General features: G+C 72.6%; 93 protein-coding genes and 2 pseudogenes (2 of these 95 only partly in view). 45 read left to right on the top strand and 50 right to left on the bottom strand.

The window, feature by feature from the left end; genetic code table 11:
- On the bottom strand, window positions 1–741 hold the beginning of the coding sequence (locus OG519_RS04210; RefSeq protein WP_405578808.1) for an MFS transporter. Its footprint begins 795 nt before the window's first position; only the first 741 of its 1,536 coding nucleotides appear in the window; it begins with the start codon at window positions 739–741; its stop codon lies beyond the left edge, outside the window.
- A 302-nt stretch (window positions 742–1,043) separates the two neighbouring features.
- Here OG519_RS04210 and pgm point away from each other — a divergent pair, with 302 nt between their 5' ends.
- A complete protein-coding gene (pgm, locus tag OG519_RS04205) occupies window positions 1,044–2,684 on the top strand; it encodes a phosphoglucomutase (alpha-D-glucose-1,6-bisphosphate-dependent) (RefSeq protein WP_405578805.1) in 1,641 nt (546 codons plus the stop codon).
- 103 nt (window positions 2,685–2,787) lie between these two features.
- Here the strand turns inward: pgm and OG519_RS04200 are convergent, their stop codons facing one another.
- The 4 genes from OG519_RS04200 to OG519_RS04185 form a co-directional block, all read right to left on the bottom strand.
- Window positions 2,788–4,554, bottom strand: coding sequence for an ABC transporter ATP-binding protein (locus OG519_RS04200; protein WP_405578803.1), 1,767 nt, complete (start codon window positions 4,552–4,554; stop codon window positions 2,788–2,790).
- Window positions 4,555–4,847: 293 nt separating this feature from the next.
- Window positions 4,848–5,600: a chaplin gene (locus tag OG519_RS04195; RefSeq protein ID WP_405578800.1), complete on the bottom strand. Its 753-nt coding sequence runs from the start codon at window positions 5,598–5,600 to the stop codon at window positions 4,848–4,850.
- A gap of 207 nt (window positions 5,601–5,807) precedes the next feature.
- On the bottom strand, window positions 5,808–6,143 hold the full coding sequence (locus tag OG519_RS04190) for a DUF5133 domain-containing protein (RefSeq protein ID WP_405578795.1): 336 nt from the start codon (window positions 6,141–6,143) through the stop codon (window positions 5,808–5,810).
- Between the two features lie 231 nt (window positions 6,144–6,374).
- Complete coding sequence (locus OG519_RS04185; RefSeq protein WP_405593195.1) at window positions 6,375–6,554, bottom strand: hypothetical protein; 180 nt, start codon at window positions 6,552–6,554, stop codon at window positions 6,375–6,377.
- 476 nt (window positions 6,555–7,030) lie between these two features.
- Between OG519_RS04185 and OG519_RS04180 the strand changes: the two genes are divergently transcribed.
- Complete coding sequence (locus tag OG519_RS04180; RefSeq protein ID WP_405578792.1) at window positions 7,031–8,374, top strand: MFS transporter; 1,344 nt, start codon at window positions 7,031–7,033, stop codon at window positions 8,372–8,374.
- Window positions 8,375–8,398: 24 nt separating this feature from the next.
- On the opposite strand, the gene OG519_RS04175 is transcribed toward OG519_RS04180, so the two are convergent.
- A complete protein-coding gene (locus OG519_RS04175; RefSeq protein WP_405578789.1) occupies window positions 8,399–8,821 on the bottom strand; it encodes a YchJ family protein in 423 nt (140 codons plus the stop codon).
- A 262-nt stretch (window positions 8,822–9,083) separates the two neighbouring features.
- Between OG519_RS04175 and OG519_RS04170 the strand changes: the two genes are divergently transcribed.
- The 8 genes from OG519_RS04170 to OG519_RS04135 all read left to right on the top strand — a co-directional run bounded on the left by OG519_RS04170 (window position 9,084) and on the right by OG519_RS04135 (window position 14,264).
- Window positions 9,084–9,464: a hypothetical protein gene (locus OG519_RS04170; RefSeq protein ID WP_405578786.1), complete on the top strand. Its 381-nt coding sequence runs from the start codon at window positions 9,084–9,086 to the stop codon at window positions 9,462–9,464.
- 269 nt (window positions 9,465–9,733) lie between these two features.
- Entirely contained in the window at window positions 9,734–10,243 is a 510-nt protein-coding gene (locus OG519_RS04165; protein ID WP_405578784.1) for a hypothetical protein, read from the top strand.
- Complete coding sequence (locus OG519_RS04160; protein WP_405578781.1) at window positions 10,240–10,566, top strand: monovalent cation/H+ antiporter complex subunit F; 327 nt, start codon at window positions 10,240–10,242, stop codon at window positions 10,564–10,566. Before OG519_RS04165 ends, OG519_RS04160 begins: the two co-directional genes overlap by 4 nt.
- Before the next feature lie 72 nt (window positions 10,567–10,638).
- Complete coding sequence (locus OG519_RS04155; RefSeq protein WP_405578779.1) at window positions 10,639–10,980, top strand: cation:proton antiporter; 342 nt, start codon at window positions 10,639–10,641, stop codon at window positions 10,978–10,980.
- The gene (locus tag OG519_RS04150) at window positions 10,977–11,267 is read left to right on the top strand and encodes a Na(+)/H(+) antiporter subunit B (RefSeq protein ID WP_405578777.1); all 291 of its coding nucleotides are present in this window, start codon (window positions 10,977–10,979) and stop codon (window positions 11,265–11,267) included. Before OG519_RS04155 ends, OG519_RS04150 begins: the two co-directional genes overlap by 4 nt.
- Complete coding sequence (locus OG519_RS04145; RefSeq protein WP_405578775.1) at window positions 11,264–12,046, top strand: MnhB domain-containing protein; 783 nt, start codon at window positions 11,264–11,266, stop codon at window positions 12,044–12,046. The genes OG519_RS04150 and OG519_RS04145 overlap by 4 nt, the downstream gene beginning before the upstream one ends.
- On the top strand, window positions 12,043–12,387 hold the full coding sequence (locus OG519_RS04140; protein WP_405578773.1) for a sodium:proton antiporter: 345 nt from the start codon (window positions 12,043–12,045) through the stop codon (window positions 12,385–12,387). The genes OG519_RS04145 and OG519_RS04140 overlap by 4 nt, the downstream gene beginning before the upstream one ends.
- A 56-nt stretch (window positions 12,388–12,443) precedes the next feature.
- Window positions 12,444–14,264, top strand: coding sequence for a complex I subunit 5 family protein (locus OG519_RS04135; RefSeq protein ID WP_405592446.1), 1,821 nt, complete (start codon window positions 12,444–12,446; stop codon window positions 14,262–14,264).
- Between the two features lie 147 nt (window positions 14,265–14,411).
- Here the strand turns inward: OG519_RS04135 and OG519_RS04130 are convergent, their stop codons facing one another.
- Both OG519_RS04130 and OG519_RS04125 read right to left on the bottom strand, forming a co-directional pair.
- Window positions 14,412–15,068, bottom strand: a complete 657-nt coding sequence (locus tag OG519_RS04130) for an endonuclease (protein WP_405578771.1) — start codon at window positions 15,066–15,068, stop codon at window positions 14,412–14,414.
- A gap of 135 nt (window positions 15,069–15,203) precedes the next feature.
- A complete protein-coding gene (locus OG519_RS04125; RefSeq protein ID WP_405578769.1) occupies window positions 15,204–16,745 on the bottom strand; it encodes an ATP-dependent DNA ligase in 1,542 nt (513 codons plus the stop codon).
- Window positions 16,746–16,834: 89 nt separating this feature from the next.
- Here OG519_RS04125 and OG519_RS04120 point away from each other — a divergent pair, with 89 nt between their 5' ends.
- A complete protein-coding gene (locus OG519_RS04120; RefSeq protein WP_405578767.1) occupies window positions 16,835–17,458 on the top strand; it encodes an alpha-ketoglutarate-dependent dioxygenase AlkB in 624 nt (207 codons plus the stop codon).
- Between the two features lie 5 nt (window positions 17,459–17,463).
- Here OG519_RS04120 and OG519_RS04115 read toward each other — a convergent pair whose 3' ends face one another.
- Window positions 17,464–19,155, bottom strand: coding sequence for an MFS transporter (locus OG519_RS04115; protein WP_405578764.1), 1,692 nt, complete (start codon window positions 19,153–19,155; stop codon window positions 17,464–17,466).
- A 254-nt stretch (window positions 19,156–19,409) separates the two neighbouring features.
- On the opposite strand from OG519_RS04115, the gene OG519_RS04110 reads away from it, so the two are divergent.
- From OG519_RS04110 to OG519_RS04090, 5 genes and pseudogenes are all read left to right on the top strand, one after another.
- Window positions 19,410–20,555, top strand: a complete 1,146-nt coding sequence (locus OG519_RS04110) for a glutamate--cysteine ligase (protein ID WP_405578761.1) — start codon at window positions 19,410–19,412, stop codon at window positions 20,553–20,555.
- Window positions 20,552–21,076 carry a DUF6328 family protein gene (locus OG519_RS04105; RefSeq protein ID WP_405578758.1) on the top strand — a complete coding sequence of 175 codons (525 nt, stop codon included), beginning with the start codon at window positions 20,552–20,554 and terminating at the stop codon, window positions 21,074–21,076. Before OG519_RS04110 ends, OG519_RS04105 begins: the two co-directional genes overlap by 4 nt.
- 396 nt (window positions 21,077–21,472) lie before the next feature.
- Window positions 21,473–21,898: pseudogene (locus tag OG519_RS04100) on the top strand (DUF5709 domain-containing protein); the annotation flags it as partial.
- 154 nt (window positions 21,899–22,052) lie between these two features.
- Window positions 22,053–22,733 carry a hypothetical protein gene (locus OG519_RS04095; RefSeq protein ID WP_405578755.1) on the top strand — a complete coding sequence of 227 codons (681 nt, stop codon included), beginning with the start codon at window positions 22,053–22,055 and terminating at the stop codon, window positions 22,731–22,733.
- A gap of 104 nt (window positions 22,734–22,837) precedes the next feature.
- The gene (locus OG519_RS04090; protein WP_405578752.1) at window positions 22,838–23,602 is read left to right on the top strand and encodes a class I SAM-dependent methyltransferase; all 765 of its coding nucleotides are present in this window, start codon (window positions 22,838–22,840) and stop codon (window positions 23,600–23,602) included.
- An 85-nt stretch (window positions 23,603–23,687) separates the two neighbouring features.
- Here OG519_RS04090 and OG519_RS04085 read toward each other — a convergent pair whose 3' ends face one another.
- The 11 genes from OG519_RS04085 to OG519_RS04035 form a co-directional block, all read right to left on the bottom strand.
- Window positions 23,688–24,251 (bottom strand): flavin reductase family protein, encoded by a 564-nt coding sequence (locus OG519_RS04085; protein WP_405578749.1) that lies wholly within the window; start codon window positions 24,249–24,251, stop codon window positions 23,688–23,690.
- Window positions 24,252–24,524: 273 nt separating this feature from the next.
- Window positions 24,525–25,355, bottom strand: coding sequence for a serine aminopeptidase domain-containing protein (locus tag OG519_RS04080; protein ID WP_405578746.1), 831 nt, complete (start codon window positions 25,353–25,355; stop codon window positions 24,525–24,527).
- Complete coding sequence (locus tag OG519_RS04075; protein WP_405578743.1) at window positions 25,352–26,500, bottom strand: LLM class flavin-dependent oxidoreductase; 1,149 nt, start codon at window positions 26,498–26,500, stop codon at window positions 25,352–25,354. Before OG519_RS04075 ends, OG519_RS04080 begins: the two co-directional genes overlap by 4 nt.
- Before the next feature lie 128 nt (window positions 26,501–26,628).
- Complete coding sequence (locus OG519_RS04070; protein ID WP_405578741.1) at window positions 26,629–27,867, bottom strand: acyl-CoA dehydrogenase family protein; 1,239 nt, start codon at window positions 27,865–27,867, stop codon at window positions 26,629–26,631.
- A 57-nt stretch (window positions 27,868–27,924) separates the two neighbouring features.
- Window positions 27,925–29,307 carry an ABC transporter ATP-binding protein gene (locus OG519_RS04065; RefSeq protein ID WP_405578739.1) on the bottom strand — a complete coding sequence of 461 codons (1,383 nt, stop codon included), beginning with the start codon at window positions 29,305–29,307 and terminating at the stop codon, window positions 27,925–27,927.
- Window positions 29,304–30,380, bottom strand: coding sequence for an ABC transporter ATP-binding protein (locus OG519_RS04060; RefSeq protein ID WP_405578737.1), 1,077 nt, complete (start codon window positions 30,378–30,380; stop codon window positions 29,304–29,306). Before OG519_RS04060 ends, OG519_RS04065 begins: the two co-directional genes overlap by 4 nt.
- Entirely contained in the window at window positions 30,361–31,290 is a 930-nt protein-coding gene (locus OG519_RS04055) for an ABC transporter permease (RefSeq protein WP_405578734.1), read from the bottom strand. The genes OG519_RS04060 and OG519_RS04055 overlap by 20 nt, the downstream gene beginning before the upstream one ends.
- Window positions 31,287–32,351, bottom strand: coding sequence for an ABC transporter permease (locus OG519_RS04050; protein ID WP_405578732.1), 1,065 nt, complete (start codon window positions 32,349–32,351; stop codon window positions 31,287–31,289). The genes OG519_RS04055 and OG519_RS04050 overlap by 4 nt, the downstream gene beginning before the upstream one ends.
- Entirely contained in the window at window positions 32,348–33,904 is a 1,557-nt protein-coding gene (locus OG519_RS04045; protein ID WP_405578729.1) for an ABC transporter substrate-binding protein, read from the bottom strand. Before OG519_RS04045 ends, OG519_RS04050 begins: the two co-directional genes overlap by 4 nt.
- Before the next feature lie 448 nt (window positions 33,905–34,352).
- Window positions 34,353–35,282 carry a DsbA family protein gene (locus OG519_RS04040; RefSeq protein WP_405592444.1) on the bottom strand — a complete coding sequence of 310 codons (930 nt, stop codon included), beginning with the start codon at window positions 35,280–35,282 and terminating at the stop codon, window positions 34,353–34,355.
- Window positions 35,283–35,392: 110 nt separating this feature from the next.
- Window positions 35,393–35,887 (bottom strand): RrF2 family transcriptional regulator, encoded by a 495-nt coding sequence (locus tag OG519_RS04035; protein WP_405578726.1) that lies wholly within the window; start codon window positions 35,885–35,887, stop codon window positions 35,393–35,395.
- A gap of 139 nt (window positions 35,888–36,026) precedes the next feature.
- Here OG519_RS04035 and OG519_RS04030 point away from each other — a divergent pair, with 139 nt between their 5' ends.
- The gene (locus OG519_RS04030) at window positions 36,027–36,608 is read left to right on the top strand and encodes a cupin (RefSeq protein WP_405578724.1); all 582 of its coding nucleotides are present in this window, start codon (window positions 36,027–36,029) and stop codon (window positions 36,606–36,608) included.
- Window positions 36,609–36,828: 220 nt separating this feature from the next.
- Here the strand turns inward: OG519_RS04030 and OG519_RS04025 are convergent, their stop codons facing one another.
- The 5 genes from OG519_RS04025 to OG519_RS04005 all read right to left on the bottom strand — a co-directional run bounded on the left by OG519_RS04025 (window position 36,829) and on the right by OG519_RS04005 (window position 45,936).
- Window positions 36,829–39,459: a discoidin domain-containing protein gene (locus tag OG519_RS04025; protein WP_405578721.1), complete on the bottom strand. Its 2,631-nt coding sequence runs from the start codon at window positions 39,457–39,459 to the stop codon at window positions 36,829–36,831.
- 405 nt (window positions 39,460–39,864) lie between these two features.
- Window positions 39,865–41,838 (bottom strand): alkaline phosphatase family protein, encoded by a 1,974-nt coding sequence (locus tag OG519_RS04020; protein ID WP_405578719.1) that lies wholly within the window; start codon window positions 41,836–41,838, stop codon window positions 39,865–39,867.
- A gap of 322 nt (window positions 41,839–42,160) precedes the next feature.
- Window positions 42,161–43,423, bottom strand: coding sequence for an iron uptake transporter deferrochelatase/peroxidase subunit (gene efeB, locus OG519_RS04015; protein WP_405578718.1), 1,263 nt, complete (start codon window positions 43,421–43,423; stop codon window positions 42,161–42,163).
- Window positions 43,420–44,781 carry an EfeM/EfeO family lipoprotein gene (locus OG519_RS04010; protein ID WP_405578716.1) on the bottom strand — a complete coding sequence of 454 codons (1,362 nt, stop codon included), beginning with the start codon at window positions 44,779–44,781 and terminating at the stop codon, window positions 43,420–43,422. The genes efeB and OG519_RS04010 overlap by 4 nt, the downstream gene beginning before the upstream one ends.
- Before the next feature lie 189 nt (window positions 44,782–44,970).
- Window positions 44,971–45,936, bottom strand: coding sequence for a glycoside hydrolase family 3 N-terminal domain-containing protein (locus OG519_RS04005; protein ID WP_405578715.1), 966 nt, complete (start codon window positions 45,934–45,936; stop codon window positions 44,971–44,973).
- Here OG519_RS04005 and OG519_RS04000 point away from each other — a divergent pair.
- Window positions 45,884–46,393 carry a hypothetical protein gene (locus OG519_RS04000; RefSeq protein ID WP_405578712.1) on the top strand — a complete coding sequence of 170 codons (510 nt, stop codon included), beginning with the start codon at window positions 45,884–45,886 and terminating at the stop codon, window positions 46,391–46,393. The genes OG519_RS04005 and OG519_RS04000 overlap by 53 nt on opposite strands.
- Window positions 46,394–46,696: 303 nt before the next feature.
- On the opposite strand, the gene OG519_RS03995 is transcribed toward OG519_RS04000, so the two are convergent.
- The 3 genes from OG519_RS03995 to OG519_RS03985 form a co-directional block, all read right to left on the bottom strand.
- Window positions 46,697–47,959 (bottom strand): RNA polymerase sigma factor, encoded by a 1,263-nt coding sequence (locus OG519_RS03995; protein WP_405578710.1) that lies wholly within the window; start codon window positions 47,957–47,959, stop codon window positions 46,697–46,699.
- Between the two features lie 146 nt (window positions 47,960–48,105).
- On the bottom strand, window positions 48,106–48,435 hold the full coding sequence (locus tag OG519_RS03990; protein ID WP_405578707.1) for a YciI family protein: 330 nt from the start codon (window positions 48,433–48,435) through the stop codon (window positions 48,106–48,108).
- Between the two features lie 232 nt (window positions 48,436–48,667).
- Window positions 48,668–49,408: a YoaK family protein gene (locus OG519_RS03985; protein ID WP_405578705.1), complete on the bottom strand. Its 741-nt coding sequence runs from the start codon at window positions 49,406–49,408 to the stop codon at window positions 48,668–48,670.
- 160 nt (window positions 49,409–49,568) lie between these two features.
- Here OG519_RS03985 and OG519_RS03980 point away from each other — a divergent pair, with 160 nt between their 5' ends.
- From OG519_RS03980 to OG519_RS03955, 6 genes and pseudogenes are all read left to right on the top strand, one after another.
- Window positions 49,569–51,122, top strand: coding sequence for an MFS transporter (locus OG519_RS03980; RefSeq protein ID WP_405578702.1), 1,554 nt, complete (start codon window positions 49,569–49,571; stop codon window positions 51,120–51,122).
- 98 nt (window positions 51,123–51,220) lie between these two features.
- Window positions 51,221–52,033, top strand: coding sequence for a class I SAM-dependent methyltransferase (locus OG519_RS03975; RefSeq protein WP_405578700.1), 813 nt, complete (start codon window positions 51,221–51,223; stop codon window positions 52,031–52,033).
- Window positions 52,034–52,362: 329 nt separating this feature from the next.
- Complete coding sequence (locus OG519_RS03970; RefSeq protein ID WP_405578697.1) at window positions 52,363–53,403, top strand: LacI family DNA-binding transcriptional regulator; 1,041 nt, start codon at window positions 52,363–52,365, stop codon at window positions 53,401–53,403.
- A gap of 291 nt (window positions 53,404–53,694) precedes the next feature.
- Window positions 53,695–53,784: pseudogene (locus tag OG519_RS03965) on the top strand (carbohydrate ABC transporter permease); the annotation flags it as partial.
- Entirely contained in the window at window positions 53,744–55,879 is a 2,136-nt protein-coding gene (locus OG519_RS03960; protein WP_405578695.1) for a TIM-barrel domain-containing protein, read from the top strand. The pseudogene OG519_RS03965 and the gene OG519_RS03960, both read left to right, overlap by 41 nt.
- Window positions 55,876–57,684, top strand: coding sequence for a beta-xylosidase (locus tag OG519_RS03955; protein ID WP_405578692.1), 1,809 nt, complete (start codon window positions 55,876–55,878; stop codon window positions 57,682–57,684). Before OG519_RS03960 ends, OG519_RS03955 begins: the two co-directional genes overlap by 4 nt.
- 176 nt (window positions 57,685–57,860) lie before the next feature.
- On the opposite strand, the gene OG519_RS03950 is transcribed toward OG519_RS03955, so the two are convergent.
- The 3 genes from OG519_RS03950 to OG519_RS03940 form a co-directional block, all read right to left on the bottom strand.
- Window positions 57,861–58,754 (bottom strand): RNA polymerase sigma factor SigF, encoded by an 894-nt coding sequence (locus OG519_RS03950; protein ID WP_405592442.1) that lies wholly within the window; start codon window positions 58,752–58,754, stop codon window positions 57,861–57,863.
- A gap of 94 nt (window positions 58,755–58,848) precedes the next feature.
- Window positions 58,849–59,838 carry an acetylxylan esterase gene (locus tag OG519_RS03945; RefSeq protein WP_405578690.1) on the bottom strand — a complete coding sequence of 330 codons (990 nt, stop codon included), beginning with the start codon at window positions 59,836–59,838 and terminating at the stop codon, window positions 58,849–58,851.
- Window positions 59,839–60,132: 294 nt separating this feature from the next.
- Window positions 60,133–60,696, bottom strand: coding sequence for a GNAT family N-acetyltransferase (locus OG519_RS03940; RefSeq protein ID WP_405578687.1), 564 nt, complete (start codon window positions 60,694–60,696; stop codon window positions 60,133–60,135).
- A 385-nt stretch (window positions 60,697–61,081) separates the two neighbouring features.
- On the opposite strand from OG519_RS03940, the gene glgA reads away from it, so the two are divergent.
- Both glgA and glgC read left to right on the top strand, forming a co-directional pair.
- Complete coding sequence (gene glgA / locus OG519_RS03935; protein WP_405578685.1) at window positions 61,082–62,245, top strand: glycogen synthase; 1,164 nt, start codon at window positions 61,082–61,084, stop codon at window positions 62,243–62,245.
- A gap of 105 nt (window positions 62,246–62,350) precedes the next feature.
- Window positions 62,351–63,568: a glucose-1-phosphate adenylyltransferase gene (glgC, locus tag OG519_RS03930; protein WP_405578682.1), complete on the top strand. Its 1,218-nt coding sequence runs from the start codon at window positions 62,351–62,353 to the stop codon at window positions 63,566–63,568.
- A 32-nt stretch (window positions 63,569–63,600) separates the two neighbouring features.
- Here the strand turns inward: glgC and OG519_RS03925 are convergent, their stop codons facing one another.
- Entirely contained in the window at window positions 63,601–66,750 is a 3,150-nt protein-coding gene (locus OG519_RS03925) for a GH92 family glycosyl hydrolase (RefSeq protein ID WP_405578679.1), read from the bottom strand.
- A gap of 342 nt (window positions 66,751–67,092) precedes the next feature.
- Between OG519_RS03925 and OG519_RS03920 the strand changes: the two genes are divergently transcribed.
- The gene (locus OG519_RS03920; protein WP_405578678.1) at window positions 67,093–68,091 is read left to right on the top strand and encodes a LacI family DNA-binding transcriptional regulator; all 999 of its coding nucleotides are present in this window, start codon (window positions 67,093–67,095) and stop codon (window positions 68,089–68,091) included.
- A 99-nt stretch (window positions 68,092–68,190) separates the two neighbouring features.
- Here the strand turns inward: OG519_RS03920 and OG519_RS03915 are convergent, their stop codons facing one another.
- On the bottom strand, window positions 68,191–69,009 hold the full coding sequence (locus tag OG519_RS03915) for an SGNH/GDSL hydrolase family protein (RefSeq protein ID WP_405578675.1): 819 nt from the start codon (window positions 69,007–69,009) through the stop codon (window positions 68,191–68,193).
- A 372-nt stretch (window positions 69,010–69,381) separates the two neighbouring features.
- Here OG519_RS03915 and OG519_RS03910 point away from each other — a divergent pair, with 372 nt between their 5' ends.
- Window positions 69,382–69,705 carry a plasmid stabilization protein gene (locus tag OG519_RS03910; RefSeq protein WP_405578674.1) on the top strand — a complete coding sequence of 108 codons (324 nt, stop codon included), beginning with the start codon at window positions 69,382–69,384 and terminating at the stop codon, window positions 69,703–69,705.
- A gap of 192 nt (window positions 69,706–69,897) precedes the next feature.
- On the opposite strand, the gene OG519_RS03905 is transcribed toward OG519_RS03910, so the two are convergent.
- Window positions 69,898–70,737, bottom strand: a complete 840-nt coding sequence (locus tag OG519_RS03905; RefSeq protein WP_405578672.1) for an aldo/keto reductase — start codon at window positions 70,735–70,737, stop codon at window positions 69,898–69,900.
- Window positions 70,738–70,963: 226 nt separating this feature from the next.
- Between OG519_RS03905 and OG519_RS03900 the strand changes: the two genes are divergently transcribed.
- Together OG519_RS03900 and OG519_RS03895 are read left to right on the top strand one after the other, a co-directional pair.
- A complete protein-coding gene (locus OG519_RS03900; protein WP_405578670.1) occupies window positions 70,964–72,001 on the top strand; it encodes a LacI family DNA-binding transcriptional regulator in 1,038 nt (345 codons plus the stop codon).
- A 129-nt stretch (window positions 72,002–72,130) separates the two neighbouring features.
- Window positions 72,131–74,200, top strand: a complete 2,070-nt coding sequence (locus OG519_RS03895; protein ID WP_405578668.1) for a SpoIIE family protein phosphatase — start codon at window positions 72,131–72,133, stop codon at window positions 74,198–74,200.
- Window positions 74,201–74,229: 29 nt separating this feature from the next.
- Here the strand turns inward: OG519_RS03895 and OG519_RS03890 are convergent, their stop codons facing one another.
- Window positions 74,230–74,841 (bottom strand): LysE/ArgO family amino acid transporter, encoded by a 612-nt coding sequence (locus OG519_RS03890; RefSeq protein ID WP_405578666.1) that lies wholly within the window; start codon window positions 74,839–74,841, stop codon window positions 74,230–74,232.
- A gap of 97 nt (window positions 74,842–74,938) precedes the next feature.
- Here OG519_RS03890 and OG519_RS03885 point away from each other — a divergent pair, with 97 nt between their 5' ends.
- The gene (locus OG519_RS03885; RefSeq protein ID WP_405578664.1) at window positions 74,939–75,847 is read left to right on the top strand and encodes a LysR family transcriptional regulator ArgP; all 909 of its coding nucleotides are present in this window, start codon (window positions 74,939–74,941) and stop codon (window positions 75,845–75,847) included.
- Between the two features lie 52 nt (window positions 75,848–75,899).
- Here the strand turns inward: OG519_RS03885 and OG519_RS03880 are convergent, their stop codons facing one another.
- The gene (locus OG519_RS03880) at window positions 75,900–78,863 is read right to left on the bottom strand and encodes a glycoside hydrolase family 3 C-terminal domain-containing protein (RefSeq protein ID WP_405578662.1); all 2,964 of its coding nucleotides are present in this window, start codon (window positions 78,861–78,863) and stop codon (window positions 75,900–75,902) included.
- 311 nt (window positions 78,864–79,174) lie between these two features.
- Entirely contained in the window at window positions 79,175–80,158 is a 984-nt protein-coding gene (locus OG519_RS03875; protein ID WP_405578661.1) for a YbhN family protein, read from the bottom strand.
- A 346-nt stretch (window positions 80,159–80,504) separates the two neighbouring features.
- Between OG519_RS03875 and OG519_RS03870 the strand changes: the two genes are divergently transcribed.
- The gene (locus OG519_RS03870; protein WP_405578660.1) at window positions 80,505–81,602 is read left to right on the top strand and encodes a protein kinase family protein; all 1,098 of its coding nucleotides are present in this window, start codon (window positions 80,505–80,507) and stop codon (window positions 81,600–81,602) included.
- Window positions 81,603–81,657: 55 nt separating this feature from the next.
- On the opposite strand, the gene OG519_RS03865 is transcribed toward OG519_RS03870, so the two are convergent.
- Window positions 81,658–82,083: a hypothetical protein gene (locus tag OG519_RS03865; protein ID WP_405578658.1), complete on the bottom strand. Its 426-nt coding sequence runs from the start codon at window positions 82,081–82,083 to the stop codon at window positions 81,658–81,660.
- A gap of 95 nt (window positions 82,084–82,178) precedes the next feature.
- Here OG519_RS03865 and ykgO point away from each other — a divergent pair, with 95 nt between their 5' ends.
- A complete protein-coding gene (gene ykgO, locus OG519_RS03860) occupies window positions 82,179–82,301 on the top strand; it encodes a type B 50S ribosomal protein L36 (RefSeq protein WP_405578656.1) in 123 nt (40 codons plus the stop codon).
- Between the two features lie 209 nt (window positions 82,302–82,510).
- Here ykgO and OG519_RS03855 read toward each other — a convergent pair whose 3' ends face one another.
- A complete protein-coding gene (locus OG519_RS03855; RefSeq protein WP_405578654.1) occupies window positions 82,511–83,143 on the bottom strand; it encodes a TetR/AcrR family transcriptional regulator in 633 nt (210 codons plus the stop codon).
- Between the two features lie 59 nt (window positions 83,144–83,202).
- A complete protein-coding gene (locus OG519_RS03850) occupies window positions 83,203–84,672 on the bottom strand; it encodes an MFS transporter (protein ID WP_405578652.1) in 1,470 nt (489 codons plus the stop codon).
- A 233-nt stretch (window positions 84,673–84,905) separates the two neighbouring features.
- Here OG519_RS03850 and OG519_RS03845 point away from each other — a divergent pair, with 233 nt between their 5' ends.
- A complete protein-coding gene (locus OG519_RS03845) occupies window positions 84,906–85,628 on the top strand; it encodes a class I SAM-dependent methyltransferase (protein ID WP_405578650.1) in 723 nt (240 codons plus the stop codon).
- Between the two features lie 114 nt (window positions 85,629–85,742).
- Window positions 85,743–86,789, top strand: a complete 1,047-nt coding sequence (locus OG519_RS03840; RefSeq protein WP_405578648.1) for an AraC family transcriptional regulator — start codon at window positions 85,743–85,745, stop codon at window positions 86,787–86,789.
- 66 nt (window positions 86,790–86,855) lie between these two features.
- On the opposite strand, the gene OG519_RS03835 is transcribed toward OG519_RS03840, so the two are convergent.
- From OG519_RS03835 to OG519_RS03825, 3 genes are all read right to left on the bottom strand, one after another.
- A complete protein-coding gene (locus OG519_RS03835) occupies window positions 86,856–87,353 on the bottom strand; it encodes a DUF1003 domain-containing protein (protein WP_405578646.1) in 498 nt (165 codons plus the stop codon).
- A gap of 71 nt (window positions 87,354–87,424) precedes the next feature.
- Window positions 87,425–89,173: a glycoside hydrolase family 9 protein gene (locus tag OG519_RS03830; protein ID WP_405578644.1), complete on the bottom strand. Its 1,749-nt coding sequence runs from the start codon at window positions 89,171–89,173 to the stop codon at window positions 87,425–87,427.
- A 130-nt stretch (window positions 89,174–89,303) separates the two neighbouring features.
- Window positions 89,304–90,902, bottom strand: a complete 1,599-nt coding sequence (locus tag OG519_RS03825) for a purple acid phosphatase family protein (RefSeq protein WP_405578643.1) — start codon at window positions 90,900–90,902, stop codon at window positions 89,304–89,306.
- A gap of 321 nt (window positions 90,903–91,223) precedes the next feature.
- Between OG519_RS03825 and OG519_RS03820 the strand changes: the two genes are divergently transcribed.
- Window positions 91,224–93,290 (top strand): phosphocholine-specific phospholipase C, encoded by a 2,067-nt coding sequence (locus tag OG519_RS03820; protein ID WP_405578641.1) that lies wholly within the window; start codon window positions 91,224–91,226, stop codon window positions 93,288–93,290.
- 40 nt (window positions 93,291–93,330) lie between these two features.
- On the opposite strand, the gene OG519_RS03815 is transcribed toward OG519_RS03820, so the two are convergent.
- Window positions 93,331–94,191 (bottom strand): AraC family transcriptional regulator, encoded by an 861-nt coding sequence (locus OG519_RS03815; protein WP_405578639.1) that lies wholly within the window; start codon window positions 94,189–94,191, stop codon window positions 93,331–93,333.
- A gap of 123 nt (window positions 94,192–94,314) precedes the next feature.
- Complete coding sequence (locus OG519_RS03810; protein ID WP_405578637.1) at window positions 94,315–95,235, bottom strand: LysR family transcriptional regulator; 921 nt, start codon at window positions 95,233–95,235, stop codon at window positions 94,315–94,317.
- 93 nt (window positions 95,236–95,328) lie between these two features.
- Between OG519_RS03810 and OG519_RS03805 the strand changes: the two genes are divergently transcribed.
- The 4 genes from OG519_RS03805 (at window position 95,329) to OG519_RS03790 (ending at window position 101,487) form a co-directional block, all read left to right on the top strand.
- Window positions 95,329–96,033 carry a succinate dehydrogenase cytochrome b subunit gene (locus tag OG519_RS03805; RefSeq protein ID WP_405578635.1) on the top strand — a complete coding sequence of 235 codons (705 nt, stop codon included), beginning with the start codon at window positions 95,329–95,331 and terminating at the stop codon, window positions 96,031–96,033.
- Between the two features lie 31 nt (window positions 96,034–96,064).
- On the top strand, window positions 96,065–98,143 hold the full coding sequence (locus tag OG519_RS03800) for a fumarate reductase/succinate dehydrogenase flavoprotein subunit (RefSeq protein ID WP_405578633.1): 2,079 nt from the start codon (window positions 96,065–96,067) through the stop codon (window positions 98,141–98,143).
- The gene (locus OG519_RS03795) at window positions 98,140–98,889 is read left to right on the top strand and encodes a succinate dehydrogenase/fumarate reductase iron-sulfur subunit (RefSeq protein WP_405578631.1); all 750 of its coding nucleotides are present in this window, start codon (window positions 98,140–98,142) and stop codon (window positions 98,887–98,889) included. Before OG519_RS03800 ends, OG519_RS03795 begins: the two co-directional genes overlap by 4 nt.
- 165 nt (window positions 98,890–99,054) lie before the next feature.
- Window positions 99,055–101,487 carry a SpoIIE family protein phosphatase gene (locus OG519_RS03790; protein WP_405578629.1) on the top strand — a complete coding sequence of 811 codons (2,433 nt, stop codon included), beginning with the start codon at window positions 99,055–99,057 and terminating at the stop codon, window positions 101,485–101,487.
- Window positions 101,488–101,539: 52 nt separating this feature from the next.
- Here the strand turns inward: OG519_RS03790 and OG519_RS03785 are convergent, their stop codons facing one another.
- Window positions 101,540–102,646 (bottom strand): thaumatin family protein, encoded by a 1,107-nt coding sequence (locus tag OG519_RS03785; protein ID WP_405578627.1) that lies wholly within the window; start codon window positions 102,644–102,646, stop codon window positions 101,540–101,542.
- Between the two features lie 191 nt (window positions 102,647–102,837).
- On the bottom strand, window positions 102,838–104,301 hold the full coding sequence (locus tag OG519_RS03780) for a SpoIIE family protein phosphatase (protein ID WP_405578625.1): 1,464 nt from the start codon (window positions 104,299–104,301) through the stop codon (window positions 102,838–102,840).
- Window positions 104,302–104,627: 326 nt separating this feature from the next.
- Here OG519_RS03780 and OG519_RS03775 point away from each other — a divergent pair, with 326 nt between their 5' ends.
- Window positions 104,628–105,005, top strand: a complete 378-nt coding sequence (locus OG519_RS03775) for a DUF427 domain-containing protein (protein WP_405578624.1) — start codon at window positions 104,628–104,630, stop codon at window positions 105,003–105,005.
- Window positions 105,006–105,051: 46 nt separating this feature from the next.
- Here OG519_RS03775 and OG519_RS03770 read toward each other — a convergent pair whose 3' ends face one another.
- The 3 genes from OG519_RS03770 to OG519_RS03760 form a co-directional block, all read right to left on the bottom strand.
- Window positions 105,052–106,038, bottom strand: a complete 987-nt coding sequence (locus tag OG519_RS03770) for a LacI family DNA-binding transcriptional regulator (protein WP_405578621.1) — start codon at window positions 106,036–106,038, stop codon at window positions 105,052–105,054.
- Window positions 106,039–106,311: 273 nt separating this feature from the next.
- Window positions 106,312–107,988, bottom strand: coding sequence for a GDSL-type esterase/lipase family protein (locus OG519_RS03765; protein ID WP_405578618.1), 1,677 nt, complete (start codon window positions 107,986–107,988; stop codon window positions 106,312–106,314).
- Window positions 107,989–108,411: 423 nt separating this feature from the next.
- Window positions 108,412–109,317 (bottom strand): hypothetical protein, encoded by a 906-nt coding sequence (locus OG519_RS03760; protein ID WP_405578615.1) that lies wholly within the window; start codon window positions 109,315–109,317, stop codon window positions 108,412–108,414.
- Window positions 109,318–109,655: 338 nt separating this feature from the next.
- On the opposite strand from OG519_RS03760, the gene OG519_RS03755 reads away from it, so the two are divergent.
- The 4 genes from OG519_RS03755 to OG519_RS03740 all read left to right on the top strand — a co-directional run.
- Entirely contained in the window at window positions 109,656–111,824 is a 2,169-nt protein-coding gene (locus OG519_RS03755) for a glycoside hydrolase family 27 protein (RefSeq protein WP_405578612.1), read from the top strand.
- 139 nt (window positions 111,825–111,963) lie between these two features.
- Entirely contained in the window at window positions 111,964–113,271 is a 1,308-nt protein-coding gene (locus OG519_RS03750; protein WP_405578610.1) for an ABC transporter substrate-binding protein, read from the top strand.
- A 1-nt stretch (window position 113,272) separates the two neighbouring features.
- Window positions 113,273–114,208: a carbohydrate ABC transporter permease gene (locus tag OG519_RS03745; RefSeq protein ID WP_405578607.1), complete on the top strand. Its 936-nt coding sequence runs from the start codon at window positions 113,273–113,275 to the stop codon at window positions 114,206–114,208.
- Window positions 114,208–114,222, top strand: partial view of a carbohydrate ABC transporter permease gene (locus OG519_RS03740; protein WP_405578605.1) — the 5' portion only. The gene runs 894 nt beyond the window's last position; the window shows 15 of its 909 coding nt (coding positions 1–15); its start codon is at window positions 114,208–114,210; its stop codon lies beyond the right edge, outside the window. Before OG519_RS03745 ends, OG519_RS03740 begins: the two co-directional genes overlap by 1 nt.

The following is a 114,222-nucleotide window of genomic DNA, read 5'->3' as shown; positions in this document are numbered from 1 at the left end:
CACGGCCGGCACGATCACCCGGAGCACCCAGGACAGGGAGACATGCCCGGAGGCGGAGATCAGCGCGTAGGTGATGCCGGCCAGGCTCAGCGCGGCCAGCGCCCCGCCGCCGACGTCGAAGGACCCCGCGGCGCCCCGGTCCCGGCTCTCCGGCACGTGCCGCAGCGCGACGGCGACCACGACCGCGGCGATCGGCACGTTGATGAAGAAGATCCACCGCCAGCCCGGCCCGTCCACCAGATAGCCGCCGAGAAACGGCCCCACCGCGCCCGCGACGCCGCCCAGGCCCGACCAGGCCCCCACCGCCTTCGCCCGGTCCTCCTGCCGGAAGGTGGACTGGACCAGCGCCAGCGAACCCGGCGTCAGCAGCGCGCCGCCCACCCCCTGGAGGGCGCGGGCCGCGATCAGCATCGCGCTGTCCTGGGCGATGCCGCACAGCGCCGAGGCGAGCGCGAACCAGACCACCCCGATGACGAACACCCGCCGCCGCCCGTAGCGGTCGCCGAGGCTGCCGCCGAGCAGGATCAGCCCGGCCAGCGTGAGCAGATAGCCGTTGACCGTCCATTGCAGATCGGCCAGCGACGAGCCCAGATCCTCGCCGATCCGGGGGAGCGCGATATTGACGACCGTGCCGTCGAGCAGCGCCATGCCGGAGCCGAGCACCGAGCACGCCAGCACCCACCGGCCCCTCGGCGACGCCAGCCGTACCCCCGCGGAAGCGGGCAGCTCAACCGCGGTCATCGCATCCGCCTCTCCCTCGCGGCGGACCATCGTGCGATGCCCGCCAAAGCGTGACCACCTTAGCGTTGAGGCGGCCGGCCGGGCTGTGCCCGGGTCGGTCCTGGCCGCCTCTTCCCGGTTGCTCCCGCTCTCTCCGGTCCTTGTCGGTCCTTGTCGGCCCGCGCCCGCCGTGCCCGGTCGCCCTGGATCGCGCGGACACGTGAAAATGGGGAACGCGATGGACGGGACCGGCCGCGGCGCGGCACGGTACCGCCGATCGACCAACCGAACAGCTCAGCCAACGCCGACACAAGGAGACGCGGATGCCGCACGAGCGTGCCGGAACACCGGCCCGGCCGGAGGACCTGGTGGACGTCGCCCGACTGGTCACCGCCTACTACGCTCTGCACCCCGACCCCGGCGAGGCCGCCCAGCGGGTCGCCTTCGGCACCTCGGGGCACCGGGGTTCGGCCCTGGCCACCGCCTTCAACGAGGACCACATCGCCGCCACCAGCCAGGCGATCTGCGAGTACCGGGCCCGGCAGGGCACCACCGGGCCGCTCTTCCTCGGCGCCGACACCCACGCGCTCTCCGAACCCGCCCGGGTGACCGCCCTCGAGGTCTTCGCCGCCAACGAGGTCACCGTGCTGATCGACCAGGGCGACGGCTGGACCCCGACCCCGGCGGTCTCGCACGCCATCCTCGCCCACAACCGGGGCCGCGACGACGCACTCGCCGACGGTGTGGTGGTGACCCCCTCGCACAACCCGCCGGCCGACGGCGGCTTCAAGTACAACCCGCCGACCGGGGGGCCCGCCGCCTCCGACGCCACCGGCTGGATCCAGGACCGCGCCAACACCCTGATCGCCGACGGCCTGAAGGGCGTCCGCCGCATCCCCTACGCCCGGGCGCTGGCCGCCGACACCACCGGCCGCTACGACTTCCTCGGCGTCTACGTGGACGACCTGCCCTCGGTGCTCGACCTGGACGCGGTGCGCGGCTCGGGACTGCGCATCGGCGCCGACCCGCTCGGCGGCGCCTCGGTCGACTACTGGGGCCGGATCGCCGAGACCCACCGGCTGGACCTGACGGTGGTCAACCCCTACGCCGATCCCACCTGGCGGTTCATGACGCTCGACTGGGACGGCAAGATCCGGATGGACTGCTCCTCGCCGTACGCCATGGCGTCGCTGATCGCCCGCAAAGACGAGTACGGCATCGCCACCGGAAACGACGCGGACGCCGACCGGCACGGCATCGTCACCCCCGACGGCGGGCTGATGAACCCCAACCACTACCTCGCGGTGGCCATCTCCTACCTCGTCGGGCACCGCGACCAGTGGGGCAAGGACCTGGCCATCGGCAAGACACTGGTGTCGTCCTCGATGATCGACAAGGTGGTGGCCGGGCTCGGCCGAACGCTCACCGAAGTCCCGGTCGGCTTCAAGTGGTTCGTCGACGGACTACTTGGCGGCACCCTGGCCTTCGGCGGCGAGGAGTCGGCCGGCGCGTCCTTCCTGCGGCGCGACGGCGGCGTCTGGACCACCGACAAGGACGGCATCCTGCTGGCCCTGCTCGCCGCCGAGATCACGGCGGTCACCGGCCGCACCCCCTCCGAGCACTACACCGACCTCACCGCCGAGTTCGGCGCGCCCGCCTACGCCAGGATCGACGCGCCCGCCGACCGCGAACAGAAGGCCGTGCTCGCCAAGCTCTCGCCCGAGCAGGTGCCGGCCGAGGAGCTGGCCGGGGAGCGGGTCACCGCGGTGCTCACCGAGGCGCCGGGCAACGGCGCCCCGCTCGGCGGCCTCAAGGTCTGCACCGACAACGCCTGGTTCGCCGCCCGCCCCTCGGGCACCGAGGACGTCTACAAGGTGTACGCCGAGTCCTTCCTCGGCGCCGACCACCTGGCGAAGGTGCAGGAAGAGGCGCAGTCGATCGTCTCGGCCGCGCTCGGCGGCTGACCGGGCGGTCCCGTCCACCGCGGGGCCGGCCGGCGATTGACCCGCCGGCCGGCCCCGCGCCTCTGCTGGTCGCCTCTCCCGGTCGCGGCTCCTGGTGGCGGCGTCAGGCCAGTTGGGCGGCCTGGAGCCCGGCGTACGCGCCACCGCCGCGCAGCAGCTCGCCGTGCGATCCGATCTCCACGATCCGGCCGTCGTCCAGGACGACGATCCGGTCCGCGTTCCTGATCGTGGACAGCCGGTGCGCCACCACGAAAACGGTGCGGCCGCGCACCAGCCGGGTCAGCGCCTGCTGGACCAGTGCCTCCGAGCGCGAGTCGAGCGCCGAGGTGGCCTCGTCCAGGATCAGCACCCGCGGGTCGCGGATCAGCGCCCGGGCGATGGCCAGCCGCTGCTTCTGGCCGCCGGACAGCCGGGCGCCCCGCTCGCCGACCACCGTGTCCAGACCGTGCGGCAGCCGGTCGACGAACTCCAGCGCGTTGGCGTCCCGCAGGGCCGCGACCACTCGCTCGTCGGCGACGTCCGTCATGCCGTAGGTGACGTTCTCCCGGATGCTGCCCTCGAAGAGGATCGACTCCTGCGGCACCACCGACAGCCAACTGCGGTAGTCGCGCAGGTCCAGCGTCTCCATGTCCGCGCCGTCCAGCAGGATGCGGCCCTCGGTGGGCCGCAGGAAGCCGATCACCAGGTTGAGCACCGTGGACTTGCCCGCGCCCGAGCCGCCGACCAGCGCGATCGTCTCCCCGGGGCGTACGTCCAGATCGAAGCCGGTCAGCGAGGGACGGTCGCTCTCCGGGTAGGTGAGAGCGACACCGCGGAACTCGAAGTGGCCCACCACGCCCGTCACCGGGGCCTTGCCGTCGTTCTGCTCCAGGTCGGGGGCCTGGAGCACCTCGCCGATGGAACGGACCGACTCCAGGCCCTTGCCGATCTGCGGGGTCAGGGTGAGCAGCGTGGTGACCGAGGCGGTCAGGCTGGAGAAGTAGGCGCTCAGCATGACCACGGTGCCGGGCGTGACGTTCAGCCAGCCGTAGTAGGCGACCAGCGCCGAGCCCGACAGGCAGGCGACGCCGATGGAGTTGAGCAGGATCCAGGCGATCGACCCGAACCAGCCGTTCAGCCGGTCCAGCCGCAGCCCGGCGTGCAGCACCTCGCCGAGGGTGCGGTCCACCCGGTGCAGGGCGGCGGTCTCCAGCCCGTGCGCCCGGGTGATCGGGATCAGCGCGGTCATCTCGGTGACCCGGGAGGAGAGGATCTCCACCTGCTGGCGAAACGATTCGTTGCGGGCCCGCAGCCGCTGACGCAGCTTCACCACCAGCATCGCGGAGGCCGGCACCACGACCAGGAAGACCGGCAGGAAGGCGGGTGCCTGGATCCCGATGACCAGCAGCCCGCCGGAGAGCGTCGCGACGGCCGCGAGCCCGTTGTCCGCGGTCTGCTGGGCGGCGGTCTCGATGGCCTCCACGTCCCTGATCACCTTGGCCTGCAACACCCCGGCGCTGACCCGGGAGTGATAGCCGATCGAGAGCTGCTGCATACGGTGGCAGAGCGCGGTGCGCAGCCGGGTGCCGGTACGGCGGATCGAGCCCTGCATACAGCGCACATAGGCGAGGTGCAGGGGGAGATTGAGCAGCAGGATCACCAGCAGGATCGCGGAGTTCCACCAGAGCACGGATATCGGCTGGTGCTGGACCACCACATCGATGACGTTGGCGGTGATCAGCGGCAGCAGCCAGACCGGGGTGTGCTTGCAGAAGAAGGCGAGTACGGCCAGTGCGACCCGGCCCCGGTCGGGATGGAAGAGGTAGCGGAGGGTACGGACGGGGTGCTCGCCACGGTAGCGGTGGCTGAGGGTGCCTTCCGGCAACGCCATTGCGGGGCTCCTCGAATCACGTCTTCGCGACACAAAAGGCGATCTCACTGCGGTTCAGGGGATGTTCGGCGGTTCTTCGTGGACGCCGGCGGTTCGGGGCGGGCACGCGGCGCTCGGCGGGCTCGGCGGGCTCGGCGGGCTTGATGGGCTTGGGCCGGCACGCGGGCGCGCGGACGCACCGGTCGCAGCGGTGCGCTCGCGCGCGTCCTTGCGCCGGTGCGTTGATGTGTCGCATACACCTTAAAGGCCGGGCACCCGTGGTGCCCGGCCTGGTCGGTGTCCTCGCCTCGCGGTCAGCCGCGCCCGCGGGCCGTCCGCCGGTAGAGCACCCCGCCCGCGAGCAGCACTCCCAGGCCGCCCGCCGCCGTCCAGCCGATCCCGTCCGCGCCGGTCTCGGCGAGCGTCGGGGCCGGCGGCGCGGCCACCGGGGCCGGTGCCGGGGCCGACGGTTCGGTCACCGGCCGGCCCGCGCGGGGCGGCGCGGGGATCGGCAGATGGGCGGGCGGCGGCGGATTGTCCGCGTTGACCGCCGTGTTGCCGAAGGAGGGGTTGAGGGCGCTGACGGCGTTCACCGAGTTGCCCGACACATTGACCGGGAGGTGGACCGGCAGCCGCACGTCGTTACCGGAGAGCACCCCCGGTGAGCCGGCGCTGCCGCCCGTCGCCCGGGCGCCGCCGCCACGGGCGTGCGCACCGCCCAGCACCGGTGGACTCGCCCGGCGCGGGCCCCCGGACTCGATCGCCGGGGCGCCGGCGTGGCGGCCGGGGCGGGCACCGGTGGCGGCGGAAAACGAACTGGGGGACGCCGAGGTGTTGGCGCAGCGATTGCCCAGCGCGGGGTTCAGCAACCCGACGGCATTGATCGTGTTTCCACATACATTGACCGGGATATCGATCGGCACCTGGACCGTATTGCCGGACAGCACGCCGGGGGAGCCCACGCTCTGTCCGTCGGCCGCCGAATCCGCCTGGGCGTACCCCGCCGAGGCCAGCACGCCGCCGGCGACCACCGCGGTGACGATTCCTTTTCGGGCGACCCTCTTCATACGCTCCCTGCCTTCCGGAAATCTGCCACGGACCGAACGCCCGCATCCGTATCAACGCGCCAGGGGGCCCATCAGGTCAGGTCGGCCGCGGAGTTCATTCCATCGAGTGACGGCCGTTCGGGAGCGGGCAGCCGGGGCGAACGGACGGGCGGCGGTACGCGATGCACGCGTACCGCCGCCCGCCAGCCGATCCCGCCGGACGTGCCGTCAGGCCGCCATCCGCTCTTCGGTCGCGCCGGTCGCCGTGAAGGCGGCGCGGGAGATGTGCTCGCGGGCGGCGGCCAGCGCCGGACCGATCTCCCGGGTGCCGGTGGACACGCACAGGGTGTAGATGGTGTCCCGGAGCTGCTCCAGGACGGACGGTCCGTCCGCCACGGCACCCTGGTGCCGGCCGGCCAGGGCGTGCGGGCCGACGGCACCGACCGTGTCAACCATGTCGTCGGAGCGGTCCTCGGTGTCGACGGAACGCAGGTCGGCGAGCGCGCGGAGCGTCTCGTAACGCTCCACCAGGGTCCGCAGCACGGTGGGGTGAGCCATCAGCATCGTCGTACTCCTCGGTGTTCGGCGAAGTCGGCTGTCGCCTGCCCGCCCGCACCGCATGCATGCGCGCTGCATCGGAAAAAAATCCGGGCCCGCCCGGCGCGAGGCTCGGTACGGACCCGGAGGAGGTCGATGGTCCACGGCTGCTCTTGGCCGCCGGCGGCCGCCATCGGCGGCTATCGGCCGTTATCAGCCCCAGTCAGCCGCTATCGGCCGCTCTTGTGCCGGGGTCGGCTAGTCGATACCGCGCAGGATGTGGGTCTCCGACAGCGAGAGGTCGTCCTCGTAGCCGGCCAGCCGGATCGGCGCGCAGCGTGACCAGGTGTCCAGCGGGCGCTCCTCCTCGAAGCGGGCCGCTCGGTCTCCACCGCGCTCCATGACCTTTTCCTTGCCGATGAGCTGATCGTATGACACCGCGCACTCCTAACGTCGCTTGACCGGAAGCGCCGGAAACAGCGAGGCCATGGCGGCCCGCCGGCGCCCGGGGGAATCCTTCTTCGGTCGGTGCGGACGCGGTGGCGCCTTCGGTCCTCCCCATATCGAAGGTGATGGGGAGCAACTAGTGCCGTGGCACTGAGCCGGACACTAAGCCGGAATGGGGCCGAGGTGGCGACTCGTTCCGGGACAGACTCCGGGGCCCGGTACTTCCCCGGGGGTCTGATCATCACCGACAGCCTATTGCGCTCAGCATCCCGCCACCAGCCGGTTTGCGGACAGCTCACCCACCCGGCGGCACGCCCGCCGGCCGCCCGTCAGCCGGCCGGCAGACGCCGAAAACGCAGCCCCGGCCGCTTTGGGCAGGGCCGGGATTGCTACGGTTCGACGTGCTCAACAGTGAGAAAGACCGTCGTCAGCGCCCTGGGCCATCCGGGTCACCGCCGCCCCCGGCCGTGCCCGCGCCGCGCGGTTCCCGGCTCTCCCGGGTACTGGCCGACATTGGCCCCTTGCGGGACCACCCCGACTTCCGTCGGCTCTGGTTCGGGAACACCGTCTCGTATGTCGGACAGCAGATGACCGCGATGGCCGTCTCGCTCCAGGTCTACGCGATCACCGGCTCCAGCTTCCACGTCGGGCTCGTCGGCTTGTTCTCGCTGGTCCCGCTGATCGCTTTCGGCCTCTACGGCGGCGCGATCGCGGACGTGGTGGACCGGCGCAGGCTCGGCCTGATCACCTCGGTCGCGCTGACGCTGCTCTCCCTGGCCCTGGCCGTGGTGGCGATCGCCGATGTCAGGTCGGTGACGCTGCTCTACGGGATCGTCGCCCTCCAGGCGGTCTTCTTCGCGATGAACTCACCGGCCCGCTCCTCGATGATCCCCCGGCTGCTGCCGCCCGAGCAGTTGCCTGCGGCCAACGCGCTGGCGTCGCTGGCCGGCGGGGTCGGGCAGATGGCCGGTCCCATGCTCGGCGGTGTCTTCGTCGGGTTCTGGGGCTACCAGGCGGCGTATCTGATCGACGTGGCGGCCTTCACCGCCTCGCTCTACGCGATGTGGCGGCTGCCGGCGATGCTGCCGGAGACCGTACTGGCCGGACGCGCGGGCAAAGGTGCCGCTGACGGCGCCGAGGGGCCTGACCGCGACCAGGGCGGCGAAGTCGACGGTGCCAAGGAGGCCGTGGCCCGGCGCCGGCCCTCGGTGATCGAAGGGCTGCGCTATCTGGCGGCGCGGCCGAACCTGCGCACCACCTTCATCTCCGACCTCGCCGCGATGGTGCTGGCCCAGCCCCGGGTGCTCTTCCCCGCGGTCGCCGTCATCTGGTTCGCCGGCGACAGCAGCACGGTCGGCCTGCTCGCCGCCGCCCCGGCGGTCGGCGCGCTGCTCGGCAGCGTCTTCTCCGGCTGGCTCGGCCGGGTCAACCGCCAGGGGCTCGCGGTGCTCATAGCCATCGGCTCCTGGGGCGCGGCCGTGGCGGTCTTCGGCCTCACCCGTGATCTCTGGCTCGGACTGCTCTTCCTCGCGCTGGCCGGCTGCGCCGACACGGTCTCCATGGTGTTCCGCAACACCATGCTCCAGGCGGCGGCGCCCGACGACATGCGCGGGCGCCTCCAGGGCGTCTTCCTCGTGGTGGTGGTCGGCGGCCCCCGCCTCGGCGACTTCCTGGCCGGCTCCACGGCCGACCTCTTCACCCCGACCGTCGCCCTCGTCGGCGGCGGCCTCGCCTGCATCCTCGCGATCACCCTGGTCGGCGTCTTCCAGCGCGGCTTCTCCCGGTACGACGCGCGCCATCCGATCGCCTGAGGGGCGGCCCGCCCGGCCCGCCGTTCAGCCGGCCTCGCCGACGTAGACCCAGCCGCCGTCCTCCCGGCCGAAGCGGCTGTTCTCCCGCTGCTCACCGGCCCGGCCGCCGACGCGGTAGTGGGCCCGGAACTCCACCGTCGCCTCGGTGTGGAAGGCGGAGCCACCGGTCGACGCCAGTATCTCCAGACCGGTCCAGCGCAGACCGGGATCGAAGTCGACCGCGGCCGGCCGGGTGGCGGCGGCCCAGGTGCGCAGCAGATACGCGGCGTCGCGGGCCACGAAAGCGCTGTACCGCGAACGCATCAGCCGCTCGGCGGTCGGCGCCGAGCCGCTGCCCCGGTGGAAGGCTCCGCAGCACGCGCCGTAGGACGCGTCGAGGCCGCAGGGACAGGGCGCGGTGGGGGACGGCGTGACCGGAGCGGGGGGACGCGCGGGCTTTCTGGGCATCCCCCGATTCTGCCGGATCCGCCCCCGGCCGCGGCGCCCCGGGGTTTTGCCCGGCCCGCACCGGAAATGCGCAGACCATGGTGCGTACCAGGGACGCGGCGCCCGCCGGGCACCCCGGCCGGGCGGGCGCCCCCGCCGCGCCGCTCGCTCCCGACCAGCGAAAAACCGTGAGAAACCGCAGAAGACCGCCAGAAGACGCGAGAACCGAGAAAACAGCGGGGACCGGCAAGGAAACGAGCCCGGCCCCTCGGAAGGAATCATCGTGACCACCGCACAAGACAGGACCGCAGAGCCCTCCGCCCAGGTGTCGGTGACCCTCGACCGCTGCGCGAAGGAGGACGCCGGCGCCGTACTCACCGTGCTGAACACCACCTTCCCCTCCGACCGGGCCTCCGACGACCAGCCCGAGGACACCGAGAGCGGCGCCCCCGTCGTCTGGACGACCACCTTCGACGTCTCCCGCACCCTCGGCGTCCCCGGACCCGCGCGGCTCACCCGGCCCGTCACGCTCACCGCCCAGGGCGGCTACAAGGCGGTGGACCGGCTGCGGGAGAGCCTCGCCGAGGCGTTCGCCGTACGGGTCGTCGGCACCGCCGCGGGGGACCAGGAGCAGGAGGCCCAACTCCGGCTCGAGAACCGGTGACCCGCTGACCCCTCGCGCCGCCCCCGTCGCTCCCCTGAACCGCCCCGTCCCACCCCTGTCCCACCCGTGTCGTCCCTTCACCGCCTTCCCCTGTCGCGTCCCCTCCTCGTCCGTGATCCTCCGCCGCCTCCCGGCGGACCGGCCGCCGGCCTACGCCGCCCGTGGCATCGGAGTGGCCGGGCTGGCGTGTCCCCGCCGGGACGCGGTCCCGGCGCCGGCCGGCCGGTATACCGGGCGGAGACCGGTGCTGATCGAGGAGGCGACAGGGGATGGCCCGTGAGGCCCTGGCGACCGCGGTCAACCTGCTGGTCTGGTTCGGCCTGCTCTTCCTGCTCTACGTGATCCTCATCTCCACCGTCCCGCCGCTCGAGGTCGACGTCGGCCTGGGCTTCGCCGCGCTCGGCGCGATCACCGCGGAGGGGATGCGCCGCGCCGAGCACCCCTGGATCCGCGGCAGCCGCCGGCTCTGGGTGGCGGCCGCGTGCTTCCCGGTCACCCTGCTGCGCGAGACCGCCCAGTTGGCCGTCTTCACCGGCCGCGCGCTGGTCGGCCGGGGCAGCGCCGGGAGCGTGGTCAGCCTGCGCCTTCCGCCGGAGACCGACGCGGCGGTGGCGGCCACCCTGCTCTCCGCGTCCCCCGGCGCCTGCGTCATCGACATCGCCGACGAGACCGACGAGGAGGCCAGGGACACCACCAGAGGGCGCCTGCTGACGGCCCATCTGCTCGACCCCTCGGTCTCCTGGGTGGAACGGGCACTGGGCGGGAGGCGGTTGGGATGAACGCCTGGATGACCGCGGCCTGCGTCCTGCTGCCGGCCGGTGTCGGCCCCTGTCTGCTGCGGGCGTTCCGCGGCCATCCCGCGGAGCGGCTCGCCGGGATGTCGATGGTCGGGATGCTGGCCGTGGCGGTGTTCCTGCTGGTCGCCCGCGGCGTGCACCGGTCCTCCTACGTGGATGTGGCCCTGGTGATGGTGGTGCTGACCCCGGCCGGAACGCTGGTGTTCGCCCGCGGCCTCGCCGGCGGCACCGGTCGCCGGCCGGGCGACTGGCGCGGGCTCGGCGAGCGGGGACCGCGGGAGCGGGGATCCGGGGGAGCGGACTGACGTGGACGCGGGAGATGGGCCGGGGCCCGGCCGACCGCGGCCGGCGGTACGGCGGACGGGGCAGGGACCGAGATGGGCGTAGGGCATGGCTTCGCCGTCGCGCTGCTGGTGTGCGGCTCGGCGGTGCTGCTGCTTTCGGTGCTGGCCCTGGTCGTGCTGCCCACCCCGTACAGCAGGCTGCACGCGCTGGCGCCGGCCAGCAGCCTCGGCATCCCGCTGATCTGCCTGGCGTTGGCGCTGGACGCGGGCGGCGGCCGGGAGGCGGTGAAGCTGCTCTTCATCGGCGGGCTGGCCGCGCTGTCGGGTCCGGTGCTGGCGATCGTCATCGGCCGCACCATGGCCCGGGAGGGCGAGATTCCCACGGAGATTCCCACCGACATTCCCACCGACGTGCCGAAGGAGCCGCCCACGTGAACACCACCCCGGGAGCCGTCGACTTCCTGGTGGGTGTCGCGCTGGTCCTGGTGACCGTCGCCGCCACCTGCGCCGCGCTCACCCGTGACCCGGCCAAGCAGGCCGTGGTGCTCTCCGTGCTCGGTGTCTGCCTGGCGCTGCTCTTCCTCGTCGTGCAGGCCCCGGACGTGGCGCTGTCGCAGCTCGCGGTCGGCACCGCGATCACCCCGCTGCTGATCCTCTTGACGGTCCGCAAGATCCGCCGCGGTCCCGGCGGCGGCGACAGCGAGGACGGGGGCGACGGGTGAGCCGCAGGGCGCGCCTCCTCCTCTTCCTGCTGGGCGCCGCGCTCTTCGCCGGCGCCTTCACCGCCGCCTGCACCGGTCTGCCGCGCTTCGGCACGCAGAACCATCCGTACGGCGCCCGCTCGGTGCACGCCTCGCTCCAGCACCGCACCGCCAATGTGATCTCGGCGATCAACTTCGACCAGCGCGCCCTGGACACCCTCGGCGAGGAGTCGATCCTGCTCGGCGCGGTGCTCGGCGCGGTCGCCCTGCTGCGCAAGGCCAGGGACGAGAACCAGGGCACGCCGGAACCGACCGTGGTGCTGCCCTCGACGATGCTCTTCGGCGCCGCCCTGCTGCCGGTCACCGTGCTGGTCGGCGCGTACATCGTCGCCCACGGCCAACTCAGCCCCGGCGGCGGCTTCCAGGGCGGTGTGGTGCTGGCCACCGGACTGCATCTCGCCTATGTCGCCGCCGACTACCGGGTGCTGCACCGGGTACGTCCGCTCGTCGTCTTCTACGCCCTCGACGCGGTCGGGGCCGGCGCCTTCACCGCGCTCGGGCTGGCCGGGCTGGCGGCCGGCGGCGCCTATCTCCAGAACGTCCTGCCGCTCGGCACCTTCAACACCCTCTCGTCGGCCGGTCTGGTGCCGCTGGTGAACGCCGCGGTCGGCGTGGAGGTGGCCTCCGGAATGATCGTCCTCGTCGCCCAGTTCCTCGACCAGGCGGTGGAGATCGTCTCGCCCGGCGACAGCGGCGACAACGGCGACAGCGGCCGTACCGATCCGGGAGCCGCGCGATGACCCTGGTGCCCTTCCTCGTATCCGGCTGGATCTTCCTGATCGGCATCTACGGCATGGTGACCAGCCGCAACCTGGTCCACGCGGTGGGCTGCCTGGCCGTCGCCCAGTCCGCCACCTACGTCCTGCTGCTGGGCATCGGCTACCGGCGCGGCGCCACCGCGCCGGTCTTCTCCGACGTCCCGGTCACCACCCGCGTGGTGGACCCGGTGGTGCAGGCACTGGTGCTCACCGATGTGGTGGTCGGCGCCACGGTCACCGCGCTGCTGCTGAGTCTGGTGATCCAGATCCGCAAGCGCACCGGGACCGTCAACCCGGAACGACTCACCGAACTGAAGGGCTGAGGCCGCACGTGCTGACCACGGCTGACCTGTTCCCGCTGGCCGTCGCCACACCGCTGATGGGCGCGGCCCTGCTGGTCCTGGGCAGCCGGCTGTTGCCGCGCTCCGCCGTCGACGTCCTGGCCGGCGGCTTCGCCGCGCTCACCGCCGCGGACCTCGCCTGGCTGTGGGTACGGGTGGGGGACACACCGCACGGCCGGGCGATCTCCTGGGCCGGCGGCTGGACGCTGCGCCACGGACAGAGCGTCGGCATCGTGCTGGTCGGCGACCGGCTCAGCGTCGGACTCGCGTTGCTGGTCAGCGCGTTGATCCTGGCCGTCGTCGCCTACTCCTGGCGCTACTTCGACGAGCCGCCGGCCAAGCACCGGACCACCTTCTCCGCGCTGCTGCTGGTCTTCGAGGCCGGCATGTGCGGTTTCGCGCTCACCGGCGACCTCTTCAACGCGTTCGTGTTCTTCGAGCTGATGGGCGTGGTCACCTACGCGCTGACCGGCTACCGCATCGAGGACCCCCGGCCGCTGCACGGCGCGCTCACCTTCGGCATCACCAACTCGCTGGCCGCCTACGCCTCGCTGCTCGGCATCGGTCTGCTGTACGCCCGCACCGGTGAGCTGGGCATGGCGCAGACCGGGGTGGCGCTCGCCCACCACAGCGGCGACGCGCTCACCGTCACCGCGTTCGTGCTGGTGATCGCGAGCATGCTGGTGAAGTCCGCCACCGTGCCCTTCCATTTCTGGCTGCCCGACGCGCACGCGGTGGCGCCGTCCCCGGTGTGCATGCTGATGTCCGGCGTCATGGTGGAACTCGGTGTCTACGGGGTCGCCCGCGTGTATCGCGTCGTCTTCGGCGGCCCGGGCGGCGTGCCGGCCTCGGCCTTCACCCACACCATGGCGGCGCTCGGCGTACTGACCGCCCTCACCGGCGCGATCATGTGCTGGCAGCAGCGCCATCTGAAGCGGCTGCTGGCCTTCTCCACCATCAGCCACACCGGACTGTGGCTGCTCGGGCTCAGCCTGCTCGACCCGTCGGCCACCGCGGGGACCGCGCTCTACGTCGCCGGGCACGCCGGGGTGAAAGCCGCGCTCTTCGGGCTCGCCGGAGTTCTGCTCAACGCGCACGGCTCGGTCGACGAGTACGGGCTGCACGGGCGCGGCCGCGACCGGCCGCTGGCGGGCGCCCTCTTCCTGACCGCCGGTCTCGCCCTGGCGGGGCTGCCGCCCTTCGGCACCGGGCTCGGCAAGGCGATCGCGGAACACGCGGCGGGGGAGAGCTCGGGATGGCTCACCGCGGTCTTCGTGGTGGTCTCCGCGCTGACCGGCGGCGCGGTGCTCCGGGCCGGACTGCGGATCTTCTACGGCGCGGGGCCCGCGCCCTCGCCCAGCATCTCCGACGTCGAGACCAGCGGCGACGGGGAGGAGCCCGAGGTGGTCGACTGCGAGCGCACGGTGCCGCGCGTCATGACGGTCGTGCCCGCGGTGCTGCTGGCGGGCGGGCTCGCGGTCGGTCTGTGGCCCGGCGTCGGCCGCGCGCTCGCCGCCGGGGCACGCGCCTTCGAGGACCGCGCGGGCTATCTCGCCGATGTGGAGAACCTCCCGGTGCCAGGATCCGCCCACCCGGTCCCCTCGACGGCCTGGACCACCTCAGGGGTGCTGCTCGGCCTGCTCGCCACCGCGACGGCCTTCTCGCTGGCCGCCGTGGCGGTCTGGCTGCCGGCCCACAGCGGGACCTGGGCCCGCGATCTGCGCACCCTGGCCGCGGCCGGCGACCGCCGGCTCATCAGCCCGCTCCGCCGCCTCCACTCCGGCCTGCTCGGCGACTATCTGACCTGGCTGACCCTGGGCCTGGCGGTGCTGATGGCGGTGGTCGGCGGGCAGATGTGAGAACCGGGCCCGGTGAACCACCGGGTCGGGATCCGCGGCGTGTCGACGACGAGATCGAGGACCCGCGCGGCACGCTCGCGCCGGGCGTCACCCGGCGGGACCCGCCCCGGCGCGCGGATCATGGAGGGGTCAGGCCGGTCGGGCCGGTCAGGCCCGGGCCGCGTGCTCCCGGATCCCGGCGGCCGCCTTCTTGTCCAGGGCCACCCGGACCAGGGCCGCGGCCACGACGGCCGGCTCGGCGTCGTCGGCCAGCCGGACCAGCGCGGCCGGGCTGGCGGGGAGGCCGATACCGCGGGCGCCGTCGAGCGCCTTGTCGTCGATGTAGGGGGCGGCCTCCGGCCAGACGCGCTGCGCCTCGCGGAGGAAGATGTCCGCGCCGGCCGGGCCCATGCCCTGGAACCCGCGCAGCTCGCGCCGCAGTTCCGCCACGTCGCCGTCGGCCTTCTCGCGCAGCCGCCGCAGGTCACCCCCGTACCGCTCGTTGACCTGCCGCGCCACCTCGCCGAGCTGGGTGGCGGTGCGCTCGTCGTAGCGCCGGTAGCCGCCGCGGCCGAGCGCGTCGACCCGCTGCTGCCAGGTGGCCGCCAGCATCCGCTTCGGGTCGCGCAGGCCGGCCTGGTCGAACTCCTTCGCCGAGGCGATCGCCACACTCGCCCGGATGCGCGCGCTGAGCAGGGTCGAGAGCACCAGCAGCCGGAAGAGGGACTGTGGGGTGTCCCGGAGCGGGATGCCGGCCTCCTCGGCGTACGTCCGGCCGTACTCGTCCAGCAGGGCCCGCATCGTGTCGCGTTGTGTCGTCGCCATGTCCTTACGCCTTTCTCCCGTTCCTGGCTTCCGCCCGCCGGCCCGCTCCCGTGCTCCTCCCGCGGCCCTTCGGGTACCCGGGCCCGGCGGCCCGCAATCGATCTCCTCCCCCCGCACGCCCGCACGCGCCCGGGATCACCGCGCGCCGTGCGCGGCCCTGATCGACGCCACCGTGTCCGCCTCGGCCGCCGTCTTGTCCTCGCGGTAGCGGATCACCCGGGCGAAGCGCAGCGTGAGGCCGCCGGGATAGCGCGGTGAGGTCTGCACCCCGTCGTAGGCGATCTCCACCACCAGCTCAGGGCGGACCGTCACCGTAGAGCCGTCGTCGCTCACCGCCAGCGCGCCCAGCCGCTCGGTCTGCCAGTCGAGGAGCGCGTCGGTGAGGCCCTTGAAGGTCTTGCCGAGCATCACGAAGGAGCCGTCCTCGTCGCGCGCGCCCAGATGCAGGTTGGAGAGCTTGCCGGTGCGCCGGCCGTGCCCCCGCTCCACCGCGAGCACCACCAGGTCCACCGTGTGCACCGGCTTCACCTTGATCCAGGAGGCGCCGCGCCGTCCGGCCGCGTAGGGGCTGTCGGCGCCCTTGACGACGACGCCCTCGTGACCGTGGTCGAGCGTCGCGGTGAAGAAGTCGTCGGCCGCCCGGAGCCCCGCCGGGTCCGCCGGGTCCGACACCACCGCCCGCCGTACCCGCAGCTCGGCGGGGACCAGTTCGGTCAGGGCGGCGTGCCGGTCGGTGTAGGGCAGGTCGAGCAGGTCACGGCCGTCGACGGACAGCACGTCGAAGAAGACCGCGTGCACCGGCAGGGTGCGGGCCGCGGTCGCCACGTCGGTACGCGACCCGACCCGGCTCGCCGTCTCCTGGAACGGCCTGGGGCGGCCCGCGGCGTCGAAGGCCAGCACCTCACCGTCGAGGATGAAGCGCTCGGCGGCCAGCCCGGCCGCGGTCCGTACGATCTCCGGCAGCCGCTCGGTGACGTCGTCCAGCGTCCTGGTGTAGATCCGCACCCCGGCGCTGTCGCGGTGGATCTGCACCCGGACGCCGTCGAGCTTCTCCTCCACCGCGCACGGCCCGGCCTTGGCGATCGCCTCCCCGACGGTCTTGGCGCTGCTCGCCAGCATCGGCAGCAGCGGGGTGCCCACGGTCAGCGCGAAGTCGGCCAGCGCGGGCGCGCCCCGGGCCAGCAGTCCCATCGCCACCGGTTCGAGCGCCCCGGCGAGCATCACCGCGCGGCGTACGTCGGCCGGCGGGGTGCCGGTCGCCGCGGCCAGGCCCTCCACCGCCGCGGCGTCCAGCGCGCCCTGCCGGACCTCGCCGGTGAGCAGGCCCAGCAGGTATTCCTGCTCCCGGGCGGTCGCCGCGCCGAAGAGGTCCTGGAGCAGGGCCCGGCGGCCCGCCTGGGCGCCGGACCCGGACACCGCGGCCACGGCGGTCAGCGCGGCGTCGACCGCCGCCACCGTCAGGGTCGGTTCGGGCGCCGGCGCCGCCCGGTCGCGCAGCGCGGCCCAGCCGACGCCCAGCCGGCCCTGCGGCAGCCGGCCGGCCAGATAGGCGATGGCGATCGGCACGTCCGCCGGTGCCGCGGCCCGGAAGAACTCGGCGAGCAGCACCGTCTTGCGGGACCGCGCGGAGGTCCGCGCGATCTCCCCTGACACCCGGGCGACTTCGGCGAAGAGCATGCTTCCATCCTGCGTCGCCCGGCCCTCCGGTGCGCTCTGTTCGGCCAGGTATTCGAATATGCGTGCGAGGGTGGGGTAAAATGGCCGACATGCACCACAGCCAAGGATCCCTCTTCGCGACCGGAGCGCCCGGTCTCGGCGACCTGGCCGCCCTGCGTCGCACCCAACTGGCGCACGGAGCCTGGATCGACACCCTGCCGGACTGGCTGAGCGGCGCCGACGACTTCTTCGACCGGCTCGCGGCGGAAGTGCCCTGGCGGGCCGAGGAACGCACGATGTACGACAACGTGGTCGCCGTCCCCCGGCTGCTCTCGCACTACGGCGAGGGCGCCCGGCTGCCCGACCCGGTGCTCACCGAGGCCCGTACCCTGCTCAGCGACCACTACGCGGCCGAACTCGGCGAGCCCTTCGTCAGCGCGGGACTGTGCTACTACCGGGACGGCCGGGACAGCGTGGCCTGGCACGGCGACCGGATCGGCCGGGGCGAGGTCCAGGACACGATGGTCGCGATCCTCTCCCTCGGCGAGCCGCGCCCGCTGCTGCTCCGGCCGCGCGGTGGCGGCGGCCCCACCCTGCGGCGGCCGCTCGGCCACGGCGACCTGATCGTGATGGGCGGGTCCTGCCAGCGCACCTGGGACCACGCGATCCCCAAGACCCGCGCCGCCGTCGGCGGCCGGATCAGTGTCCAGTTCCGGCCGCGGGGCGTGGCGTAAGCGCGCTAACGCCCCGGACGCCCCGTCGGCTCCGCGTCCGGCGCGGGGGTCGAGGACCGGCCGAGGATGTCGAAGAGAGCCACCACCAGGGCCAGGGCGGCCAGGCCGGTGGAGGTGAGCAGGCCGAGCTCGAAACCGGCGGTGTAGTCGGCGTGGCGGCTGTCCACCCGGCTGAAGAACACCGAGCCGACCGCGGCGATCCCCACCGCGGACCCGATCCGCTGCGCGGTCTGGAGCACCCCGCCCGCGCTTCCCGCGCCGGCCACCGGCACCTCGCTCAGCGTCAGCGTCTGGTTCGGCGAGATGACCAGGCCGCTGCCCATCCCGGCCAGCAGCAGCGGCGCCGCGGTCGTGAAGCCGACCGTACGGCCGGTGTCGAGATGCGCCGCCAGGGTTGCGCCGAGCAGCCCGATGATCACCATCACCAGGCCGGCCGCCACCAGCGGACGCCCGATCCTGGTCACCACCCGGCCGCCCACCGCCGCCGCCCCGGCCGAGCCCAGCGCGAACGGCAGGATCGACAGGCCGGCCTCCAGCGCGGTGTAGCGCATCCCGTTCTGGAGGAAGAGCGTCAGGATGAAGAAGACCGCGGTGAAGCCGGCGAAGTACAGCAGCGAGAGCAGCACGCCGAGCGCGTAGGAGCGGTGCCGGAAGAGCGTGAGGTCCACCAGCGCCGTGCGCCGCCGCGCGTACCGCCGCTCCCAGCGGACGAAGGCGGTCAGCACCAGCAGGGCCACCGGCACCAGCGCCCACTTCTGCGGCCCCTTCCACTGCTCCTCCTGGACGAAGGGCAGCAGCAGGACCACGGTGCCGAGGCCGAGCAGGGCGACGCCCACCGGATCGAGATGGCTCCGCCCGCGTTTGTCCGCCGCCTCGCCGGGGTGCGGGGGCGGCAGCAGCCGGTGCGCCAGCGGCAGCGCGACCAGGCCGATCGGCAGGTTGACGTAGAACACCCAGCGCCAGCCGTCGTGGCTGCCGAACGCCTCGATCAGCACCCCGCCGAGCAGCGGGCCGACCGCCGTGGATACCCCGATGGTCGCGCCGAGCAGGCCGAACGCCCGGCCGCGCTCGGCGCCGCGGAACATCTGCTGGATGAACCCCGACACCTGCGGGACCAGCACGCCGCCCGCCGCTCCCTGCAACAGCCGGGCGGTGACCAGCCACGCCTCGTTCTGCGCCGCGCCCGCCAGCGCGCTCGTCGCGGTGAACAGCACCAGGCCGGTCAGGAAGACCGTCCGCCGGCCGCGCACATCGCCCAGCCGCCCGGCCGGCACGAGCACCAGGCCGAAGGTGAGGGCGTAACCGGACAGCACCCACTGGAGACCGCTCTGCGAGGCGCCGATGCCGGTCCTGATCGACGGCAGCGCCACGTTGACGATGCTCACATCGAGCAGCGTCATGAAACTCGCGGTCAGACAGACCGCGAGGGCCGGCCAGCGCCGGTCATGGCCGCCGGGCGACCGCGCCGGATCACCGAAACCGTCCGACCCCCCGGGACCGCCCGGCCCGTCCACCGCGCCACCGCCGTCCGTGCCGTCCGCGTCCGTCGGGCCTTGCGTCGCGCGGGTGTCGTCCGGGCCGTCCTGGCCCTTCGCGGCGCCGTCCCGCTCCCCGCCGTGGGCCGGTCGGTCGCGGGAGGAGATCCCGGCACGGGAAGGGTCGTGGGGGTGTGACGGTGAGGTGTGCGGTGGGCTCACGGTGGATGTGTTCCTTCCCCTGGGGGCCTCGGATTCCCCGGGGGACCATGGGTTCGCTCCGGTGCGGCCGATCTACCGACAACGCGTGCCCGGTGTGTGTCCAGGTCATGCCTGTGGTGATCAGGCACGCCGCCACTCGGAGCACCGCTGCGGCGGGGCCGGCGCGAGGGCGGTGCGGGACTGGTGCGGGACTGGCGCGGGCCGATGCGAGGGCGGCCTGCGATGGTGCCGGGGATCCGGGGTAGGCCCTTGTCATGACGAGCCCGATCGCCACCCTCGGCGTCGAAGAGGAGTACCTGCTGCTTGACGGGGAGACCGGCCTGCCCGCGCCCCGCGCCGGGCAGGTCCAGGCCGCCGCCCACCTGGAACCGGTGCTCGGCAGCGACGAGGTCGACAGCGAACTGCTCCAGGCCCAGGTCGAGGTGGCCACCCCCGTCTGCGTCGGCCTGGACGAGGTGACCGCCCACCTGGCCCGCTTCCGGCAGGCCGTCGGCGCCGCCGCGGACCGGGTCGGCTGCCGGCTCGCGGCCACCGGCGGCGCGCCGGTGTCGTCGGGCCGCCCCGTGCCCGTCACCGAGAACCGGCGCTACCAGGAGATGCGGGTCGACGCCGGCCGGCTCGTGGACGAGCAGCTCATCTGCGGCATGCACATCCATGTGGCCGTACCGGACCGCTCGTCCGGGGCCGCCGCCCTCGGCCGGCTGCGCCCCTGGCTGCCCGTCCTCGTGGCGCTCGGCGCCAACTCGCCCTTCTGGGAGGGCCGTGACACCGGTTTCGCGAGCTGGCGCACCGTGGTCTTCGGCCGCTGGCCGGTCAGCGGCTCGCCCCCGTTCATCGCCAATGGCGCGGACTACGAGAGCCGGGTCGGCGCGCTGCTCGGCACCGGGGTGATCAAGGACCGCCACCAGCTCTACTGGCACGCCAGGCTCTCCGAGGAGTACCCGACGCTGGAGGTCCGCGCCCCCGACGTGCAGGTCGACATCGACAGCGCCGTCACCCTGGCCGGCATCGCCCGCGGCCTGGTGACGACCGCGCTGCGCGAGACCCGGCGCGGCGCGACCCCGCTCGACCCGCCGGCCAGCATCATGAACGCGGCCGGGTGGCACGCCGCGCGGCACGGTCTGACCGGACTGCTGGTCGATCCGCGGCGGGCGACCCCCGCCCCGGCGGCCGACGTGGTGCACGCGCTGCTCGACCACATCACCCCCGCGCTCCGCGAACTCGGCGACAGCGAACGCGTCACCGCGGGGGTGGGGCGGCTGCTCGACCACGGCACCGGCTCGGCCCGGCAGCGCCGGGCCGTCGCCGAGGGCCGCCCGGACGCCCTGCTGGACCTGATCGCACCGGGACCGGCCGCTCGGCACGAGGCCGGCCGACCCGCGGAAGCGGAGAGACGATGACGCAGAGCCGTGGCGGCGACGCCGAGGACCACCGGGGGCTCCCGGACGACTGGGAACGCGACGAGACCCCCGAGGAGCGGGCCGACCGGCGCTGGGGCGACCTGCTCCAGGAGCTGCGGGTCACCCAGACCGGGGTGCAGATCCTCTTCGGCTTCCTGCTCACCGTCGTCTTCCAGCAGCGCTTCACCCATCTGTCCGGCACCGAGAAGAACCTCTACACCGTCACGGTGGCACTGGGCGCCGCCACCATGGCGGTGCTGATCGGCCCGGTCGCCATGCACCGGCTGCTCACCGGGCGGCGCCTGAAGCCGGAGACGGTCACGCTCGCCTCGAAGCTCACCGTGCTCGGCCTGGTGCTGCTGCTCTGCACCATGGCCTCCTCGCTGCTGCTGGTGCTGCGGCTGGCGAACAGCGGCTCGACCGCCGCGTGGCTGACCGGCGGAATAGCGCTGTGGTTCGTGCTCTTCTGGTTCGTCCTGCCGCTGTGGGCCAGGTATCGCACGGTGCCCGGCGAGGAGTGACGCGCCGGCCCCGTCGGGGCCGGCCCAGGCGGACGCGGCGGCCGATCAGGCGGGGAACCCTGGGACCGCCGATGATGGAGGGGTGGGCCACCCGCTGCTCGGGGGTGCCCGGCGCTGGGCGGAATAGCCGTTTTCGTCCCGACCTCACGGGTAGGCGACCGCCGAGCGCGGAAGGCGCAACGCGACCCCAACGCGAGAGGACGTGATCGTCCGTGCGAACCGCATTCCCGGTCGCGTGCCCGATCGAGGCCGACAGGGCGTGGGACCGCCCCCCGGACGTGTGCGCCGGGGCCGTTCCGCGCGCAGCGAAGCGGGGGCGATGACATGACCGAATACCCAGCGGAATCCGACTTCTTCGACCGCCCCGAGTCCTCACGGCCCACCGACCTCGATCCCATGGGGGACGACGTCTACCAGCCGGACGGCAGCGAGATCGTCGAGGACGCCGGGCCGCTCGACGAGGACGACACGCTGGACAACCGCGGTGTCGGGGACCCGCTCGACGAGGGCTACTCACCGCCGGAACGGCCGCTGGCCGTGGAGACGACCGGCACCACGGCCGACGAACAGCGCTACGGCGATTCCCTCGACGTACGGCTGCGCCGTGAGGAACCGGACGAGCAGCCGATCGAGGGCGACGGCCTCGGCGACAAGACCGACAGCGACGGCGAACTGATCGACGACGAGGTCGGCGACCGCCGCTCCGGCCGGCTGGTCGCCCCCGACGAGGGCGCCCACGCCCGGCACGACGGGGTGACCGGCGACGACGTCGGCATCGACGGAGGCGCCGCCTCGGCCGAGGAGGCGGCGGTCAATGTCGTGGCCGACGCCGAGGAGGTGGCCGACCTGGCCGCCCCGGAGGGGTACGAGCGCCCGGCGCCCGGCTCGATCCCCGGATCCGACCAGGGATCAGCGGAATCCGGGGAACCCGGCGAGGAATCCGGGACGTCGGACGCGGACAGAAGGAGCCGGTGACATGGCAGCAGCGAACCAATCGAACGAGCCGGACCGGAACGGGGCCGACGAGGGCATGACGTGCAGCGTGCCCAAACACGGCGGGAAGCCGGCGCACGCGGGCGAGCGGTCGGCGGGCGGCCCGCGGGACGGCGGCGGGCAGCCGCGGCACGCGCGGCGGCGGGGTCTGCACTGGCCGCACCGCCGCCGCAAGCACGAGGAGGCTCCGGGCGCCGCGACGGCCACCGATGCCAGGTACAGCCGCAGCGGCCAGCAGTTGCCGAGCGGGCTCGGCGCGAGCCTGGCCACGTCCGGCGGGATGCTGCTCGCGATGGTCGAGGACGTACGGATGCGGGGCGGTGTCGAACCCGAAGATCTGCGCCCGCTCGCCGACACCTTCGCGCGGCACTCGGCGGCCAAGGAGGCCACCGTACGGAAGGTTCTGGTCCGCAACCACGTCGCCACCAATGTGGTGGAGCGCGACCGGCAGGAAGGCGACCTGATCCAGGGCATCCTGGACCGGGCTCTCACCGGCCGGCACCCGGAGGACACCCGCACCCTCACCGTGGACGGGGCCCTCACCCAGATGTACCAGTACCTGTCGCACGAGCGGCGCGATCTGGTGCCGGCCATCGACCAGGCGGTCTCGCGCGAGGACAGCGAGAGCCTCGCCGCGGCCTTCGAGGCCATCTCCGACGAGTGAGCAAGGCCGGCGCCCAGGGGACGACCCGGACGGCTGGACGGCTGGACGGCTGGACGGCTAAATGGTTGGCCGGGCCGGGGGTCGCTTCGCCATGATGGCCGACCATGGCGCGTACCTTCGACGAACTGGTGGCCGAGGCCGACTCCGTGTCGGTCGACGGCTGGGACTTCTCCTGGCTCGACGGCCGGGCCACCGAGCAGCGCCCCTCCTGGGGCTACCAGCGGCTGATGGGCGAGCGGCTGGCCCGGGTGGACGCCGCGCTGGACATCCAGACCGGCGGGGGTGAGGTGCTCGCCGGCGTGCCCGGGCTGCCCGCGCTGATGGCCGCGACCGAGTCGTGGCCGCCGAATCTGGCCAAGGCCACCGGCCTGCTGCACCCGCGCGGCGCGGTGGTCGTCGCGGATTCCGACGAGCCGCCGCTGCCCTTCGCCGACGCGGCCTTCGACCTGGTCACCAGCCGCCACCCGGTCACCGTCTGGTGGCACGAGATCGCCCGGGTGCTACGGCCGGGCGGCAGCTACTTCTCGCAGCAGGTCGGGCCGGCGAGCGGGGTGGAACTGGTCGAGTTCTTCCTCGGCCCGCAGCCCGAGGAGGTACGCAACGGGCGCCACCCGGACCGCGCCCGGGCCGGCGCCGAGGCGGCCGGGCTCGAGGTGCTCGAACTGCGCACCGAGTCGCTGCTGATGGAGTTCTTCGACATCGGAGCCGTCGTCTACTTCCTGCGCAAGGTGATCTGGATGGTGCCGGGCTTCACCGTCGAGCGGTACCGGGAACGACTGCGGGACCTGCACCGGCTCATCACCGCTGAAGGTTCGTTCCGCACCCGGTCGACCCGCTCACTGATCGACGCCCGCAAACCGGCCCGCTGAACAGGAGTGCGGGCAGGCGGGTAAGCGAGCCGGCCGGCCCGGGACGGCGCCGGGAAGCCGGCCCGGCCCGTCCGCTCGGTGGCGGCTACCGCCGGGCCGCCGATCCCTTGCCGCCGTCGCCGCGCTGGGCGCCGAACGTGCCGAAAGCCCCGTCGTGGTGGACCAGCGGTGGGGCCGTCGCCGGGCCGCCGGCCGTGAGGACCCGGCCCACCACCAGGAAGTGGTCGCCGACGTCGTGGAGTTGTACGGTCCTGGCGGTCAGCCAGGCGTCCACCCCGGCGAGCAGCGGCACCCCGTCGTCTCCGGGCGCCCACTCCACCCCCGCGAACCTGTCCACCCCACTGCGGGCGAACCCCCGTGCCAGTTCGGTCTGTTCGGCCGCCAGCAGATGCACGGCGAACACCTCGGCGGCGCGGACGCTCGGCGCGGTCGAGGCGGTGGACGACAAGTAGAAGGAAACCAGGGCCGGTTCGAGCGACGCCGAGGTGAAGGAGGTGGCGGTGAACCCGGCGGGGCCCGGCACCGTCACCACGGCCACCGTGCTTGCCTGCCGCCGCAGGGTCCTTCGCAGCAGGTCCGCCCCGCTCGGGGCGGCTGGTTCGGCGTGGGCGGGCGGAGTGGTCGCGGCGAGGGCGGGAGTCACAGTCATGACGAGCGGTTCCTTCCGGGGCGGGATCGGACGGGCCTGCCGCAGCGGACCCGGGCGGCTCTCGGGTGTTCGGCCGGAGGCGCGGCCGCGAGTTCGCCTCGCACCGGGCCTGTCGGCCTGTTGACCGAAGGCGTCGGCGCGGCGGAGCCGGCCCGGCGGCCCGGCGGCCGGGCGGCCGGGCGGCCGGGCGGCCGGGCGGCCGGGCGGCCGGGCGGCGGCGAGCCGTCCGCGGTGCGGGGGAGGCGGACCGGCGCGTCCGCCTCCCTGGTGGAGTCAGAAGACGGCGGTGCCCTCGACGCTGAGGAGCGGGCCGCCGGACGCGCGGAGGCGTTCGAGCCATTGGACGACCAGCGCCGCCACCGTGCGGTGCTGGATGTCGTTGAAGGTGTCGTGGCGGCCGTCGGCCACCGTGGCCAGGGTCGAGGCCGGCAGCCGGGCGGCCAGCGCGCGGGCTCCGCCCGCCGGGGCCACCGGGTCGGCCGCGCCGTGCAGCAGCAGCGCGGGCACGGCCGGTGGCGCGGCGAGGGCCGACTCGGCCGCGGCCGCCAGCTCCGCCGGTACGGGTTCGGTCAGCGCGCCGGGCGCGAACCGGGGATCGTCCGCCAGCCGGCCGCGGTGGGTGGGGCAGGTCGTGCGGGCGTCGAGTTCGCCGGTCCACCCCGCCTCCCCGGGCGACCAGTCGCCGCCGGCCGGCACCCCGGCGAGCAGCAGCGCGTCCGGCGCGACCGAGGTACGTACCGCCGCCGCCAGGGCGTGCAGCGCCCCCGTGTCGGAGCCGGCCAGCACCAGCGGCCTGGCCGCCTCGCCGGCCACCGTGTCCACCGCCGCCGCGACGTCGGCGGCGCGGGTGCCGGGCGCGACCGCCAGCACGTGCACGACGTACGCGTCCGCGGCCAGCCGCCGTCCGAACCGCTCGTAGACACCGGGGTGTTCACCGCGGCCGGGCAGCAGCACGATGGTGCCGCGGTGCAGCAGTCCCTCGGCCGGGTACCAGTGGGCGGCGGTGTCGCCTGCCGCCGGGGGCGCGGCCGGGTCCGCCGGCGGCGGAGCCGGGGGTGCCGGGACGACGGTGTTCAGGGCGGCGGCCCCGGGCGCGGCGGTCATCGGGCGGCCCCGGCGGCGGTCTCGGGCACCTTGGTGGCCGCGGCCTCGCGGCGGGCCACCTCGGCGCGGACCAGCGGGAGCAGTTCACGGCCGTAGTCGACCGCGTCGTCCAGCGGGTCGTAGCCGCGGATCAGCAGGGTGGTGACGCCGATGTCCACGTAGTCCAGCAGCGCCTGCGCGACGGTCTCCGGGGTGCCGACCAGGGCGGTGGAGTTGCCGGCCGCGCCGGTCGCCGCCGCGGTCGGGGTCCACAGGGCGCGGTCGTGCAGCTCGCCCTTGGCCGCCGCGGCCAACAGCCGCTGCGAGCCGGCGTTCTGCGGCTTCGCGCCGGGTCCCACCGGCAGGATCTGCCGCCGGCTGCCGACGAACGACCCGGCGGCGCCACGGGAGTTGATCGTGTCGAGGATACGGTGCGCCCGCTCCCAGGCCGCCTCTTCGGTGCGGCCGAGGATCGGTCGCAGCGAGACGCTGATCCTGGGCGCTTCCGCGCGGCCGGCGGCGGCCGCGGCGGCCCGGACGGAGGCGATCTGCTCGGCGGTCCCGGCGAGCGGCTCCCCCCACAGCGCGAAGACATCGGCCTGCTTGCCGCCGACCCGGTAGGCCGCCTCGGAGGAGCCGCCGAAGTAGAGCGGGATCCGCGGTGAGGTGACCGGCCTGACCTCGGAGAGGTAGTCCTTGACGCGGTAGAAGCGGCCCTCGTGGTCGAAGGGCTCGGTGCTCGTCCAGGCCCGCTTGAGCACGTCCAGATACTCGTCGGTGCGGGCGTAGCGGTCGTCCTTGCCCAGGAAGTCGCCGTCGCGGGCCTGTTCGGCGTCGTGGCCGCCGGTGATGATGTGGACCGCGACCCGGCCGCCGGAGAAGTGGTCGAGCGTGGCGAAGGTCCTGGCGGCCAGCGTGGGCGCGACGAAACCGGGCCGGTGGGCCACCAGCAGCCCGAGCCGCTCGGTGTTCGCCGCCACGTGGGCGGCGACCTGGGTGCCGTCCGGGCTGCCCGAGCCGTACCCGATCAGGACCCGGTCGAACCCGGCCTCCTCATGGGCGCGGGCGAACCGCACGGTGTAGTCGGGGTCGACGACCGGGCCGGCCGGCGGCCGGGTCTCGGAGACATCGCGGGTGCCGATCATGCCGATGAACTCGACGGGCATGGCTGGTTGGGCCTTTCGTGAGAGGTTCCTGGTTCGTGGTGTCGGTTTGAACGGTGAGGGCGCGGTGAGAGCACGGTGGGGTGCGGTGGGGCGGGGCGGCGGCGCTGGGCACGCCGAGGAGTGGGGGGTCAGAGCGCCAGGGCGGCGCGGCCGGCCGCCAGCAGTACGGAGTCGTCCTGCGGGGTGTGCACACGGCCGCACAGCACATCGCGCAGGTGGCGCTGGAGCGGATTGGTCCTGGTCAGGCCGTTGTTGCCGACGAGCGCCACGGCTTCCTCCACCGAGGTGATCGCCGCGTGGACGCCGAGCACCTTGGCGCCCGGCGCCTCGGCCGCCGCGAGCCGGTCGCCGGCGTCCACCGCCGCGGCCAGCGCCGCCACCAGGCGCTCGGCGCCGGCCAGCCTGACCTCGATCTCGCCGACCGCGCTCTGGAAGCGGGGCAGCGAGGCCAGCGGCGCGCCGAGCGCGCTCGGCGCCCGCCCACGCAGGAAACCCGTCAGCCACTGCTGCGCGGTTCGCGCCACCCCGAGGTAAAGGGCGGTCAGGCCGAGGGAGTTCCACGCCCCGCCGATCACGTCCCGGCCGCCGTCCGCCGCGGGTTCGGCGAGACCGGCCACCCGGTCCGCGTGGACCCGTACGGTGTCGAACAGCACGTCGTCGCTGCGGCTGGCCCGCAGGCCCAAGTGGTCCCAGGTGGGGCGGATCTCGATACCGGGGGAGTCGGCGCGCACCAGGAACGACCCGACCCGTACCGGATCCTCCTCCGTACGTGCCCACACCGCCATCCAGCGCAGCGCGACCGCCCCGGTGGAGAAGACCTTGTGGCCGGTCAGCTCCCAGTGGTCGTCGCCCGGCCGGCGTCTGGCGGTGGTGGCGGGCAGGCCGCCGCGCACCGGACTGCCGGGATCGGGCTCCACCCGCAGGGCGTTGACGAGGGCCGGCGCCGCCGCGGATTCGGTGAGCAGCTCGTCGTAGACGGCGGCCGGCCACTGCGGGGTACGGGCCTGCGCGGCATGCGTGAAGAGCGTCATCGCGGTGACCAGGGCGACGGCGGGATCGCCGGCGCCGAGGGCGCCCAGAATCCGGACCGTGTCGGCGAGGCCGCCGCCAGGACCGCCGTGGCGCCGGGCGACGGTCGCGGTGAGCAGGCCCGCGGCGTGGACGGCGGAGATGCCCTCGTGGGGGAAGGCGGCGTCGCGGTCGCGGGCCGGGGCGTTGGCGGCGAGCGCCGCCGTGACGTCGGGGAGCCGGCCGTAGTCGGGGACCGGGAGGGCGCGGGCCGCGCCGCAGCCGGACGCGGGTTGGGGTGCGGGTCCCGGCCCGGCGGCCGCGCCGGGGGCGCTGGGTGCGGTGGTGTCGCTGGTCACGGTGGTTCCCTGTCGTCGGGGGCGGTGCTGGTCCGCGGTGAGGTGCGGTGGATCCGGTCAGCCGGTGGGCAGCCGGGGGTGGTGACAGGCCGCGGCCCGTCCGCCGGGGTGCGGTGAACTGCCCGGCTCCGTACGGCAGTCGGCGTCGGCGAAGGGACAGTGGTGGGCGAACGCGCAGGCGCCGGGCGCGGCCGCCCAGGGCAGCGGTCCGGTGACCGGTCCGGTGACCCGCCCGGCGGCGGCCCGGGGGCCGCCCGCCCGGTCGATCCTGGGCGCGGAGGCGGTGAGCAGGGCGGTATAGGGGTGCAGGGGGCTTCCCAAAACCTGGGCGGTCGGCCCGTGTTCGACGAGCTTGCCGCGATAGAGCACGGCGATCCGGTCGGCGATCCCGGCCAGTGAGCTGAGGTCGTGCGAGATGACGACGATCGCCACTCCCAGATCCCGCCGCAGCGAGTCGAGCAGTCGCAGTACGTGGTTGCGGTTGGAGGCGTCGAGCGCGCTCACCGGCTCGTCGGCGAGCAGCAGCGCCGGCCGGGTCACGATGGCCCGGGCCAGCGCGACCCGCTGCCGCTGGCCGCCCGACAGCTCGGCGGGTACGCGCCCGCCCAGCGCGTCGGCGTCGAGACCGACCCGGTGCAGGGCCTCGGCGGCCGCGGCCCGGCGTTCCGCCTTCGCCAGGCCGGCCACGGCCAGCGGCTCGCCCACCAGCTCGATCACCGTCAGATCGGGGTCGAGCGAGCGCAGCGGGTCCTGGAACATGTACTGCACCCGACCGGACCTGCGGTGCTCCCGCAGCGCCCGGCCGCGCAGCGCGCTCACCTCGATCCCCTCGACGCTGATCCGCCCCGCCGTCACCGGCGCCGACCCCACCACGGCCCGCGCCAGCGTGGTCTTCCCCGACCCGGTCTCCCCGATCACCCCGAGGATCTCCCCGGCCACCACCTCCAGCCCCACCCCACCCAGCACGCCGACCGCCCCTCCATGCCCGGCGCCGCGCCGTGGGTAGGCCACGTCGAGTCCTTCGACCCGCAGGACGGCTTCGCCGTGGCGGGGTTGGTCGGGGTCCGAGCGCAATGCGCGGGTGGGCGGGGTGGGTTCGGCGGCCTGTGCGGTGGCGGCCCGGTCCGGGGCCGGGCCCGACGCGCCGGGGGGCGGGGTGGTTTCGGGTCCTGGGTGGGGTGCTCCGGTCGACCCCGCGTGGCCGGTGCTGCGTTGGGGGTAGGCCACGTCGAGTCCTTCGACCCGCGGGACGGCTTCGCCGTGGCGGGGTTGGTCCGGAGTCGAGGGCAACGCGCGGGTGGGCGGGGTGGGTTCGGCGGCCTGTGCGGTGTCGGCCCGGTCCGGGGCCGGGCCCGACGCGCCGGGGGGCGGGGTGGTTTCGGGGGCCGGATCGGGGGCGGGAGTTTGGGGAGTTGGGGTGCCGGTGGCGGAGACGGTCATGCGGGCACCTCCTCGAAGGCTCGGGAATCGGTGACGGACCGGGTCAGCTCGGCGGTGAGTTCGCCGGCCCGGAGGCAGCGGACCCGGCGGCCGTCGGGGGCGGTGGTGAGGGGGACCCGTGCCGTACGGCAGCGGTCCTCGGCGAAGCCGCAGCGGTCGGCGAAGCGGCAGCCGGGCGGTTCGGCGCCCGCCTCCGGCGGCCGGCCGGGGATGACGGCCAGCTCGCGGCGGCGCCAGTCGCCGGCCGAGGCGACGCTCAGCAGCGCCGCGGTGTAGGGGTGGGCGGGACCGCTCACCACATCGCCGGTCCGGCCGTCCTCGACGATCTCCCCGGCGTAGAACACCAGCACCCGGTCGGTCACTTCGGCGACCACCGCCAGATCGTGGGTGACCAGCAGCAGCGCCAGCCCGCGCTCCTCCCGCAACCTCCCGAGCACATCGAGGACTTCGGCCTGCACCACGGTGTCCAGCGCGGTGGTCGCCTCGTCGGCGACGAGCAACCGGGGGTCGCAGGCGACCGCGATGGCGATCAGCACCCGCTGGAGCATCCCGCCGGACAGCTCGTGCGGATAGCGGTGGAAGACCTCCGCTGGCCGGCGCAGCCCGACCGAACCGAAGAGCTCGACCGCCCGGGCCCGCGCCTCGGCGCGGCCCAACCCGAGCCGTATCCGCAGCGGTTCGGTGAGCTGGCGGCCCACGGTCAGCGCCGGGTTGAGATACGAGGCCGGGTCCTGGAAGACCGCCCCGAGCCGTACCCCGCGCAGCCGCTCCCACTGCCGGGCGGAGAGCGTGGTCAGCTCGGTGCCGTCCAGCCGGGCGCTGCCCGCCGAGACCGCGCAGCCGGGCGCCAGCACGCCGAGCAGCGACCGGCAGGTCAGCGTCTTGCCGCTGCCGGACTCGCCGACCACCCCGACCGCCTCGCCGGCCCCAACGGTGAACGACACATCCCGTACCGCCTCGGTGCGGCCGGCGCCGACGGTGATGTGCAGCCCCTCGACGGCGAGCACCGGAGCGCTCGGCTCGGGCTCGGTGTCAGGTCCGGTGGTGGTCCGTTCAGACGGTGACCGGCTCATCGGTCCTCCTTTCCGGCGCCTCGTCCCGGCGCGTACGCCGGCCGCGGCCGGCGGCGGCGACCTTGGCGCGGAACCCGCTGCCACCGGCCGCCGCGTCCGCGCCGCCGCTGTCGCGTATCGCGTCCGCCAGCAGGTTGAGCGCCCCGACGGTGATCATGATCAGCAGGCCGGGCAGCACCGGAGCCCACGGCTGCTGGGCGAGATAGCCCAGATCGCTGGCGAGCACCCCGCCCCAGGTGGGCGCGGGCGGCTGCACCCCGACGCCGAGGAAGGTCAGCGAGGTGACGGTGAGCAGCGCGGTGGCCAGCGCGTGCGCGGTGGTGACGGCGACCGTCGGCAGGATCTTGGCCACGATGTGGGTCCGCAGCACCCGGCCGCGCGAGGCCCCCATCAGCTCGGCCGCCTCCACGTACTGCGCCTGCTTCAGACCCAGCGCGGCGGCCCGGGAGACCCGGAAGAACAGCGGCGCCAGCAGCACGCCGAGCGCCAGCATCGCCTGGTTGAGGCCGTTGCCGAACACACCGATCGCGGCGATCGCGAACAGGGTGAACGGCAGCGTCATCAGCGCGTCGACCACCCGCAGCGCCGTCCACTCGAAGACCCGGCCGAGCCACAGCGACGCCAGCCCGGGCACCACCCCGAGCAGCATGGCCGCGCCGACCGCCTCGACCGCGCCGAGCACCGACCGCCCGGTGCCGGCCAGCAGCCGGCTCAGCACATCGCGGCCGAGGTAGTCGGTGCCCAGCGGATGGCCGCCGCTCGGGCCCTGGAGCATGTGCGCGGTGTCCTGCGCCAGCGGGTCCTGCGGGGCGATCAGCGAGCCGAACACCGCGAGGACCGCGACGGCCAGGAGCACGGCGAGCGCGGCCCGGGCCGCAGGCAGCCGCCAGGTGCGGCGCAGCGTCCTCATGCGGCACCGTCCGCGGCCGGATCGTCGGGGGCCGCCACCGGGCCGGCCGAACGGGACCGGCGGGCCGCGGGGTTGAGTGCCAGCAGCGCCGCGTTGATGGCCGCGTTGGCGATCAGCACCACCGTGACCGTGACCAGCAACGTGCCCTGGATGACGGGGACATCGTGCTGCTGCGCGGCCTGGAGGGAGAGCTGCGCGATGCCGGGCAGATTGAAGATCCGCTCGGTGACCACCGCGCCGCCGATCACGATCGGCACGCTCATGCCGAGCACGGTCAGCGCGGGGCCCGCCGCGTTGCGCAGCACATGTCCGAGCAGCACCCGGCGGGCGGTCAGCCCGCGCATCGCCGCGCCCGTCACGTAGTTGGCGCGCAACTCCCCGACCAGGGAGGCCCGTAGCTGGCGGGCCACGTTGGCCGCCGTCTCCAGGCTGAGCGCGAAGGCCGGCAGGATCGCGAACCGCAGCCACTGCGCCGGGCTCTCGCCGAAGGGGGTGTAGCCGCCCGACGGCAGCCAGCCGAGCTTCACCGACACCACGGCGATCAGCCCGATGGCGACCACGAAGGCGGGCAGCGTGCCGAGCACCGAGCAGACCGCGGTGACGGCCCGGTCGACCCGCCCGCCATTGCTGCGGGCGGCGGCGAGTCCGCCGAGCGAGCCGAGCAGAACGGCGATCACCAGCGCGAGGCCGGCGATCGACAGATCGACCGGCAGTGCCTGGAAGACGCTGTCGGAGACCGGCAGCGTGGTGAACCATGAGCGGCCCAGATCGCCGGTGAAGGCGTGGCCGAGCCAGGTCGCGTACTGCACCGGCAGCGCCCGGTCCAGCCCGAAGGCGTGGTCGAGCCGGGCGATGTCGGCCGGGGTCGCGGTGTCGCCGAGCACGGCCGCCGCCGGGTTGGCGTTCGACAGCGCGCCGAGCCCGAAGGTCAGCAGCGAGGACAGCAGGAAGACCGCGGCGGTGGAGAGCAGCGCCCGGCCGAGCGGGCGCGGGGCCCGGGCCGCCCGGCGGGCCAGTGCGGCGCGCCGGCGCTCCGGCAGCGCCTCGGCGAGCACGGTCATCCGACGGTCACCCCCTCGAACCGCTGGACCACCGTGGTCTCCGGCAGCGCCGACACGCCCTTGGCGCGGGCGAGGATGCGGGGCACCGTGTAGAGGAAGACGTTCGGGGTGTTGCGCACCGCGAAGGCGGTGGCGGCCTGGAGCACCCGCGGGTAGTCGGGGGAGTCCAGCGGGGTCCGGGTCACCTTGTCCAGCGCGGCGACCAGCCCCGGCGGGGTGGTGCGGCCGGGATTCATCAGCCCCTGCTGCCCGAAGAGCACCTGGAACGCCTGCACGGCCGAGTCCCGGCCGGCGAACTGGTCGACGGCGAGCTGCCGTTCGTGCTGGATGTAGATGATCTGGGTGAACTGGGCCTGCGGGATGACCTCGATCTTCGCGTTGATCCCGACCTTCTTGAGCTGGGCCTGGATCTGCTCCGGCACGCCCTCGGCGACGGAGGTGGTCAAGGTGATGTCCAGGCCGCCTGGATGGCCGGCCTGTGCCAGCAGGTCCTTGGCCTTGGCCGGGTCGTACGCGAAGAGGTCCGCGCTGCTCGGGTCGTAGCCGGCGTAGCCCTTCGGGAAGGGCTGGTAGGTGACCTCGCCGTTGCCGAACGCCTGGGTCTTGACCAGTGCCTCACGGTCGATGGCGTACTTGAGGGCCTCGACGACCGCGGGCTTGTCGAAGGGCGCGTCGGCGCTGTTGACGTCGAGCGTGGCGACCACCATCGAGGGGATCACCTGGACGTCGAGTCCGGCCGCCTTGGCCGCGGCGACCTGACTGCCGGGAATCTGGGCCACGTTGTACTGCCCGGACTGAAGAGCGGCCACCACCGTGGAGGCGTCCGGCAGCGGATAGAGCTCGAAGCCGGTCAACTTGATCGAGGCCGCGTCCCAGTAGCCGGGATTGCGGCGCAGCACGGCTTTGGCGTTCTGGGTGTACGAGGTGAGGCTGAAGGGTCCGGCGCCGGCCGGCTTGGCCGCGATCGCGGCCGCGTCGGTGGTGAACGCGGCGGGGTTGACGATCATCCCGGTCTTGCCGGCCAGCAGATTGGGGATCTGGTAGTCGGCGTGGTTCAGGTCGATGACGACGGTGGCCGCGTCGGGCGCCGACACCGCCTTGACCGAGGCGAGTTGGGGCGCGACCAGCGACTTGGGGTCGGAGATGCCGCGCTCCAGGCTCTTCTTGACCGCCGTCGCGTCCAGCGCGCCGCCGTCGGCGAAGGTCAGCCCGGAGCGCAGCTTGAAGGTCACCTGGGTGCCCGCGCTGTTGTACGTCCACGACTCGGCGAGGGCCGGCACCGCGGCGCCGTGCGGATCGAGTTTGGTGAGGCCGGCGTAGACGAGCGAGAGCGCGTGCACATCCCAGCCGGCCGAGGAGAACACCGGGTCCCATGAGGTCGGCAGCGACCAGCCCCACTTGAGCACGGACGAGCCCGAGCCGGCAGCCGCGGCGCCGCCGGCACTGCCGCCGCAGGCGGTCAGGGCGAGCGCGGCGCCCGCGCCGAGACCCAGGCCGAGGAAGGAGCGTCTGCCCAGAGCGGGCGCCGAAGTGGACACACTGGCACGTTTCATGACGAAGCGTTACCTTTCGAGGTTTGCCGAGGCAGCCCTCGGTGAGCGAGGGCGGCGCGAAGCGCCGCGAGTGCCGGGGACGGGGTGCGGCGGTGGGCGCGGTGCGGGGCAGGGCGGGAGACAGCGGGCACGCCGGGCAGGCGGCTACGACAGCGGAGCCGGGCCGGCGGCGGGCCGGAGTGACATGGCGACGCGGGGAGGGATGCGGGGAAGTGACCCGCGGGCGGGCCCGCGCCGGGGGAGGGGCGGGCGGCGCGGCGCCGGGCGGCGAGCCTTCAGTCGGTGACCGGTCGGGCGCCGCGGGGGCACAAGCGCGGGGTCAGCGACAGAGAGCGCTGCTGGTGCGCAGGAAGTCCACGTAGCGGCACACCACACCGGGGTGCGTCGTAAGCATGTGCCCATCCTGACGGGCACGATGAACCGCTGTCAATGGACACCAAATGGTGTCTCATCCGCTGGAACGCTGACCGTCCCCGCTTCGGCGCAGGTCAACGTCGCGGAGTGGGGAAGCGGCGACCCAGGGGCTGACCGCGGCCTCCGCCGGGTGGAGCCACAGCGGGCCGTTCCCGGTATCGATCCGGACCGCTGTCGCGGGCGGTGCGGAGTCGGGCGCGAGGAGTTCCCACTCGGGTCCCGTGAGGCTCCGGTGGTACGCCAACAGGGCTTCGGGGTCCGGGTGTTGAGGCGTGGGAAGCGGACCGGGGGCGACCGCCCGAGCCGCGGCCAGATAGGCGTCGAGCGGACGCCTGCCGGGCACCAGCCGATGCCCGGCGGGACCGGCGAGGAGCACCGTGGGCAACGCGTAGCGCAGTGGGCCGCCCGCGGTCTCCTTGGCGCCTCCCGGGTGCGGCCCCGGGCCCCGGACCGACAGCGCCTCCGGCAGCGGGTCGCGGGTCTCCCGGTGGTCGGCCCGCACCGCCGCGAGTACGGCGGGAGAGCCGGCGTCCGCCGCGAGCCGGGCGGCGTCGAGACCGGGCACGCCGCTCGCCGCCGCCAGGGCCGACGCCGGCGTGTCGGCGGGCTCGCCCGCCACGAACATCGACTCGCGCAGCCGGCGCAGCACCCGCTCGGCGACCGGCTCGCCCTGCGCCTCGGCCGCCTTCGCCACCAGGGACGACGGCCAGCTTGTGGCGGCGACCCGGCTCAGCCGCGTCGCGTGCGGCGCGCCCGTGTGCTCGGCGACGCCACGGACGAACCCCGCGTACCAGGCGGTCTCCGCCGCCGGATCGGGCGCCGGCTCCTCGTCGGTGTCGAAGAGGATCCCGTAGACCCGGCGCCACCGCACCCGGCCGCCCAGCGCGGCCCGCAGGGCGCGGAACACCGGCTCCGCCCCCCAGGCCCACGGGCACAGCGGATCCGTGTACTCGGTGAGCCGCAGTACGGCCGGATCGGGGGGCGGCGACCAGGCGGGAACCTCAGCGGCTCCCGACGGCCCGGGTGAGCGGGGGGAGCGCGGATCCGCGGTCCCCGCGCCGGGCGGCGGCCCGGTCACGCCGCACCCGCCAGCCGGTCCTCCCCGGCCCCCGAAGGAGCCGGTACGCCCGCCCCGCCCGGCAACGCGTCGGCCGCCCCGGCCGACCGGCCGTCCTCGGTCAGCAGCGCGGCGATCGTCACCGCGCTCAGCGCGGCGGCCGCGGCCGCCTCGATCGACCGCCAGACACCGGGGAGCCCGGCGGCGGGCGCGGGGTACGCCAGGTCGGCGAGCGCCTCGCCGCGCAGCGTGAACACCTCGCCGTCCACGGCGAGCAGCACGTCGAGCAGGGTGATCTCCTCGGCCGGGCGGCTGAGCCAGTAGCCGCCCTCGCAGCCGCGCTGGCTGCGCACGAGTCCGCCGCGGCGCAGTTCGCCGACCACGGACTTGAGGAAGCGGAAGGGGATCTGCTGCGAGGAGGCGATGGCCTCACAGGTGAGCGGGCGGGCGCGGTCGCGGGCCAGTTCGACCAGGGCCCGAGCGGCGTAGTCCGCCTTCGCGGAGATATGCATGCGGCCATTATCGCCCGCCGACGGGTGCCGGCGGGCCGGTTCGGCCCTGCGCTGGCCCGCCACCCGCGACATCCGAGCAGGTGGGCCGTAATGGACACCCCTTGACATCCTTTTGGCGCCGCCTCTAGCGTCCCGGGGTATGACCGAGCAGCCGACCATCGCCGGTGAGGGCTTCCATCCGCATCTCCCGGCCGGCCAGGACAGCCCGTCCCGTTCCCCGCGCTTCCGGCTCCACCATGTGCGGGCCGACGCTCTCGACGGTGACACCGCGCAGACCGGCGGGATGCGGCGGTTCGCCGCGATCAGCGGCGGCACCGTCGGCTCCGAGCGGCTGTGGATGGGCCAGACCCATGTGGCGCCCGCCACCTCCTCCTCCGACCACCACCACGGGGAGTCCGAGACCGCGATCTACGTGGTCAGCGGTCGGCCCGAGTTCGTGTTCCTCGATGACCTCGATGACCTCGATGACCTCGATGACCCCGATGACCCCGATGACCCGGATGGCCCGGATTCCCCAGACAGGTCGGCGGGCGGCGGCGAGCCGGTGGAGATCCGGCTGGTCGCGGGGCCGGGTGACTACATCTTCGTGCCGCCCTTCGTCCCGCACCGCGAGGAGAACCCGGATCCGGCGGAGGAGGCGGTGGTGGTGATCGCCCGCAGCACCCAGGAAGCGGTCGTGGTCAACCTGCCCGCGCTCTACGCGCTGTCCGAAACTCCCTGAGCCGCACCGGCGGTGGCCCGTTCCCCAAGGGGTGGGCCCACCGCCCGGCGGCCCGGCCCCGTCCGTGGCCAGGGCGACTCCGCCAGAGCCGGTGAGACGCCGAAGGGGCCGCCGTCCCCCTCGGGACGGCGGCCCCTCCTGCTCGCTCCGGTTACCGGTTATGTCCTACCGCCCGCGGACCGCTGTATACGATCCGCGGGTTCCGCGCCTGCCGCGGATGTTACGGGTAGGACGTCACCGTCGACGGCACCGTGCTGGTGCCCGAGGTGCCCGGACCGGTGTTGTTGATGACATGGGCGTATTGGCCCATGCCGCCGAGCGAGACCACCAGGAGGTCGTGGAACTTGACGCCCGCGGTGGTCGGCGCCTCGAACCCGTGGTCCTGGATGATCGTCGGATCGGTGGTGAAGTTGCAGTAGCTGCCGAGTCCCCAGCCCTCGTGGGTCGTGACGTTGTCATCGACCTTGTAGGCGGCGAACCCTCTGATACTGCCGTTCTGGACCGCGGCCTGGTTGGGCGCGTCATAGGCGATCTCGTTCTGGAAGAAGATCGTCTTGCCGTTCTGCCCGGCCCACTCCACGTCGTACTTCTTGAAGTGCTCCACGAACAGACCCGTGGCCAGCACGTTGTTGCCGTTCACCCGTAGACCGTAGTCCGCCGGGTTGACCGTCCAGCCGGTCGGTGCGGCGCCGTGGTCGGCCCGCCAGATCCAGGTGTGGTCGATGATCACGTCGTTGCTGTTGATCTCGAACGCGGTCTGCGCCTGAGCGGGGGTGGCACCGCCGACCCGGGCGAAGACGTCCTGGATGGTGGTCGGGTTGCCCGCGTGGCTCGCGGTGGAGCCGGGCGCACCGACCTGGAGGAGCTGCGCGGAGTTGCCGGTACCGGCGTCGATGAGGAAGCCGGCCAGCTTGACGCCGTCCACGTCGGCCACCTTGACCGCGTCCACGCCGTTGTCCGGGATGACCGTGGCGTAGCCGAGGCCGAGGACGACGGTGTTGGCGCGGGTGACGTTGATCGGCTGGCTCACGTGGTAAATACCCGGCGTGAGGACCAGGTTGAGGCCCTGGGCCAGGGCCGCGTTGATGGTCGCGGCGGAGTCACCGGGGTGGGCGACGTAGAACTGCGACAGCGGGATCGAGGTGCCCGGCGTGTTCGGCCAGTCGGTCCCGACGGCGTTGGTGCGCAGGTTCGGCACGAACACCGCGTAGTTGCCGCTGCTGTCCAGGTACATGTACGGCTTGTCGCGCGACTCCGGAGTGCTCGCCAGCGTCGTGTAGACCGGGTTCGGGAAGCCCTGCGCCGGAGCGCCCTGGACGCCCGAGAACACCATGTTCCACACGCCGTTGGTCCAGCCGCCGATCGAGCTGTCGCGGGTGTACCACTGCTGCTGCGAGTACGGGCCGACGGTGCCGTCGATCTTGCTGTCGGCGATGTAGCCGCCGCTCGCCCAGCCGTAGCCGTTCGGCGCCAGGTTCAGGCCGCCCTCGACGTGGATCCGGCGGAACGGGGCCGCCTGCGCGACCGCCCACCGGTCGGTGCCGCTGACCGGCTTGATGGCCAGGTTCTCCACCGAACGCCAGAAGTTCTGGGTGGCGTTGCCGTTGAACCAGCCGGCGTCCACGGTGATGTCGCCGTTGATCTGCACGTCGTCCGGGTTCTTGCCCAGGCCCGACACCGAGGTGTAGAAGCCGACCTGGTCGTTGAGACCGTTGTACGTACCCGGCTTGAAGAAGACCTGGTAACGGGCGTCACCGAACTGGTTCTTCTCCTGCTGCGCGAAGATCGTGTCCAACTGGGCCTGGATGTTGGGGGTCGACGGGTCGAAGACCTTCACATTCGGGCCGAGGTCGCCGCCACCCTGGATCGGCCCGGTGGGGGGCGGAGAGGTGGGCGGGGTGGTGGTGCCGCCACCGCCGCTGCCGTAGACCTGGAACTCCCACAGGGAGTAGCCGTATCCGGTGCCGCGGACGGTGCCGTAGACCCGCACGTAGCGGCCGGAGCCGGTGACGCTCAGGTTCTGGACCCCGCCGGTGCCGGTGGTGGTGGAGTAGACGTCGGTCCAGGTGCTGCCGTCGTTCGACGTCTGGATCTTGAACGCCTTGCCGTACGCCGACTCCCAGTTGAGGGTGACGGAGCTGATGGAGGCGGTGGCGCCGAGGTCGACCTGGAGCCACTGCGGGTCGCTGGCGGCGCTGGACCAGCGGGTGCCGGTGTTGCCGTCGACGGCCGCCGAGGCGGGGGTGCCGGCGTTCTCGGTGGAGGACGCGGTGGCGGTCTTGCCCTGCGACAGCAGGGTGCCCCCGGTCGGCTGGGTGCTGCCGCCGGTGGAGCCGTAGACCTGGAACTCCCACAGCGAGTAGCCGTACTGCGTCGCGCGGACCGTGCCGTACAGCCGGACATAACGCCCGGAACCGTTTACGGAAACCGTCTGGTTTCCGCCGGTGGCCGTCGTGGTGGAGTAGACGTCGGTCCAGGTGGTGCCGTCGTTCGACGTCTGGATCTTGAACGCCTTGGCGTACGCCGACTCCCAGTTGAGGGTGACGGAGCTGATGGTGTCGGTGGCGCCGAGGTCGACCTGGAGCCACTGCGGGTCGCTGGCGGCGCTGGACCAGCGGGTGCCGGTGTTGCCGTCGACGGCCGCCGAGGCGGGGGTGCCGGCGTTCTCGGTGGAGGACGCGGTGGCGGTCTTGCCCTGCGACAGCAGGGTGTCGGCCGCGTGCGCCGAGCGCATCGGCACGAAGAGCAGCAGCGAGGCGACGAGCGCCGTGAGGACCGCCGCTACGATATTTCGCCGGCTGGACAGCGCCGAGGTTCTCGGCGTGACCGGACCGGTGGGGGGAGCGAGCATGAGCAACTCTCCTGGTTCCACAGGTGGGGGAGCAGAAAGGATGGCCGTCCCGCCGGCCCGCAGCGGAACGTCGAGGTGCCGTGATCAACGCGAACTACGGGTGGGCGCACTGCGGTTGCCAAGTGAGAGCGCTCTCCCGATGCACACCGCGATGTTTCTCCCTGTGTTTCATCCATGTCAAGAGTTGTGCACAAAGCAGGTTTCGGGAAACGGAGAACCTTCACCAATTCCGGCAAACGGCGTGTGCCGTGCGGTCCAGGCCATTGCTGGCTTCAGTTCATGAACACATGACCGGAAACTCGCCCACGGCGCGGGGGACGACACGAGGGGCCGCCCCGGCGGTTGCCGGCGCGGCCCCTCGGGCCTCTTTCTCAGCGGCCTGCTGTCAGGCCGTCACAAGGCCGCTCAGGCAGCCGTACCGGCGCTCTGACGGTGCTTGCGGGCGTACCACATCGCCCCGCCGCCGACCACGAGCACGGCGGCGGTGATGCCCAGCGGGAGGGCCGGGGACGAGCTACCGGTCGCCGCGAGCTGCTCGCCGGTGCTGCCGTCGGGGCCCGGCTGGTTGCCGCCACCGGCGGTGGCGTTGTGGCCGCCAGTCGACGGACCTGACGGACCCGACGGACCCGACGGACCCGACGGGGCCGGGTGGCCCGGCTTGCCGGGCTTGCCGGGCGGGGTGGTGACGTGGATCGGCTTGACCGACTTCACCGAGCCGTCGGCGTTCAGCAGCACCTGCTCGTTGTTGGGGTGCTTGAAGTCGAAGGCGCCGGTCAGCGAGTTGGCGCGGGCGTCGAAGGACGCGTCGCCGATCCCGCCGGTCCGCCAGTTCTGCTCGATGAACTTGGTGATCGACGTCTGCTCGGTGCGGGTGTGGTCGATCGAGTTGACCTTGCTGTAGGGCGAGATGACCTCCAGCGGCTGCCGGGTGCCCGGGCCGCAGCGGTCGGCGTAGCCGCCGGCCGCCTGCGGTCCCGCCTGGCAGGCCGGGCTGTCGGTGGCCTTGCCGTTGGAGCCCAGCGCGGCGTCCTTGGAGCCGTTCTGCGGCTTCGCGAACGCGTGGTCGTACCAGCCGTCGGAGTCGTCGTAGGCGACGACGACCGCGGTGTCCTTCCACTCGGGGGAGGACTGGATCGCGTTGATCTCCTTGACCAGGAAGTGCTGCTCGTCGGTCGGGTCGGAGTAGCCCCCGTGGCCGTCCTGGTACTCGGCCGCCTTCAGGAAGCTGACGGCGGGCAGGCTGTTCGCCTTGAGCGCCGCGTCGAAGGAGGTCAGGTCGTAGTTGTGGTTCGCCTGGCCGTTGTGACCGATCTCGGCGGTGTTCTTCGGCGGCAGGTGGTGCGGGTTCGCGGTGGACTTGTAGTACTCGAACGGCGAGTGGTGCGGGCTGTAGTCGACCGACGCCGTGCCACCGATGTTGGTGTGGGTGCTGTTCAGGCAGCTCGCGTAGTCGCCCTGCTTGCCGTCCCACGCGGTGGCCGGGGTGAAGCCGCCCTGGAACCAGCCCCACGAGACGTTCTTGGCGTTGAGCAGGTCACCGATGTTCTTGCCCTGCATGGCGGCGAGCGCGTTGGTGCTGGTGTGGCTGCTGTCCGAGCAGTCGTCGTAGGCCGGGTCGGGGTCGTTGATGACCGTGCCGACGCCCTTGGCGTTCGGCGAGACCGAGGTGTAGGCGTCCGGCGTCGCGGTCTGCTTCGGGTTCTCGGTGCCGGTCTTCGGGTCGACCGAGATGACACCGTGCGTCTGGCCCGAGATCAGGTTCAGCGCGCCCGGCGTGGAGGGGCCGTAGGTGCTGCTGTACGAGTTGTCGCCGAGCGAGTAGTGCTGGGCGTAGTTCCACAGGCCGGTGACGGTGTTGCCGTCGTAGTAGTCCATCACCAGGCCGGGCGACTGGTACAGGCCGCCCGAGCAGGTGCTGGTCTCGGTGTTCTGCACGTACGAGTCGGCCTTGCCGCCGTTGCCCGCGTACTGCTCGGGACCGTAGCTGTGGTTCTGGTCGCAGGTCAGCGCCTGGGACGGGGACAGCCGGGTGGGCGTGTACTGGTTCGGGTTCTTCTTCAGCAGGCCCGCGTTGACCAGGTTGTCGGCCTTCGGGGTGTTCTTCGCCGCGGTGAACTTGGTGCCGTCGGTGTTCGCCGCCTGCGGGTAGGTGGCGAAGTAGTGGTCGAAGGAGACGTTCTCCTGGAAGATGACGACCACGTGCTTGATCGGGGTGGTCGTGTTGTCGTCACCTCCCCGGTGGGACGCGGAGTCGGCGTTGGCCGGCGCGGTGCCGCCCAGCAGGACGAGCGCCGCGGCTCCGGCGAACGCACCCCAGCGCGCCGTCCGCCTTCGCGCGCCCGCCCCTCTTTTCCTGCCCGTACCGCCAGTGGTGCTCATGGTTGCTCTCAGCCTCCGCTTGGTGACGAAATGCCCGTGCCGCTGTTGCTCCGCGCACGTCCGTGATCGGTGCCGGCCGGGTTGTCGAGTGGTGCCGACCGGTTGCCGACGGGTGTCGACTGGTGCCGACGGGTGCCGACTGCCGTCGGCCGCTTGTCGGCTGGTTGTCGAACTGTTGTTGATCGGCGCCGACCGGTTTCGTCCGCGATCGTCCGGGCGGGCCACGACATGACAGGGGCACGGTGGTTGCCCCCAGGTGAACAGCCGGTCAGTAAATCCTGAGGAAGTCTTGACCTGCGCTTTGCAGTCGGGGTAGTTTCGGTCAGGCGAGCAGGCCGCTGCCGTACCAGTCGGCCCGGTCGCGGACCCCGGGCAGCGCGAAGAAGTAGCCGCCGCCGAAGGGGGAGATGTAGTCCACCAGCGGCTCGCCGGCCAGCCGGTTCTGCGTCGCGGTGAACTGCCGCTCCAGGTCCTGCTGGTAGCAGACGAATATCAGCCCCATGTCGAGGTTGCCGTTGCTGTCCATCCCCCGGTCGTAGTTGTAGCCCCGCCGCAGCAGCCGCGAGTCGTCGGTCTTCGCGGTCCGCGGATTGGCCAGCCTGATGTGGCTGTCCAGCGGGATCACATCGCCCAGCGGGTCCTGGGAGAACTTGGGCGCCTCGAACTCCCGGGAGCCGTCGAGCGGCGCGCCACTGGCCCGGTCGCGGCCGAACATCCGCTGCTGCTCGGTGAGCGACACCCGGTCCCAGAACTCCACCAGCATCCGGATCAGCCGCACCACCTGGTACGAGCCCCCGGTCGTCCAGGACGGTTCACCGCCGCCGTTCACCCACAACAGCCGGTCCGCGACGGCCGGATCGCCGATGTCCGGGTTGGCCGTGCCGTCCTTGAAGCCGAAGTGGTTGCGGGGGGTGCCGCTGGGCCGGGGCGGGCTGGTGAAGCCGTCCATCCGCCAGCGCACCTGCATCCCGCCGCGGGTCTGCCGGGTGATGTCCCGCAGCGCGTGCAGCACCGTGTCGGTGTGCGGCGCGCTCAACTGGAGGCTCAGATCACCGTGGCACCAGGCCGGCTGGAGGTCGTCGTCGTCGAAGGCGGGCATGGTGCCCAGCCGCAGCGGCTTGCGGTCCTTCAGACCGAACCGCTCGTCGAAGAGCGAGGCGCCCACCCCGAGGGTGACCATCAGCCCGTCGGACGGCACGGTCGGCCCCAGGGTGCCGCTGTCCGACAGCGAGTCGGTGATGCCCAGCGGCGCCGGGGTGCCGCCGGTGGCCAGGAAGCGGGCCCGTTCGGTGACGGTGTGCAGCAGTTCGGTGAGTTCGCGCCGGTCGGCGGCGGTCACGTCGAAGGAGAGGAAGGCGGTGGACCGGGTCACCGGCTCGGCGATCCCGGCCTGGTGGGCGCCGTGGAAGGCGGGCTTGGCTCCGGCCGCCGGGGCCGGGGTGGCCGCGGCGGCCGCGGTGCTCCCGGCCAGCGCGGCGGCGCCGCCGGCCACGGCGCCGACCGCGCCCACACCCAACGCCGCGCCCCGCAGGAAACCGCGTCGCCGCAGGTCGCCCGCTCCGGTCGGCTCATGCGTGTCGGTCATGCCGTCCTCCGTACTTCGAAGATCGCCGCCACCGGGGCGAGCCGTTCCAGCAGATCGCCGAAGTCGGCGTTGATCCGCTCGCGCTGACTTGTCGTCAGCTTGTCCAGCGGGGTCCAGACGCCGCCGCGGCCTCGCGCGTCCAGGTCCGCCTGGGCCCGGTCGAGGGAGGCGTCGAGCCGCGCCAGACCGGGGTCGCGCGGCGCCAGCAGGGTGCGCAGCTCGGCCAGGATCTCGCGGGTGCCGTCGATGTTGGCGCTCGCGGTGGCCAGATTGGTGCCGCTGCCGTAGTCGGTGCGGCCGGTCAGCTCGAACTGCTCGGCGTTCTCGATGATCTCGTGCGCGCGCAGGCCCATCGCGGCCGGATCCATCCGCTGCTGCGGCCAACTGCCGCGCAGCGCGGCCACGTCCTTGACCAGACCGGCCGCCGCGGCCCGCAGCGACCCGGCGGACGCGCCGTGCCACAGGCCGTACTCGATCCGGTGGAACCCGGTGAAGTCCGGCTTCTCGGCCGGATCCGTGCCGAGTGCCGCGGTGCCGTTGATGGCGCGGTCCGCGTCGCCGAAGGTGTCGTAGGCCGCGCCCATCCGCTCGTAGACCAGGTGCGCCGGGAGCCAGTCGCGGCGGGCCGCGGTCAGATCGCCCCGGTCGATGTCCTTCTTCAGCGCGACGGTGTCGGCGGCCAGTTCGCCGATCCGGTCACCGACCCACTTCTGGTAGTCGAGCGTGGGCGGGATCAGGTCGTGCTCGGTGACCGGAAGGGCCGCAGGCCCCTGCGGCTGCGTGCCGGGCACCGTCACGGTGGGCCCGGTGACCGCGTCGGTGTCCTCCTGCACGCACTTGAATGCGTACCGGCCGCTGCCGAGGTCCACCACCATGGGCCGGCTGGTGCCGGGGGCCAGACCCTCCACCTCGCCGAAGATCCGCCCCGACGCGGGGTCGGTGAGATAAACCTCGGTCGCGCTCGCCGCCGAGTTGAAGAGGTCGAAGACCTGGGTGCCGGGGTGCGGCTTCGCCCAGCCTTGGCCGCAGGTGCTCGGGGAGGCCTGCACGGCGGTGTGGGCGAGGCCGCCCGCCGCCGGGGCCGAGGTGTGCTTGCCGTCCGCCTGGGAGCCGCCGCCGGTCGAGGTGAGCACGGCCGCGGTCACCGCGGCGGCCACCACGACCGCCACCGCGGCGGCCCGCAGGCCGCGGGCCCGGTGCAGGGGACGCGGGGCGGCTATCCGGCCGGGTTCCGCGTCGGGCGCGGCGCCGGGATCGGCGGGGCTGGCGGCGGGGACGGCCGATGTGTCGGTGGCGTTGTCGGTCGCGGATTCGTGGCCGGCCCCGTCGGTGGGCTCGATGTCGGGTTCGGCGGACACACCGGACCTCCGGATTTCCGTGCGGTGGATCGTGGGTGCGGCTCATGCTAAGCACCCGCCGACACCGCCACCCACCTGCACAGAGGCGGGGAAACCACAATTCGCCCGCAGTTCACCCACTCGACACTGTAAGGGTGCCCTAACTAAGCTTTCGGCCGCGGAACCGCCGGATTTCCGCCGCCCCGGCGCTCAGTCACAGGTCAGCAGGCCGGCGTTCAGCTTCGCGGTGAGCACCCGCCGTACGCTGTCGTCCACCGCCGCGCGAAACGCGCTGTCACCCTTCATCCGGCTGATCACCGCGCCGGTCATCGGCACGATGTCGGACACATTGTCGGTGAGCACCAGATTGCCGCCGGCCGAGATGAAGTCCACCGCGCGCTGGGCCGGGGTGTGGTCCTTGACCGCCTCGGCGTTGCCCAGGTCGTCGGAGATGACCGCGCCCCGGAAGCCGAGCGCGTCGCGCAGGACGCCGCGGATCACGGTGGAGGAGAAGAGTGCCTGGTGGTCCGGGTCGATCCGGCTGAAGATCGCCGAGGTGATCATCACAAACGGCGTCCCGGCCTGGATCGCGCTGCGGAACGGCTGGAGGAACGGATCATCACGGGTGGTGGTGCCGTCGATGACGTTCGCGGTGAGGTCGGTGTTGCCGGTCACCCGGCCGAGGCCCGGGAAGTGCTTGGCGGTCGGGATCACCCCGCCTTGCAGCATGCCGCGCAGGAAGGCCGTGCTGTGGGCGGCGACCGTGGCCGGATCGGTGCCGTACTCGCGGTCCAGCCTGCCGATCGGCGCGTTGACGTTCACCAGGTCGGGCGGCACCGTGTCGGCGACCGGTGCGAGGTTCATATTGACGCCGGCCGCCTTCAACTGACGCGCCCAGTCCGCCGCGTTGCTCCGGAGGGTGGCCGTCGACCACTTGCCCTGCGTCACCGCGTCGGGGATCGCGCTGAAGCCGGGGCCGTTGACGACCTGGACCTGGCCGCCCTCCTGATCGGTGGAGACCAGCATCCGTACCCGGACGCCCTTGACCGCGGGGGCGAGTGTCTGCACCTGGTCGGAGACCGGCCTGACCCCCGCCGCGCCGTCGAAGGTGTGCTTCACCAGGATGACCGAGCCGACCTTCCCGTCCGTGATGGCCCGGGCCTCGGACGACTTCATCCCCGTACTGGTCACCGCCGACATGAAGAGCTGGCCGACCCGCTGGGCCTGCGACATCGCGCCGAGGGCCCGGTCCACGCAGCTCGCGGGCGACGCGCTGGCGCTCGGTGACGCCGAGGTCGGGCTCGCGCCGCCGGACGCGGAGGTCGAGGGGGCGGCCGTGGTGGGTGTGGAAGGCGCCGCGGTCGCCGGCGGGGTGGCCGAGGGCGAGGGCGCCGCCTTGTGCCCGTCGCCGCAGCCGGCCACCGTGACCAGCAGGCCGAGGGTGACCGCGGAGAGCGCCGGGCGGCGGAGCGGGCGGCGCCGCGAGGCTTTCGCGGTGCGGGCGGCTCGGGTGGCTTGGGTGGTGCCGGCGGTGCTGGAGGCTCTTGCGGTGTCGGCGGCTCGGGCGGTGCTCGCGGTGGTCGGCTCACGGGGGATGTTCGGCTGGCGCACGGCGGAACCTCACACCTCATAGGTCGGTCGGAACAGGCGGGCAACAAAGCGCTGCCCTTCCCCTTCCTGCCCCCACCAGCGCGGGTCGTCTCGAAATGCCGCGAACAAACCCTCGTCAGGAGGCGGTGATGCCCCCTGACGGCCCTGTGCCGGGGCGCCGCGTGACGGCCCGACAGCTCCGGCGCGGGGTCCGGGCGGCGGGTGCGTCCCGGCGGTGGCGGCCGCGCTGTCGTGTCCGCTGAGGTGTCCGCCGCTGTCCGCCGGGTTGTCCGCGGGGCCGCCCGCCGGGTTGTCCGCCGGGCTCTTTCGCCGCGCGCCCGACAGGTCACCGCGCCGTCATCTCGGCCAATCGCCGGGCCAGAAAGCGCCGTTCCGCCTCGGTGGGGGCCAACCGGGCCGCCTCCCGGTAGGCCGCCGCCGCCCGGTCCCGTTCACCGAGCCGGCGCAGCAGATCGGCGCGGGTGGCGGGGAGCAGGTGGTAGCCCGCCAACTCACCTGTCGCCGTCAGCGATTCGACCAGCGCCAGACCGGCCGCGGGGCCCTCGGCCATGGCCACCGCCACCGCCCGGTTCAGCTCCACCACCGGTCCCGGCGCCATCCGGGCCAGCTCCCGGTACAGCAGCGCGATCTGCGGCCAGTCGGTGGACTCGGCGGCCGGCGCGACCGCGTGGCACGCGGCGATCGCCGCCTGCACCTGGTAGGGGCCGGGCAGGCGCAGGGCCAGGGCCGCGTCCAGTACGGCGGTGCCCTCCGTGATCCGCTCCCGGTCCCAGCGGGCCCGGTCCTGGTCCTCCAGCGGCACCAGGTCACCGGCCGTGTCCGTACGGGCGGCGGCGCGCGCGTCGTGCAGCAGCATCAGCGCCAGCAGCCCGGCCGCCTCCGGGTCCGCCGGAAGCAGCCGAGCGGTCAGCCGGGCCAGCCGGATCGCCTCGGCGGTGACCCGGCGCTGGTCAGGACCCGCGGCGCCGGGCGCGTAACCGGAGTTGAAGAGCAGATAGAGCACGGCGAGCACGGCCGCCGTCCGCTCCGGCAGCAGCTCGCGCGGCGGCACCCGGAAGGGGATGCCGGCGTGCCCGATCTTGTTCTTGGCCCGGGTCAGCCGCTGGGCCATGGTGCGCTCCGGCACCAGGAACGCCCGTGCGATCTCCGCGGTGCTCAGCCCGGTCAGCGATCTGAGGGTGAGCGCCACCTGGGCGGGCAGCGGCAGCGCGGGGTGACAGCAGGTGAAGATCAGCCGCAGCCGGTCGTCCGGCACGGCGTCGCCGCCGGACACCGCTTCGAGCGCGGCCGCCTCGGGGGCGTCCGGCGCGACGGCGGGGGAGCCGGGCGCCAACCGGGCCGCGTCCCTGAGTTTGACCGTCTCGTTGGCGCGCCGCCGCAGCACGTCGAGGGCGCGGTTGCGGGCCGTCGTGGTCAGCCACGCGCCCGGCCGCCCGGGCACCCCGTCCCGGGGCCAGCGCTCCAGCGCGCGTTCGAAGGCGTCCTGGGCGCACTCCTCGGCCAGGTCCCAGTCGCCGGTCTGCCGGATCACGGCCGCCACCACCCGCCCCCACTCCTCGGGCCAGGCCGCGGCGACCGCCTCCTTCACCCGGCCGGCTGGCGGCGGGTCGGCCCCGGCGGCAGCCCCGGCCCCGGCGTCGAGGCCAGAACCGGGGCCGGCGGCGGAGTCAGCGTCGTGACCAGCGCCGGGGCCGGCACTGTTGTCAGCAACGGGACCGGCGCCGGACCGCCCGGTCAGTCCGTCCAGAACGGCCGCACCTCGATCATCCCGTAGCGCGCGACCGGGTGCTTCGCGGCGACCTCGATCGCCTCGTCCAGATCGGCGCACTCGATGACGTCGAATCCGGCCATCTGCTCCTTCGTCTCCGCGTAGGGACCGTCGGTGAGCAACCTGGCCCCGTCGCGGACCCGCACCGTGGTGGCGTCGGCGGCGTCCCGGGTCCTGCTGCCCATCAGCCGCACCCCGCGCCGGTCCATCTCCGAGGCCCACGGTTCGGCGTCGAGTTCCTCCGGCGTCGCGTCGTATCCCGCTTCGTCGCTACAGATCAGCAGTAGGTACTTCATGGCTCTTCTCCTCGTCGTGCGCCGCGCGGTCCACGCGGTACGTACGGTGTACGCGATCGGCACGGTCGACGCCGTCGGTGCTTTCGGCGCTGAACGGCACTCAACGGCCCTGAACGGCGCTGATGCCGCTGAACGCCTCCGACGCCGCCGCCGGCAGGGCCCGGCCGCTCGCGTACCTGTATATCCACGACGATCGGCGGCGGCCCGGATCTACATCCTCGGCGAAAGATTCTCAGCCCGTCCAGGCCAGCGTCGAGCGCCGGTGCGGCAGCAGCCCCGCCGCCACCGCGGCCAGCAGCGCCGCGCCGATCAGCAGCGGCAGATCCCGGTGTCCGTGCCCGATCAGCGCCGCGCCGGCCAGCGCGCCCAGGAACATCGCCAGCGCCGACAGCAGCCGGCGCCCCACCTTGCTCGACGGACCGCCGGCCAGCCGTGAGTCAGCCGCCACCCCGGTGATGGTCAGCGTCAGCACGGTCGTGGTCAGATCGGGTACGGCCAGTCGGCGTACCACCGCGTTCTGCACCCCCATCGGCAGTCCGAGCAGCACGATCAGCGCCCACCGCGCACCGTGCCCGGCCGGCAGATGCACCAGCCGGCCCAGCACCCAGGCGGCCAGGACCAGCACCGTCTGGCCCGCGGCCGCGCTGAGCAGCAGCCGCCCCCGGTGCGCGGTGACCCGGTTGGCCAGCAGACCGCCGCCGGCCGCGCCGGCCATGAAGGACACCAGCGACAGCACCGAGGCCAGCACCGAGAACCCGCCCGCCCCGGCGAGCGAGAAAGCCATGAAGACGACGTTGCCCGTCATGTTGGCGACGAAGACATGCCCGAGCACCAGATAGCTGAAGGCGTCCACCAGCCCGGTGACCAGCGTCAGGCCGAGCAGCAGCGGTGGCAGCGGACCGTGCGGCCCGGAGAGGTCGGGGACGAGGGTGCCGCGGACTTCGCCGAGCGTCGTCTGGAAAGCGGTCTGCACGGAGGGTTCCTTCCGAAATGCGTACGGTCCGCCGATCGGGACACACGTACCGCTCGGGGGACGGCGACTGCACCACCATGGTGACCGCCGATCCCCTTGGCAACAGGCAGCCGCGCGAGGGCGGTGGGCCGATGTGAGAGCGGCAAGGAGGTGACCTTCCATGGTTGAGCGGTCCGCTCCCGGGGGTCCCAAGGTTTCCCCGACGTCGGCGGCCGCGGCGGCTGACCCGGCTGCCCCGGTTTCCCAAGCACCCCCGTCAGATGGCGCCCCCGGCACCGACACCGTCACCACCGGGGTCCCGGCCCGGCTCGACCGGCTGCCGTGGTCGCGCTGGCACTGGATGATCGTGATCGGACTCGGCACCGTCTGGATCCTGGACGGCCTGGAGGTCACCACGGTCGGCAACATCGCCGGGCGGCTGTCGGAACCGGGCAGCGGTCTCGCCATCACCTCGGCGCAGATCACCGGGATCACCGCCGCGCTCTACGTGGCCGGTTCGTGTCTCGGCGCCCTCTTCTTCGGCTGGCTGACCGACCGGTTCGGCCGCAAGAAGCTCTTTATGATCACTCTGGCGGTCTATCTGACCGCCACCGCCATGACCGCGCTCTCCTTCGCCCCGTGGTGGTTCTTCCTCTTCCGCTTCCTGACCGGTTTCGGTATCGGCGGTGAGTACGCGGCCATCAACTCGGCCATCGACGAGCTGATCCCGTCGAGGTTCCGCGGCCGGGTCGACCTGATCATCAACGGCAGCTACTGGCTCGGCGCGATCGGCGGCTCGCTGCTGTCCATCGTCGCGCTGAACACCGGCCTCTTCCCGGCGAACGTCGGCTGGCGGCTCACCTTCGGGCTCGGTGTGGTGCTCGGCCTGGTCATCCTGCTGGTGCGGCGCCATGTACCGGAGAGCCCGCGCTGGCAGTTCATCCACGGTTACGGCGAGGAGGCCGACCAGCTCGTCGACTCGGTGGAGAAGGAGATCGAGAAGGAGAAGGGGCGGGAGCTGCCGCGCGCCGAGGGCGAGATCACCATCAACCAGCGGGCGAGCGTCGGCTTTTGGACCATCGCCAAGACCGTCTTCCAGAAGTACCCCAAGCGGGCGGTGCTCGGCCTGGCCCTCTTCGTCGGGCAGGCGTTCCTCTACAACGCGATCACCTTCGGCTTCGGCTCGATCCTGACCACCTTCTTCAACGTCTCGACCGGGCACACCGGTTACTTCTTCGCGGTCATCGCGGCCGGGAACTTCCTCGGTCCGCTGCTGCTCGGCAAGCTCTTCGACACCGTCGGCCGCCGGGTGATGATCTCCGCCACCTATCTGCTCTCCGGTGTCCTGCTCTTCGGCACCGCCTGGCTGTTCGACCGCGGCTCGCTCAACGCCACGACGCTGACCGCCTGTTGGTGCGTGGTGCTGTTCTTCGCCTCGGCCGGTGCCAGCAGCGCGTATCTGACCGTCTCGGAGATCTTCCCGATGGAGACCCGGGCCATGGCGATCGCCTTCTTCTACGCGATCGGTACGGCGGCCGGCGGCATCAGCGGCCCGCTGGTCTTCGCGGACCTCACCAAGTCCGGCGTGGTCGGTGACACGGTGCTCGCCTTCTGCGTCGGCGCCGCCCTGATGTGCGCGGCCGGCCTGGTCGCGGCGCTGCTCGCGGTCCGCGCCGAAGGCCGCTCCCTGGAGGACATCGCCGCTCCCCTCTCCACGGCGGACGCGTCCACCTGAGACGTTTGTCCCGCGGGGAGCTGATCGGTACCCATGGGGCACAGGACGATCGTGAAGCTCCCGCCGCGGGGCGGGCCGCGCGTGTCAGGATCGCCCCTATGACTTCCGCTCCCCAGAGTTCCGCCGGGCCCGCGGGCACCGGGCCGCGCGTCGCGCGGCCGTCGTGGATCCGTCCTGTTCCCGAGGGTTCCGGCGGGCTCGCGGAGCGGGGCGCCAACGACTACGACAGCTTCGCCGAGGCGTACTCGGCCGAGAACGAGTCCAGCCTCATCAACGCCTACTACGAGCGGCCCGCGATGCTGGACCTGGCCGGTGACGTGGTCGGCCGGCGGATCCTCGATGCCGGCTGCGGCTCCGGCCCCCTGTCCGCGGCGCTGCGCGAGCGCGGCGCCGCGGTGACCGGCTTCGACTCCAGCGCCGAGATGCTGGAACTGGCCCGGCGGCGGCTCGGCGAGGACGCGGACCTGCACCTCGCCGACCTGAGCGGCCCGCTGCCGTTTCCCGACGCCGCGTTCGATGACGTCGTCGCGTCTCTGGTCCTGCACTACCTGGAGGACTGGACGGCGCCGCTGGCCGAACTGCGGCGCGTGCTGGCGCCCGGCGGCCGACTGATCGTGTCCGTCGAGCACCCCGCCACCGGCCTCGTGATGCCCGCCCCCGGCGGCGACTACTTCGCGACCTCCCGTTACTCCGAGGAATGGACCCTCGGCGGGCATACCGCCCTCATGACCTTCTGGCGGCGGCCGCTGCACGCGATGACCGACGCCTTCACCGCGGCCGGCTTCCGGATCAACGTCATCAGCGAACCGCCCCCCTCCCCGGACGCCCGCGAACTCTTCCCCGACCTCTTCACGAAGAGGCCCTCGGGCGCCTTCGTATGCTTCCTGTTCTTCGTCCTCCAGGCCGACTGACCCTCTATCAGCCCACGCCCGTCGTGCCAACCCCCCACCCCCGTAGCCGCAGGGGTCCCTCCGGACCAGCTACCGGCGCATCACGCCGCCCTGTTCCCTACTGCGGGGCGCGGTGGGGGAGGTGGGATCGGGTGCGATCTCTTGTCGCTGTCTTGGGCCGGTGCTAAGTTCGCCGCCATTCGAGGCCAGTCGAATCAATTCGACAGTCGGCGGCGGCTACCCCCGGACGGCCGTTCCCGGCACGCCGACGGCGCGGCAACCACGGCGGCGCGACCTCGCAACCAGGCAGAACCCGCACGGCAGCACCACGTACGACAGGAGGCGGACCGATGACGGTGACGATCGCGGATGTGGCGCGGCACGCGGGCGTCTCGCGCAGCACGGTCAGTTACGTGCTCAGCGGCAACCGGACCATCTCCCCGGAGACCATCAAGCGGGTCGAAGGCAGCATCGCCGCGCTGGGGTTCCGCCCGCACGCCGGGGCGCGGTCCATCCGTACCCGCCGCACCGGGGTGATCGCCATGGCGCTGCCGATGGTCTACGGCCCGCACAACCAGGTGCAGATGCCGTACGTCTGGGCGGCCCTGACGGCGGCTCAGGAAAGCGGTCTGAAAGTGCTGATGCTCACCGACGACGACGGTGAGGCCGCGATACGGGACGCGGTGACGAGCGCCCTGGTCGACGGGGTCATGCTGATGGAGGTGCAGCGGCGGGACCCGCGCATCCCGCTGCTCACCCGGCTGGGGTGCCCGGCGATCGTGGTCGGCACCCCCGACGACCCGCACGGACTGCCCCGGGCGGACTTCGACTTCGCGCTGGCCGCCCGGGCCTGCGCGGATCTCCTGCACGACGCGGGCCACACCTCGGTCGGCTATCTCGGACAGGCGCCGGAAGCCTTCGGACGCGACGTGGCCTACGCCATCCACGCGCGCGAGACGGTGACCGACGCGCTGGCCGCCAGCGGCCGGACCAGTGTGTGGGCCGCGTGCGACACCGCGCCCGCCGGGGTGGTCCGGGCACTCGACGACCTGCTGGCCCAGGCACCCGACCTGACCGCGCTCATCGTCTACAACGAGCGGGCGCTGCCGCTGGTGATGGACCGGCTGGCCGGTCTCGGCGCCCGGGTGCCCGACGACATCTCGGTCATCGCCGTCTGCCCCGACGACGAGGCCGAACGGTGCGACCCGCCGCTCACCTCGGTCTCGCTGCCCGCCGAGGAGCTGGCGCGAGCGGCGGTCCGCGGTCTGGCCCGCCGGATCGAGGGGGAGGAGCTGCCGGCCGCGACCCTGCTGGCGCCCACGCTCAAGATCCGGGCGAGCACCGGCCCCCGCCGCGCCGACGCCCCCGGCCCGTACCCGCCACTGCCCTAGCCACCCGCCACCGCCCTGGCCGCCCTCGGCCCAACCCGCCCGCCGCCTTCCCGGTCCAACCCCCCGCTCCCGCCAGGCGACCACCCCACCGACCCTCCCGACGCACTGTCGAATCTATTCGAAGGGCACGTCATGAGCCGCTCGTCCCGCCCCCTCACCCGCACCCCGCGTCACCTCGCCAGACCCGGCACGGCGGCCGTGCTCGCCGCCACCGGCGCCCTGCTGCTCACCGGCTGCGGCACCGGCACCGGCAGCGGCGGCTCCGGCGGCGACGCCGGCACCCTCACCGGGATCATCGCCTCCCTGCCCGCCGCCGTCCTGCTGGTCGTCGCCCAGCGCTATGTCGCGGCCGGCGTCACCAGCGGCGCCGTCAAGGACTGAGCCGTGCCACCGCGAGCCCCATCCCCCGATCGAGGAGACCCCTTTGCCGTCCGCGTTCACCCGCACCGCCGACCGACTGAGCTGGCGCCACGGCCACCATGTGCTGGAGATCGAGCCCTGGGGCCGGGACAGCGTCCGGGTACGGGCCGGCGTGCACCGCGTCGTGGCAGGACTGCCGGGCGCCCTGGAGGAGACCCCCGCCCCCACCGAGCGCGCCATCGACGTCCACGCCACGCACGCCACGCTCACCAACGGCCTGCTGAGGATCACCGTCGCCGCGGCCGACGGCCGGGTGCTGGCCGAACGCACCGACACCGGAGCGGAGTTGCTGCGCGAGGAGCCGCCGCACTTCTGGTGGCCGGGCGCCCGGCACTTCGAGGCGGCGGGCGGCGGCACCTACCGCGTCGAGCAGCGGTTCGCCGCCTATGACGGCGAACGCCTGCACGGCCTCGGCCAGCACGGCCACGGCCGCTTCGACCAGAAGGGCACCGTGCAGGAGCTCCAGCAGCGCAACGGCGAGGTCTCCATCCCGTTCGCCGTCTCCAGCCGCGGCTACGGCTTCCTGTGGAACAACCCCGCCGTCGGCCGGGTCGAGTTCGCCGCCAACGGCACCCGTTGGGTCGCCGACCGGGCCCGGCAGCTCGACTACTGGCTGACCGCGGGACATACCCCCGCCGACATCCTGGCGCGCTACGCCGAGGCCACCGGTCGCGCCCCGGCCTTCCCGCGCTGGGCGTCCGGCCTGTGGCAGAGCAAGCTGCGCTACCGCGACCAGGAGGAACTCCTCGGCGTGGCCCGCGAGTACGCCCGCCGCGGTCTGCCGCTGTCCGTCATCGTGGTGGACTATCTGCACTGGCGCAGCCTCGGCGACTGGGACTTCGACCGCCGCCACTGGCCCGACCCGCGCGCCATGGTCGAGGAACTCCGCTCGCTCGGCGTCGAGCTGGCGGTGTCGGTCTGGCCGTCGCTCAGCCCGCTGTCCACCGCCTACCCCGAACTGCGGGACGCCGGGCAGTTGGTGGCCACGTACAACGGCGCCACCGTGCACGCCGACTGGCCCGACACCGAGGACGCCCCCGAAGGCATCGGGGTGGCCTTCTACGACGCCACCGACCCCGCCGCCCGGGCCGCCCTGTGGAGCAGGCTCCAGGAGAACTACTACAAGCTCGGCATCCGCGCCTTCTGGCTGGACGCCTGTGAACCGGAGATGCGCCCCGGCCACCCGCACAACCTCGGCTACGCGGCGGGGCCCGGCTCCGAGGTCGCCAACCTCTACCCCCGTGAACACGCCCGCGGCGTGCACGAACACCTCACCGCGCAGGGCGAGACCGAGGTGCTGTCGCTGGTCAGGTCGGCCTGGGCCGGTTCCCAGCGTTACGGCGCCGCCCTGTGGTCGGGCGACATCCCGACGACGTTCCAGGCGCTGGCCGACTCGGTACGGGCCGGGCTCAACGTCGCGATGAGCGGCATCCCCTGGTGGACCACGGACATCGGCGGCTTCCACGGCGGCGACCCGGACGACGAGGACTACCGCGAACTGATGGTCCGCTGGTTCCAGTTCGCCGTCTTCTGCCCGCTGCTGCGGCTGCACGGCCACCGCGAACCACGGGTCTTCCACGGCCCGGTGGGGGTCGGCGGCGGGCCCAACGAGATCTGGTCGTACGGTGAGCGGGCCGAGGCGGCCATGACCGCGGGCCTGATGCTGCGCGAACGCCTGCGCCCCTATCTGCACGAGCAGTTGGCGGCCGGCCGGGAGAGCGGGCTGCCGCTGATCAGGCCGCTGCTGCTGGAGTTCCCCGACGATCCCGCCAGTTGGGACATCGACGACCAATTCCTGTGCGGGCGCGATCTGCTGGTGGCGCCCGTGCTGCGACTCGGCGCACGGGAGCGCCGGGTCTATCTGCCCGCCGGAGCCGACTGGACCCACCACGGCACCGGCGCCGTCCACCACGGCGGCGGCTGGGTCACGGTTCCGGCCCCGCTCGACGCCGTGCCCTTCTTCGTACGTGAGCGGTCCGATCCCTTCGCCCCCATCGCACCAGCCGAACCATTCGAACCATTCGAACCATCCAGCTCCTTCAGGGAGGAACGATGAAAGAACCCCGAGTCCGATGGCGCGCCCGCACGCTGGCCGGACTGGCCGGGGCAGCCGCCGTGCTGCTCGCGGTGGCGCTCGCACCCGTCCTGGCCGGCCCGGCCGCGGCGGCCGACACCACCGTCGGTATCGATCTGGGCAGCCAGGGCGCGGCGCCCACCGCCGTCGGCTCCGGCTTCCTCTACGGCCTCAGCCAGGACGGCTCGGCGCCGGCCGACAGCCTGCTGCAACCGCTGAAGCCGGGACTCTTCCGCGGCGGCGGCGCCCGGATCGCCGGCGGCGGCTGGCTCGGCGACGGCTACACCGCGGGCGCCGGCTACCGGGTGCGGATCAGCTCGGCCCTGGCGCAGGCCCGCCGGACCACCGCCGCGCCCTACAACGCCACCTACCATCTGCTGGTCTCCGACGTCTGGGGCGCCGACACCACCCAGCCGGCGAACACCGTCTACCCGTGCGACAACGGTGACTGCTCCAACTGGAAGTCCTTCATCGACCGGCTGGTCGCCGACGTCCAGGCGTCCGGCGTGCCGGTGAGCTACGACATCTGGAACGAGCCGGACGGCACCGGCTTCTGGCAGCGCGGCGTCAACAGCGAGCAGTACTACCAGATGTGGGACACCGCGGTCCGGGAGATCCGCCGGCTGGCGCCGTCCGCCCCGATCGTCGGCCCCTCCTACAGCGGCTACAACCACGGCTGGCTCGACGGTTTCCTCGGCCGTACCAAGACCGACGGCACCCTGCCGAGCGTGGTCAACTGGCACTTCGGCACCGACCCGGCCGCCGACGCGGCCGACGCGCGGGCGCTGCTGTCCGCCCACGGCATCGCCGCGCTCCCGCTCACCATCAACGAGTACCTCTTCTCGCAGCAGCAGAACGCCGCCTACACCGCGTGGTTCCTCGACCGGCTCTCCGCTTCGGGGGTCAGCGGGGCCGCGCACGCGATCTGGACCGACTGCTGCGGAGCCGGCACCCTCGACTCACTGCTGGTGAACGGCCAGCCCACCGGCCAGTGGTACGTCTACCAGGCCTACGCCCAGCTCAGCGGACGGCTGCTGGCCACCAGCGGCGGCGGGGGCACTGCCGTCGCCGCCGCACTCGACAGCGGCGCCCACCAGGTGCGGGCGCTGCTCGGCAACAACTCCGGCCAGAGCGGCACGACCACCGTCGATGTGCGGAACCTCGCCGCCGCCTCCTGGCTCACCCCGAACGGCAAGGTGCACGTCAAGATCCAGCGCATCCCGGACCAGAACCCGCTCACCGGCGGCCCGGTCACCGTCCTCGACAGCGACCTGGCCCCGGACGGCGGCACCCTCCACATCCCCGTCACGATCACCGGCGGCGCCGACGCCTACACCGTCACCCTCACCGCGGGCAACGGCTCCACCGGGCCGGTCAACCAGACCGTGACCGTGGACGGCAACGCCACCAGCGCCGCCGACACCGACCACTTCCAGTACGGCGCCAACTGGGGCGTGACCACCGGCGTGGCCGACATGTACCAGCAGACCGCCAACTGGTCGTTCGTCGGCGGCGCCCAGGCGAGCTTCCGCTTCACCGGCACCAAGGTGGTGCTCTACGCCGTGCGCGACGTCGACCAGGGCATCATGACCCTCTCGGTGGACGGCGGCGCCTCGGTGGACGTGGACGACTACGCGTCGGCCAGGAACGCCTCGGGCGCGGTGTGGACCAGTCCGCAGCTCGCGGCGGGCAGCCACACCCTGACGATCACCAACAGCGGCCGCCGCAACGGCGCCAGCAGCGGCAACAACATCGCGATCGACCGCGCGGACGTCACCGGCTCCTGAGCCGGCGGAGAACGACGACGGCCGTGGCCCGGGGAGGGATTCCGGGTCACGGCCGTCCGCGATGAACAGTCGGTGTGGATCAGGGGTCAGGGGGGATCAGCGGGTCGGGCCCGGGGGCGCCCTGGTTCACGGGCGACGGGCTCCCGGGGGCCCGGTACGGCGGCGGGGGGCCGCCGTCAGTTCTGGGCGAGCAGCCCGGCCCGCAGCTTGTTCAGCGTCCGGCTGAGCAGCCGGGACACGTGCATCTGCGAGTAGCCCATCTCCTCGCCGATCTGCGCCTGGGTCATCTCCTCGCCGAACCGCATCTGGAGCAGCTTGCGGTCACGCTCGGGGAGCTGCTCGATCAGCGGGGCCAGGCTGTTGAAGTCCTCCACCAGCTCCAGCGCCGGGTCCAGGGCGCCGAAGGTGTCGGCGAGGGTGCGGCCCTCACCGTCGGCGCCGCTGTCCGCGTCGCTGTAGGGGGTGTCGAGCGAGCCGGCGGTGTAGCCGTTCGCCGCCATCAGGCCCTCGATGACCTCTTCCTCGGTCAGTTCGAGGTGGGCGGCGAGTTCGGCGACGGTCGGGTCACGGTCCAGCAGCAGCGCGAGCTGCTCCTTGGCCTTGCTCAGCTCGACCCGGAGCTCCTGGAGGCGCCGCGGCACGTGCACCGCCCAGGAGGTGTCGCGGAAGAAGCGCTTCATCTCCCCGACGATGTAGGGGATGGCGAAGGTGGTGAACTCCGTCTCCCGGGAGAGGTCGAAGCGGTCGATCGCCTTGATCAGACCGATGGTGCCGACCTGGATGATCTCCTCGTGGTCGGTCGCGGGACGGTTGCGGTACCGCCCGGCCGCGAAGTGCACCAGGGCCAGGTTCATCTCGATCAGGGTGTTCCGCGCGTAACTGTAGGCGTGGGTTCCTTCTTCGAGCTCCTGGAGACGGTCGAAGAAGATCTTGGAGAGCACCCGGGCGTCCTTCGGTGCCACGCCCGTCGCATCGTCGATCCAGGGAAGTCCGCCGGTCGCGTCCTGTGACGCGGTGGACCACCGCTCGCTCGTCGCCGTGCCGTTCGCGCCTTCCGACTGCTCAACCATTGTGGTCACGTCATCGCCTCGCACTCGTCCGACTGTTCGCCGCCCGCCTGCCCGGCTCTTGGGAAGGTATGCCACTTCAGTTCAGAAATTCTTTTCAGGACTCCCGGCGGGCCGCCGCGCCGAGCCTTGCCGGCAGCCAGCCGAGTTGGGTGGCCTGCTGGAACGGACCGCCGCCCTCGTGGTTGTTGAAATCGTAGACCTCGATGTGCTTGTCGTCGCCGGCGTAGGCGTTGTACGCCGCGAAAACCGTGGACGGCGGGCAGACGTCGTCCTCCAGGGCGGTGGAGAAGAGGGCCGCCGCCCGGCCCTTGGCGGCGAAGTGCACCCCGTCGAAGTAGCCCAGCGTAGCGAACACCTGTTCCTTCGAGCGCCGGTGGCTCGCCAGATAGTGACCCACCTCACGGTACGGAAGCTGATCGGTGATGGTGGCGGCTCGGGGGAAGTCACAGAGAAAGGGGACATCAGGGGCAATTGCCACCAGGTCGGGCACCAGTCCGCCGACCGCCAGGGTGATGCCGCCGCCCTGGCTGATGCCGACCGCCGCGGTGCGCGAGGCGTCGGTGAGCGGGTGGGAGCGGGCGGCCTCCACCGCCCGGACCGCGTCGGTGAAGACCCGCCGGTAGTAATAGGTGTCGGGGTCGTCGATGCCGCGGGTGAGAAAACCCGGTCCGGCGGGCCCGCTGCCGGCCGGGTCCGGGGTGTCGCCCGTCAGCCAGCCGCTGCCCTGGCCCCGGGTATCCATGACAAAGTGGGCGAAACCGGCCGAGGCCCACAGCAGATGGGCGTGCGCGAGACCGCGGCCGCCGCCGTACCCGATGAACTCGACCACCAGCGGCAGCGGCTCCCGCGCGCCGGCCGGCACGACCAGCCAGCCCTTGATCGGGTGGCCGCCGAAGCCGGCGAAGGTGGCGTCATAGGTGTCCACGGTCGTCAAACCGGTAGAAACGGCCTCGAATCGGGCGTCGAGGTCGTGGTGCCGCGCCTCGGCCAGGGTGTCCGCCCAGAACCGGTCGAAGTCGGCGGGCTCCACCGAGGCGCTCCGGTACTCCCGGAGCTCTTCCAGCGGCAGGTCGAACTCGGCCATGGGGCGCCTCCACGGCTCGGCGTCGGTCGATGACCGCTCCAGCGTACGCGGCGGCCGGACCGCCCCGCGGCGAGGCGGATCGCCGGACCGGCCCCAGGACCGCGGAAAGCCGCGGCGCGCGGTCCCGCGCGCGCCGCGGCACTCAGGGCCGGAACCGGCCGGCCGGCGGGTCGTGCGGGATGGTCAGGCCTTACCGGTGCCCTGGTCGGAGCCGCCACCGGCGGGCCGGCCACGGCCGGGGTCGGTGGTGCAACCGCCCTTGCGGCAGTTCACATCGGGACAGGACATGGGTGTTCACCTCTTCTCTGCTGCCAGATCTTCGGGGACACAGTCCAGGAGAAGTTTGTCGACGCGACGGCCCTGCCACAGGCCCGCGTCGCGCAACCGGCCGGCGGTGCGGAAGCCGGCCTTGAGGTAGGCGTGCACCGCGGCGGTGTGCGGAGCCAGCACCTCGAGCCATACCGCGTTGAGCGAGGCGATGGTGAAAGCCCAGTCCAGGGTGAGCGCGGTGGCTTCGGCCGCGTAGCCCTGGCCGCGGTGCTCAGGGGCTATCACCAGGGTGAATTCGGCGTTGTTGACCGATTGGTCCACATTGAGTGATGTCGTGCCGACCGGAATCCCGTCCGCCACGGTGATCACTTCGAAGAGCTGGTAGTGGGAGCAGGTGTGAATGCTGCGGAACCGGGCCTGGAAAACCTCCCAGGACACCGGCCAGCGGGCACCGAAGCCGACGACCGTCGCCGGATCCGTCTCCCACCGGTGGTAGTCCCGCATCATTTCTTCCCTTGCCAGCGACAGCGCCAACCGCTCTCGCGCGTGCAACGGGACGCGTGCGGTGGCGTGGGGGGTGGTCGTCACGCTGTTGTCTCTCTTCTACGTGCCCGGGTCGGGGTCCTTGCAGCCGTCCATAAAGAGTCAATCCACCGGCCGCCCCGCCGAGCGGGATCGGCCGTATCGCAGCCTGGCGGCCGGTCATGTGCTTACGCCATATGGCCTGCCTCCGGGTTGTGCCGGTCCGGCCACGCCCCAGTGGTCGCAAGAGTGCTCCGGCGGCGCAGCGGTGACAGCCCGGACACCGGCCGGGAAGAGCGGGGCGGCCGGGGGCCCGGTACGGACCATGGCCGATTCCGAGTCGTAACAGCCTGATCACCCCGGCAGGAAGATCCCGAAGCCCGCACGTGATATGCCTTCCTCCAGCGGGGAAGGCAAGACCATACGGCTGACGAGGGCGGGAGGGCACGCGGTGAAGGTGGGGCTGCTGACCCGGGAGTATCCGCCGGACGTGTACGGCGGGGCGGGAGTCCATGTGGAATTCCTCGCCCGCGAGTTGCGCGCCCTGGTGGACCTGGACGTGCACAGTTGGGGACAGGGCGCGGGCGACGGGGTGATCCGGCACAGCGCTCCGGCCTCGCTCGACGGCGCCAACGACGCGCTGCGGACCTTCGCCATCGACCTGTCGATGGCCGCCGCGCTCGAAGGCCGCGAGCTGCTGCACTCACACACCTGGTACGCCAACCTGGCCGGCCACATCGGCAAGCTCCTCTACGGCATACCGCACGTGCTGACCGCCCACTCCCTGGAGCCGCTGCGCCCCTGGAAGGCCGAACAGCTCGGCGGCGGCTACGCCCTGTCGAGCTGGGCGGAGCGCACCGCGATGGACTCAGCGGACGCGGTGGTCGCCGTCTCGGACGGCATGCGTCGCGACATCCTGGCCAGCTATCCGAGCCTCGACCCCGACCGGGTCCATGTGATCCGCAACGGCATCGACACCGCCACCTACCGGCCCGACCCGCGGACCGACGTCCTGGACCGGATAGGCATCGACCCGGACCGCCCGTATGTGCTCTTCGTCGGCCGGATCACCCGGCAGAAGGGTGTGCCGCACCTGCTGCGCGCCGCCCGCCGGATCAACCCCGACGCCCAGCTCGTGCTGTGCGCCGGCGCCCCCGACACACCCGCCCTCGACCGCGAGTTCCGGGCGCTCTTCGACGAGCTGAGCGCCGTACGCGACGGGGTGCACTGGATACCGGCGATGCTGCCCCGCCCGGCCATCGTCCAGCTGCTCACCCACGCGGCGCTGTTCGTCTGCCCCTCGGTGTACGAGCCGCTCGGTATCGTCAATCTGGAGGCCATGGCGTGCGGCACCGCCGTGGTGGCCTCGGCGGTGGGCGGCATCCCCGAGGTGGTGGACGACGGCCGCACCGGCCTGCTGGTGCCCTACCGGGAAGGCCGGCCTGAGCCGTTCGAGGAAGCGCTCGCCGAGGCGATCGACCGGCTGATCGGCGATCCGGGGACGGCGGCCGCGATGGGTGAGGCGGGCCGTACCCGCGCCGTCACCGAATTCGGCTGGAACACCGTCGCCCGGCGCACCGCTGATCTGTACACGACGGTGCTCAAGGACGGGTGAGCCAGGCAGGAACGGCGGCGGGCCCAACCGGTCCCGCGAGCCCAGCAGCAGCCGGACGGCGACCGCCGGACACCGGACAAGCGGACATGATGTGAGGGGGCTTAGATGCGAGGTGGACCTTCGGTGCTGGGCATAGTCCTGGCCGGGGGCGCGGGGAAGCGGCTGATGCCACTCACCGCCGACCGGGCCAAGCCGGCCGTGACCTTCGGCGGCACCTACCGCCTGGTGGACTTCGTGCTGTCCAACCTGGTCAACGGCGACATCCTGCGGATCTGTGTGCTGACCCAGTACAAATCCCATTCGCTCGACCGCCATGTCAGCACCACCTGGCGGATGTCGAGCCTGCTCGGCAACTACGTCACCCCGGTGCCCGCCCAGCAGCGGCTCGGCCCGCGCTGGTACCTCGGCAGCGCCGACGCGATCCTCCAGTCGCTCAACCTCGTCTACGACGAGCGGCCCGACTACATCGCGGTGTTCGGCGCGGACCATGTGTACCGGATGGACCCCCGGCAGATGCTCGCCCAGCACATCGAGCACGGCGCCGGTGTCACGGTGGCCGGGATCAAGGTGCCCAAGGCCGACGCCGCTTCGTTCGGTGTCATCACACCGGCCAGCGACGGCGTCCGGGTGGAGCGCTTCCTGGAGAAGCCCACCGACCCGCCGGGGCTGCCCGACAACCCCAACCGGGTCTTCGCCTCGATGGGCAACTACCTCTTCACCACCAAGGTCCTGCTGGACGCGCTCCAGGAGGACGCCGAGGACCCGCACTCGGTGCACGACATGGGCGGCAGCATCCTGCCCCGGCTCACCGGCCAGGGCCTCGCCCAGGTCTACGACTTCGACACCAACCACGTGCCGGGGGAGACCGTGAGCGACCACGGGTACTGGCGCGACGTCGGCACCCTGGACGCCTACTACGACGCGCACATGGACCTCATCTCCGACCAGCCGGCCTTCAGCCTCTACAACCGGCGCTGGCCCATCTACACCCATCAGAACAACATGCCCCCGGCCAAGATCGCGGCCGGCGGCATCGTGGGGGAGTCGGTGGTCAGCCCCGGCTGTGTGATCCGCGGCCAGGTCACCCGGTCGGTGCTGTCCCCCGGGGTGGTCGTCGACGCCGGCGCCGTCGTCCAGGAGTCGGTCCTGCACGACAACGTACGGATCGGGCGCGGCGCCATCGTCAGGGGCGCGGTGCTCGACAAGAACGTGGACGTGCCGCCCGGCGCGACCATCGGTGTCAACCCCGGCCGTGACGGCGAGCTCTACACCCGGTCGGCGGGCGGCGTGATCGCGCTCGGCAAGGGCCAGCGGGTTCTCTGAGCGGTCAGGCAGCCGACCGCGCGGGCCGGGGATCAGCTCCCGTAGACCTCCAACTCGTAGATCCGGGCCGCCGGATCGGTGTTCTGGGTGGGTGTGATCACCGAGAGCCGGACGTAACGCCCGCTCGTCGCCACCTGGTTGGTGGTGCTGTCCGCGGTGTTGCCGCGCACCTGGGCGACGGTGGACCAGGTGCTGCCGTCGGCGGACACGCTCAGATCGAAGTCCTTGGTGTCCCACGCGGGGTCCTCGCCGCCGGCCCCGGCGTGCCGGACCACCAGGGAGGACAGGGTGTGCGACGCCCCGAGGTCGACGGCCAGCGTCTTGGTGCCGGCCGCCTTGGAGCACCACTTGTCGCTGGTGCCGCCGGAGTAGCTGCCGTTGACCGCCTTGTCGGCGCCCTCGGTGCTGCCGCACGCGTCGGATCCGGTGGCGGTACGGCCGACCGCCAGGTCCACCGGGGCGCCGGCGCCGCCGTACACCTCCAGCTCGTAGATGCGGGCCGCCGCCGACCCCCCCGAGGTGTTGACCGGCTGCGAGACCACCAGCTTCACGTAGCGGGCCGAGCGCGGCGACACCGCGTTGTAGGTGCGGCTGGAGCGCGAGCCGGTGACCGAGGCCGCGGTGGACCAGGTCGAGCCGTCGGTGCTGGTCTGGATCTGGAAGGCACCGGTGTTCCAGGCGGTGTTCTCGCCGCCCAGGCCGGCGTGCTTGACCACGAACGACGACACGTTCTGGGCGCTGCCGAGGTCGACCTGGAGGCTCGCGTTCGCCACCGAGGAGCACCACTTGCTGTTGTTCTTCAGCGTGCCGTCCACCGCCTTGTCACCGGACTCCGCGCCGGCGCAGCTCGCCGAGGCGGTCACCGGCCGGCCCTGGGCCAGGTTGGTGCCCAGCTCCGGCGCGGCGGGCACCGGGGTGGCCCCGTCCTGGAACGACGGCGGTACGTCCCCGGCGCCGGTGCCCCAGGAAGCGCTGGGCGTGGCGCCCATCGAGAAGTTGAGCGTGGCGCCGGCCGCCACGTCCGGATAGCGCAGATAGGTGTGGCTGGTGGCGGCGCCGTTGACGGACAGGCCCTGGACGTAGGAGCCGGTGCCCGAGGAGTTGACGGTGATGTTGCCGCTGGTCCGCTGGATCAGCACCGAGGGGAAGGACGGACCGTTGACGGCCAGGGTGTCCGCGCCGGGTGTGGCCGGGTAAAGGCCGAGCGCCGCCCAGACGTACCACGCCGAGGTGGCGCCCAGGTCGTCGTTGCCCGGCAGGCCGCCGGCGCCGGTGGTGTAGGAGTCGGACATCACCTTGCGGACCGCGTCCGAGGTGCCCGCCGGGTCACGGGCGAAGTCGTACGCCCACGGCACACCGTGCTCCGGCTCGTTGCCGATGTAGTAATAGGGCAGGCTCTGCCCGGCGTTGACCTGGGTGAAGTGGTGGTCGAGCCGCTGGACCGCGGTCTGCCGGCCGCCCATGTCGCTGATCAGGTCGGCGAAGTCGTAGGGCACCATCCAGGTGTACTGGGAGGCGTTGCCCTCGGTGAAGTTGCTCTGGCTCGCCGGGTCGAGCGGCCACGCGTAGCTGCCGTCGGAGTTGCGCGGCTGGGTGTAGCCGGACTCGGTGCTGAAGGTGTTGCGCCACCACTGGGCCCGCGTCATATGGGTGCTGTAACTCGCGGTGTTCCCGAGGGCCTTGGCGAACTGCGCGACCGCGAAGTCGGAGGCCGAGTACTCCAGTGAGTCCGACGGTGCCCCGTTGAGGTAGTGCAGGCTGGTGTACGTGGACTGGTTGCCGCGGATCGCCGAGCCCTGGGTGGTGCCGCCGCTGGACGCCTTCTCCATCAGCGACAGCGCGCTCGCGGTGTCGAAGTCGCGCACCCCGAAGGCGTACATGCTGCTGATGATGATCGGCCCGGGATCGCCGGTCATCACGAAGTCCTCGTTGGTCTGCTGCGACCACTTGGGCAGCAGTCCGCCCTGCTGGCCGTCGAGCACCATGGAGTTGGCGATGTCGGCGGCCTCGGTCGGCGCGACCAGTGCGACCAGCGCCGCCCAGGAGCGGTAGATGTCCCAGCCGGAGTAGTTCTGGTAGACCGGGCGGGTGGAGTTGTGCACCGCGTTGTCGAAGCCGCGGTAGTCGCCGTTCACGTCGCTGGAGATGTTGGGGCTTTGGAAGACGTGGTAGAGCGCGGTGTAGAACTTCTTCAGATCGGTGCCGGCGCCGCCGGTCACCTGGACCCGGTTGAGGATGGAGTTCCAGGCGGTGTCGGCGGCGGTCCGTACCGCGCCGAAGTCCCAGCCGTTGTTCTCCGCCACCACGTTGGCCTGCGCACCCGCCACGCTGACGTAGCTGAGGCCGACCTTGAACTGGACGGTCGGCGCGCTGGTGGTGTCGAAGGTGACGTAGGCGCCGGTGTTGGTGCCCGAGGTGCTCGCGGAACCGGCGCTGACCGTGCCGCCCGACCAGGTGCCGAAGCCGGTCGGGGCGCGGTCGAAGCGGATGTCGAAGAAGATCTGGTACGTCTTGGACGAGCCGCAGAAGCCGCCCGCCGTCACACTGCCGGTCACCTCGGAGCCGTTGATCCGCACCGAGCCGTTGCGGCTGCCGGTGGCGCTGCGGCTGGTGTTGATCAGCAGCCGGGAGGTGGTCGACGCGGGGTAGGTCAGCCGGCCCATACCGGTGCGGGTGGTGGCGGTCAGCTCCACGTTCGTCGCGTACTTGTCCAGCCGGTTCTGGTAGTAGCCGGGCACCGCCGTCTCGTTGGCCTTGGTGTAAGGGGAGGCGTAGGACGTCCAGTTGCTGCCGGGGGAGGTGCCGAGGGCGCCGGTGACCGGCAGCAGCGGCAGATCCTCGTTGTTGGGACAGCCGGCCCCGTCGAAGTGGGTGAGGCTGAAGTCCTCGATGGAGGTGTCGGAGTAGCGGTAGCCGGAGGGCGATCCGGTCGGGGTGTCGGGGCTGAACTGCACACCGCCGAAGGGCACCACGGCCCCCGGATAGGTGCTGCCGCCCGCGCCGCCCGGTACCGGGTTGGGCGCGGAGCTGTCGTCGGTGCCGACGAACGGGTCCGCGTACTGGGTGAGGTTGAGGGTCGCGGCGTGGGCCGGGGCCGAGGCGAGGCCGCCGACGCCGAGGGCGGCCAGTAACAGGGCGCTGACGACGCCGGCGGTGCGGGAGCGGAGCAAGGCAGGGAGCACGGAGGAACCACCTTCTCGCGGAAGGCCCCCGCGTCGTCCTGTCGCTGGGGCCTCAGGGGCACGGGGCTGCGCGGCGCTTGTGAACGTTATCAAGCAAGGGTGAATTTTTGATGTGTACCTGACTCATGTCAAGAGTGCGGACGGCGCCGCCGCCCGCGCCGGGCCTGGGAGCGGGATCGGCGCCCAGGATCGGGGGCGGCCCTGCCATCATCGGTGCGGCGGCGATCGGCGCGGTCTGCTGAGTGCGGCGACGGCGGTGGCGTGAGCGGCGGACGTGGCGTGGGCGACGGCGGTGGCACCAGCGTCGGTACCGGCGCCGCCTTCGAGAGGACGAGGAGGCCTGTGAAGCGCCCGACGATGAAGGACGTGGCCCGCGCGGCGGGCGTCAGTCCGATGACGGTCTCCCGGGTGGTGTCCGGGGAGGCCGGCGTGTCGCCGGGCACGGTGGCACGGGTCGAACGGGCGGTACGCGAGCTCGGCTACCAGCGCAACGACAACGCCCGCAGCCTGCGCCAGAAGAACCTCGGCACCTCCACCATCGGCCTGGTCGTGGACGATCTCGCCAATCCCTTCTACGCGCTGATGGCCCGTTCGGTGGAGGACGAGGCGCACCGGCGCGGCTATCTGGTGCTGGTGGGCAGCACCAACGACGAGCCGCGGCGCGAGCGGGAGGTGATCGCGGCCTTCACCGCCCGGCAGGTGGACGGACTGGTCATCGTGCCGACCATCGGCGACCACGACTTCCTCCGCCGGCCGATGGAGGGCGGCACCCGGGTGGTCTGCGTGGACCGCCCCGCCAAGGGTCTCGCGGTCGACTCGGTCACCGTCGACAACCGGGCCGGCGCCGAGCGCGGGGTCGCCCATCTGCTCGGCCACGGCCACACCCGGATCGCCTATCTCGGCGACCGCTACGAGATCTGGACGCAGGCCGAGCGGTACGCCGGCTATGCCGACGCGCTCGCCGCCCACGGTATCGCGGCGGATCCGGCGCTGGTCCGGCACGGGCTGCGCACCCGCGCCGCGGCCGGCGCCGCCCTGGCCGGGCTGCGCGAACTCCCCGACCCGCCGACGGCGCTCTTCACCAGCAACGACCTGATCACCCTCGGGGTCCTGGACGGGCTCGACCATTCCGCGCCCGTCGCCATCGTCGGCTTCGACGACCTGCCGCTCGCCGAACGGCTCAGCCCGCCGCTGACCGTGATCAGCCAGGACCCGCCGGCGCTCGGCGGCACCGCCGCCCATCTGCTCTTCTCCCGGATAGCCGGCGACCACTCGCCGCCCCGGGACATCGTGCTGCCCACCCGCTTCGTGGAGCGGGGCTCCGGCGGATTCCGGAGCTGAGCCGGGCTCACCGGAGCGGTCGGCATACGGCCCGGCCCTGCCCGGAGCGGTGCGGCCCTGAGCGGCTGAGCGGCCGACGGCCCAGGACGGGGCGGCGGGTCAGCCGGCGGTCGCGGCCGTCCGTGGAGCGGGCGGCGGTGTCGGCGTGGGGGCCGGCGGCAGCCGCCGGTCGATCCGGTCGGCCACCGCGCGGCCGAGCGCGGGAAAGAGCGCCCCGGCGATCCTCCGGTAGCCGGCGTCGTTCGGATGCACGCCGTCGTGCATCTCGGCGGTGGTGAGCGTCGGCGGCGTCACGTACCAGAAGGGCCGGCCGCGCTGCCGCTCGGTGCGCGCCAGGGCGACGGCCCGCCGGTCGAACGCGGCCACTTCGGTGCGTACCCGCGCGGTGTTGGGCAGCAGGCCCATGTACACCACGGACACGCCCGGCCGGTCGGCGTAGATCCGGTCGATCAGAGCGGCCAGCCGGTCGGGGGCGTGCGCGACGTCCGTGTCACGCAGCAGGTCGTTGATGCCGAGGTGCAGCAGGACGACGTCGGGCCGCGACACCGCGAGCCAGCCGTCGACCTTGGCCGACACATCGCCGATCCGCCAGCCCCGGTGGCCCTCGTTGGCCGGCTGCGGCAGATCACCGTTGGAGAGCGAGCCGACGAACCGGACCGCGTACCGCGACTGCCCGGCCACCAGATCCCACAGCGGCCGGCGGTAGCCGGAGGCGGTCGGGCTGCCCTCGCCCCAGGTGATCGAGTCGCCGAGCGGCATCACCCGCACGGTGTACGGACGGGGGACGGCGCCAGCGGACCCCCGGTGGCCGCCGGCCGCCGAGCCGCTGGTGAGGGTCAGCGTGACGGCGACCGCGGCGGCGATCGTCACCAGCACGGCGAGGATGCTCCCGCCACGCACCAGCCGGGCGCGGGTCATGACGTGTGCCCCCTGCGGAACGGTGTCCCGGCCCCCGCGGTACGGACAAGAGCGGGGCCGGCCGGGACGGGCCGGACAAGACCGGCACACGATAACCCGCCGCCCGCCGGTGCCGCGGATCAGGGCGGGGCGGCGATGCCCGGGCGGCCCCCGGGCGGCGGTCGGCCGGGCCCCACCTCGGCAGTGGTGCGTCCGAACGGACGAGTCCCGGCGCCCGGGGACCGCCGAGGGCTGACAGTTGGGGGGAAGGGCGTGGTCCCGCGACGGTCGGGCAGGCGCCCTTCGACACCGGAGGGCGCGGCCGTGCGCGGTGCGCGCGGCCGCGTGACGCCACCTCTTCAACAGCTCTGCGACGCGTGCGGGAGGCACCAGATGCCCAGAGGATCGAGCCCCAAGCGGGAGCGGCAGTACGAGCACATCAAGGACAGCGCCAAGGACCGGGGCGAGTCCGAGGGACGCGCCGAGGAGATCGCCTCGCGCACCGTGAACAAGGAGCGCGCCCGCGCCGGCGAGTCCAAGAGCGCCGGCCGCACCTCCACCCGTGACATGTCGTCCGGGCGGCGGGGCGGCCTGCGTTCGCACTCCGGGTCGAAGGGGCCGACGAAGGACCAGCTCTACAACGAGGCCAAGCAGCGGAACATCAAGGGCCGTTCGAGCATGTCGAAGGACCAGCTGGCGAAGGCGCTCGGCCGCTGACGGCGCCAGTCGGGGGCCGGTCGGAGCCCTCGGGGCCCCTCGGGGGCCGGCCAGCCCTCGGCCGGCGTCGGCACGGCACCCCTACGGCGGCCTCGGGCCCGGCGGCACGCGGTGTGCCGCCGGGCCCGGACAAGTCGACGCGGCCGGTCGGCGGGCGCCGGTGGAGCGTGGCCGCCCGCTTCGGGCCCGGCGTCAGCCGTTGTTGGTGTCGGGGTCGAGCCCGGTGCGCCAGTTGCGGTCCAGCGAGGTGATCGCCGCCATGTCGCCCGCGGTCAGTTCGAAGTCGAAGATCCGGAAGTTCTCCTCGATCCGCGAGGGGGTCACGGACTTCGGGAAGACGATGTCGCCGCGCTGGATGTGCCAGCGCAGCACCACCTGGGCCGGGGTCCGCTCCAGCCGCTCGGCCACCGAGGTGACCACCGGGTCGTCGAGCACCTTGCCCTGGGTGAGCGGCGCCCACGCCTCGGTGGCGATGCCGTGCTCGGTGTTGAAGGCCCGCACGTCGTCCTGGGCGAAGTAGGGGTGGATCTCGATCTGGTTGACCGCCGGGACCACCTCGGTCTCCTCGAACAGCCGGTTGAGGTGGTGCGGGTTGAAGTTGGAGACGCCGATGGCCTTGGCCCGCCCCGAGTGGTAGATCTCCTCGAGCGCCCGCCAGGTGTCGGCGTAGTCCCCGCGCGAGGGCAGCAGCGGCCAGTGGATCAGGAACAGGTCCACGTAGTCCGTGTCCAGGTCCTCCAGGGTGCGGGCGAACGCGGTGAGCGCGTCGTCATGGGCGTGGAAGCCGTTGTTGAGCTTGCTGGTGATGAACACCTCGTCCCGGGGGACACCGGACTCCCGGACGGCCCGGCCGACCTCTTTCTCGTTGCCGTACATCTCCGCGGTGTCGATGTGCCGGTACCCGACCTCCAGGGCGCTGAGCACCGAGGCGGTGGTCTCCTGCGGATCGACCTGGAAGACCCCGAGGCCGAGCTGGGGGATCTCGACGCCGTTGTTCAGGGTGAGGGTAGGTACTGAAGGTACTGAACTCATGTCCGCGACTTTCCCTTGTTCGAGCAGATATGCGCGCGACCCGCTCCGTACGGGCGGTCCGCCCGGGGTCGCGCTCTTCGACAGTCTCCGATCAGTCGACCCCTGTCGCGTGCCCGCCGCGCGGCTCCCCACACCGTCGGCCCACCGAAGGGTCGTCGCTCGCGGACCGGGCCGACAATTCGGAGAGCGCTCTCAGGAGCGGTCGCGAACCGTTACGCTGTCCCGCATGATCCCCGTGACCCGTCCCACGCTGGAGGCCGTCGCGGCGCGGGCCGGGGTGTCGAGAGCGACCGCCTCCCGGGTGGTCAACGGCGGCGCCGGGGTGCGCGGGCCGCTCGCCGAACGGGTGCGGCAGGCCGTGGCGGAGCTGGACTACGTCCCCAACCAGGCCGCCAGAACCCTGGTCACCCGGCACAACGACGCCATCGCGGTGATCGTCGCGGAGCCCGAGGCCAGGTTCTTCACCGACCCGTTCTTCGCCCGCCAGATCCGCGGCATCAGCCGCGAACTCAGCACCTACGACAACCAGTTGGTGCTGCTGCTGACCAACGCGGCCTCGGACTACGAGCGGGTCGGCCGCTATCTGTCCGGCGGCCATGTGGACGGCGCGCTGCTCTTCTCGCTGCACACCGACGACTCGCTCACCGCGCTCGCCAGGGACGCCGGGATCCCGATCGTCGTCGGCGGCCGGCCCACCTGGCGGGACCAGGACGCCGGGCACCGGACGCTCTACGTGGACTGCGACAACCGGGGCGGCGCCCGGGACGCGGTACGCCATCTGCTCGGCCGGGGGCGCCGCCGGATCGCGCACATCGCGGGGCCGCTGGACCAGCCCGCCTCCGTGGACCGGCTGAACGGCTTCCGCGACGTACTGCCCGACACCGCCGCCGGACTGATCGCCGCGGGTGACTTCACCCCCGAGGGCGGCGCCCGGGCGATGGCGGAGCTGCTGGAGCGCTCTCCCGATCTGGACGGGGTCTTCGCCGCCTCCGATGTGATGGCCTCGGGCGCGTTACGGGTGCTGCGCGACACCGGCCGGCGGGTGCCGGACGACGTGGCGGTGGTGGGCTTCGACGACATGGTGTCGGTCGCCGAGTGGACCGACCCGCCGCTGACCACGGTCCGGCAGGACATCGAGGAGATGGGCCGGCTGATGGCCCGGCTGCTGCTGCGGGCGCTGCGACCGCCGGCCGACCCGCTCGGGGTCCCCGCCCTCTCCTCGATCGTGACCCCGACCCGGCTGGTCGTCCGCGCCTCCGCCTGACCGGGCCGGGTGGCTTTGGAGAGCGCTCTCCCAGCTTATGGCGCATATCGGTACGGATCGCGCCCCGGCGCCGCCCGTGTTGGCCGTGTCAGCCATGCCCAGGCGCACCGGGCGCGCGATGATCGGGCTATGAGGAGGACCGGCAGCGATCCGCAGGTGCCCGAGATCGAACCCGAGGTGTTCGACCGCGCCGCCGCGTCCGTCGTGCTCACCCTGGGTCCCGACCACCGGATGGTCTACAGCAACGCGGCCTTCCGCCGGCTCTTCGGCCCGCGCCGGCTCGGCGTCCCCGCCGCCGAGGCCTTCGACGAGCCCCAGGCGGCCGGCTTCGTGCACATGCTCGACGAGGTCTACCGCACCCACCGGGCCGGCGAGTTCACCTTCCCCGGCGAGACCGAGGACGCCGGGGACCAGGCGCCCGACCGGCGCCACTTCGTCTACAGCGCGCTGCCCGTCGTCTCCCGGTACGGCCCCGGCGTGCTGGGCATCGCCGTCGAGACCACCGCCCAGGTCGAGGCGGCCCGGCGGACCGAGGCCCGGTCGGAGGAGCGGCGCCGCACCGTACAGCGGTACGAGGCCCTGATGTCCGCCGTCCCGCAGATCATCTGGGTGCTCAAGCCCGACTGGTCGATCGAGGAACTCGTCGGCGGCTTCGAGGAGTTCACCGGTATGCCGTGGCGGTCGAGGGTCGACGCCGAATGGCTGGCCGCGGTCCACCCGCACGACCGCGACCACCTGCTCAGGACCTGGGAGAACGCCGCCGCGGGCACCCCGTCGTTCTTCATCTGCACCTTCCGGATGAGCACCGCCTCCGGCGAGTACCGGCATGTGCAGTCCCGGGCGGTGCCGGTGGTGCGCGACGGGGTCACCGTCGAATGGGTCGGCTCCTCCGCCGACGTCGAGGACCAGTGGCGCAACCGGCTGCGCGAGCGGCTGCTGGCCCGGGTCGCCACGGTGAGCGCGGCCCAGGACGTGCCGCAGGCGCTGGCCGCGGTCGCCGCCGCCGTGGTGCCGGAGCTGACCGACGCCTGCGCGGTCTATCTGCTGGTCGCGCCGGAGTCGGGCGGCGCCGGCGGCCCGGCCGGCGTCACCCGGCTCGCCACCACCTCCCGGCCGGGACTGCCCCCGCTGCCGCCGCCGGACGACCGGCCGCAGCCGGCCGGGGCGGTCGCCCGCCGGGTGATCGAGAGCCGCAGGCCCGAGATGGTGGCCTTCCCCGCCGGGGAGCCGCCGGCCGACGTGGTCACCGAGATGCCCTCGACGTGGCTGCGCGAGGCCAGGGCCACCAGCCTCACACTGGTGCCGATCGTCATCGACTCGGCGGTGGTGGCGCTGGCCGTCGCGGCCGCCTGCGGGGACAGCCCGCCGCCCGGCACCGCCGATCTCGCGCTGCTCCGCGAGGTGCTCCACGAGGTCCGTGAACCACTGCGCCGGGCGATGGAACTCCAGAGCACCCGGCACACCGCGCTCACCCTCCAGCGGGCGCTGCTCACGCCCACCCCGCGGGTGCGGGGCGCCGAACTGGCCGCGCTCTACCAGCCGGCCAGCAGGACCGCCGAGATCGGCGGCGACTGGTACGACGCGCTGGTCCTCCCCGACGGCTCGGTCACCCTCAGCATCGGCGACATCGCGGGCCACGACCTGAACGCCGCGACCGCGATGAGCCAGCTCCGCAGCATGCTGCGGGTGATCGTCTACGACCGGACCCGCCCGGCCACCCCGGCGCAGTGCCTGTCCCAACTCGACTTCGTGGTCGAGGGACTGGCCATCGCGCCGCTGGTCACCGCGATCCACGTCCACCTGGTCCGGGGGACCGACGGCGGCTGGCACATCTCCTGGTCCAACGCCGGCCATCCGCCGCCGCTGCTGGTGCCGGCCGACGGGCCGCCGCGCTATCTGGAGGGGACCGGCCCGGATCTGCCGCTGTGCGTCGACCCCTCCGCGCTCCGCACCACCTTCCACCACGAGTTGCGCGGGGACGACACGCTCCTCCTCTACACCGACGGTCTGATCGAGGTCCCCGGCACCGATCTCTCGGTGGGGATGGCCGCCCTCGCCGACCGGGCCCGTACCGCGAGGAGCGCGGGCGTGCCGCTCACCACCTTCTGCGCCCGACTCCTGGCCGGCGTCACCGAACGCCGGGACGACGTCGCCCTCATCGGCTTCCAGCCGGCCGCGCCGGCCGCCGCGCTCCACTGAACGGCCCGCGGCGATCCCGGCGGCGCCCCTCAGGCGCGGGCCGCCATCGTCAGGCCCAGGGTGATCATGGTGCAGGCGATGACCGCGTCCAGGACGCGCCACGAGGAGGGGCGGGCGAAGGGCCGGCGCAGCAGCCGGGCGCCGAAGCCGAGCGAGCCGAACCACAGCACACTGCCGGCCACCGCGCCCAGGCCGAACGGCCAGCGGGCGGATCCGTACCCGTTGGCGACCGAACCGAGCAGCAGCACGGTGTCGAGGTAGACGTGCGGGTTGAGCCAGGTCATCGCCAGACAGGTGAGGACCGCGCCGCGCAGCGAGCCGCCGGCCGCGTCGTCGGTGGTGAGGGCGGCGGGGTGCAGGGCGCGCCGGGCGGCGAGCAGTCCGTAGCAGCCGAGGAAGGCGGCGCCGATCCAGGCGGTGACGGTCATCGCGGTGGGCCACCGCCCGACCACTCGGCCGACGCCGCTGACGCCCACCGAGATCAGCAGCGCGTCCGAGGCCGCGCAGATCGCCACCACGGCTCCCACGTGCTCGCGCCGGATGCCCTGCCGCAGCACGAAGGCGTTCTGGGCCCCGATGGCCACGATGAGCGACAGGCCGGTGCCGAGACCCGCCAGGCAGGCGACAAGAGCTTCAGGCATGCCCCGAGGCTAGGAGCGGTCCGCTCATGAATCCAGCTAATGTTTCTAAGGTCCGATGAGCAGAGCTTCATCAGCGTGATCAGGGGAGCCCGCACCGGTGCCGGATCTGCCGCTCGACCAGGTACGCACGCTGCTCGCCGTGGTGGACGAGGGCACCTTCGAGGCGGCGGCCGCGACCTTGCACGTGACGCCCTCCGCGGTCAGCCAGCGGGTCAAGGCGCTGGAACAGCGCACCGGCCGGATCCTGCTGCTGCGCTCCAAGCCGGTGCGGCTCACCGAATCCGGCGAGATCGTGGTCCGGTTCGGCCGGCAGTTGGCCCGGCTGGAGCGGGACGCCGGCGCCGAACTCGGCCTCGACGACGCGGCGGGCACCGCCTCGCTGCCCATCGCGGTCAACGCCGACTCGCTCGCCACCTGGTTCCTGCCCGCCCTCGCCGAGGTCGCGGCGCGCCTCGACGTCAGCTTCGACCTGCACCGGGACGACCAGGACCACACCGCGCTGCTGCTGCGCCAGGGCCTGGTGATGGCCGCCGTCACCTCCTCGCCCGAGCCCGTGCAGGGGTGTTCGGTGCGGGCGCTCGGCACGATGCGCTACCGGGCCATGGCCACACCCGGCTTCGCCGCCCGGCGGCTCTCCGGGGCGCCGCTCGGCCGGCTCCTCGCCGACGCCCCGGTGGTCGTCTTCGACCGCAAGGACGACCTCCAGGACCGCTTCCTGCGGGCGGTCGCCCCGCGCCGCGCCCCCGGCGGGGCCCGCAGCTACGTCCCCTCCTCGGAGGCTTACGTGGCGGCGGTCGCCGCCGGGCTGGGCTGGGGCATGATCCCGGACGCCCAGGCGGCCCCCTACACCGCCCCGGGAGCCTTGGTCGACCTCGCCGAGGGCCGGTACGTGGACGTGCCCCTGTACTGGCAGCAGTGGCGGCTGGACTCCCCGGCCCTCGCCGCGGTCGCCGACGCGGTGGCACGCACGGCGGCCCGGGCCCTGAAGGACCCGGGCCGCCGCTGAGCCGGGCCGCCGGCTTCGGCGGCCCGACCCGACCACCTGCTCGACCGCCCGCTCAGCTATAGGCGTTGAACTCGGCGATCGACCACCAGGAACTCGAACTGCCGGTCTGCGTCACCCGGATGTAGCGGGCCGACTGCGTGGTGAACGAGACGCTGACCAGCGCCGTGGTCCCGGTCCCGGTCGCCACCGGGGCCGACCAGTTCACCCCGTCGGAGGAGAGCGCCACCGAGTAGCCGTGGGCGTAGTCGGAGGCGCTGCCCGCCGAGTCCATGGTGATCCGGCTGATGGAGTGCGCCGCGCCCATGTCGACCGTCACCGTCTGGCCGTTGACCATCGGGGTGCCGGTGCTCCAGCGGGTCGTCGCGTCGCCGTCCAGCATCCGGGCCGGCACGTCGCCCCCACCGGTCGCGGAGGCGGTGGCCGTCCAGCCGGTGCGGGAGAGCACCGGGTGGGAGTTGCCGCCGGCGGTGACGGTGGTGGTGCCGGTGAGGCGGATGTCCCGGGAGGAGGAGCCGACCGAGACGGTGTTGGTGCCGGCGGCGTTGGTCCAGCCGTTGTTCCAGTACTGGAAGCTGCGCGCGTCCAGGGTCAGTGTGACGTGCTGGGTCTGGCCGGCGTTGAGGGTGACCCGCTGGAAGCCGCGCAGGCTCTTGGGGGGCTCGCCGGTGGTGGCGGGCTGGCCGACGTAGACCTGGGCGACTTCGGCGCCGGCGCGGGTGCCGGTGTTGGTGACGTCGAAGCCGACGGCGACGTTGCCACTGGTGTCGGGCTGGCCGACGGTGAGGTTGGTGTAGCCGAAGGTGGTGTAGGACAGGCCGTAGCCGAAGGGGTAGAGCGGGGTTTTGTTCTGGCTGTCGTACCAGCGGTAGCCGACGTTGACGCCCTCGCTGTACTGGACGGTGCCGTTCTGGCCGGGCCACTGCGCGGTGGTGTGGGCGGGGACGTCGGCGAGGCTCTGCGGGAAGGTCACCGGCAGCTTCCCTGAGAAGTTGGTGTCCCCGTAGAGCAGCCGGGCGATCGCGGTGCCGTCCTCCTGGCCCGGGTACCAGTTCTCGATGATGCCGCGGACGCTGTTGGCCCAGGGCATCGTCACCGCGGAACCGCTGTTGACCACCACGACCGTATTGGGGTTGGCGGCGGCCACATCGCTGACCAGGGTGTTCTGCGCGGAGGACAGATCGATCGAACCGAGGTCGCTGCCCTCGGACTCGAAGTTGCTGACGAAGACCACCGCGAGGGCCGCGTTGCGGGCCGCGGTGACCGCCTGGTCGTGCGCCGACTGCCCGGGCACCTGCCAGCCGAGGCTGACATTGCTGCCGCCGCCGCCCTGGTAGTAGTCGACCTCGACGCTCACCGGCTGGTTGCCGGTCAGCGTCACCGTGCCGGTCTTGGTGGTGGGGCCGTGGTCACCCCAGTTGTTCACGATCTGCTGGCCGTTGACGAACAGGCGGCTGCCGTCGTCGCTGTTGAGCGAGAAGGTGTAGCTGCCGGAGGTCGGCGGGGTGAGGTTGCCGGTCCACTTCACCGACCAGTTGGTGGCGTTGACGCCCGAAGCGGGCGAGGCGCCGCCGTACACCGAGTCGATCGAGGAGTCGACCCTGCTGGCCACCACCGCGCCGGAGAGGTCGGTGCTGTTGTGGTACTGCCCGAACAGGCCGTTGCCGGTGCCGGAGGACGGCGTCAGGTACTGGGCGGGGACCGGCGGGAGCGCGCCGTTCGACGAGGCCACACCGGGCGCGTAGGTCACCGTGGTGCCGCTGCCCGCCCGGGACGTGATGCCCTGGTACGGGGTGATGAGATGCGCCGGGTTGACGCCCGCGCTGCCGCCGCCCTGGGTCATCGCGTCGGTCCCCGCGTCGTCGCCGATCACCGCGACCGAGTGCACCGAGGACGCCACCGGCAGGACTCCGCCGGTGTTCTTCAGCAGCACACTGCCCTCTTCCGCGACCTGCTGGGAGACCGCGGCGTGCGCCGACGAGGTGACGACCGCGTTGACGTTCCCGGTGTTGGGGTTGTCGAACAGCCCCTGGCGGAACATCGAGACGAGGATGCGCCGGACATGGTCGTTGATGGTGGCCTGCGACACCTGCCCGCTGTTCACCGCGTTGGTGAGCGCGGTGCCGTAGTAGTCGCTGCCCGGCATCTCCATGTCGAGCCCGTTGTTGGCGGAGGCGACGGTGGAGTGGGTCGCCCCCCAGTCGGAGGTGATGAAGCCGGTGAAGCCGAGATCGCCCTTGAGGGTGCCGTTCTGCAACGGCCCGTTCTCACAGGCGAAGGGGCCGTTGATCGCGGAGTACGAGCACATCACCGAGTCGACCTGGCCCTGCTTGACCGCGGCCTCGAACGCCGGGGTGTAGATCTCCCGTTCGGCCCGGTCGGAGACGATCGCGTTGTCGGAGGCGTTGTTGCGGTTGGTCTCCTGGTTGTATACGGCGTAGTGCTTCACCTGCGCCATCGGGCCCTGGCTCTGGATGCCCTGGATGTCCGCGGCCCCCAACTGCCCGGCCAGATAAGGGTCTTCGCCCAGCGACTCGAAGGCGCGGCCCCAACGGGGGTCGCGCACGATGTTGATGGTCGGCGCGAGGACGACGTTGGTGCCCTTGCCCCACTGCTCGGAGCCCAGCACCTGGCCGTAGCTCTGCATCAGCGAGGTGTCCCAGGTGGCCGCGCCGGCCACCGGGGCGGCCATCTGCGTCACGTTCGACAGCCCGTCGCCGGCGCCGACCGGGCCGTCCTGGAGGTGCAGGGGCGGTATGCCGAGGCGGGTGTTGCCGTCCACACAGCCGACATAGCCGCAGGAGGCGCCACCGTGCAGCATGGTCAGCTTCTCGGCGAGCGTCATCTGCGCCAGCAGCGCGTCCGCCCGCTGGTCCGGCGTCTGCGCGGCGTTCGCCCAGGGCCGGGCGGCCGCGGTGTCCGCCCGGCCGGTGGCGGCTCCGGCGGTGGAGGCGGTCACCCCGCCGACAAGGAGGATGGCTGCCGCGAAGGGCAGCGCGGTTCGTTTCCATCGACGCACGGGAGAGCCTCCAGGCTTCGGACTACGACGACACGCGCGGGCTGCGATGCGGCCTTGTTGAGGTAAGTTGACGTGAACGTAACAGGCCCCGGGGGGAGACGATCGTGCTCGGGCGGCACGGTGTCAAGAGTTCGAGAGAGCGCTCTCCGAATGACGCGGGGCGGTTTTCACCGGTGTTCCACCGTTATCTCACCGTTATCGGCCCGGGCGGCTGTCGGGTGCCGGCGGCCGGTGCCCAGCCGGGTTCCGCGCCGGCTCGGGCAGACCCGCGGCGGTCAGACCACCCGCCGGCTCGGGCGACCCGGCAGCGGTCAGACCACCTTGCGGCGGACCAGCGCGCCCAGCGTCAGCGCGGCCGGCAGCAGCGGCAGCCACACCGTCACGATGCGGTAGGCGAGGACGGCGGAGGTGGCCGCCGCGGTGGGGGCGCCCGCCGCGACGAGCGCGATCGCCAGCGCCGCGTCCACCGAGCCGACGCCGCCGGGCGCGGGTATGCCGGCGGCCAGGCAGGTGGCGGCCAGATACGCGATGGCCACATGCGGGGCCGACACCGTGATGCCCAGCGCGTGGGTGACCGCGACCAGCGACAGCGCCTGGAGCGCGGGGAAGGCCAGCGAACCGCCCCACAGCGCCAGGGCCCTGGACGGCCGCAGGTGCAGCGAGCGGGCATCGGTCAGCGCGGTGGCCAGGAAGACGCGGATGAAGCGCCGGACCCGGCGGGCGGACAGCAGGAAAAGCGTCACCAGCAGCAGACCGCCGGCCAGCACCGCGCCGATGAACAGCAGCGCGTCACCGTCAGGCAGCAGGCCGTTCAGCCGCAGCGCGTGCGGGAAGGCGGTGACCAGCACCAGCAGCAGGGTGACCCGGCCCACCGACTCGGCCAGCGAGTAGAGCGCGAGCGCCGCGGAGGTGCGGCCGAGCGGCAGCCCGCAGCCGCGCAGAAAGCGGAGGTTGACCGCGCCCGCGCCGATACCGGCCGGCGTGAGCTGGTTGGCGGCGGTCGCCGCGAACTGGGTGGCCAGCAGGCGCCCGGTGGGCAACGGTTCGAGCACGGTGCCCTGTCGGGCGCAGGCGATGGCGACCCAGCCGAGGCCGGTCGCGGCAAGGGCGCCCAGCAGCCAGAAGCGGTCGGCGGCCAGCAGGTCCTCGCCGCCCGAGACGAGCAGCGAGCGGTGCTCGGCGGCCCAGAGCCCGACGGCCAGCGCCGGCACCAGGCACGCGATCGTCCGCCAGGGCAGCCGGCGCCACCACGCGGCGGCCACGGCGTTCCCCGGGGGGAGTGACGGATTGCCCATGGCTCTCGCTGGTCCCCGCTCGTCGCGTGTCGGCACCTCGGTTTTCAGGGCGCGTTCTTCCGTGTTCTTCGGGTTCTTGGCGTTCTCTGCGTTCTTGGCGTGCCTGGCGTTCTTGGCTCATTTGGCTTATTTGGCGTTCTCTGACAGTTTCCCGGCTACCAGCCGGAGCCCCGCGCAACACCCCTGGCGGGCAGCCTCCCCGGCCCGGAAGACGTCCGGGCGTCCTCCGGCCGAGAACCAGGGGTCGGTGCGGTGACCGGCGGAAGTCGCCGCCGCATCTGGCGGGGTACCGTGTTCTCTCGGCCTCGTTGTCGATCTTCAGGTGCGGTGCGGCCAAGGTGCCCTGGTGGAGGTAGCCGTCGAGAGTTTCGACACGTCGCGTGGTGCGCGGTTGGCGGCCTACAGTGCCGTCTCCGCATCGCTGGCGCTGTGCAGTGATCGCGAACTGCGCGACCTCGTTGATACGGCCGCGCCGATGGGCGCGGGCATCGGCGGGACCTCGGCGTTGCTGGAGGTCGGCGGAACCCCGGTCTTCGTCAAGCGGCTGCCGCTGACCGATCTGGAAAGGCAGCCGGAGCACGTCCGATCCACCGCGAACCTCTTCGGGCTGCCGACCTTCTGCCACCCCGGCCTCGGGGTCCCCGCAGGCCCGGGATGGGGGGCCTGGCGGGAATTGGCCGTGCACACCATGACGACGAACTGGGTGCTCGCCCAGGACCACGAGGGCTTCCCGTTGATGTACCACTGGCGGGTGCTGCCGCACCCCGGGCAGGTGCTGCCCGAGGAACTGGCCGACGTGGAGAAGGCCGTCGCCTACTGGGGAGGCGGATCGCGGGTGCGCCACCGGATCGAGGCGCTGCGAGACTCCTCGGCGAGCGTCGCGCTGTTCGTGGAGTACATCCCGCAGAACCTGCACGACTGGCTGGACCCTCAGGTCAAAGCTGACGATGAGACGGCCGAGCGGGCATGCACCATGGTGGCGAGGGAACTCGAGGCCGGCACCTCTTTCATGAACGCCCGCGGGCTCCTGCATTTCGACGGCCACTTCCAGAACATCCTCACCGACGGCAAGCGCCTGTTCTTCACCGACTACGGCCTCGCGATCTCCGCCCGGTTCGACCTGGCGAAGGACGAGGCCGACTTCTTCGCCGAACACCGGACCTATGACCGCTGCTACACCGTCACCCATCTGGTGATCTGGCTCGTCACCGCCCTGTACGGGTACCAGGGGGAGGAGCGCGGCGCGTTTGTGCGCGCATGCGCCCAAGGAGAACCCCCGACGGGAATTCCGTCCCGGGTCGCGGCGATCCTCACCCGCTACGCCCCGGTCGCCGTGGTGATGACGGACTACTACCGCCGGTTCCGTTATGAGAGCAGGCAGACCCCGTATCCCCTGGAGGCGATCCGCCGGATCGGCGGGCCGGACGGCTCGTTCACCATCTGATGGGCCTGGGCGGCCGATCGCCGGGCCCGGGGGCGCCGGGATTCTTGCCGGCGCCCTACTCGGTGTCCTTGTCCGCGTCCGCCGCGGCCATCGAGCCGGGGCTGGAGAAGTCGGGGCTGGAGAACCCCGGGCTGGCGAAGCCGGCCTCTTCCGGTACCAGGGTGCCGGAGTCGTCGGCCTCGTAGTCCGGCCCCTCGAAGGGCGGGACGACGAAATCCGGCGGGGTGTACTCCTCGATGTGGGACGCGGGGCCGCTGAAATCAGGGCTGGAGAAGTCGGGGCTGGAAAATCCCGGGCTGGAGAAGTCGGGGTGGGCGAATCCGGGGCCGCTCCCCTCGGTCCGCGCGCCTTCGGCGGAGCCGGGGTCGGGGTCGGAGTCGGGCCCGGCACCCGGCGGGTCGTCCGCCACCGCCGGCGCCCCGCGGCCGTCCGTCCGCTCCGGTGTCCGCTCCCGTATCCCGTCCTGCTCTTCCCCGCTCATCGGGTCCCCTTCTCCGCCCCGCTGTCCGGAATGAACGAGGGGCCGCCGCGGTTCTTGTGCGTGGAACGATTCGTCCGAGCAGAAGGGTGCCCCGAATGAAGGTACGTAACTCGCTTCGGTCGCTGAAGAAGCGCCCTGGGGCCCAGATCGTCCGCCGCCGCGGCAAGGTCTTCGTGATCAACCGCAAGGACCCCCGGTCCAAGGCGCGGCAGGGCTGATGCCCTCAGGGCCGGCGACCGGCCACTGACCCCACACGACCGCCCACCGCGCGTCACCGCGGTCGGCGCGGTTCGCGACCAATCACGACGGCCACCGACTCCTGTCGGCGGCCGTCGTCGTATCCGAGCCAGCGGGACCCGCGCCGGCGGAATCCGCGCCCCGTCCACCGGAGCTCACCGAAGCGGCCCGATGCCGCCGGGCGGCGCCGTCAGCGCTGCGGCTTGCTCTCGTTCACCAGGGTGAGCTGCTCGCGGGTGACCGCCGGGCGCTCGCTGACCGGAAACGCCGCGCGCAGTCCGGCGAGATGGATGTCGAGATGCCGCTGCCACGCGTCCGGCACCACCGCGCCCGCGGTCTCCACCACCCCGCGCAGGCCCCAGGCGAGCGTCATGATGTCGCCCAAAGTGACATCCGCGCCGATCCGGCCGTTCTCCTTTGCCTGCGCGAGGAGTTCGGAGATCAGATCGCGCAACTGCTCGACGCAGCCGACCTTGGTGCTGCCCACCAGCTTGTCGGCGTAGCCGTGGTGCTTGCTCAGCGAACGCCCTATCACCCACAGGAAGTCCTCGAGGCCGGTGCCGTCGGCGCGGTCGAGTGCCAGGCGCGCCTCGTCCACCAGCTCGATGAGGATCTGCCGGGCGATCTCGTCGACCAGCGCCTCCTTGTTGGGGAAGCGCCGGTAGACCGTACCCACGCCCACACCGGCGCGGGAGGCGATCAGCTCCATGCTCGCGTCGGTACCGAACTCGGCCAGCACCTCGCGGGCCGCCTCCACCACCAGGCGGTGGTTGCGTACCGCGTCCCGCCGCATCGGCCGGATCTGCGGACCGTGCGCTGTCATCGTCACTCCCGGTCGGTACGGCCGGCCGGCGCACCCGAGGCGGGCCGGCCCGGAGTGGGTCACTCCGACTTGTCCCCTACGACCGTACCGCCAGGCACCATCGCGAGCTCCGCGTGCGCCGGTTCCTCGGAGAAGTCGACCAGGGTGGAGCGCCGGCTGACCGGGATCAGCGCGGCGGCGAGCGCGGCCACCAGCAGGGCGCCGCCGAGCATGGCGAAACCGTGGGTGTAGCCGGCCTCGCGGGGCAGGCCGTCGGCGGCGGGGCTCGCGGTGACGACGCTGGCCATCAGGGCGGCGCCGATGGAGCCGCCGATGGTACGGATGTTGGCGTTCATGCCGCTGGCGACACCGGTCTGCTCCGGCGGCACCGCGCTGACGATCAGGCTGGACATGGCAGCGAAGGCCAGTCCGAAACCGACGCCCATGACCGCGGTGGCCAGATACAGCTCCCAGGTCTGGGTGTGCGCGAAGGCGAGCAGTGCCATCGATCCGGTGCCGATCAGCGAGCCGAGCAGCACCACGGTCTTGCCGCCGACCCGGGCGGCGAAGCTGCTGGAGCCGAGGCCGACCAGGAACATGGTGACGGTCATCGGCAGCAGGATCAGACCGGACTGGGTGATGCTCGCGCCGAATCCGTATCCGGTGGACTTCGGGGTCTGCACGAACTCGGGCAGGAACGCGAAGACCGCGTACATGCCGATGCCGAAGAGCAGCGCCACCAGGTTGTTGGTCCACACCGCGGGGCGGCGCATCATGTTCATGTCGATCAGCGGTGACGCGGAACGGCGCTCCACCTCGACCCAGCCGACCGCGAGCACCGCGGCGGCCAGGAAGAGGCCGATGACCTTGGTGGAGCCCCAGCCCCAGGTCGGCGCCTGGCTGAGGCCGACCAGCAGGGCGACCAGCCACGCCGACAGCAGCACCGCGGGCAGCCAGCTGATCCGGCCGGGGGTGCGGATGGGCGAGTTCGGGATGAACACGGCGGCGGCCACGGCGGCGATGACGGTGAGGATCATCGGCAGCCAGAACAGCCAGTGGTAGTCGAGCGCGTTGACGATCGGGCCGGCCAGCACGATGCCCAGGCCCGCGCCGACCGCGGTCAGCGAGGCGATGGCGCCGATGGCGCCGGAGAGTTTCTCCTTGGGGAACTCGTCCCGGATGATGCCGAAGGCCAGCGGCAGCACACCGCCGCCGATGCCCTGGATGACCCGGGCGATGATCATCACCGTGACGTTGGTGGCGAGCGCGGCGAGCAGGGAGCCCGCGGCGAGCGCGGCGAGGGTCGCGACGTAGACGCGCTCCTTGCCCAGGATGTCGCCTATGCGGCCCATGATCGGGGTGAATATGGACGCCGAGAGCAGATAGGCCGTCAGGACCCACGTCACGGTGTTCTGGTTGGTGTGCAGGTCTTCCTGGATCGTCGGCAGGACGGGGGTGACCAGGGACTGGAGCAACGCGTACGCGCTCACGCTGGCCGCGAGAACCACGAACGTGACCTGGTGATGTGTGCGCCGGCTCTCGGACGCCATGGAACTCCTCGGTGTTCAGCGGTAAGCGGGGGTGGGCAAGGGTAAGCGGAATTACTATTCCGCTACCGCACAGAATATCCCATGGGAATGGCGATTCCGTTTCGTCGGGGTGAGGCGTTCGGCACATCTGAGGCATGTTCATCCACCCCCGGCCGCCGCTCGCGCGGTGCCGTGCCCCGTTCACCTCCGCCCGTGCGGCGGGCGCCCCTTGGCCGCCGCCGTATCCTGGCGGGATGTTCTCCGCACAGGGGCCGAGCCTGCGTGAACTGACCGCGCAGGCGCTGAGTTCCGTCGAGCACGGCTACGACCTGCTGGCCCCGAGGTTCGACCACACCCCGTTCCGCACCCCTGACACCTTTCTCGACGCGGTGGGCGGCGCGCTGGCGGCGCTCGGGCCGTTCGAGCACGGCCTCGACGTGTGCTGCGGTACGGGGGCGGGGATACGGGTGCTCGGTCCGCTGTGCCAGGACAGCGTCACCGGGGTGGACTTCAGCGCCGGGATGCTGGCGGCGGCCCGCGCGGCGCACCGCGAGGACGGGCCGGAGCCGCGGTGGGTACGGGCCGACGTACGGGCCATGCCGTTCGCCCACGGCTTCGATCTGGCGGTCAGCTTCGGCGCGTTCGGCCACTTCCTGCCCGCCGAGCGGCCCGCGCTCTTCGCCGGGGTGCACCGGGCGCTGCGCCCCGGCGGCCTGTTCGCCTTCCCGATCGGCGCGCCGCCGCCGGTGACCTCCGCCTGGTACTGGGCGTTCGCCGGCTTCGACGCGGCGATGCGGGTGCGCAACGCGGTGTGGCGACCGCCCTTCGTGATGTACTACCGCACCTTTCCGCTGCACGCGGTCCGCGCCGATCTGGTCCGCGCCGGATTCACGGTGGAGCTGCGGGCGCTGCCGGAGTTCGGCCGGCGCCGGGACGGCAGTCCGCGCGGCAGGCTGGTGCTGGCCCGCAAGCCGTGAGCACGGCATGAGCACGGCATAGGCACGGCATGGGAGGGGCCACCCGGTCGGCCCGGCAGCGTGCCCGGCGGGGGCCGTTCGCCCCGTTCGACGTGCGGGTTTAGCGTGGAGGTCATGGAAAGAGCCCTGGACCCGCTGTCCGACGTGTTCGCCTCGCTGAGCGTACGCACCGGGTCGCTGTCAGGGATCGACGCGGCCGGCCGCTGGGCGCTGCGCCTCGGTGTGCACGAGCACATCAAGATCGGCGCGGTGCTCGCCGGCTCGTGCCGGATCGGGGTGGACGGCGGGCCGCGGGTGGAGCTGACGGCCGGTGACTGCTTTCTGCTCGCCGCCCGCGACTCGTTCGTCGTCTCCGGCGACCAGGACGCGCCGGCCCAGGACGGCGAGGCGGTCTTCCACGCCTCCCCGACCAGGATCGTACGGGTGGGGGACGGCACCGGGCCGGCCGACGGGCCGCGGACCCTCCTCATCGGCGGCAGCGTCCAGTTCCTGGACGCGACCGTCGCCCTGCTGCTGAGCGGGCTGCCCTCGCTGACCGCGATCCGCGCCGACAGCGCGCCGGCCCGCGCCATCCAGCCGCTGCTGCGGCTGTGCCTGGAAGAGGTCGAGGCGGCGCGGCTCGGCATGCCGGTGATGATCGGACGCCTCACCGAACTGCTCTTCATCCAGGCGATGCGGGCGCTGGTGGAGGGCGGCCAGGACGCCGGGACAGAGCCGCACGGCTGGCTGGGCGCGCTCGGCGACCAGCGGATCGGCGCGGCGCTGCTGCTGATGCACGGGGAACCGGCCCGCCGCTGGACGGTCGCGGCGCTCGGCGACGCGGTCGGCATGTCCAGGGCCGGCTTCGCGGCCCGCTTCAAGCAGCTCGTGGGGCTGCCGCCGCTCGAATACCTCCAGCGCTGGCGGATCTCCACCGCGGGCTCCGAACTGCTGGGCGGTGACCGTACGGTGGCCTCGGTCGCCGCCGCCTGGGGGTACTCCTCCGAGGCCGCGTTCAGCGCCGCCTTCAAGCGGATCACCGGGGTCTCGCCGGGGCGGTACCGGGCCGATCCCCTGCGGGCCGCCCCGCCGCTGCCCGACGGGCAGGCGATCGCCCCGGTCTTCCACCCCCGGCCCCCCGCCCCCGGGCAGGCCCCGTCCCCGGAGCCCGCACCCCGGTAGCCCGAGCCCGCGCCCCGGTAGCCGGCCGGCCGACTTCCGTACCCGGTACCGATACCGGCCGGGCGGTCAGCCGCCCGTTCCCGGCCGGCCGGCGGCGTCACTCATCCGTACCCGGCTCTCGTCGATGGCGTCCCGCACCCGGCGCTCGATCAGATCCGGGTCGAGACCGAGCGCCTTGCCTATGTGCACCGACCACACCTCGGCCCGCAGGTTGGTCTCGAAGTCCAGGTCCGCCCGCACGTTCTCACGGGTCGCCTGCCGGTTCTGGCTCACCATCACGAAGGTGGACAGGAAAATCGCCTCAAGGCTCACGATCATGGTGAGCAGACCGAACGGATAGCGGTCGAAGACCGCCCGCGACCCGAGCAGCCCCTCGTTCACCGCGATCCAGCCGGCGAACCAGACGGCGTGCAGATAGACGAAGAGCATGGTGCCCGCGAACGCGGTGATGGCGTCCGCCACCCGGTCCTGGGTGGTCTGCATACGGGCGAGGACCACCCGTTCGTGCGGCAGCCGCACGGAGGGGTGGTGGGAGAGGGGATGGTCGTCGGGAGGCAGCGTCATGGCGCACATCCTGCCCTGCGCCGTATGCCGGGTTGGGCCGGGCCGGTGGCCCGTCCCAACCCGTCCCGGCCTCAGCGGGCGGTCGCCACCGCGAGCAGGAACCAGCCGGTGTGCGGGATCCACTGCTCGGCCCAGCGCCAACCGTCCCCTTCCGGGGCGTCCGCCGGCAGGAAGGCGATGTCGTCCTCGTCGGCCCATCCCGAGGTGATGCCGTTGACGATGCCGCCCGGCAGGTTGGGGAAGTCGGACGCGTAGTCCACGGTGTTCCGGCCGCGGCCCTGGAGCATCGAGGCGTCGAACGGATTGCGGCCGGTGATCCAGGCGAGCTGGTCGTCGGCGAAACCGAGCAGCCGTTCCCGGTCCGGCTCGGGGACCCGGGCGAGCCGCCCGCAGCCCGAGGCGGCCGCGGCCAGCGAGGCGATACCGGCGTTCTCGCCCTGCCACCAGTAGCCGGTCTCGTTGGCGTGCGGGAAGAAGAAGGCGTCCCGGTCGGTGCCGCCGGCCGGCCGTACCCGCTGCCGCGGATAGCCGAAGGGATTGGGCACCGAGCCACTGCGGTCCAGTGTGTCGAGCATCGCCTCGACGGCGAGGTCGGCGGCGGCCCCGGCCTCGGGCACGCGCGGCAGCACCTCGGCGAACCGGAGCAGCGCCAGCACCGGCAGACCGGCCTCGGCCGCGTGGAAGAACGGCCGCCCCTCCTCGTCGGCCCGGAACCAGCCGGGCCCGGCGCCCCGCTGGTAGCGCGCCGCCAGCGACCGCGCCCGCCGCCGCGCCGCTTCCTGGACCGCCTGCCAGATCTCGCCCACGGGCTCGTCGTCCGCGTCCGAGGCGCAGGACGGGCGGGCCGCGACCAGTTCGCACGCGGCGAGCAGCGCGGTGTAGTCGTCGAGCACCGTCTCCTCGCCGTCGGGCAGGTACTCCGTGTTGTGCTGCTCCAGATGCAGGAAGGCGTCAAGCGCGGTGGCCAGGTAGTGCGCCGAGGGGAAGTCGCCGTGGGCGTCCAGGGTCGAGGCGCGGGCGAGGGTGGCCACGGCCAGACCGCCGCCGTGGCGGTAGCCGGCCTGGTAGCGGTCGGTGCGCACACAGTCCGGCAGCGGGGCGGTGATCACCCGCTCGTCCAGTTCCTTGGTGAGCGCGTCGAAGATGCCGGTGTAGAAGTAGCCCGCGGGCGCCCGGAAGCGGACCAGGAAGTCGGCGCCCCACAGCGCCTCGTCCCGCAGCCGGGCCCCGAGCGAGCGGAGCAGCGCCGGATGGTGCTCGGCGAGCGCGTCCCGCGCCGCCAGCATCGCCCAGGCGCACAGCGGCGTCTGCTGCGGGCTCATGGTGCGGGTGTAGGTGAGGTGGCTGAGGAACTTGCTGGTGTCGCCGCTCGCGTCGAGCCAGCCGCCGCGCGCGTCGACCTGCTTGCCGGAGTCGTCGCCCCACAGCCGGGCGTGCCGGTCCTTGCGGTCGATCTCGCCGCTGGACCGCATGGCCTTGAAGTACGCCAGCACATCGGACATGGTCTGCCGCTGGAGCCGGTCGGGGGCGATCTCGAACGGCTCGCAGGCGCCGGCCCGGCCGTCGGCGTCCAGTACCCGTACGGTGTAGGCCCCCGCCGACAGCTTGGCGGGCAGCTCGATCCGGACGTAGGGGCCGGTGTGCCAGCCGGGCGTCGCCTCGACCGGTCCCGCGGTCAGCTCGGTCTCCCCGTCGGGTCCGGCCAGCTCCACCCGCCGGGGCGGTCGGCCGTCCGGCAGCTCCACGAGGACCGCCTTCGAGGCGTCGATCCCGTACCCGAGATGCGCGGTGAGGATGCGCGGTCCGCCGCCTGCTGCCATGTCGAGCCACTCCTTGACCTGTACGACCTGGGATCAACGCTACAAGGCCGGCGGCCGGCGCACGGGAGCGGGTGGGGCGGGGGCGCCGCGTCCGCGGAAACGCCCGCCCCACCCGCGCACCGGGGGAACCTCAGCGGTGGCCGTCGGACCGCTTGCGGTGCAGGGTGAAGTTCTCGAAGACCGACAGCTCACCGTTCGGCTTGTTCACGTTGTAGTACGTGACGTGCAGCCGGGTGGTGTCACCGGGGAAGCGGCCGGGGTCGACGGTGAAGGCCGCGAAGCCGTAGGGGTGGTCGAGGTCGCGGACGCCGACCCACACCGCCTCTTCCTTGACGTACGTCGAGGCGCGCTTGCCGCCGGCCGGCCGGGTGTCGGAGACCGCGGTGATCACCTTGGCGGTGCCGTCCTTGAAGAAGGACTGGTTGGTGGTGCCGGAGACACCGCCGCCGCCCAGGATCATGTGCACGGTGCCCTGGCCGGTGTCGATGTCGTCGGTACGGGTGGACGCCGGGTTGGGGGTCAGCGTCTCGCTGCCGCTGACCACACCGCGCAGCGCGAGCGACCGCTCGTAGTTGTGCTCGTGGCCGCAGACCACCAGGTCCACGCTGTAACGGTCGAAGAGCGGGCCGTACTTGGCGCGCAGCCCGAGGTCGGCGCCGTTGGCGTCGGAGGAGCTGATCATCACCTGGTGCATGGCGACGACCACCCAGTCGATGTCGGTGTCCTTGCGGGCGGCCTTCAACTCCCGCTCCAGGAATGCCAACTGGCGACCGCCGGAGTAGCCGCTGACATAGAGGTCGCCGCCGTCCTGGAGGGCGTTGTCGTCGTTCTGGAGCACGATCACCCGGACCGATCCGGCGGTGAAGGCGTACCAGAGGCCGGCCAGTTCGTCGTCGGTCTCGGTCGACGGCAGCTCGAAGTAGGTCTGGTAGGCGCCCAGGCCGATCGGGCCGTTGCCGGACTCGATCTCGTGGTTGCCCGCGGCCGGCATCCACGGCCGGAACCGGGCGGAGCGGGTGTTGTTGGTGAAGAAGTTGTTCCAGGTGCGGACCCGGTCCACATCCAGGTTGGCGTAGCACAGGTCGCCGTTGAGCAGGTGGAAGAGCGGCGCGACCTGCTCCACACCGGTGACGATGTCCTTGGTGGCCGGCGTGGAGTTGGCGTCGAGCGCCACCGAACCGTCGTTGGCCCAGGTCACCTGGGGGGCCGACTGGTCGCCGAAGCTGGTGAAGGTCAGCGGCTGCCGGCCGCGCGGCGCGGTCTTGAAGGTGCCGCTGTCCGGGGTGGCGCCGTCGTGCGAGACCAGGTACAGGTAGTCGGTGCCGGGACGCAGCCGGGTGAGCGGCGCGTGGTGGACGTAGACCGTACGGCCGGACTTGCCGTCGGTGTACGTGCGGGTCCGCGCGTCGGAACCGGAGCCGAGGCCGTGCTCGATGGTGCCGTAGAGCACCCGGGGGCGCTTGACCGGGCCGTCGGTGATCCAGGACACCACCATCTGGGTGCTGGGGTCCTTGCCGAAGGTGAGGTGGAGTCCCTGCACCGGCGAGGCGCCACCGGAGTCCGGGCTGGGATGGAAGGCCGTCGACGAGGCCGGCGCGGCCGAGGCCGGGCCCGCCGTCAGCAGCGGCGCGGCCACCGCACCCACACCCGCCGTGCCGAGCAGGCCGACGGCCGTACGGCGGCTGAGGCCGTCCCCGGACGGCTCCGGCGTGTCCAACTGTGCGACCATCGTTGCTCCTTGGCGCGAAGAATGCTTGAGAACGTGTGAAGGCTCCCGCTCTCCGGCGACGACCAGTTGAACACCGCCTTGCCGGATGCCGTCGGAACCGGATGTGACGACTCGACCGCAAAGGCGGTCAATCCCGGTACATTCCGACCCTCCTGCCCCAGCCTGATCACAAGTGGCGGCGCGCCGAGGGCAGTTGGGGTGTTCGTGAGTCGTACGGCGTTCTTTCACCCGGCCGACACCCCCGTGTCGCCTCTTGTCGCTGCTCTTGGGTCGCCCCTCCCACCACCTCGCTCGACCGATCGCGAAGAGGCCAGGTCAGCCATGTCCGAACTCAACCGGCGGCGCTTCATCCAGATCGCCGGCGCCACCGCCGGCTTCACCGCTCTGTCGGGTGCCATCACCCGCGCCGCGGCCATCCCGGCCAACCACCGCACCGGCACCCTGGAGGACGTCGAGCACATCGTCGTCCTGATGCAGGAGAACCGCTCCTTCGATCACTACTTCGGGTCGATGCGCGGTGTGCGCGGTTTCGGCGACCCGCGCCCGGTGACCCTGGCGGGCGGAGCGCCGGTCTGGCACCAGCCCGACGGGACCGGCGAGGTGCTGCCCTACCGTCCGGACGCCGACGACCTCGGCCTGAAGTTCATCGAGGGGCTCAACCACGAGTGGACCGGCAGCCACGCCGCCGTCAACAACGGCAGGTACGACCAGTGGATCGCCGCCAAGTCGGCCGGCACGATGGCCTATCTCAACCGTGACGACATCCCGTTCCACTACGCGCTGGCCGACGCCTTCACCGTCTGTGACGCCTACCACTGCTCCTTCATCGGCGGCACCGACCCCAACCGCTACTACCTGTGGACCGGTTACACGGGCAACGACGGCAAGGGCCGCGGCCCGGTGCTCGACAACTCCGAGGCGGGCTACGCCTGGAGCACCTACCCGGAGCGGCTGGAGGCCGCCAAGGTCTCCTGGAAGATCTACCAGGACGTCGGCGACGGCCTGGACGCCGCGCACTCCTGGGGCTGGATCAACGACGCCTACCGGGGCAACTACGGCGACAACTCGCTGCTCTACTTCGACCAGTACCAGAACGCCAAGCCCGGCGACGCCCTCTACGACAAGGCCCGCACCGGCACCGACGCGGCGGCCGGTGACGGCTTCTTCGACGTGCTGCGGGCCGACGTGAAGAACGGCGCGCTGCCGCAGATCTCCTGGGTGGTCGCCCCCGAGGCGTTTTCCGAGCACCCCAACTGGCCGGCCAACTACGGTGCCTGGTACGTCTCGCAGGTGCTGGACGCGCTGACGTCCAACCCCGAGGTGTGGAGCAGGACGGCGCTGTTCATCACCTACGACGAGAACGACGGCTACTTCGACCACCTGGTGCCGCCGATGGTTCTCGACGGCCGCGGCGCCTCCACGGCCGACACCTCGCTCGAACTCTTCGCGGGCAACGGCACGTACGCCGCCGGCGCCTACGGGCTCGGCCAGCGGGTGCCGATGCTCGTCGTCTCGCCGTGGTCCACCGGCGGCTATGTCTGCTCGGAGACCTTCGACCACACCTCGATCATCCGCTTCATGGAGCGCCGCTTCGGGGTGCGCGAGCCCAACATCTCGCCCTGGCGCCGCGCGGTCTGCGGCGACCTCACCTCCGCCTTCGACTTCGGCCTCAAGCAGGAGCGCCCGGCGCGGCTGCCGGACACCGACGCCTACCAGCCCGCGGACAACGACCGCCACGACAGCTTCGTGCCGGTGCCGCCGGCCCGGCAGCGGGTTCCCCGGCAGGAGCGGGGCTCCCGCCCGGCCCGCCCGCTGGCGTACGCGCCGCTGGTCGACGCCGCGGTGAGCGCGGGCGGGGGCCACGGCGCCGAACCGCGGCTCACCCTCACCTTCAGCGGCGGCGCCGCGGCCGGCGCGGCCTTCCACGTGACCGCGGGCGACAGCGCCGAGGGGCCGTGGTCCTACACCGCGGAGGCCGGCAAGAAGATCTCCGGCGGCTGGGACCTCACCACCGCCCACGGCGCCTACGACCTGACCGTGCACGGCCCGGGCGGCTTCCTGCGCGGCTTCCGCGGCTCGGCGTCCCACACCGGCGCCGAGGTGACCGCCCGGCACGACGGCGGCGCCGGCCGGGTCGGGCTGACCTTCACCAACTCCGGGAGCGGCACGGTCCGGTTCACCGTGCGCAACTCCTACGACGGCCGCCGGGAGACGTACACCGTGCGGGCCGGCCGCCATGAGACGCACACGATCGACCTCGGCCACACGGGCCACTGGTACGACCTGACCGTGGGCGCGGACCACGACCCGTCGTTCGGCCGCCGCTTCGCCGGCCATGTCGAGACCGGCCGGGCGAGCGTCAGCGACCCCGCGATCGCCACCCGCTGACGTCCGTCAGCGGCAGGTGGGCGGCGCCGCACCGCGGGGTTCAGCGGCGCCGCCCACCCCGGGCGTACCGGGCCGGGGAGACACCCAGGTGCCGGGTGAAGTGCCGGTTCAGGTGCGCCTGGTCGTAGAAGCCCACCGCGGTCGCCACATCGACCGGCCGTTCGCCGGCGAGCAGCAGCCGGCGGGCCCGGTCGATGCGCCGCCCGGTGAGATACGTGTGCGGGGGCAGGCCGTAGGCGCGGGAGAAGCTGCGGATCAGATGGGTCGGGTGGGCGTGCAGGATCGCGGTCGCCTCGTCCAGGGTCAGGCCGTCCCCGATCCGGGCGTCGAGCAGTTCCCGCAGCCGTGCGGCGAGCCGGTCGCCCTCACGACCCGGTGCGCGGACCCGGTGGCCGTCGAGGTGCGCCAGCAGCCGTTCGCGGACGAAGGCGAGCCGCGACTCGGCCTCCAGCGTGTGCCCCGAGCCCCGGTCGCCGGGCTCACACTGTTCCGGCCCGTCGTCCCGTTCGTCCCGCAGCGCCGCGTACAGCCCGTGCACCCGCTGGTGCAGTGCCGCGTCGCCGAGGATCGGCCCGTCCACCGCGGGGCCGGCGAGCCGTTCCGGCAATACCGCCGTACTCAGATAGATCACCCGCTTGCGGAAGCCCAGCGGGCTGACGGTGCGGCCGTCGTGCGGGACACCCGGCGGCAGCAGCACCACCCGGCCGACATCGGTCGCGTCGTGCCGTCTGCGGTCCAGGGCGAAGTCCACCATGCCGTCGTCGAGCAGCATCAGGTCCCAGGTGTCATGGGTGTGCACCGGATAGGCGTGATCGGTGAAGCGGGCACGCAGCACCTCGGTGATCCCCGCCACGGCCGGCCGCCAGGCACGCACCTGCCGCTCCGCACGCGTTCCACTCACCCGGGATTCCCTTCGCACCGGCTCGGCCCACACCACGACATTCGTACCCCGGCCGCCGCCGGTGACCGGCACCGCTGAGTGCTTTCGCGGGGGCGGCGGCCGGAGGTCGCTAGCCGGACGGCCCTAGCCTGGCGCCGGGCGTACTCCGGCGCGGGTGGCGGTCCGGCCCGCCGAGGTGAGCAGAACGTCCTGGAGCGCCCGCGCGGCGCGGGGCGGTGCCACATCGCTGCGGTGGGCGAGCGCCACGGTGCGGCGCAGGCCGGGGCGGGCGAGCGGGGTGATCCGCAGATCCGGTCCGGCCCGCTCGGCCATCGTGGTGGGGACCACCCCCACACCGAGGCCGGCCCGGACGAAGCCGAGCACCGCGTCCATCTCGCCGCCCTCCACGGTGAAGTACGGCTCGAAGCCCTCGGCCCGGCAGGCGGCCAGCGTCAGGTCCCGCAGGTCGTAGCCGTGCCGGAACATCACCATCGGCTGCCCTTCGAGATCGGCGACGCGGACCGGGGAGCGCGGCGCCGGCGCCCCGGCCGAGGAGACCACCACCAGGTCCTCCTGGAAGAGCTCCACCGTGGTGAGCGCGGGGGACGGGCTCGGCAGCGGCAGGACCACCAGCGCCAGGTCGAGCGCCCCGCGCGCCAGTGCCCGTACCAGGTCGTGCGAACCGCCCTCCTCGATCAGGAGCTGGATGCCGGGGTGCCGGTCGTGGAAGTCGCGCAGCACGTCGGGCAGGAGTCCGGTGCACAGGCTGGGCGTCGCCCCCAGCCGCACCCGGCCCCGGCGCAGCCGGGCCAGTTCGAGCACCTCGTGCCGGGCGGTGTCCGCGTCCGCCAGGATGCGCCGGGCCAGCGGCAGCAGCGCCTCACCCGCGTCGGTCAGCGTGATGTTGCCGCGGGCGCGGCTGAACAGGGCGGCGCCCAGCTCCTTCTCCAGCGCCCGGATCTGCTGGGAGAGCGAAGGCTGCGACACATGCTCGGCCGCCGCGGCCCGGGTGAAGTGGCGGGTGTCGGCCACCGCCACGAAATACGCCAGTTGCTGGAACTGCATGACGCCCAGACTAGCTCGCCATAGACGCTGGCTATGGATACAAGCCTGATCATGTCTTGGACCACTCCTTCGCCCAGGCCCTAGCGTCGTGCCATGGCACTGGCAACGCGGACGGACCGGCGGCCGTCGATGGCGCGGACGGTGTGGGACTCCACCGTCGGCAAGAAAGCGATCATGGCGGTGAGCGGCCTGGTGATGCTGCTCTATCTGATCGCCCACATGTACGGGAACCTGAAGATCTTCTTCGGCCCCGGCACCTTCAACGGCTACGCCCACTGGCTGCGCACCATCGGCGAACCCGCGCTGCACTACGAGTGGGCGCTGTGGATCATCCGCGTCGTCCTGGTCGTCTCCGTCGTCGCCCACGGTGTGTGCGCCTACCAGCTCAGCCGCCGGGACCTGAAGGCCCGCCCGGTCGGCTACGCGCACCGCAAGGCCAGGACCGGTTACGCGACCCGGACGATGCGCTGGGGCGGGGTGATCCTCGCCCTCTTCATCGTGTGGCACCTGCTCGACCTCACCACGCTGACGGTGAACCGCAACGCCGAGCCCGGCCACCCGTACCAGAACGTCGAGGCGACCTTCCACACCTGGTACGGCGACGTCATCTACATCGTGGCCATGCTCGCCCTCGGGCTGCACATCCAGCACGGCTTCTGGAGCGCCGCGCAGACCCTCGGCGCCGGCAGCGCCACCCGGGACCGCGCCCTGAAGATCACCGGCACCGCCCTCGCCGTACTGCTGACGGCCGGCTTCATCGCCGTACCGGTCGGCGTCATGGCCGGGATCGTCCACTGACCACGCGCCGCACGGCCGAGGGAGCACACCCATGAGCGCCACACACCCCGCACACCACGCGCAATACCCGGACCCGGTGGAGTATCAGGACTCGCCGGACTCCCCGGGCTCCCCGGATCACGCGGACTCCCCGGCCTACGCGGACTACGTGACCGGGACCCCGATCGCCGACTCCGCCGCCCCCGACGGCCCGATCGCCGACCGCTGGGACACCCGGCGCTTCACCGCCAAGCTGGTCAACCCCGCCAACCGCCGCAAGCACACCGTGATCATCGTCGGCACCGGCCTGGCCGGCGGCTCCGCGGGTGCCACCCTCGCGGAACAGGGCTACCACGTCGTCCAGTTCTGCTATCAGGACTCACCGCGCCGGGCGCACTCCATCGCCGCGCAGGGCGGCATCAACGCCGCCAAGAACTACCGCAACGACGGCGACTCGGTGCACCGGCTCTTCTACGACACCGTCAAGGGCGGCGACTTCCGCGCCCGCGAGTCCAACGTGCACCGCCTCGCCCAGATCTCGGTGGAGATCATCGACCAATGCGTCGCCCAGGGCGTGCCGTTCGCCCGGGAGTACGGCGGCCTGCTCGACACCCGCTCCTTCGGCGGCGTCCAGGTCTCCCGCACCTTCTACGCCCGCGGCCAGACCGGCCAGCAACTCCTGCTCGGCGCCTACCAGGCGCTCTCCCGGCAGATCGCGGCCGGCAACGTCGAGATGCACCCGCGCACCGAGATGCTCGACCTGCTGGTCATCGACGGCCGGGCCCGCGGCATCGTCGCCCGCGACCTGGTCACCGGCGAGATCAGCACCCACGTCGCGGACGCGGTGGTGCTGGCCAGCGGCGGCTACGGCAACGTCTTCTATCTGTCGACCAACGCCATGAACTCCAACGCCACCGCGATCTGGCGGGCCCACCGGCGCGGCGCGCACTTCGCCAACCCCTGCTTCACCCAGATCCACCCGACCTGCGTCCCGCGCACCGGGGAGCACCAGTCCAAGCTGACGCTGATGAGCGAGTCGCTGCGCAACGACGGCCGTATCTGGGTGCCCAAGGCCGGACACGGCACCGTCACCGGGCCCGACGGGCGCACCCCGGTGCCGCGGCCGCCCGCCGACATCCCCGAGGACGAGCGCGACTACTACCTGGAGCGGATCTACCCCTCCTTCGGCAACCTGGTGCCCCGCGACATCGCCTCCCGCGCCGCCAAGAACGTCTGTGACGAGGGCCGCGGTGTCGGCCCCGGCGGACAGGGCGTCTACCTCGACTTCGCCGACGCCATCGCCCGGCTGGGCCGCCGCGCGGTCGCGGAGAAGTACGGCAACCTCTTCGAGATGTACGAGCGGATCACCGGGGAGAACCCGTACGAGGTCCCGATGCGGATCTACCCCGCCGTGCACTACACGATGGGCGGACTGTGGGTGGACTACGACCTCCAGACCACGATCCCCGGCCTGTTCGCGATCGGCGAGGCCAACTTCTCCGACCACGGCGCCAATCGGCTGGGCGCCTCGGCGCTCATGCAGGGCCTGGCCGACGGCTACTTCGTCCTGCCCGCCACCATCAACGACTATCTCGCCCGGCATCCGCGGCAGGACACCCCCGACGCCTCCCACCCCGCCGTCGTCCAGGCGGTCCAGGAGACCGAGGAGCGGCTGCACCGCCTGGTGAGCGTCGACGGCGACCGCACCGCCGACTCCTTCCACCGCGAGATCGGCGAACTCATGTGGGAGCTGTGCGGGATGGCCAGGACCGAGCAGGGGCTGCGCGAGGCGCTCGACCGCATCCCGAAGATCCGCGAGGAGTTCTGGCGGCGGATCAAAGTGCCGGGCACCGAGGCGGAGTTCAACCAGTCGCTGGAACGCGCCAACCGCGTCGTGGACTATCTGGAGCTCGCCGAACTCATGTGCCTGGACGCCCTGCACCGCGCGGAGTCCTGCGGCGGCCACTTCCGCGCGGAGTCCCAGACACCCGACGGCGAGGCCGCCCGCCGAGACGAGGAGTTCTCCTACGCCGCCGCCTGGGAGTTCACCGGCACCGGCCGGGCCCCCGTCCTGCACAAGGAAGACCTCGTCTTCGCCTACGTCCACCCCACCCAGCGGAGCTACGCATGAGGCTCACCCTGCGCGTCTGGCGGCAGCGGAACGCCGCCGCACCCGGCGCCATGACGCCCTACCAGGTCGACGACATCACCCCGGACATGTCCTTCCTCGAAGTCCTCGACGTCCTCAACGAGCGCCTCACCCTGGAAGGAGAGCAGCCGGTCGCCTTCGACCACGACTGCCGCGAGGGCATCTGCGGCGCGTGCAGCCTCGTCATCAACGGCGACGCGCACGGACCGGAACGCACCACGAGCTGCCAGCTCCACATGCGCTCCTTCAAGGACGGCGACACCATCGACGTCGAACCCTGGCGCGCCGCCGCCTTCCCCGTCATCCGGGACCTGGTGGTCGACCGGGGCGCCTTCGACCGCATCATCCAGGCGGGCGGCTACGTCAGCGTCCCCACCGGAGCGGCTCCGGAGGCGCACGCCACGCCCGTCCCCAAACCGGCCGCCGACCGCGCCTTCGAGCACGCCGAGTGCATCGGCTGCGGCGCCTGCGTGGCCGCCTGCCCCAACGGCTCGGCGATGCTCTTCACCTCGGCGAAGATCAACCACCTGGGCGCCCTGCCGCAGGGCGCGCCCGAGCGGGAGACCCGGGTGCTCGACATGGTCGCCCAGATGGACGCGGAGGGCTTCGGCGGCTGCACCCTGGCCGGCGAATGCGCCACCGCCTGCCCCAAGGGCATCCCGCTCACCTCGATCACCGCGATGAACAGGGAGTGGCTCCGCGCCAACCGCAAGGTCAGCCGCGACTGACCACGGCCTGGGCCGGTGGGGCGCCGGCACCCGGTGAAACGGTGGTTCTCGCTGGTGGGCGGGGTGGCGGCGGCTGCCCGCGGCCGGCGTCGGGGGGTCGTTTCCGCCGCCTTCCCGTAGCGTGGTCTGTGGTCACTTGTGCTCCGTCGTCAGTGGGGAGCTCATATGGATCTGCCGGTCGGTGGCCTGGCTGAGCAGGGCTTCGTCCTCGGCTCGCTGGCCGTGGCGGTAGTGGACGGCCAGGGGGTCGTCACCGGCTGGTCGCCGCAGGCGGCCGGCCTGCTGGACCGGCCCGCCGCCGGCGTCTGCGGTCACCCCTTCCAGGACCTCTACCTCCCGGCGCAGAGCCCGCCGGGACCAAGCGGGGTCGTCCCGGCGCCCGGCCGGGTGACGCTGCGCCGCGGCACCCGGGAGCGCGTCGACGTCGAACTGTGGACCGTACCGCTGACGGCCGACGGCCGCGCCCACGCCGTGCTCTTCGCGGACGCCGCGCGGACCAGGGAGTGGGGCCAGGGGGTGGCGCTGCTGCGGACGGCCTTCGCCCAGCGGCGCGTCGGTATCGCCATCCACGCGATGGACCTCAGCCTGGTCTTCAACAACTCCGCGCCGCAGATGTTCGGCGCGCCGGCCGCCGCGCTCGGCAGCCGGCTCGACACCGTGCTGTCGCCGTCGGACGCGCAGAACGTCGAAGAGCTGCTGGAACAGGTGCGGGACACCGGCGTCCCGCTGATCGGCGACGTCCACCCGGTGCGCTTCCGGCAGGTGCCGGGCCGCCGGCTGACCATGTCGCTGACCGCGTACCGCTTGCAGGACGCGCGCGGCGAACCGAGCGGAGTCGTCGCGGTCGTCCAGGACGTCACCGAACAGCAGCGGGTCGGCGCCCACCTCGATCTGCTGCACTACGCGGCGGAGCGCATCGGCTTCTCGCTGGACATCCAGGTGACCGCGCAGGCGCTCGCCGATGTGGTGGTCACCGGTCTCGGGGATCTGAGCACCGTGGATCTGGCCCGCGCCGTCCTGGCCGGAAACGAGCCGCCCGTGGTCTACGGCGGTGGCGAAACGGCCCTGGTGCGGATCGCCACCGCCACCTCACTGGGGCAGTGGCCCGAGGGGGTGCCGCGCGGCGGCTCCGACTATCCGACCTTCCCGGACAGCCCGCAGCTCCGGCAGATCCAGCAGGGCAGGACGGTCATCCTCGGCCGGGAGGACGTGCTGCGGGCGGTCGGCACCGGCAAGAACGCCCAGCGGCTGATCCCGGACGGCGGCCACTCGCTGATCGTCTCCCCCCTCTTCGCCCGCGGCCTGCTGCTGGGCTCGGTGTCCGCCTGGCGCATCGCGGAGCCGCGTCCGTTCGACCGTTCCGAGGCCGGACTGCTGGCGGAGATCAGCTCGCGGGCCGCCCTGGGGGTCGACAACGCCCGCCGCTACACCCGCGAACGCAGCGCGGTGACCACCCTCCAGGAGCGGCTGCTGCCCCGGGCCGTGATGGAGACGCCCGCCGCGCGGACCGCCGGGGTGTACCGGCCCGCCGGACGCGGCTCGGAGGCGAGCGGCGACTGGTTCGACGTCATCACCCTGCCGTCCCTGCGGGTCGCCTTCGTCGTCGGCGACGTGATCGGCCACGGGCTGCGCGCGGCGGCGAACATGGGCCGACTGCGGACGGCCGTGCAGACCTTCGCCGACCTGGAGCTGGAACCCGGTGAGGTGCTGTCCCACATGGAGGACCTGGTGCAGCGGCTGGCCGCCGAGGTCCCGGGCCGCACCGACACCGTCGGGGCGACCTGTCTGTACGCCGTTTACGACCCGACCAGTGGCCGGTGCAGCTTCGCCAGCGCCGGGAATCCGCCGCCGATCATCGTGGACCCCGACGGCGCCGCCCGGCTGATCGACGTGTCACCGGGACCGCCGCTCGGGGTCGGCGGCATGCCCTTCCCGTCGACGACCGTCGACGTGGAGCCGGGCAGCATGATCGCCCTGTTCACCGACGGTGTGCTGGGCCTGCGTTCGTTGGGCGGCGGGGCCGAGGACAGCCTGGAGCGACTGCGGGAGAAGCTGCGCGTGCTGGCCGTCACCGATGCCGGCGAGCGGCCGCTCGCCGACATCGGTGACGCGCTGGTGGACGAGGCGGGCGGGCACCCGCAGCGCGACGACATCGTGCTCCTGCTGGCCAGGACACGCGAGGTCCCCGCGCGCAACGTGGCGTCCTGGGAGTTCCCCGGCGAGCTGTCGTCGGTGGGGCGGGCCAGGGCCAGCGCGGCCCGCCAGCTCGCCGAGTGGCGGCTCGACGACCTGGGGTTCACCACCGAGCTGGTGGTCAGCGAGCTGATGACCAACGCGGTCCGCCACGCGGGCGGACCGGTCCGGCTGCGGCTGATCCGGGACGGGGTGCTCGTCTGCGAGGTGTCCGACCCGAGCAACACCCAGCCGCGGCTGCTGCGGGCGAGTTCCCTGGACGAGGGGGGCCGCGGGCTCTTCATCGTCGGCCAGTGCACGGCCCGCTGGGGCTGCCGCTACGGTCAGCGGGGCAAGACGATCTGGACCGAGCAGTCACTGACCGGGGAGCCGGCCCCGAGCCTGCCGGAGTCCGGCGGCGGCTGACCGCCGGCCCGGGGCCGGCGGCCGTGGCTGACATCCGGCGTGCGCGGGACGGTCAATGACTGACGCCCCAGGTGATGCGGTAGTCGCACTCGCCGGTGCAGGTGAGCACGCTGGTCGCGTCGTCGTTGACATACGAATAGGCGAAGGGTTCGGCCTTCTTGAAGACGGCGGCGGAGTCGATCGGCCAGGACGAGGGGACACACGCCGAGCGGGCGGCATAGGCACCGGTGCAGCAGGTCTGGTCGGTGCTGAGCACCAGGCACGCGCTGAGGCAGGCGACCACCGCACCGCCCCGTACCCGCTGCATCGACGCCGGGCAGCTCGCGTTGGCGTCGTGCGTACAGCCGCTCGCGGCGCAGCCGTTGGCGTCGATCTTGTCCGGTGAGCTGCCCCCGGAGTTGTTGATCCACATCGGGAGGTTGTTGCCCTCGACCAGGCTGACGTCGTAGAAGTCCATCCCGTTCCAGGCGTTGAGGTTGAACTCGGCGAGGGTGGAGGGGAACTCGCCCCAGGTCCGGCCGCACTGGAAGTGGCCGGCGCAGTCGCCGCTGACACAGTGCCCGTTGCCGGCCGCGTTGAAGACACAGCCGGTACGGGCCCAGACCCGCACGTCCCAGTGGTCGGGGATCAGGAAGCTCAGGCTGGCGCCGGGCGCGAGCACCCATCCGGTGGCCTCGACCGGATGGTCCGGGTCGGCGGCGATCGCCGGCCAGATGGTCTGGTCGAGCCGGTTGACCAGGGTGAGGGTGCGCTGCCCTGGGCCCGCGTGGGGCACGGAACCACTGGCGCCTGCTGCCGCCTTGCCGCCGGTCGCGCCGGTCTTGCCGCCGGCCTTGCGGGGGGTGGCGGTCTTGCCGGGACGGGGAGTCGGCGGGTGCGAGGTACGGCTCGGGGTCGGGCGGGCGGACGTCTTCGAAGGAGTCGGGGCGGCGGCGGTCGACGCGTTGTCGGTCACCGCGCCGCCGGTGGTCGTCGGGGCGGCGGCCACCGTACGGTCGCTGAGCCCGCCGTCGTCCTGCGTCTCGGCGAGGAACACCCCGACGATGACGGCCAGGCAGGCGACGACCGCGGCGACGACGAGCCGGACGCGGCGGCCGGTCCGCCGCCGGAGCCTGGCCTGGCGGCGGCCCGACGGCTTGTGCCGGTTCGGCTCTGTCATCCGTTCGCCCTCACTCATCTCGCGACTCTCCCGACGGGTTGATCCGGCTCGCCGGCCGGCGGCCTCACCCAGAGGAGACCGGCCGCGACCGGGCCGGATAACAGAAAACCAGACCTTCGGCGCCGTATCTCGGGCCGGGGCGGGGGCCGGGGCGCGGATTGGGGCCCGGGCCAAATGGCGGGTGGCGGGCCTCAGCCGAGGTACTTGGCCGCCCAGATGGTCTTGCCGTTCTCGTGGTAGCGGGCGCCCCAGCGGTCGGTGAGCTGCCCGACCAGGTAGAGGCCGCGCCCGCCCTCGTCCAGCGGCTGGGCGCGCCGGGCGTGCGGCGACGTACTGCTGGTGTCCGACACCTCGCAGATCAGCGACTCGTCCCGGATCAGCCGTACGCCGACCGGCCCGCGGGCGTGCTGGACGGCGTTGGTCACCAGTTCGCAGACGACCAGCTCCATCGCGAAGGTGTGCTCCTCAAGGCCCCACGCGGTGAGCCGGTCGGAGACCGCGGACCTGGCCGCCGGCACCTGTTCCGCGGTGGCGGCGAACTCCCAGCTCGCCACGTGGTCCGGATCCAGCACCCGGGTCCTGGCCACCAGCAGCGCCATGTCGTCCTCGTGGGTGGGCGGCAGCCCGGCCAGCACCCGGTCGCAGAGCTCCTCGAGCGATCCGCCGCCGGGCGCGATCAACGCGGCCAGTCCGGCGATCGCCTCGTCGGCCTCGCGGTGCCGCAGCCCGAGCAGCCCGTCGGTGTACAGCCCGATCAGGGTGCCCTCGGGGACGGTGCGCCCGGTGACCTCGAAGGGGGCGGTGCCGAAGCCGAGCAGGGGGTTCCTGGTGAGCCGCTGCACCTCGGCCCGGCCGTCCGGTGTCACGAAGACCGGGGGCGTATGGCCGGCGCTGGCGATCTCGCACTCCCGGGAGATCGGGTCGTAGACCATGTAGAGACAGCTGGCGGCCAGTTCGTTCTCCGCACGGTCGTGGCTCATCCGCTCCACCAGCTCGTCCATCCGGGCGAGTACCTCGTCGGGCGGCAGGTCCAGACCGGCCAGGGTGTGCAGCGCGGTCCGCAGCCGGCCCATCGTCGCCGCCGCCCCCACCCCGTGTCCGACCACATCGCCCATCACCAGCGCGACCCGCGCGCCGGACAGCGGGATGACGTCGTACCAGTCACCGCCCACCCCGGCCGTCGAGTCGGCCGGCACATAGCGGTGCGCCACCGTGACCGCGCTGCTGCCCGGAAAGTCCTGGGGGAGCAATCCGCGCTGAAGGGTGAGCGCGGTGTCCCGGGTCCGGTGCAGCTCCCGCTCCCGGATCCGGACCTGGCTGAGCACGACGCCGAGCGCCCCCGCGGCGCTGACCAGGCCGAGCTTGACCGCCCACATGGCGGCGCCGTTCTCCGCCATGAACGGCTCCAGCGCGGCGTAGGTCGCCACGGTCAGCACGCCGATCGCGGCGGTGCCCCTGACCCCGTAGAGGGACGCGGCCAGCAGGGGCACCACGGCGAGCAGCAATCCGTAGTGCCCGCCGGGGCTGGCCCAGGCGATGGTCACCGTGGCGGCGGCGAGCAGCACCAGGGGTGCGGCGTGCTTCAGCAGCACGGAACGGGCCGGCGCCGGGGGAACCTGGGCGTACGTCCCGGATCTCCGATCACGGTGATCCATGGCCGTCCCACTCCTGTGCGCGACGCACGGCCCGTCATGGCCCGCCCGCTGTCCGGTGAAAGGATTTTCGGTACTTATCGGCGTCAATACGAACTGATCGGTATCAGCGGACATTGTGTCAGCACGCGCCGATCTTCGCGGGCGATGGTGCGCCGCCGGTGCGTCGTGTCCGCGGCGCATGCGGACGCCCCACCCGGGTGCCCGCCCGGGCGCCCACCGAGCGGAGGGTGCTGCCTCCGCTCCCGCGCCGCTTGACCGGACGGCGCCGATCTGCCTACGGTCTGGTCAGCAGTTGGACAGACCGGTCTACCCAATCGGAGAGTGTCATGGAACGCACCGTCAAGACGCCGGGCCCCGACCACCCGATCACCGTCGAGCCGACCGCCGGCCGCGTGGTGGTCCGCGCCGGCGACCGGCTGATCGCCGACACCACCCGCGCGCTCACCCTGCGCGAGGCCGACTACCCGCCGGTCCAGTACATCCCGCTCGATGACATCGCGGCCGGCGTCCTGCGGCCCACCGACAGCCAGACGTACTGCCCCTACAAGGGGGACGCCTCCTATTACGCGCTCAGCGCCGAGGACGGCGAGATCGCGGACGCGGTGTGGACGTACGAGAAGCCCTACCAGGCCGTCGGTGAGATCGCCGGGCATGTCGCCTTCTACCCGCAGCACGTGCGGGTCGAGCTCGACGGCGACGCCTGAGCGACGAGGTGAGCGCCCCGAGCGCTCGCTGAGCACGCGCCGAGCGTCAGGAGCTGGGCGCGGGACCGGTTGACTCCCTGAGCACCAACTGGGTGGCCAGCTCGACATGCAGCGTGTCCACGGTGTGCCGGTCGAGCAGCCGCATCAGCAGCGAGACGGCCATCCGCCCCATCTCCTCCAGCGGCTGGCGCACCGTCGTCAGCCGCGGCACCGTGCTCCGGCTGAGATACGTGTCGTCGAAGCCGGTGATCGAGAGATCCTGCGGGACGCGCAGCCCGCGCTCGTTCGCCGCCCGCAGCGCGCCGACGGCCGCCTTGTCGTTGAAGGCGACCAGGGCGGTGGGGCGGTCCGGCAGATCGAGGAGTTCGCCGGCCGCGGCGTAGCCCCAGTCGGCGGTGGGCTCGATCCGGCGGAGCAGCTCGGCGGCCGGCAGCACCCCGGCGTCGGCGAGCGCGGAGGTGTGGCCCGCCAGCCGGGCGGTGCCGGCCAGCCAGTCGCCGGGGCCGCCGATCACCCCTATCCTGCGGTGCCCGCGCGCGACCAGATGCGCGCTGACGCTGCGCGCGGCGGTGAGATGGGCGGCGGAGACCGACGCGATGTCGGGTGGCAGCGGCGTGCGCGGATCGACCACCACGAAGGGGAAGTCCTGGGCCCGCAGCGCCTCCAGCTCCTTCTCCGGCTCCGGCGGCACGATCAGTACGGCGCCGGCGATGCCCGGATCGCTCGGCAGGCTCGGCAGCACATGGATCTCCCGGGCCGCGTCACCCGCGCTCAGCACCAGCCGCCGCCCGTGCAGATCGAGCGTCTCGGCTATCGAGGAGACGATCACCCCGAAGTAGTCGGTGAGGACGTAGGGGCAGCGGACGTAGATCGCGCCGGTCGCCGTCCCGCGCCTGGCCGGTGCGGGCGCGCCGAGCCTGGTGACCGCCTTGCGCACCAACTCCTGGGTGTCGGGCGCGACATGGGCGTGACCGTTCATCACGCGTGACACGGTGGCGATCGATACGCCGGCCTCGGCGGCGATCGCGCGCACGGTGGCACGCGATCCTTGCTGCCTAACCACGTGTTACACGGTTTCGTTCCATGTGCGCAGCCTAGCGGGCCTGTTGGAGCGGCACAGCGGGACCTCGGCGGGAACAGTCGCAGATATTGACACGCCGCCGCGGTGGCGGATTACTTGAATCTCGCCGTCCGGATTCCTGAAACGGTTACAGATCGTTTCAGGCTCCGGACGCTGATGACTGCCGTGGGCCCGCCCTCCCCGCTCGGGCCCACGGCAACCATCGCCTGATGCCGCCCGCCGGTGTCACGAGGTGACGAGGTCGAACTCCTCCCACGGCCCGATCGTGGTGCGGTTGGCGATCAGCGCCGCCGCGCCGGCGTCGTCCGCCGTCACATAGTCGCCGTTGGCCTGGGCTTTCAGACTCATGCTGCCGTCACCGTTGTGCAGGAGCTGGAAGGTCTCCCAGGAACCGACGGCCGTCCGGTTGGCGATCAGCGGCGCGGCGCCGGCGTTCTCGGCCGTGACGATCTGGTTGTCGGCGTGCGACCGCAGCGCGATCAGGCCGTTGCCCTGGTCGAGCTCGTCGAACTGCTGGGCCGGGCCGGCCGAGTCGCTGTCGGCGATCAGCGGGGAGGCGCCGCCGCCCGGCGCGCTGACGAACTTGCCGTTGGCGTGGGCGCGCAGGGAGATGGCGCCGGCCGGCTGGGTGGCGGCGCCGAAGAGACTGAGGTTCACCGCGTTGGCGATGGCCTGCAACCCGGCCTCGTTCGGGTGCAGATGGTCACCGGCGTCGTAAGCCGGCAGGTAGCGGGTCGGGTTGGCCGGGTCGTGGGTCGCGGCGTCCTGGTCCACCACGCCGTCACAGCCGCTGCCCGAGCCGCGGATGAAGGAGTCGATCGACGCGCGGGCGGTCTCGCCCGCCTGGGTCCAGCCGCCGGAGCCCTGGAACGGGGTGAGCGTCGAGCACAGGAAGGACAGTCCGGCCTGGTGGGCCCGGGAGATCAACTGCTGGAGGGCGGAGATCAGTTGGGCACCGGTGGGCGGGTTGCCCGAGGCGAGGTCGTTGACCGGGTCGTCGGAGAAGATCACCCAGCGCACCCCGGGCTGGCCGGTCACGTCCCGGTCGAAGCGGTTGAGGGCGCTCTGCCCGGCTCCGTCGCTGAGCAGCCTGTTGCCGCTGATGCCCTGGTTGAGCACACCGATCGTACGGCCGCTCGCCGCCAGCCGCTGCGCCAGGTCGTTGGGCCAGCGCCGGTTGGAGTCCTGGGCGGAGGCGACACCGTCGGTGATGGACGCGCCGAGGGTGACCACCGACCCCTGGGCCGCCGGGTTGGTCACGTCCAGGTTGGTGAGGAAGGCGTAACTGCCGCTGGTCGACGCGCCGGTGAGGGAGCCGTTGGCGCTGACGTCCCCGGCGGCGGCGTAGTTGGTCTGGGTGCCCTGCTGGTGGTAGGTGGCCGACCCGGTGGCGTTCGGCAGATAGAAGCTGACGGCCACGTCGGACTGCGCGGCCACGGTGAAGGACACGGTGTCGCTGACCGCGAAGGCGCCCGGTGCGACGGTGACCGAGGACTGGCCGCCGAAGGTGACGGCGCGGTCGGTCCCCGTCGACACCGACGAGCCGGAGGTGCGCTGGGCGACGTGCGCGTCGCGGACGGTCAGCGGCGTGGACCCGAAGGCGTTGGAGATCCGCAGCCGCGCGGAGCTGCCGCCGATGCTGGTGCGCACGATCTGCCGCAGCGTCTGGTTGGCGTACGAGGGTCCGCCGCTCTGCGGTGACACCGACCAGGTGCCGGTCCAGCCGTCGGCGGCGGCCGTCGCGGCGGCGCTCGGGGTGGCTTTCGTGGCGTTGGCGCCCGCGGCGGCTGTCGTAGCGGGGGCGGCGGGTACTGAGAGCGGTGCGAAGAGCCCCGCGGCGAGCGCCGCGCCGGCCACGCCGATCACCCGGCGGCCGGAAAGGGAGAACCTGCGGTGTGGCAACTCAGACTCCTGATGTGGGGGAGAGGAGTGTGGGACGTGTTCTGCCAGTGACGGCAGCGGACGGCCAGGTCTTGTCGTGCCCCCGATTCTCCCCGCCAATCACCGGGAAAGCGCCTAGAGTTCCGATGACTGGAGGCATTCGCCCGCCATTTACGCCCAGTTGGCGATTTTGACGTCTGTGAGATCGGATGATTCGACGGGCCCGCAGGGTGACAGCGCGGTACTCCCGGCCCCCACGCCGGACGCGCCCGCTCGGCGGGAGCAAGCGGGGCGCACCCCGCCCATCCACCCACCTATCCACCCCCATCCACTCACTGCGCGAGCCCACGCGGAAAACCGCGCCGGCCCGGGTGTCCCCAGCGGACACCCGGGCCGGCGCGGCCTTGTGGCGCGCTTGTTCAGCTCACCCGCGACTGATCCGCGTCAGTGCGCCCGGCCGGCGCCGCGGCGACGCAGTACGAAGGTCACACCGCCACCGAGCACCACGAGCAGCACGGCGAGACCGGCCAGCAGGCCGGAGTTGCCGCCGCCACCGGTGGACGCCAGGGCGCCGCCGCTCGCCGAGGGCGACGGGGACGACGTGTCGTCGACCGCGGCGGGCGACGTGGTGTCGCCGACCGGCGCGGCGGTGGTGCTCCCGGACGCCGACGGGGCGCCGGTGGTCTCGGTGGCCGACGCCGACGGAGTGCCCGTCGTCGCGGTGTCCGAGGGCGCCGGGGAGGTGGTCGTCGGCGAGGCCGGCGCGGTGGTCGGCGGGACGTCCAGGCAGTCCTTGCCGCCCGTCGGACCGTTCCAGGAGGCGATCAGGTTCGCGCCGATGACCGCGTGGTCCGGGCCGGCCGGCGCGTTGTCGCCCGCGTACTTGGTGCTGCCCTTGTAGAGGTCGATCTGCGCGAAGCAGCCCGCGTCCGGCACCGCGACGGTGAGCGTGCCGGTCTCGCCCTTCGCCACGCTGACCGTCGCGAAGTCCTTGAGCACCTGCACACCGGAGGTCTTGAAGTCCGGCCCGTGCGCCAGGTAGGACGCGAGCGAGACGGTGCAGCCGCCGCGGCCGCCCAGCACGTCGATGCTGATCTTGCCGTCGGCCGAGGGCTTGATGGCACTCAGCCCCTGGCCGGGCTGCCAGGCGCTGCCGCCGACCGAGTAGTCGCAGGCGCTGCCCGAGGTCCGGTGCTCGGGGTTCTGCTGTGTCGAGTAGCCGTGGGCGCTCCTGCTGCCCCAGCCCTTGCCGCCGCTCTGCGCGGCGGCCGAACCCGCGCCCACCGCCGTGGCGGCCGCGACTGCCGTGACGACAGCCGCCACCTGCAATGTGATGGTGCGACGAGACATGAAAACGGCACCCCTCCCTGAAGACGCGAAGACTCCGGTACCCGCGGCCAGGGGGACCGGCTCCTCATCGCGCCGCACCGTCCAAGAGCGGGTGCCGGGCGCGGGGGAGGCGGTGTGCGGGCCGCTCCGGAGTCGGGATCGCTACGCATGCTCACGGTGGCGCGGTAACGCTGTCAAGCCGGGTCAAAGGTTGTACGAAGTGGCCGACGTAAAAATTTAGTTTATTAGTAATAATCGTTGACACCCTTGATCGCCGCCCGCACAGTTCTCGTCGTGGCGGACGCCCCCGACCCTTGTGGGCGCTCTGCCCCGATATCCCCAACTTCCGGGAGAGCTTGATGAGTTCGGTGAAATCGCAGCGTTCGGGGCGGCCGCGCGCCTCGCGGGCGGTCGCCGCGGTGGGCGCCGCGGCGCTCTTCGCGCTGGCCGTGCCCGGCACGGCCCAGGCGGCCGGCCGGCACCACACCGCCGCGGGGCACCCCGCCGCCGGGGCGCCCGCCTTCTACGACAGCGGCCTCTCGCCGACGCCCTACATGGGCTGGAACACCTACTACGGTCTCGGCGCGCCGACCGAGACCCAGGTGAAGAGCGTGGCCGACTTCCTGGTCAGCAGCGGTCTGCGGAGCAGTGGCTACAACATCGTCTGGCTCGACGGCGGTTGGCAGGCCGCCACCCCGCGCGACGCCCAGGGCCGGCTGACGGCCGATCCCGGCCGGTTCCCCTCCGGCATCCCCGCCCTGGTGACCTACCTGCACCAGCGCGGTCTGAAGGCCGGTATCTACACCGACGCCGGGGACTACGACCCGGCCAACTGCGGACTCGGCAGCCGCGGCCACGACCAGCAGGACGCCGACCGGTTCGCGAGCTGGAAGATCGACGCGATCAAGGTCGACTTCCTCTGCGGCATCGGCGAGAAGCTCGATCCCGGACCCGCCTTCAAGGAGTTCAGCGACGCGGTCGCCCACTCCGGCCGTCCGATGCTGCTCAATCTCTGCAACCCGCTCACCGACGACTGGGGTCTGCCGCACACCCCGGCGCAGGACGCGCACAACACGTATGTCTACGGCCCGGCCATCGCCGATTCCTGGCGCACCGGCACCGACATGGCCTACGGGACGCCCACCCCGGGCGAGTTCCCCAACGTGCTGCGCAACATGGACGCCAACGCCTGGCACCCCGAGGCCCAGGGACCAGGCCACTGGAACGACCCCGACTATCTGCTGCCGATGCGCCAACTGTCGGACGGCAGCTACGAGTTGACCCAGGAGGAGTCCACCACCCAGTTGGTGATGTGGGCCGAGATGGCCTCACCGCTGGTCATCGGCTCCGACCCGCGCACCCTCCCGCAGGCGATGATCGACACCCTGCGCAACCCCGAGATCCTCGCCGTCGACCAGGACCCGCTTGGCATCCAGGGCGTCCGGGTGGCCACCGACGCGACCGGCGACACGTACAGCAAGGTCCTCCAGGGCGCCGGCCGGCGCGCGGTGGTGCTGCTCAACCGCTCGGACCAGCCGGCCCAGCGGACGCTGACCTTCGCGCAGGCCGGGCTGACCGGCCCGGTGGCCGTCCGCGATCTGCGGGCGCGCGCCGACCGGGGCACGTACAGCGGCACGTACACGGTCACCGTGCCGGCGCACGGAACCGCGATGCTCGCTCTGACCGGTACCGACGACGCGCCCGGTGTGCGGCTCGGCGGCCCCGCCGCCTCCGCCGATCCGGCGCTGGTGCGCGACGGCGACCAGTTGACCGCCTTCACCCGGGACACCGACGGCTCGCTGCGCGCGCTGACCGGACGCGACGGGAAGTGGTCCGGGTCCGGCACCGACCTCGGCGGCCCGACCGGCGGCCGGTTCCTCGGCCAGCCCGCCGCTTACGCCTCGGCCGGCGGCCGGATCGACGTCTTCGTCCGTGGCGCCGACGACCACGCCTATCTGCGCACCCTCAGCGGCGGCCACTGGGGAAGCTGGCAGAACCTCGGCGGCGAGCTCGCCGACGCGCCCACCGCCGCCTACCAGGGCCCGGGCGACTGGACGCTGCTGGCCACCGGCGCCGACGGCACGGTGACCAGCCGCGGCGCCGGCACCGGCTGGACCTCGATCGGCGCCCCCACCGGACCGGCCCTCTACGGCCGCCCGTCCGCGGTGACCGACGCGGCCGGCCGGATCCATGTCGCGGTGCGCGCCGCCGACGACGCGGTCTGGTCCCGGGTGCGGGACGCCTCCGGCGCCTGGTCGGACTGGACCTCGCTCGGCGGCACCATCAGCGCCAGCCCGACGCTGGTCGCCACCGGCACCACGGTGCGCCTGCTCGCCCGCGCCTCGGACTACACGCTGTGGGAGCGCGCGTATGACGCCACCGCCGACAGTTGGGGTGGCTGGTTCCCGCAGACCGCCTTCGTCAGCAACGCCTTCGACGGGGCGATGGGCGCCACCGCGGGCCCGGCGGGCCAGGTGCTCGCGGTCGCCCGCGGGGTGGCCGGCGTGATCCGGCAGAGCTCCTTCTGACCGCCGCCCGGGATGCCCGAAAACGGGCATCCCGGGCTCAATCCCGCCCATCGCGCGATTCGTTACTCAATAAATTACCAATTAATCTTGACGTCATCGCGGCGTCGCGCCAGTCTGTAGCAGCCGACAAGGGAGTCACATGAACACCGCGCAGATCTCACCGAGCAGCCGCCGCCAGTTCCTGGCGGGCGCCGGCGCCATCGGAGCCGCCGCCCTGATGAGCGGCTGTGTCACCGCCGGTTCGTCCGACGGCGGCGACGGCGGCCAGTCCGCGGGCGGCACGCTGAGCGTGCAGTCCAACCTCTCCTCGCCGCAGGCCAAGTCCGCGATGCAGAACCTGATGGACGCGTTCGACAAGCGGGGCGGCGCCAAGGCGAAGCTCAACACGGTCGCCTCGGAGACCTTCCGCACCCAGCTGCCCACGTACCTCACGTCCGCCAACCCGCCGGACCTGCTCACCTGGTACCCCGGCTCGGTCGCCGACACCTACGCCAAGAAGAACCTGCTGCTCGACGTGAGCGACATCTGGGCCACCGGTGAACTCGCGGGCTACTCCGACGCGCAGAAGAAGCTGTGCACCGACTCGGCCGGCGCCAAGGTCTTCGTGCCCGCCAGCTACAACTGGTGGGGCGTCTTCTACAAGAAGTCCAACTTCGCCAAGTGGGGCGTCCAGGAACCCGCCACCTGGGACGAGTTCATGGCGCTGTGCGAGACCCTCAAGTCCAAGGGCGTGACGCCGATCGGCCTCGGCGCCGGCGCCGGCACCGCGTGGGTCGCCTCCGCCTGGTTCGACTACCTCGACATCCGGATCAACGGCGCCCAGTACCACCGCGACCTGCTCGCGGGGAAGCACCGCTTCGACGACCCCGAGGTGCACAAGGTCTTCGACCAGTGGGCGCAGGCACTGCCCTACTTCGACCCCAACGGCACCGCGCTGGCCTTCCAGGACGCCACCACCGCCCTGCTCAACAACCGCACCGGCATGATGCTGATCGGCACCTTCTTCGCCGACGCCGCCCCCAAGGACCAGGTCGGCGACCTCGACTTCTTCCGCTTCCCGGTGATCGACCCCAAGGTGCCGCTCGCCGAAGAGGGCCCCACCGACGGCTACTTCGCCAGCGCCCACACCCGGCACAAGGACGAGGTGAAGGAGCTGATGAGCTGGCTGGGCACCGTCGAGGCCCAGGAGATCTACCTCAAGGGTTCGTCCGGCATCTCCATACCGGTCAACCCCAAGGCGAAGGACTCCGGTACCCCGCTGGTGGTCAAGGGCCGGGCGCTGATCGAGAACGCCCCCGACGTCACCCAGTTCTTCAACCGCGACTCCAGCGACGCCCTCCAGCCCACCGCGGACAACGCGCTCACCAAGTTCCTCGCCAAGCCCAAGGAGATCGGCTCGATCCTCACCGCGTGGCAGCGGGACGCGCAGCAGGTCTGGAGCCAGTGACATGGCGGTACTCACCGCCGCCCGGCGGCGCGCCCGGCGCGGCGGACATGCCGGGGCGGCGGGCGGCAAACAGGCCACCCGGATGCCGCCGGTGGTGCTCGCCTTCGTCCTGATCCCCCTGCTCGCCGAGGGCTTCTGGGTGTTCTGGCCGGCCCTCCAGGGCTTCTATCTGTCCCTCACCAAATGGGACGGCATCTCCCCGCCGCGCTTCATCGGCCTCGCCAACTACCGGGAGATGGTCCACGACAGCGTCTTCCACACCGCGATGCTCGACACCGTGCTGTGGCTGGCCCTGTTCGGCGGCCTCTCGGCGCTCCTCGGCCTCGGGGCGGCGCTGCTGCTCCAGCAGGAGCGCCGCGGCGTCGGCTTCTACCGGGCCGCGCTCTTCCTGCCGGTGGTCTTCTCGCTCACCGCCACCGCCCTGGTGTGGCAGGCGATGTACCAGCCCGACGGGCTGATCGACAAGACCTTGTCCGGTGTGGGACTCGGCAGCCTCACCCACCCCTGGCTCGCCGACCAGGACACCGCGCTCTACGCGGTCATCGTCCCCGCCCTGTGGCGCCAGATCGGCTACGTGATGGTGCTCTACCTGGCCGGCCTCAAGGGCATCGACCCGGCGCTCTACGAGGCCGCGAGGGTCGACGGCGCCGGCCGGTGGCAGCAGTTCCGGCACATCACCCTGCCGCAGCTCCGCAGCGTCAACGCCGTCGTCCTGTCGGTGATCATCATCGACAGCCTGCGCTCCTTCGACGTGGTCTGGGCCCTCACCCGCGGCGGCCCCTACCACTCCTCGGAGCTGCTCAGCACCTACATGTACTCCACCGCCTTCCAGTCGCTGCGGCTCGGCTACGGCTCCGCGCTCGCCGTCGTCATCTTCGTACTGGCCTTCGGTGTCATCGCGTCCTATCTGATCCGGGCGTTCAAGGAGGCCGACTGATGAGCGTCACCCAC

Origin of the sequence: Streptomyces sp. NBC_01190 (assembly GCF_045039895.1) — a bacterium.
In the GTDB taxonomy this organism is placed as follows: domain Bacteria; phylum Actinomycetota; class Actinomycetes; order Streptomycetales; family Streptomycetaceae; genus Actinacidiphila.
Note: the sequence above shows the minus strand (reverse complement) of the source record. Positions and strands in the feature narration are given on the sequence as shown.

Excerpts from the sequence above, each read along its gene's own strand:
- pgm (WP_405578805.1), top strand. The coding sequence starts at position 1,044 with ATGCCGCACGAGCGTGCCGGAACACCGGCCCGGCCGGAGGACCTGGTG.
- OG519_RS04200 (WP_405578803.1), bottom strand. The coding sequence starts at position 4,554 with ATGGCGTTGCCGGAAGGCACCCTCAGCCACCGCTACCGTGGCGAGCAC.
- OG519_RS04195 (WP_405578800.1), bottom strand. The coding sequence starts at position 5,600 with ATGAAGAGGGTCGCCCGAAAAGGAATCGTCACCGCGGTGGTCGCCGGC.
- OG519_RS04190 (WP_405578795.1), bottom strand. The coding sequence starts at position 6,143 with ATGCTGATGGCTCACCCCACCGTGCTGCGGACCCTGGTGGAGCGTTAC.
- OG519_RS04175 (WP_405578789.1), bottom strand. The coding sequence starts at position 8,821 with ATGCCCAGAAAGCCCGCGCGTCCCCCCGCTCCGGTCACGCCGTCCCCC.
- OG519_RS04165 (WP_405578784.1), top strand. The coding sequence starts at position 9,734 with ATGGCCCGTGAGGCCCTGGCGACCGCGGTCAACCTGCTGGTCTGGTTC.
- OG519_RS04160 (WP_405578781.1), top strand. The coding sequence starts at position 10,240 with ATGAACGCCTGGATGACCGCGGCCTGCGTCCTGCTGCCGGCCGGTGTC.
- OG519_RS04155 (WP_405578779.1), top strand. The coding sequence starts at position 10,639 with ATGGGCGTAGGGCATGGCTTCGCCGTCGCGCTGCTGGTGTGCGGCTCG.
- OG519_RS04140 (WP_405578773.1), top strand. The coding sequence starts at position 12,043 with ATGACCCTGGTGCCCTTCCTCGTATCCGGCTGGATCTTCCTGATCGGC.
- OG519_RS04135 (WP_405592446.1), top strand. The coding sequence starts at position 12,444 with ATGGGCGCGGCCCTGCTGGTCCTGGGCAGCCGGCTGTTGCCGCGCTCC.
- OG519_RS04130 (WP_405578771.1), bottom strand. The coding sequence starts at position 15,068 with ATGGCGACGACACAACGCGACACGATGCGGGCCCTGCTGGACGAGTAC.
- OG519_RS04125 (WP_405578769.1), bottom strand. The coding sequence starts at position 16,745 with ATGCTCTTCGCCGAAGTCGCCCGGGTGTCAGGGGAGATCGCGCGGACC.
- OG519_RS04120 (WP_405578767.1), top strand. The coding sequence starts at position 16,835 with ATGCACCACAGCCAAGGATCCCTCTTCGCGACCGGAGCGCCCGGTCTC.
- OG519_RS04110 (WP_405578761.1), top strand. The coding sequence starts at position 19,410 with ATGACGAGCCCGATCGCCACCCTCGGCGTCGAAGAGGAGTACCTGCTG.
- OG519_RS04105 (WP_405578758.1), top strand. The coding sequence starts at position 20,552 with ATGACGCAGAGCCGTGGCGGCGACGCCGAGGACCACCGGGGGCTCCCG.
- OG519_RS04095 (WP_405578755.1), top strand. The coding sequence starts at position 22,053 with ATGGCAGCAGCGAACCAATCGAACGAGCCGGACCGGAACGGGGCCGAC.
- OG519_RS04090 (WP_405578752.1), top strand. The coding sequence starts at position 22,838 with ATGGCGCGTACCTTCGACGAACTGGTGGCCGAGGCCGACTCCGTGTCG.
- OG519_RS04085 (WP_405578749.1), bottom strand. The coding sequence starts at position 24,251 with ATGACTGTGACTCCCGCCCTCGCCGCGACCACTCCGCCCGCCCACGCC.
- OG519_RS04080 (WP_405578746.1), bottom strand. The coding sequence starts at position 25,355 with ATGACCGCCGCGCCCGGGGCCGCCGCCCTGAACACCGTCGTCCCGGCA.
- OG519_RS04075 (WP_405578743.1), bottom strand. The coding sequence starts at position 26,500 with ATGCCCGTCGAGTTCATCGGCATGATCGGCACCCGCGATGTCTCCGAG.
- OG519_RS04065 (WP_405578739.1), bottom strand. The coding sequence starts at position 29,307 with ATGACCGTCTCCGCCACCGGCACCCCAACTCCCCAAACTCCCGCCCCC.
- OG519_RS04060 (WP_405578737.1), bottom strand. The coding sequence starts at position 30,380 with ATGAGCCGGTCACCGTCTGAACGGACCACCACCGGACCTGACACCGAG.
- OG519_RS04055 (WP_405578734.1), bottom strand. The coding sequence starts at position 31,290 with ATGAGGACGCTGCGCCGCACCTGGCGGCTGCCTGCGGCCCGGGCCGCG.
- OG519_RS04050 (WP_405578732.1), bottom strand. The coding sequence starts at position 32,351 with ATGACCGTGCTCGCCGAGGCGCTGCCGGAGCGCCGGCGCGCCGCACTG.
- OG519_RS04045 (WP_405578729.1), bottom strand. The coding sequence starts at position 33,904 with ATGAAACGTGCCAGTGTGTCCACTTCGGCGCCCGCTCTGGGCAGACGC.
- OG519_RS04035 (WP_405578726.1), bottom strand. The coding sequence starts at position 35,887 with ATGCATATCTCCGCGAAGGCGGACTACGCCGCTCGGGCCCTGGTCGAA.
- OG519_RS04030 (WP_405578724.1), top strand. The coding sequence starts at position 36,027 with ATGACCGAGCAGCCGACCATCGCCGGTGAGGGCTTCCATCCGCATCTC.
- OG519_RS04025 (WP_405578721.1), bottom strand. The coding sequence starts at position 39,459 with ATGCTCGCTCCCCCCACCGGTCCGGTCACGCCGAGAACCTCGGCGCTG.
- OG519_RS04020 (WP_405578719.1), bottom strand. The coding sequence starts at position 41,838 with ATGAGCACCACTGGCGGTACGGGCAGGAAAAGAGGGGCGGGCGCGCGA.
- efeB (WP_405578718.1), bottom strand. The coding sequence starts at position 43,423 with ATGACCGACACGCATGAGCCGACCGGAGCGGGCGACCTGCGGCGACGC.
- OG519_RS04000 (WP_405578712.1), top strand. The coding sequence starts at position 45,884 with ATGACCGAGCCGACCTTCCCGTCCGTGATGGCCCGGGCCTCGGACGAC.
- OG519_RS04005 (WP_405578715.1), bottom strand. The coding sequence starts at position 45,936 with ATGAAGTCGTCCGAGGCCCGGGCCATCACGGACGGGAAGGTCGGCTCG.
- OG519_RS03990 (WP_405578707.1), bottom strand. The coding sequence starts at position 48,435 with ATGAAGTACCTACTGCTGATCTGTAGCGACGAAGCGGGATACGACGCG.
- OG519_RS03980 (WP_405578702.1), top strand. The coding sequence starts at position 49,569 with ATGGTTGAGCGGTCCGCTCCCGGGGGTCCCAAGGTTTCCCCGACGTCG.
- OG519_RS03975 (WP_405578700.1), top strand. The coding sequence starts at position 51,221 with ATGACTTCCGCTCCCCAGAGTTCCGCCGGGCCCGCGGGCACCGGGCCG.
- OG519_RS03970 (WP_405578697.1), top strand. The coding sequence starts at position 52,363 with ATGACGGTGACGATCGCGGATGTGGCGCGGCACGCGGGCGTCTCGCGC.
- OG519_RS03960 (WP_405578695.1), top strand. The coding sequence starts at position 53,744 with ATGTCGCGGCCGGCGTCACCAGCGGCGCCGTCAAGGACTGAGCCGTGC.
- OG519_RS03955 (WP_405578692.1), top strand. The coding sequence starts at position 55,876 with ATGAAAGAACCCCGAGTCCGATGGCGCGCCCGCACGCTGGCCGGACTG.
- OG519_RS03950 (WP_405592442.1), bottom strand. The coding sequence starts at position 58,754 with ATGGTTGAGCAGTCGGAAGGCGCGAACGGCACGGCGACGAGCGAGCGG.
- OG519_RS03945 (WP_405578690.1), bottom strand. The coding sequence starts at position 59,838 with ATGGCCGAGTTCGACCTGCCGCTGGAAGAGCTCCGGGAGTACCGGAGC.
- glgC (WP_405578682.1), top strand. The coding sequence starts at position 62,351 with ATGCGAGGTGGACCTTCGGTGCTGGGCATAGTCCTGGCCGGGGGCGCG.
- OG519_RS03915 (WP_405578675.1), bottom strand. The coding sequence starts at position 69,009 with ATGACCCGCGCCCGGCTGGTGCGTGGCGGGAGCATCCTCGCCGTGCTG.
- OG519_RS03910 (WP_405578674.1), top strand. The coding sequence starts at position 69,382 with ATGCCCAGAGGATCGAGCCCCAAGCGGGAGCGGCAGTACGAGCACATC.
- OG519_RS03905 (WP_405578672.1), bottom strand. The coding sequence starts at position 70,737 with ATGAGTTCAGTACCTTCAGTACCTACCCTCACCCTGAACAACGGCGTC.
- OG519_RS03900 (WP_405578670.1), top strand. The coding sequence starts at position 70,964 with ATGATCCCCGTGACCCGTCCCACGCTGGAGGCCGTCGCGGCGCGGGCC.
- OG519_RS03895 (WP_405578668.1), top strand. The coding sequence starts at position 72,131 with ATGAGGAGGACCGGCAGCGATCCGCAGGTGCCCGAGATCGAACCCGAG.
- OG519_RS03890 (WP_405578666.1), bottom strand. The coding sequence starts at position 74,841 with ATGCCTGAAGCTCTTGTCGCCTGCCTGGCGGGTCTCGGCACCGGCCTG.
- OG519_RS03875 (WP_405578661.1), bottom strand. The coding sequence starts at position 80,158 with ATGGGCAATCCGTCACTCCCCCCGGGGAACGCCGTGGCCGCCGCGTGG.
- OG519_RS03865 (WP_405578658.1), bottom strand. The coding sequence starts at position 82,083 with ATGAGCGGGGAAGAGCAGGACGGGATACGGGAGCGGACACCGGAGCGG.
- ykgO (WP_405578656.1), top strand. The coding sequence starts at position 82,179 with ATGAAGGTACGTAACTCGCTTCGGTCGCTGAAGAAGCGCCCTGGGGCC.
- OG519_RS03855 (WP_405578654.1), bottom strand. The coding sequence starts at position 83,143 with ATGACAGCGCACGGTCCGCAGATCCGGCCGATGCGGCGGGACGCGGTA.
- OG519_RS03850 (WP_405578652.1), bottom strand. The coding sequence starts at position 84,672 with ATGGCGTCCGAGAGCCGGCGCACACATCACCAGGTCACGTTCGTGGTT.
- OG519_RS03845 (WP_405578650.1), top strand. The coding sequence starts at position 84,906 with ATGTTCTCCGCACAGGGGCCGAGCCTGCGTGAACTGACCGCGCAGGCG.
- OG519_RS03840 (WP_405578648.1), top strand. The coding sequence starts at position 85,743 with ATGGAAAGAGCCCTGGACCCGCTGTCCGACGTGTTCGCCTCGCTGAGC.
- OG519_RS03835 (WP_405578646.1), bottom strand. The coding sequence starts at position 87,353 with ATGACGCTGCCTCCCGACGACCATCCCCTCTCCCACCACCCCTCCGTG.
- OG519_RS03830 (WP_405578644.1), bottom strand. The coding sequence starts at position 89,173 with ATGGCAGCAGGCGGCGGACCGCGCATCCTCACCGCGCATCTCGGGTAC.
- OG519_RS03825 (WP_405578643.1), bottom strand. The coding sequence starts at position 90,902 with ATGGTCGCACAGTTGGACACGCCGGAGCCGTCCGGGGACGGCCTCAGC.
- OG519_RS03820 (WP_405578641.1), top strand. The coding sequence starts at position 91,224 with ATGTCCGAACTCAACCGGCGGCGCTTCATCCAGATCGCCGGCGCCACC.
- OG519_RS03810 (WP_405578637.1), bottom strand. The coding sequence starts at position 95,235 with ATGCAGTTCCAGCAACTGGCGTATTTCGTGGCGGTGGCCGACACCCGC.
- OG519_RS03805 (WP_405578635.1), top strand. The coding sequence starts at position 95,329 with ATGGCACTGGCAACGCGGACGGACCGGCGGCCGTCGATGGCGCGGACG.
- OG519_RS03800 (WP_405578633.1), top strand. The coding sequence starts at position 96,065 with ATGAGCGCCACACACCCCGCACACCACGCGCAATACCCGGACCCGGTG.
- OG519_RS03795 (WP_405578631.1), top strand. The coding sequence starts at position 98,140 with ATGAGGCTCACCCTGCGCGTCTGGCGGCAGCGGAACGCCGCCGCACCC.
- OG519_RS03790 (WP_405578629.1), top strand. The coding sequence starts at position 99,055 with ATGGATCTGCCGGTCGGTGGCCTGGCTGAGCAGGGCTTCGTCCTCGGC.
- OG519_RS03785 (WP_405578627.1), bottom strand. The coding sequence starts at position 102,646 with ATGACAGAGCCGAACCGGCACAAGCCGTCGGGCCGCCGCCAGGCCAGG.
- OG519_RS03780 (WP_405578625.1), bottom strand. The coding sequence starts at position 104,301 with ATGGATCACCGTGATCGGAGATCCGGGACGTACGCCCAGGTTCCCCCG.
- OG519_RS03775 (WP_405578624.1), top strand. The coding sequence starts at position 104,628 with ATGGAACGCACCGTCAAGACGCCGGGCCCCGACCACCCGATCACCGTC.
- OG519_RS03760 (WP_405578615.1), bottom strand. The coding sequence starts at position 109,317 with ATGTCTCGTCGCACCATCACATTGCAGGTGGCGGCTGTCGTCACGGCA.
- OG519_RS03755 (WP_405578612.1), top strand. The coding sequence starts at position 109,656 with ATGAGTTCGGTGAAATCGCAGCGTTCGGGGCGGCCGCGCGCCTCGCGG.
- OG519_RS03750 (WP_405578610.1), top strand. The coding sequence starts at position 111,964 with ATGAACACCGCGCAGATCTCACCGAGCAGCCGCCGCCAGTTCCTGGCG.
- OG519_RS03745 (WP_405578607.1), top strand. The coding sequence starts at position 113,273 with ATGGCGGTACTCACCGCCGCCCGGCGGCGCGCCCGGCGCGGCGGACAT.